This window comes from Sphingorhabdus rigui, assembly GCF_014196595.1.
GTDB lineage: Bacteria > Pseudomonadota > Alphaproteobacteria > Sphingomonadales > Sphingomonadaceae > Sphingorhabdus_B > Sphingorhabdus_B rigui.
Window position 1 is genome coordinate 605,531 of the sequence record NZ_JACIEA010000001.1, and the last position, 115,343, is coordinate 720,873.

Below are 115,343 nucleotides of genomic sequence, written 5' to 3' on the forward strand. Positions count from 1 at the left end.
CAGCATGAAGGTTGTCAGATCGGCAGCTACCCATTTTTCCGCGAAGGCAAGGTCGGGGCGAACTTCGTTGTCCGGACAACCGATGCAGGCCAGCTCGCCAAATGCATCGAAGCGCTAAAGTTTGGCTTGCACGGCTTAGGCTATGATACCGTCGATGGTGGAATTTAAGCGCAGGTTCGTCAGCTCGTTCATGTGCAGTCAAGCCTTCGTTCCGTTATGGGGATTGTAATGCGCAAATTCACTCAATCGCTCGCTTTGGCAGCTCTGCTGCTCTCCACCGCCGCATACGCACAAAATGTTGCGCCTGCCGCAACGGTCGCGGCAAAGGCGGCGCCAGTTCCATGGCTGTACGAAGGCAGCGACGTACCTGTTGACGACACTTGGACCTTTGGCGTTTTGCCCAATGGGCTGCGTTATGCGGTGAAGAAAAATGATGTGCCTGCGGGGCAGGTGTCCATTCGTGTGCGAATAGATGCCGGCGCGCTGCATGAAAATAATGACGAGCAAGGCTTTGCCCATCTGATCGAACATTTGTCCTTCCGTGGATCGACCTTTGTGCCCGACGGTGAGGCCAAGCGTATTTGGCAAAGGTTTGGCGTCACCTTTGGCAGCGACAGCAACGCGCAGACGACCCCGACGCAAACGGTCTACAAGCTCGACCTGCCCAATGCGACGCCCGAAAAGCTGGACGAGTCGGTCAAAATCATTTCGGGCATGATCCGCAATCCGCGTATCTCGCCCAGTGCCTTATATGCCGAACGCGCCATTGTCCTTGCGGAGCTGCGCGAAAATAGCGGCGCGCAAATGGTCTATAGCGATGCGTTGCGTCAGCACGCATTTCAGGGGCAGCGGCTGGCAAACCGGTCGACGATCGGCACGCCTGAAACATTGCAGGCGTCCGACGCCTTGCGTCTGAGCGCATTTCATGACCGCTGGTATCGGCCCGAAAACGCAGTCGTCGTGATGGCCGGCGATATGGAACCCGCGCAACTGGCCAATCTGGTGCAGAAATATTTCAACGACTGGAAAGGGAAGGGCGCCCGCGCGCCAGAGCCTGCCTTTGGCGACCCAACACCCCAAGGTACGCCGACACGCGTACTGATTGAACCAACATTGCCCACCACCGTCAGCATTGCTTACTTGCGCCCCTGGCGGAAAGTTAACGATACGATTGCGTATAATGAGCAGTTGTTGATTGACGCCCTTGCGCTTCAGATCATCAATCGCAGGCTTGAGGTGCAGGCGCGCAGTGGCGGCAATTATCTGTTCGCTGAAATCGCGCAGGAAGATATTTCGCGCACCGCGGACGCGACTTTGGTGTCCGTCACCCCCGTTGGCGACAAATGGGAAGCGGCAACGCGGGACGTCCGCGCCGTTATCGCCGATGCCATTGCCACGCCACCATCGGTTGCGGATATCGAGCGTGAGAAAACGCTTTTCGGAAATGCGTTGCGCACAATGCTCGACAGCTATCCGTTTGAAGCCGCCGCGAAGCAAGCGGACGATATCGTCAATGCCGTGGATATTCGGGAAACGGTGGCCGCGCCCAAAACGGTCGTTCAGGTCTATGAGGGCATGAAGGACAAGTTTACGCCGCAGCGGCTGCTGGCGTCGACCCAAAAGCTGTTCATAGCGGACGCGACACGGTTAATGTTGTCGTCACCCGCGCCGATAGCGGACGCAGACAATCGTGCGATTGCCGCATTGAACGCCGTCGTATCGGCAAATACGACTGCGCGTTTATCCGAAAACACTCTTGGCTTTGCGGCGTTGCCGAAGCTTGGCGCTCCCGGCAAGTTGGTGAGCGAGGAAACAATCTCGCGCTTGCAGATGACCCGGCTTGAACTGTCGAACGGCGTGCGGGCGTTGCTGTATCCGAACAAGGCCGAAAGCGGCCAGATTCGCGTGCTCGTCCGTTTTGGCCGCGGCTACCAAGCCGTTACCCCTGACAATGGCAGCTTGCTGTGGGCAGGGCCGATCGTCTTGCCGGAAAATGGCATTGGCAACCTCAAGCGCACGGAAATTGACCAGATGGTCAATGGGCGGCGCATTGAACTCAATTTCTCCATTGATGATGATGCATTCCAGTTTGGCGCAAATACGCGGCCTGATGACCTTGCGGATCAGTTGACGTTGATTGCCACAAAGATCGAGCATCCCGGTTGGGACCCGGCGCCGGTTGAACGGGCAAAGGCGCTCGCGACGTCGGGTTATGCGAGTTTCGAAATGTCGGCGACCTCCGTGTTGCAGCGCGATCTGGAATATCTGCTGCGCAACAATGATCCACGTTGGAAAGCTGCGGCACCGGCGGACGTTGCGAAAGTCGATGCCGCAAAGTTCGAAGCATATTGGACGCCACTGATGGCGCAGGGACCCGTTGAAGTTCTTCTCTTTGGGGACTTCGAAAAGGCCGCGGCGGTTGCGGCGTTGGAAAAAAGCTTTGGTGCTTTGTCGCCGCGCGCACCTATGCCCGTAGCGGCAGCGGCGCGCGATGTCCGTTTCCCAGCGCCGACCGCGACCCCCATAAGGCTGACGCATCGCGGCGCGCGTGATCAGGCGGCGGCGGTGATGGCATGGCCCACCGGCGGCGGAATTGCTGGCATCAGCGAAGGACGGCAGCTGGAAACATTAGCCGCGATTTTCCGTGACCGGTTGTTTGAGAAATTCCGTGCGGAGCAGGCAGCAAGCTACAGTCCCGACATGGCGGCCAATTGGCCCGTCGATTTCAACAGCGGTGGATATTTGATGGCCTATACCCAGGTCAAACCAACCGACGTTGACCGCTTTTTTGCATTCGCGGATTCGGTTGCAGCGGATTTAATCGCCCATCCCGTGAGCGCCGATGAACTGCAGCGAGCGGTTGAGCCGACAAAGCAAGCCATTGAGCGCGCCGCGTCAGGCAACACATTTTGGCTCAACCAGCTTAAGGGGTCGACATATGATCCTGAACGCTTCGCGGCACTGGGGACGCTGTACAGTGATTACAACAGCGTGACGCCCGAGATCTTGCAAGCACTCGCGAAACGCTATTTCGTCAAGGATAAGGCGTGGAAACTTGTCGTCGCGCCTCAATCGGCGAATGCAGACGCTGCAACCTCGCGCTGACGCTCCTTTTGTCCTGACAATCCGCTTAGGCAGAAAGCGTCAAAGCACATATTTGGATAGGTCGGTGTCTTTTGCGATGCCCGATAGCTGCTTGTGCACATAGTCCGCGTCGATGACGATTACGTCACCCTTGCGGTCTTCGGCATCGAAGCTGATATCTTCTAACAGCTTTTCCATAACGGTTTGCAGCCGCCGCGCACCGATATTCTCAACGGTCGAGTTCACATCCACCGCAATGCGCGCGATGGCATCAATCGCATCGTCGCTAAATTCGAGCGTGACCTCTTCAGTCGCCAGTAACGCCGTATATTGCTGCGGCAAATTGGCGCGGGTTTCCGAGAGGATACGGACGAAATCGGCATGTTCCAATGCGCGCAATTCAACACGGATGGGCAGACGGCCCTGCAGTTCAGGCAGCATGTCGCTTGGCTTTGAAATGTGGAATGCGCCTGATGCGATAAACAGCACATGGTCGGTTTTCATTGGGCCATATTTGGTCGCCACTGTCGTGCCTTCAATCAATGGCAGCAGATCGCGCTGGACGCCTTCACGGCTGACGGATCCACCGCGCACGTCCGACACGGCAATCTTGTCGATCTCGTCGAGGAATACGATGCCATTGGCTTCCGCGTCCGCCAAAGCTGCGCGGTTGACGTCGTCTTGATCAAGGCGCTTTTCGGATTCTTCCTCGACCAGCTTGTTCCAAGCGTCGGGGACTTTCATTTTGCGGCGTTTCAGATTGTCTTTGCCAAAGGCTTTGCCCATCATTTCGCCAAGGTTGATCATGCCGACATTGCCGCCCATGCCGGGAATTTCCATCGGCGTGGTCGGGCTGTCTGATACCTCAATCTCGATTTCGACATCATCCATGTGACGATCACGAATGCGCTGGCGAAATGCCTCGCGCGTGGCTTCGCTGGCGGTATCGCCCGCCAATGGCTTCAGAATCCGTTCCATCGCTGCGGCTTCGGCGGCCTCACGCACATGTTCGCGGCGGCGTTCTTTCTCAAGACGAACAGCCTCTTCAGCCAGGTCACGGGCGATCTGCTCAACGTCCCGACCGACATAGCCAACTTCGGTGAACTTGGTCGCTTCGACCTTGATAAACGGCGCATCCGCAAGCTTGGCGAGGCGGCGCGATATCTCGGTCTTGCCGCAGCCCGTGGGGCCAATCATCAGGATGTTTTTTGGCGTCACCTCATCGCGCAAATCCGCGCCGAGACGCTGGCGGCGCCAGCGATTGCGCAGTGCCACAGCCACAGCACGTTTCGCGTCGGCCTGGCCAATAATATGTTCGTCGAGAGCAGCCACAATGGCTTTGGGTGTCAGAGCGTTTTTCATTACTGCCTAGATGGGAAGTTGCTGTTGCCGTTCAAGTGACGCGCAGGTTATGCCGCGCTATCCAACGTCTCAATCGTCAGTTGATCGTTGGTGTATACACAGATTTCAGCCGCGATTTTCATGGCATGACGCGCCATTTTATCGGCATCTGCCTCATAATCCGCAAGTGCCCGTGCTGCTGACAATGCGTAATTACCGCCAGACCCAATCGCTGCGATGCCATCATTTGGTTCAAGCACATCGCCATTGCCAGTGAGGATCAATGTCACGTCTTTGTCAGCGACAATCATCATCGCTTCCAAATTGCGCAGATATTTATCGGTGCGCCAATCCTTGGCCAATTCCACCGCAGCGCGCATCAATTGGCCGCGATGCTGCTCCAGCTTGCGCTCAAGTCGTTCGAACAGCGTAAATGCATCGGCGGTCGCGCCAGCAAAGCCACCAATGACGGATCCGTCATGCAGCTGACGAACCTTCTTGGCATTGGGCTTCATGACCGTTTGGCCCATGGACACTTGGCCATCACCAGCGATGACAACTTTGCCGTTTTTGCGCACAGACAATATGGTGGTGCCGTACCAAGTGGACGGATTTCCGTGAGAGTGATTTTCCATTTTTTGGATATGGGTCGATTGAAGCCAAAGCGCAAGAGAGGGCTTAGGCGCTTTGAATATCTGTCAGGCGGCGTTCCCATGCGAGCGCGTGCTGGACGATTTGGTCCAGATTGTCGAAGCGTGGTTCCCAGCCAAAGCGATCCTTGATCGCCCTATTGTCAGAAATCAGTGAGTCAGGATCTCCGGCGCGTCGGCCTTCCATTTTGCGGTCCAATTTCTTGTTGGTCACGCGGTCGACAGCATCAAGGACTTGCATCACCGAATAGCCATGGCCGTATCCGCAATTGAGCGTGTGGCTGCGCGCCGGGTCGGCGACAAGTGCTTCAAGCGCGATGACGTGCGCCGCAGCAAGGTCGCTGACATGGATGTAATCGCGAACGCCCGTCCCGTCTTCGGTCGCATAGTCAGTGCCGAAAACGCTAACGCTATCGCGCTTGCCAAGGGCAGCTTCAACCGCGATTTTTAGCAAATGTGTTGCGCCAACAGTGGACTGACCCGAGCGCGCAAGTGGATCTGCACCCGCGACATTGAAATAACGCAGCGCGCAATAGTTGAAATCATGTGCCGCCGCGACATCGCGCAACATCATTTCAGTCATCAATTTCGACGTTCCGTACGGATTGATGGGCTTGGTTGCCATATCTTCGCGCACCGGGCTGGTTTCGGGGATGCCATATGTCGCCGCGGTCGACGAAAAAATCATGTGTTTGACGCCGGATGAAACGGCCGTCTCAATCAAACTGCGGCTTTTTGCGGTATTATTGTTGTAATATTTGAGCGGGTTCTCAACAGATTCCGGCACAACCACCGATCCCGCAAAGTGCATGATCGCGTCGATATGTTCATCGCGAATGATGCTTTCGACCAAAACGGAATCGCTGATGTCGCCGTAATAGAATCTGGCGTCTTCAGCCACGGCCCAACGGAAGCCCGTTACCAGATTATCGATAACAACAGGGCGATGACCAGCGTCGATTAAAGCGAGCACGGCGTGGCTGCCAATATATCCAGCGCCTCCAGTCACCAAGACGTTGAGCTTTTGTCCCATGATAGCATTCCCGTTATTATGATTGCCGACACGTCCGGAATCCGTGCCATAATCTAATGTGTCTCTATTTTCCGGACTGTTGCATTTTTCATTCAATACTGCGAACCATTTTGGATGGCCATGTTTCTTCAAAATCATGCTGCGGTTGGTTGCGGTAACGGCGGTATTCCGTGCGCGTAGCGGTGCACCAGATGACGAGTGGTGTTTTGCCAGCGACGAACGTTTCTGAGATGGTCGGGGCGATCGAAGCGGCTGCGCAGGGCGGGGCCGCCATGTATTTTGCGCCCGAAATGTCGATAATGATCAACCGAAGGCGCGACGAAGCGCGCTTGCACATATGTGAAGAGGCGCAGACCGAATCGATTGGACGGATCGCTGAAGCTGCATATCGCAATAATATATGGGTTCACTTGGGATCTCTTCCGGTGGTGCATGGTGCCGGGCCACAACTCGCGAACCGCAGCATCGTCATCTCGGCTAATGGCGAAAATATCGCGCGCTATGACAAAATCCATTTGTTTGATGTGGATTTGAAATCCGGCGAAAGTTGGCGCGAGTCTTCGGCCTATGTCGGAGGGGAAAACCCCGTAATCGTGGACACGCCATTGGGACGAATGGGGCTCGCGGTTTGCTACGATATGCGTTTTCCAGACTTGTTCAGCGCTTATGCAAAAGCGGGCGTCGATATCATCACGCTGCCGTCGGCATTTACAGTGCCCACAGGCGCGGCGCACTGGCACGCGTTGCTGCGGGCACGCGCGATTGAAAGCGAATGTTTCGTGATTGCAGCAGCACAATGCGGGGCACATGAAGATGGCCGTGAGACGTACGGCCATTCACTTGTGGTCGATCCTTGGGGAGAGGTCGTCCTTGATATGGGAAGCACGCCCGGGCTCGCTTTTGTTGATTTGAATCTCGATAAAATTGCGGAAGTTCGGCAGCAAATTCCCGTGCATCAAAACCGCCGCGCAATCGCCGAACCCAGATTTTGCGAATAGAATGACCGCGAGCATTTCGGAATGAGCAGCTTTACCCTGATGAATTGGCAAGACCATTTTTGGACAGCTTTGTCCGCGGCCTCGGCATTGCTGGTGCTGATTAGCAGTGTTGCGGACCGGCGGCGCCATAAACGGACAAAACTTGATCAAGTCGGTATAATGCCCTGGACCGGCATTACAGTGTTTTCCGTGCTGATTACGGTATTGGCAGCCGCGTTGGCGATTAAAGGGGCTTAGGGTCAGGACCTATTAAATGCACCTAATAGGTCCTGACCCTAGCCGAGGCACGCCTCAAGAAACGGCTGGTCAAATCCGAACTGCCGTGCCTTTTCCAGCGTATAGGGACGAACGCCACCCGCGACCCACTCACCGTGGATTTTGCCGTCAGCGTCTTCGTCGCGATATTCAAATTTGAACAGATCCTGCGTAACAATAACGTCCCCTTCCATCCCGATTACCTCGGTAATCTGGGTGGTGCGACGTGAACCATCACGCAGACGCTTCACCTGAACGATGAGGTCGACCGATTCCGCAATTTGCCGCGAAATGGCTTCCTTGGGTATTTTGATGTCGCCCATCATGATCATATTTTCCATACGACCCAAGCACTCGCGCGGGTTGTTGGCGTGGAGCGTACACATGGATCCATCATGACCGGTGTTCATTGCGGCGAGGAGGTCGAAACACTCCGCGCCACGAATTTCCCCCAAGATGATCCGGTCAGGGCGCATACGCAGTGCGTTCTTCACAAGGTCGCCGATGGTGATCGCGCCATCGCCCTCCAAGTTCGGAGGGCGCGTTTCAAGCGGGAGCCAATGCGGCTGTTGAAGACGGAGTTCGGCTGCATCTTCAATCGTCAAAACGCGCTCGCCGGGGTCAATCATTTTCGACAAAGCATTCAGCATCGTCGTTTTACCTGAGCCCGTACCGCCCGAAATGACGATATTCATCCGGCTTGCGCCAGCAATTTTCAATGCCGTTGCCATAGGTTCGCTCATCGAACCAAAGCCCTTCAACATGTCGATCGTGATTGGCTTTTCGGAAAATTTACGAATTGAGATGGCGGTGCCGCGCAGCGACAGCGGCGGAACAATAACGTTCACGCGGCTACCGTCTTTCAATCGGGCATCGGCCAAAGGTGTGGTTTGGTCGACGCGGCGACCGACTTGGTTCACGATGCGCTGCGCGATCTGGAACAAATGCTCTTCGTCACGAAACTGGATCGGCGCAATCTGCAGCTTTCCCTTTTTTTCGATATAGGTCTGCAACGGGCCATTGACCATGATATCGGTAATGTCCGGATCGCTGAGTAATTCCTCCAATGGACCGAAGCCGAGCAGTTCGTCGACGAGCACTTTTTCCAACGCAAATTGTTCGCGGCGGTTCAGCGTCAGCTTGAGTTCGGCCAGCACTTCAAGAATGATCGGACGGAACTCTTCGGTCAGCTCTTCTTTATTCAGCGATGCCGCCGCTTCGGGGTCCACACGCTCCAAAAGGCGCGGGAGAACCTGTTCTTTGATTTTGTGTACCGACGCTTCAAAGCCTTGGGGGCCTTCATCGACTGGTGCCGCGTTGTTTGCACGGTCGGACAAGCGCGACATCGCTTCCTGCATTGCGGTTTGTGGACCGCCATTGCTGCCGCCGGGTAAGTTTGCCGTTTCAATAGGAGGAAATTGTTCGCCACCGCCCGTCGTTTGCGGGTAATCTGGCTGTTGCGTAATCGGGGGCCCGCCACCGGTCATGGGGCGCGCCACGCCAAATGATGGGCGCCCTACAGACAAGCCTGGCTTTTTCCCAAATGCGCTCACGCTATCCCGCTCCGATATTCTATGGACTAAGGATTTCTGGCTACCGACAAATGGTGAATAAATCGGTAACAGTTTGCTTTTATTGGGTTGCCCGACAAAGATTTCTGCCGCTTTGCATTCCCGGCAAACACTTTTAAGGGGGGCACGGTAATCGAGGGAAATCCAGTGCATGCATCGTCGGCCCGATCGGGTCTTTTATATGCCGTTTGCGGCTTTGCTCTTTTGTCATTGGGCGATGCGGTGATCAAATCGATTGCCGGTGCCTGGCCCGGTACTGCCGTGGCGGCGCTGCGCTATTCGATCGGTGCGCTGGGCTTGGGCACATTGTTGTACCTTAAGGAAGGCAGGCAGGGATTTGCTTTGCCCATGCCCAAAGTTCAGATCCTGCGCGGATTTGCAGTGGCCATGGCCACCATCTGTTTCTTTTTGTCGATCTTCGTCATGCCCTTGGCTGAGGCTACGGCAATTGGTTTTACGAGCCCGATGATCACGGCGGTCTTGAGTGCGATTTTTCTGCATGAACGGACGAATGTGACCAAATGGACGGCCACATTTATTGCGTTTGGCGGAGTTCTTCTCATCATGCGGCCCAATGTTGCCGAACTGGGTTGGGTTGCTTTGTTGCCGCTCGCAGCGGCCATGTCGATGGCGCTTTTGATGATTGGCAATCGCGCCGTCGCGGGCGCGGGGACACCGATTTTGATGCAATTTCTGGTCGCGTCGCTTGCGGTGCCATTCATCCTGACCGCAGCGATTTTGGGTCATTTTTCGGGCGTTCCGACATTGCATATAGGTATGCCGGACTGGACCATCGTGGCGCGCTGTGCCGTCGTTGCGGTCACCGCTAGCTTTGCGCATTGGTTGATTTTTATGGCAACGACCCGCGCGTCGGCTGCGGAAATAGCGCCGATGACATATGTCCAGTTGTTGATGGCACTCGCGCTCGGCATATTGGTTTTTGGCGATTGGCCAGACATGACATCGCTGGCCGGGTCCGCGATCATTATCGCCAGCGGTCTTCTTTTGTGGCGCAAGTCGCGTGCATAGTTCCACCGCAATCGCGTGCAAAATGGGTGCCAATAGCGTCGCTGCAAATTAGGAAAAGACTTGGTCAAAACGGGCTGCTATCGCTCCGCCATGTCAGACCAAAAGCATCTCTATCTCGTCGATGGCTCCGCCTATATTTTCCGGGCCTATCACCGGCTGCCCCCGCTTACCAATAAACATGGCGAGCCGGTCGGTGCGGTATATGGCTATACGACCATGCTGTGGAAACTGGCGGACGACCTCAACCAAGCGGATGGTCCAACACATATGGCTGTTGTCCTCGATAAATCGAGCCAGTCATTCCGCAACCGTATCTATGACCAATATAAGGCGCACAGGCCCGACCCGCCTGAGGATTTAAGACCCCAATTCCCGATGATCCGGGATGCGACACGGGCGTTTTCTTTGCCGCTGGTGGAAGAGGATGATGTCGAGGCTGATGACATGATCGCAAGCTATGCGCGCGCCGCTTCCGCCGCCGGCTGGCATGTGACCATCGTCAGCAGCGACAAGGACCTGATGCAGTTGGTGGAACCATGCATCGACATGTTCGACACGATGAAAAACGAACGTATCCGCGCCGAGGAAGTATACGAAAAATTTGGTGTCGAGCCCGACAGGGTTGGCGATGTACTGGCGCTGATGGGCGATAGCGTCGACAATGTGCCGGGTGTCCCTGGCGTCGGGCCAAAGACCGCGACGAAGCTTATTCAGGAATATGGTGACCTTGAAAGCGTCTTGGCCGCCGCACCTTCCATGAAGCCCTCCAAAATGCGCGATAACTTGATTGAGCATGCGGAAAAGGCGCGTCTGTCCAAAGTGCTGGTGACTTTGAAAGAAGATTGCCCGCTGCCCATCGCGATTGAAGACATGACGTTGGGAGCGATTCCCGAAGAACCACTCGTTGCGTTTTTGGAGCATCACGGTTTCAACTCGCTTTTGAAACGCATCGGCCATGTCGCAAATACCGCTGCCGCCAATAAAGCGATTGCCGGCAACCCGAAGGCCGCAAGCAAGGGCGATGGCCCCGTGTCCGCGCCGACAGCGGGGGCCGCAGCGTTGCCGCCTGCCATGCCCAAAATTGATGTGTCGACCTATGAATGCGTCACGGATGTTACTCGGCTGGATCATTGGATTTCCCGCGCCCGTGAAACAGGGACTTTGGGTTTCGACACCGAAACAGACAGTTTGCAAGCCGCGAGCGCCAATCTTGTGGGCTTCAGCCTAGCGGTAGCCCCGGGGGAGGCATGTTATGTCCCGCTGGCACATGGCGGCACCGATATGTTCGCGGAAAAACCGGTTCAGATCGCATTGGACGTTGCGTTGCAACGGTTGCGTCCACTGCTCAGCGACCCAAGCGTGCTGAAAATTGGCCAAAATCTGAAATATGACATGTCGGTGTTGGCGCGGCATGATGTGCGCATAACGCCGTACGATGACACGATGGTTATGAGCTTTGCCTTGGATGCAGGCCGTCAGTTGCATGGCATGGACGAGCTCGCCAAAACGCATTTGGGGCATGAATGCATCTCTTATAAAAGCGTCACCGGAACCGGCAAAAGCCAGATTGGTTTTGCCGCCGTCCCGCTGTCTGACGCGACCTGCTATGCGGCGGAAGATGCCGATGTGACGTTGCGGCTGTGGCACCACCTAAAGTTACGGCTGAGCCCTGAAAAGGCGACCAGCGTCTATGAACTGGTTGACCGCCCGCTTGTTCCCGTCCTGTCGCAGATGGAATGCTTAGGCATTAAAGTCGACCGGACGGTTCTTGCTCGATTGTCGTCCGAATTCGCCGCGCAAATGGAACTGCTCGAAAAGGAAATTCACGGCCTCGCCGGACAGCCGTTTACGATCGGTAGCCCACAGCAGTTGGGCGAAATCCTGTTTGGAAAAATGGGCTATAAGGGCGGTAAAAAGGGTAAATCGGGGCAATATTCGACCGATGTGACCGTGTTGGAAGATCTGGCGGGGCAGGGCATCGACATTGCACGCAAGGTTCTCGATTGGCGGCAATTGGCGAAACTGAAATCAACCTATACCGACAGCCTGCAGCAGCAGATTGATCCCAAAACCGGCCGTGTGCACACAAGTTATAGCCTGGTCGGCGCGCAAACGGGGCGGCTGTCATCGACCGATCCGAACTTGCAGAATATCCCCATTCGTACCGAAACGGGTCGCCAGATCCGGGATGCTTTTGTGGCCGAACCCGGCAATGTGATCCTGTCTGCCGACTATAGCCAAATCGAGCTCCGGCTCGCGGCGCATTTCGCGGATGTGGAACCCTTGCGCGATGCCTTTGAAAAGGGTGAAGACATTCATGCGCGCACCGCATTGGAGCTGTTCGGCGAAGTAAACCGCGACACGCGTGGCCGGGCCAAGACCATCAACTTTTCGATTCTATATGGCATTTCCCGCTGGGGACTTTCGAAGCGTTTGGAATCCACCCCTGAAGAAGCGCAGGCGCTTATCGACGCATATTTCCAACGTTTCCCGGGCATTTCGAACTATATTCAGGAAACCATGGCCACGGTCCGCGAATGCGGGCATTCGACGACCTTGTTCGGCCGGAAAACATGGTTTCCGCGCATATCGTCGCCCAATCAGGCAGAACGGCAGGGCAGTGAACGCGCTGCAATCAATGCGCCGATTCAGGGGACAAGTGCTGACATCATCAAGCGCGCGATGGTGCAAATGGGGCCGGCGTTGAAAGCCGCTGGCCTAGGCCATGTGAAGATGTTGCTGCAGGTGCATGACGAACTCGTATTTGAACTGCCAGAGGCGGATGTTGCCGCGGCAAGTGACGTCATCCGCGCGATTATGGCGGGAGCGGCCGAACCTTTGGTGAAGCTCACCGTCCCGCTCGGTATCGAAATCGGCACGGGGCCAAGCTGGGGTGCGGCGCACTAAGGCGCCGCCGCCCTGGGCATTTAAGCCCGCTCAGCCGCGATTGCGCGTTTGTACATATGTGCCGAGCAGGCGGACCGAGTTGCAATGAAAGCGCAGTTCATCCAGCGCACGGTCAACCGCTGCGTCACCCGGTGCACCTTCGATATCCGCGAAGAATTCGGTTGCGGCAAAGCTTGCGCCATTTTGATAGCTTTCCAGCTTCGTCATATTGACGCCATTGGTCGCAAAGCCGCCCATCGCCTTGTATAAGGCTGCAGGGACGTTCTTCACTTCAAAGATGAGCGTTGTCATCAACGTGCCCGTCACCCCGGTGTTGCTGACGGGTTCACGCGATAACACGACAAACCGCGTCGTATTGCTCGCATCATCCTGAACCCCGTCGTTGATCGGGACCAAGCCATACAGATCAGCGGCGATTGGCGGCGCTATGGCGGCGGCCGAGGCGTCATCATTGGCGGCAACAAAAGCCGCCGCCGCGGCCGTGTCTGCATAAGCGACAGGAATGATGCCGTGTGAACGCAGATAATGGCGGCATTGGCCAAGCGCCTGTGGGTGGCTCATGGCTGTTTTCAATTCTGCATCGGCGGATTTCGCCATAAGGCAGTGGCGGATCGGCATGAAATGTTCGGCGATGATGCTGAGCCCAGATTCCGGCAGAAGAAAATGGATGTCCGCCACGCGGCCGTGCAGTGAATTTTCTATCGGAATGATTGCCCTGGCTGCAGACCCGTCTTTCACGGCATCAATGGCATCTTCGAACGAGAAACAGGGCAGGGGCAAGCAATCCGCATCATATTCCAACGCAGCAAGATGGGAATTTGCGCCGGGCGCACCTTGAAAGGCAATCGCTTTTGCAGGCTGTTCATTGGCGGCAAAAGTCATGTTTCGGACAAGTGCGAGTGCGGGTTCGGGGTAACTGTTCATATGGCCATCGCGATAGGATAGCGAAACTTATCCGGCAAGTCTGGAATTGGACACTTGCACGGCCTTACCGACACTATTAGAGGGGCGTGAGAATCCGGCTGTCACACCGACGCCGGCTTAAAACCGAACTTCAGGGCTGATAACCAATGGATGATCGTAGTAACACAATTGCAGGCTGGGTTTTGGCAGGCGGCATCGTCGCGCTAGGGCTAAGTATCGTCTCGGGCATGTACTTCCACGGTGAAGCACCTGAAAAAGAAGGTTTTGCAGTTGCAGCGGAAGCTGGCGGCGAAGCCGGTGGTGCCGCAGCTGTGCCGATTGCAACATTGCTTGCCACTGCTGATGTTGCAAAGGGCGAAGCGGTTTTCAAAAAATGCGCAGCTTGCCATACCGTTGCGCAAGGTGGACCAAATGGAATTGGTCCAAATCTTTGGGCCGCGATGGGTAAACCGCACGGCCATGTTGCAGGCTTTTCCTATTCGGATGCACTGAAAAGCGTTCCCGGCAACTGGGACTTCGAAGGCATGGACAAGTGGCTTGCCAACCCTAAGAAATATGCGCCGGGCACAAAGATGACTTTTGCTGGCTTGGGTAACCCCGAAGAACGCGCAAATTTGATCGCGTATCTCAATGCGCAGGGTTCAAACCTGCCGTTGCCAGCGCCACCCGCGGCCGATGCTGCCGCTGCAGCGCCTGCGGATGCAGCAACGGCCGCGCCAACGGCTGATGCCGCAGCGCCGGCACCTGCTGCACCTGCTGCAAAGTAATCAGTTTAATTCAGTTTGAGACTTCGTAGAAATCGCAGATAGCATTCCATGCTTCGTCTGCGGTTTCTACAAACTGGAAAAGTTCCAGATCAGGCGGGCTGATGACGCCCTCGAGCATAAGCTCCTCAAAATTCACAACACGGTTCCAAAATTCGCGACCAAATAGCAGGATCGGCATCTTCTTGATCTTGCCGGTTTGGACAAGCGTGAGCAGTTCGAAGAATTCGTCGAACGTACCAAATCCGCCGGGGAACACCGCTACTGCACGTGCGCGCAGCAAGAAGTGCATTTTGCGCAACGCGAAATAGTGGAACTGGAAACTCAATCGCGGCGTCACAAACAGATTTGGTGCCTGTTCATGCGGAAGCACAATATTCAGGCCAATGGATTCCGCACCAACGTCATGCGCGCCGCGGTTGGCGGCTTCCATGATGGATGGGCCTCCGCCCGAACAAACGACGAAGTGGCGTCGACCTTCTTCGTCCGTCACATTGGCCTGTCCCGCCAGTTGCGCAAGATGACGGGCTTCGCCATAGAAACGCGACTTTTCTTTCATGCGTTCGGCGATGATTTTTGACCGCTCGTCGGTTGCAGCCGCAATCAAGGCATCTGCAGCGTCGGGTTCTGGAATGCGCGCAGAGCCGTAGATCACCAACATGGATCCGATGTGCGCTTCGTCCAGCAGCATTTCGGTTTTGAGCAGTTCCAGTTGGAAACGGACGGGGCGCAAATCCTCACGCAACAGGAAGTCGGTGTCCTGAAATGCGAGCCGGTAAGACTTGCTTTGCGTTTGTGGGGTGGAGAGTTGCTTTTCAGCAAAGTCCGCTTCTTGTTGTGCTTTGTAGAAGCGGCGATCGTTAATTTTTGTGTCTGTCATTACCCTGCATATAGGGTGCAAGTGGGGGTTCTGCCACCCCTCATCGGCAAAAGCCCCTCATCGGCAAAAGCCCTTATCGGCAAAAGGACGTGCCGTTGCGCATCGATCGGGCCATGTCCAAGTGGAAATGGTTTGCATGTGCGCTGTTATAATCGGGGCCAAGCACAGTGCCGAACCGTTTGCAGGCTGACTGGTGCAGGCGGCGCAGGAAAGCGCGTTCTTCGCTTGATCCGTTCCACCCTGCGAGCACGGACACGCGGCGGCCATCGCGCAAAACGAACGCGGAGACATCGACGGCGTTGGCAAAGGCATGTTCGGATAATTTGCCGGAACGCATCCCATATATGTTCCGGCAATTGAACGTGCCCATTGTCTCGATACGGACGACCTCAGCGCCCAAATACTGCTTCGCTGCCGGGCGAACGGCGTAGCGTGCCCAATCGGTAAAGTTGGCGGCTAGCGGGCAAGTCATCGCCCCCAAATTGGTTGTCGCCGTCCCAAAATCCATGACTTTGATCGTGTCGATCGTGCGGCACCCGCCGTCAAAACTTTTGTTGGGCAAACCAGCAAAGCGGACTGACTTTTCTTTTAATCCTGCCATGCACTGCCGCGCATTTTCCGTTGTTGCGTTTGCACCCGTGCGTGTCGTTTTCGGGGCCTCGCGCGCGCTGCACGACGCCAATAGCAGCGCGCTCACGACAAGCAGAATTCTTGGAGCAGTGACGACGGCCATGTAAAATGTAATAGCAAAATCTCACCGGTGTGCAGCCCCAAATCGACCAAATGGGAGCCGTATGGCGGCAAAGGCGTGGATATTGATACAATTTCCGCGTTGCGCACAGTGGCGCGCGCGATTATCGCGAATGCATGTTGCGAATCATTCTTAATAAGAAGCCGGTGTTTTGGATATTGCTGTCTTTGCCAGCGATATTGATGATGCGCAGCTTTTATGTCGGTGACCGCATCGCGATGGATATGCTGCATCCAACAGGCGAATGGTCTGCGCGCTTCATGATTGTCGCAATGATTTTAAGTCCGTTGCTGTCGTTGCTGGGGCCACGGCCCTGGCTTAGCTGGCTGATCCAGCGCCGCCGTGCGCTGGGCGTCGCAGCGTTCGCTTATGCGCTGCTCCATCTGGCTTTCTACCTCATCGATATGGGCAATATTGACGACATTATCGCCGAGTTTCTGGCGCTGGGTATCTGGACAGGATGGGCAGCCATGCTGCTGTTTATTCCGCTCGCGCTGACCAGTAATGATGCATCGATGCGCGCGCTGAAAGCGGGATGGAAGCGGCTGCAACGCCTTGTGTATCCCGCTGCAGTGCTTGTTCTGGTACACTGGATATTCATCCACAACAATCTAGGCCCTGCGCTCGTTCATTTCGCCCCATTGGCCTTGCTCGTGGCGGCACGCTTTTTCCTCCCCCGTAAATCTGCATTTAAAGGAGCATGAATATGCGTTTATTGACCTCACTTTCACTGGCCGCAGCAACCGCACTTGCTGTCGCATCGGTACCGGCATCGGCAACCGGCGTTATCACCTGCAAGGCCGGACCGGTTTCGGGTTGGAAAAGCCAACAGGCACTTACCGATAAGCTTACCAAAGAAGGCTGGACCGTCCGCAAAGCAAGGGTCGATGGCGGTTGTTATGAAGTATATGGCACAACGCCAGAAGGCGACCGCGTCGAAGCCTATTTCCACCCTGTAACGCTGGAGAAATTATATGTTGGTCGCCGCGGCGAAGTTTTGTTTCGCAAGGCCGGTTACTGATCACATTTTGCGATAGTCGTTGACAAAACCGGGGCTGCGCTTAAACGCGGCTCCGGGCCACGCGGTCCCAACGCCGCGCTGCTCTCTGCAAGGAGAAGCTTACATGACTATAGTACCCCCCGCCGTTAAACCGGCGCGTCCATATTTTTCCTCCGGCCCCTGTGCGAAACCGCCAGGCTGGAGCCCCGAAAAACTTCAAACCGAATCGCTTGGCCGTTCGCATCGTGCGAAAATCGGCAAATCGCGCCTTCAACTGGCGATCGACCTGATGCGCGAAGTGCTTCAGGTGCCTGACACGCATCGCATTGGCATTGTCCCCGGTTCGGACACCGGCGCAATCGAAATGGCGATGTGGACCATGCTTGGCGCTCGCCCGGTCACGATGATGGCGTGGGAAAGCTTTGGTGAGGGCTGGGTCACAGACGTCAACAAGCAGCTCAAGCTGAATGCGACAATCATGAACGCCCCATATGGCGAAATTCCTGACTTGAACGCGGTAGATTTTTCCAACGACGTGGTTTTCACATGGAACGGCACCACTTCAGGTGCGCGCGTTCCAAATGGTGACTGGATTGCCGACGACCGTGAAGGGCTGACCTTCAACGATGCGACGTCGGCGGTGTTTGCCTATGATATGCCATGGGACAAGCTGGATGTCACAACGTTCAGCTGGCAAAAAGTGCTCGGCGGTGAAGGTGCGCATGGCGTGCTCATTCTCGGACCGCGCGCTGTTGAACGGCTTGAAAATTACACCCCGGCATGGCCGCTTCCAAAAGTTTTCCGCTTGATGTCGAAAGGCGCACTCGCCGAAGGCATTTTCAAGGGCGAGACGATTAACACGCCATCGATGCTTGCGGTGGAAGATGTGATCTTCGCGCTTGAGTGGGCGAAGACCGTTGGCGGTTTGCAGGGGCTTATGGCCCGCAGCAATGCCAATGCTGCTGCGCTCGCAAAAATCGTTGAGGCACGTGACTATCTCGGTTTTCTTGCCGCTGATCCTGCTATTCGGTCAACGACGTCGGTGTGCCTGACCGTTGAGGGTGCGGACGAAGCGATGATCAAGAAAATGGCGTCACTGCTTGAGGCGGAAGATGCGGCTTATGACATCGCCGGATATCGCGATGCCCCTGCGGGCCTGCGTATTTGGTGCGGCGCCACTGTCGACACCGCAGATATTGAAGCGCTCGGCCCTTGGCTCGATTGGGCTTATCAGAAAGCCAAAGCGTAAATCCCACCCGTGCGATTCCCGCGAATAGGGGAATCCGTGAACGCACATGTCCGCGCAAGCCGACAGTCCAGAATATGGATCCCCGATCAAATCGGGGATGACGACAAAAGACATATAGGAATTTCAAAATGACCAAACCACGCGTACTTATCTCCGACAAGATGGATCCCAACGCTGCGAAGATTTTCGCAGAACGCGGCTGTGACGTTGATGTCATTACCGACAAAAGCCCTGAAGAGCTCGCCGCCATCATCGGCGATTATGACGGCCTTGCCATTCGCAGCTCAACCAAGGTCACAAAGGCCATCCTCGACGCGGCAACCAATTTGAAGGTTATTGGCCGTGCGGGCATCGGCGTTGACAATGTGGATATCCCGAACGCCTCGGCAAAGGGCGTTGTCGTCATGAACACGCCGTTCGGCAACTCGATCACCACCGCCGAGCATGCGATTGCATTGATGTTCGCACTGGCGCGCCAATTGCCCGAAGCAAATGCGCAGACACAGGCTGGCCTCTGGCCGAAAAACGGCTTCATGGGCATTGAAGTCACCGGCAAGACGCTTGGCCTGATCGGCGCAGGGAACATCGGTTCCATCGTTGCAAGCCGCGCGCTTGGCCTGCGTATGAAGGTCGTTGCCTTTGACCCGTTCCTGACGGCGGAACGCGCCATTGAAATGGGCGTGGAAAAGGCGGACTTGGACACGCTGCTGGCCAAGGCTGATTTCATTACCTTGCACACGCCGCTGACCGATCAGACGCGCAACATCCTGTCCAAAGAAAATCTGGCGAAAACCAAAAAGGGTGTGCGCATCATCAACTGCGCGCGCGGCGGCTTGGTTGATGAAGCCGCGTTGAAAGAAGCGTTGGACAGCGGCCAAGTTGGCGGCGCTGCATTAGACGTGTTCGCAACCGAGCCAGCCAAGGAATCGCCATTGTTTGGGACACCAAACTTCATCTGCACACCGCATTTGGGTGCATCAACCAACGAAGCACAGGTTAATGTTGCGCTGCAAGTTGCGGAACAGATGGCAGATTATCTCGTCAATGGCGGCGTGACCAATGCGCTCAACATGCCCAGCCTGTCAGCCGAAGAAGCGCCCAAGTTAAAGCCATATATGACCTTGGCGCAAAAGCTGGGTTCGCTGGTTGGCCAGCTTGCGCATGACAATCTCGATAATATCGCGATTGAGGTTGAGGGCGCTGCAGCTGAATTGAATATCAAGCCCATTACCGCCGCTGTGCTTTCCGGTTTCATGCGGCGGTTCTCGGACGCGGTGAACATGGTCAACGCGCCGTTTTTGGCAAAAGAGCGCGGATTTGATATCCGTGAAGTCCGCCATGACAAGGCTGGTGCATATCACACATTGGTGCGTGTCACGGTGAACACCGCGCAAGGCCCACGTTCGGTTGCAGGCACATTGTTCGCCAACAGCGAAGCGCGGCTTGTCGAGATTTTCGGCATCAGCCTTGAAGCTGAGCTCGAAGGCAGCATGCTCTACATCGTCAACGAAGATGCACCGGGCTTCATTGGCCGTGTCGGTACGGCATTGGGTGAAGCTGGCTTGAATATCGGCACGTTCCATTTGGGTCGCCGCAGTGCAGGTGGCGAGGCGGTTCTTTTGTTGTCGATGGATGCCGCTATTCCAGAGGCTGTTCTTAAGCAGTTGGCTTCGCTTCCGGGCGTAAAGACAGTAAAGGCGCTTAAGTTCTAAGCGGGGCTTCCCCACGAGAACTTTTCGCGTAAAGAACGCGCATGAAGATTCCGCCCGACTTGCTGCCTGAAGGCTTCCGCGACCGACTTCCTCCCCAAGCGGAGGTTGCGGCGCGGGTGTCGCGTGCCATGATCGATGTGCTGACAAGCTATGGCTATGCCAGAGTAGCGCCAGCCATCGCCGAATTTGAAAGCGCGCTTGCCGAACGCAGTGGCGGCGCGGCGCGGAATCAGCATTTGCGTTTTACCGACCCTGTTTCCGGACACACGCTGGCATTACGTGGCGATATAACCGTTCAGGTCGGGCGCATTGCGACAACGCGGATGCAGGAATCCCCTCGGCCGCTGCGCTTGTGCTATCACGGTCAGGTTCTGCGCCTGAAGGCAAAGCAGCTGCGACCCGAGCGTGAATTGACGCAGCTTGGCGCAGAATTGATCGGCAATGACAGCGTTGCTGCGGCGTGCGAAATTGTCGGCGTCGCCATCGATGCGCTGGAGGCAGCGGGCGTTAAAGACATCACAATCGATTTTACGCTCCCTGATTTGGTCGAACGGCTTGCTGAAAAGGCGCTGCCTTTGGCCCCCGATAAAATCGATGCTGTCCGTTCCGAACTCGATATGAAGGATGCTGGCGGCCTGAGCGTGTTGGGCGCGGATGCCTATCTGCCATTGCTTGCGGCTACGGGACCGTTTGACGCGGCCGTTGAAAAACTGCGCGCGATTGATGCTGGCGGCGCACTTGCGTCGCGAATTCAAGCGCTTGAAAGCATTGCCGCGACGGTCGCGGGTCGTGCCAATGTGACGCTTGATCCCACCGAACGGCATGGCTTTGAATATCAAAGCTGGTTCGGTTTCACGATCTTCGCCAAAGGCTATAGCGCCGCGCTCGGTCGTGGTGGCACTTATTATATCGACCGCGCGGATGGCCCGTCTGAAGCCGCAACTGGATTTTCTTTGTATCCAGATCCGTTGATTGACTTGGCCGAAGAAAGCAATGTGCAGCGCCTTTTCCTGCCGCTCGGTACCGATGCTGCGACCGGTGCAAAATTGCGCAGCGAAGGTTGGGTTACCGTTGCTGCGTTGGACGAGAATGACAGCGCCGCCGTGCTGGGCTGCACCCATATATGGATCAACGGGCAGGCGGTTACAGTCTGAAATCGTCCATCACGTTGCTTTAGGGTGGACGCAGCGCCATCATAATCATAACGGAGCACATGGCGAATCCCTTCGCAGGAAAAAGCTCCTGCGCAGAAAAAGGCCCCAGAGCTATCTGGCTTTGACAGGGAATATCTGATGGCAAATGTAACCGTAATTGGCGCTCAGTGGGGCGACGAGGGAAAAGGTAAGATTGTCGACTGGTTGGCGGAACGCGCCGACGCAGTGGTCCGGTTTCAGGGCGGACATAATGCGGGCCACACGTTGGTGGTTGGCGAAAATATATATAAATTGTCGCTGCTGCCGTCGGGTATCGTAACGGGCACGCTGTCGATTATCGGCAATGGCGTTGTTCTGGACCCATGGGCGTTGCGCGACGAAATGACGAAGCTGCGTGGGCAGGGCGTTTCGATTACCACTGAAAACTTCGCACTTGCCGACAATTGCGCGCTGATTTTGCCTATCCATCGTGACTTGGATGGCTTGCGTGAAGCCGCCGCCGGTTCGGGCAAGATCGGCACGACGGGCCGCGGTATTGGCCCTGCTTATGAAGATAAGGTCGGCCGCCGCGCCATTCGCGTTTGCGACCTTGCGCATTTGGATGCGCTTGATGCGCAATTGGACCGTTTGTGCGCGCACCATGATGCGCTGCGCGCCGGTTTTGGCGAACCGCCGGTAGACCGTGCTCGTTTGATCGCTGACCTGAAGGAAATTGCGCCATTCGTTCTCGAATATGCGCAGCCAGTGTGGAAACGGTTGAACCAAGTGCGCAAGGCAGGCGCGCGGATATTGTTCGAAGGCGCGCAGGGCGTTTTGCTGGATGTCGACCATGGCACCTATCCATTTGTGACATCGTCAAACACGGTTTCGGGCACTGCGGCGGCTGGCTCTGGTCTTGGACCAAGTGCCGCCGGTTTTGTCCTTGGTATTGTGAAGGCATATACCACGCGCGTTGGTTCGGGGCCTTTCCCCACCGAGTTGGAAGATGAAACGGGCCAGCGGCTGGGCGAACGTGGTCATGAATTTGGAACCGTGACCGGCAGAAAGCGCCGTTGCGGTTGGTTCGATGCGGTAATCGTGCGTCAAAGCTGTGCGGTGTCGGGTGTCACGGGAATTGCGCTGACGAAATTGGATGTCTTGGACGGTTTCGACACGATCAAAATCTGCACGGGCTACCGCCTGAACGGCAAGGTATATGATTATCTGCCCGCGCACGCCGCCGAGCAGGCCGCAGTCGAGCCGATTTACGAAGAAATGCCCGGTTGGCAGGAAACGACCGCTGGCGCGCGCAGCTGGGCCGACCTTCCTGCACAGGCGATTAAATATATCACCCGCGTTCAGGAACTGATCGAAACGCCCGTTGCCTTGGTATCGACATCTCCGCAGCGCGAAGACACGATTTTGGTCCGTGACCCGTTTGCGGATTAGCCGCTTTTCAGCTCTGCGTTCAGCCGCAAGCTAGCGCGCCAGAAGAAGAAGGCGGGGATCAGTCCAAGCCACGCTGCGCCATACAGCACCCAACGGACGCTTTCGCCGCCCGCCATGGGTTGCAGCCAATCGGACAGCATACCGAACAACAATGGGCCCATTCCAAGCCCGATGAGATTTTGTCCAAAGACGACAAGCGATGCGGCAATGGCGCGCGCCTCTGGCCGGACAAGGCCTTGGACGCATCCATAAGCAGGGCCGTAATAAGCCGAGTTCAATATGGTCGGCAGAATGAGCAGAGCGACGGCAATCCGCCAATCTTCGGCCCAATAGCCGGCAAATAAAATTGGTGCAGCAATCGCCATACCGATGGCAGGCAGTGTCAAAATATGCCGCTTGTCACGCTTACCAAAAACATCGGCCATTTTCCCGCCAAGCCATGTGCCGATGATGCCGGAAATGCCAAGCGCGACCGCCATGGCAAGCCCCGCCTCGGTCGTTGATAGGCCGTGCGACCGGATGAAGAAGCTGATCGTCCACAGACCCTTGCCATAGCTGAGGAAGGCGGTGAACGATGCGGCGATGAAGACATACAGATATGCCTTGGACGCAAACACTTCACGCACAGCATCTCTAATCGACAGTTTTGCCTTCACGGGTGATTCTGCGGTGTTGAAATGCGCGCTATCTGCGCAGCGCCGTGGATCGCGGATGAGCAATGGCAGTAGAAACGCCAGCAATATCCCTGGCGTACCAACCAGCATCAGCGCAATGCGCCAGCCATATTGGTCGTTGACGACCCCGCCAATGATGAGGCCAAGCAGTCCACCAATTGGGATACCAAGTCCGAAAAAGGCAATGGCCGAAGACCGTTTTTCGGGTGGCACGCTATCTGCGATCAGCGAGTGCGCAGCAGGCGTGCATCCAGCTTCGCCGACACCCACGCCAATACGCGCAAGCGCAAGTTGAACGAAGTTTTGGGCAACCCCGCATATCGCGGTCATAGCGGACCACACCGCGAGGCAAATAGAGATGAGCCACACTCGGTTGGTCTTTGCATTATCCGCATAGCGAGCGATTGGTATGCCGAGCACGGCATAAAAAACCGCAAAAGCAGGGCCAGCGAGCAAACCGAGCTGCGTATCACTCAGCCCAAGCTCGCCCTTGATAGGTTCGGCTAGAATATTGACAATCTGGCGATCTAAAAAATTCAGAATGTATACGAGCAGAAGCGCGAACAGCATTATCTTGGGGTTGGTGATCGCCAACCCACCGCTGCGCACAGCCGTTCGATCATTCATTCCGTTTCTCCTTCTCCGATGCGCAGTTATTCAACTATTTTCGAGATTGTAAAGCATCCGTGAAACAATGATTTTGACAATCGATTGTCCCAACATCGCAAAGGGTGCGGAAAATCGGGCAGTCTGAAAAATGCGTGATTGACTGTTGGCGGCACAGCGTCATTGGAGGACCATATGACCACGCGTGAAACCACGGCTTTCTTGCCACTCGACGATATTGATCTCACATTGTCGTTGAGCGACCGGGTCATGGTAATGGCTTATGGCGCCATCCAATGGCCATGGTTGCTACGCAGCCTCGATGGTGGCCGTAAAAAGGATAAGGCGAAACTGCTCGCGTATCTCGATTTACCGCAGGATGCGTTGCCCAATTTGGGCAGCTGGAAAGCAGATACGCATTTTTTGTGGCACATCGTTTCTGCAATCGAAGAAATGCGCCCGCAACAGGTGGTTGAGTTGGGCTGCGGGGCATCGACTTTTGTCGCGGCGCGGGCATTGCAGTTATTTGGTGGCGGAAAAATCGTCAGCTTTGATCAGCACGGGGAATTTGCGTCGACGACGCAAGCCTGGATCCGTGACAACAATATGGATGTCGACATCCGCCATGCACCATTAGGGCCGCCACCGGCCGGCTGGCCGGGCCACTGGTATCAACTGAGCGAGGTACCGGCGGAAATCGATCTGCTGATCGTCGATGGGCCGCCATGGGCCATTCATCCGCATGTGCGCGGTGCCGCGGCAAGCCTATTTCCGCATTTGCGGCCCGGTGGCCGTGTGCTGCTCGATGATGCTGCGCGCCCCGGCGAGCGTGTCGTCGCCCGCCGGTGGCGCAAAGAGCATCATAATATGGACTTCACGCTCGACAGCAAAGGCGCGAAAGGCACCTTGCTGGGGCACAAGCACCCCGCTTAAAGCTTCGTTTTTCGCTTGTCAGTCACCATGTCGCTGGCAAGGTCCAGCCCGGCTTTGCCATGCGCTGCCGTGTGCGCAGGCGCATGCAATGGCTCGACGAACTCGGGTTCTTCGACCTCAAGCATGCCTTCCCATTTGGTAATGACGGACGTTGCCACGGCGTTACCCACGACGTTGGTCGCGGTCCTGCCCATGTCGAGGAACTGGTCTATCGCGAGGATTAGCGCGACACCTTCAACAGGCAAGTCAAACATCGCCAGCGTACCGGTAATGACCACCAACGATGCGCGGGGCACTGCGGCTACGCCCTTCGAAGAAATCATCAGCGTCAGCAGGATCAGGATCTGCGTTCCGATGGGCAAATCGATACCATAAGCTTGCGCGATGAAGATGGTGGCGAAGCTCATATACATCATCGAACCATCAAGGTTGAAGCTGTAGCCCAATGGCAGCATGAAGCCCGAGATCCGGCGCGGGACGCCGAAACGATCAAGCTGTTCAAACAATTTCGGCAATGCCGCTTCGCTAGACGCGGTCGAGAATGCGATGAGCATCGGTTCGCGGATGTAACGAATGAGCGTCCAAATGCGTCGGCCAAGGAAAATCGCACCAAGCGACAAAAGGATCGTCCACAACAATGCGAGCGACAGATAGAATTCCCCCACGAGCTCAAGATAGGTCAGCAAAATCGCTAGGCCGCTCTTGGAAACCACGGCAGCCAGTGCGCCAAACACCGCAACCGGCGCATAACGCATCACATAATGTGTGATTTGCAGCATCATTTCGGCAAGGGCTTCAGCACCACGAACGAGCGGCGCACCTTTTTCGCCCAGAGCAGACAATGCGATACCAGCGAACAATGCGAACACCAAAATCTGCAAAATATTGTTCGTCGCCATCGCTTCGAACGCATTTTTTGGGAAAATCGAGAGGATGAAATCCCAGAAGTCGAGCTTCTTGACCTCGCCAATCGTGGCGGCGGCATTGGTGATGGTATCGACCGGCGCACCAATACCTGGCTGGAGCAGGTTGACCATCAACAGTCCAAGGCCAATCGAGATGAAGCTGGCGACGATAAACCACGAGATTGCCCGGAAACCGATTCTGCCCAGCGCACTGCTATCACCCATATGGGCAATGCCGACGACGATGGTCGACAGGATCAGCGGCGCGACCAAAAGCTTGATGAGATTAAGGAAAATATCGGAAAGCAGTTTGAACGTCTTGGAGAGATATTCGAACTGCACACTGTCTTGCGCGAAACTGACATGGACCGTGTAACCCACGGCTACGCCGAGGATCATCCCCACCAAAATCCACAATGTTAGTCGCTTGTCCACGCAAAACCTCCCATATTTTTAACTTTTGCCGACGCTACACAGGAGTAATGTCTGTCGCAACAAGTTACAAACGTGACTTGTTTAAGCTCTCGAAGGGCGTCATAAGCTTTGTAATAAAATTACAACGTATTTTGTCGTTGGACATGGCACTTAACCAAATGCTTGCGGGCTCAGGAGATGATTTCATGGCGGCCGCCAAAATTGCTAAAACTACCGGAAAACTGGACAAAAGCTTGCTGAAGGCAATGATTTCGGCGTTCGCTGAAACGGCGCTGCCCGGCGAAAATGAAGGCTTTGATGCCAAGGCAACGGAAGAGGCCGCCCGCTTTACCATTCAAGCCGGCCTTCATCGCAAAGCTGGCACTGCCGCCATCGCCCTCGATAGTTTCACCGATGCGCAGGGCAGTTTGATGATGCGGATTGCGCTCAACAACGACGACATGCCGTTTTTGGTGGATTCGGTGTCCGCCGCCGTTGCCGCCAATGGTATATCGGTGAAGCGCATCATTCACCCCGTATTGAGTGTCGTCCGCGATGATACCCTGACGCTCACCGATATCAGCCGGAAGCGCGTGGATGGTCAGGCCCGGGAATCGTTCATCTATCTTGAGACAGAGCGGGTCGATGCGCGGGAACGCCGCCAGCTTGAAGCCCATCTCACCACCGTTCTGGCCGATGTGCGCGGCGCGGTTACCGACTGGCGCGATATGCTTGCGGCGTTGTCGGCTGACGCGGACAGCCTGCCGGAAAGTGAGGGCGCTGCGCTCCTTCGTTGGTTCTCCAAAAATAACATGACGGTTCTGGCGCACGAACGGATCAGTCGCGATGGCACGCGGTCGGACCGCCTTGGCCTATCGCGCGTTACGGATGCACCGGTTCTTGCCGAAGACAGCGTTGGGCTCGCGATCAAATGGTTTGAAGACGGCGGCGTTGCACCGCTGGTGCTCAAGTCCAACCGGGTCTCAACGGTGCACCGCAACGTCCAACTGGATCTGATCGTCATTCCAGTTACAACCGGCGGTCGCATTACGGGCGTAGCGGTCACTGCAGGGCTTTGGACGAGCGCAGCACTCGCAACCACCCCAGAGGCAATACCCGTGCTGAGAACGCATCTGGCGGCGCTTATGGACCGGTTCGGCTTTGACCCTTCGGGGCATGCGGGCAAGGCGATGGCGCATGCACTGACGGCGCTACCACACGATCTTTTGGTTGCGCTAAAATTGGATGATCTGGAACGCGTTACGCTGACCGCAATGTCGCTCACGGATCGCCCGCGTCCCAAGCTGATTGCGCTGCGATCGCCGCTTGGCCGGCATCTCTACATTTTCGTCTGGTTACCGCGCGATGACGTTTCGACCGGTATTCGCAAGCAGATCCAGAATATGCTCATAGATGCCACGGGCGGTAGCTTGCTCGGCTGGACGATTGGTCTGGAGGATGGCGGCGTTGCCTTGCTGCGCTACACGCTCGACCTGCCAGATCGCGATCAAAAGGTCGACGAGGCCGCGTTGGATGACAAAGTCGAGCTCATGGTGCGTGGATGGGAGCCCGCGGTGGAAGCGGCTCTCGCGTCGCTGACCGATGAAAAGCGCGCGGCCGCCATGCTCGTGCGTTACGGCGCCGGTTTCCCCGCCAATTATCGCAGCACGTATTCTACCGAAGAAGCCGCGCGTGATATGGTCGGCCTGCTGACCATGGAGCGCGACCACAGTAAAGTCACCCGGCTGTTCGTCGACGGCGAAAATCTTCGGCTCAAAATTTATAGCGGTGGCGGCGCGCTTCCGCTCAGCGATGTTGTTCCGGCGCTCGAGAATTTCGGTTTCGACGTGTTGGAAGAATCACCAACCGCATTGGGCGACGGCAATTATATCCACGATTTCCGACTGTCGCTGCGCGGCGGTGACGTTGCAATGGTGATGAAACGCGCGCACGTCATTGAAGGCGCGCTGAGCCAGGTTTTGGACGGTAGCTTTGAAAATGATGTCTTTAACCAGCTGGTGACGGTCGGCGGTCTTGATCCGCAATCGGTCATCTGGCTGCGGGCATGGTATCGCTATTTGCGTCAAACGGGTGTGACCTACGGCATGCCGACTGTTGTGTCGGCACTGGCCAAAAACGCCAATGTCACACGTTCGATCATTGCCCTGTTCGACGCGCGGCATAACCCGGCGCATTCCGGCGACCGCGAAAAAGAGGTCTCCAAATATGTGAAGTCGATTAACGCCGACTTGGCCGCGGTATCGGCGATCGACGAAGATCGTATATTGCGTCGTTTCTTGGCGATCGTCTTGGCCACGGTCCGCACCAACGCCTTTTCCGCTGCTGCGGCAGAAGCGCTGGCGTTTAAGCTTGATTGCGCGAAAGTCCCGGGCCTGCCTGCGCCGCTGCCTTGGCGCGAAGTGTTTGTGTATTCGCCGCGCGTCGAAGGCATTCACTTGCGCGCTGGCCCCGTGGCGCGTGGCGGTTTGCGCTGGTCAGACCGGCGTGACGATTTCCGCACGGAAGTTCTCGGCCTGATGAAGGCGCAGCGCGTTAAAAACGCCGTAATCGTGCCGACAGGTGCAAAGGGTGGCTTTTATCCCAAGCGGCTGCCCGATATGCGCGTCGACCGTGATGCCTGGTTTGCAGAAGGCACCGAAGCCTATAAAATATTCATCCGTACCTTGCTGTCGATTACTGACAACATCGTCAACGACCGTATCGTGCATCCCGACAATGTCGTTATCCATGACGGGGATGATCCCTATTTCGTTGTTGCCGCAGACAAGGGCACAGCGACATTTTCCGACACCGCAAACGCCATCGCGCTTGAGCGCAATTTCTGGTTGGGCGATGCTTTCGCCAGCGGCGGCTCGGTTGGATATGACCATAAGGCGATGGGTATCACCGCCAAGGGGGGCTGGCTTTCGGTCCAGCGCCATTTTGCCGAAATGGGTATCGACGTGCAAAAGGAACCGGTCACGGTTGCGGGCGTCGGTGACATGTCCGGCGACGTTTTTGGCAACGGCATGCTGCTTTCGAAAACACTGAAAGTCGTCGCCGCATTCGACCACCGCCACATCTTTTTTGATCCCGATCCCGACCCAGCGGTCAGTTGGAAAGAACGCCAGCGCTTGTTCAATCTGCCGCGTTCAAGCTGGCTCGATTATGACAGAAAGCTGATTTCCAAGGGTGGTGGTGTATTTGCTCGTACCGAAAAATCTATCAAAATTTCACCTGAAATCAGGGTATTATTGGGCATTGATGCGAAAGAGATTGAACCGTCTGCATTGATGACCGCGATATTGAAGGCGCCTGTGCAGCTGATGTGGTTTGGTGGGATTGGAACCTATATTAAGGACCGAAGCGAAGGCCATTTGGATGTCGGCGATCCGGGCAATGACGCGATCCGCGTCAATGGTGCGGACGTTCAAGCACAGGTCATCGGCGAAGGTGCCAACCTTGGCGTCACGCAGGCGGGGCGTATTGGGTATGCATTGCGCGGCGGCCGGATTAATACCGATTTCATCGACAACAGCGCCGGCGTGGATTGTTCGGATAATGAGGTGAACATCAAAATTGCGCTCAATGCGCAAATGCGTGCCGGCAAGTTGAAAGAGCCTGCGCGCAACGTGCTGCTTGCGGATATGACCGACGCCGTTGCGCATTTGGTGCTTGAGGATAACCGCCTCCAAACGCTCGCGCTTTCCATTGCGGAAACCGGCGGGGCAGGGGATTTGCCTGCCTATGTCCGGCTTATTGAAATCTTCGAAGGCTCTGGCAAGCTTGATCGCGCGGTTGAGGGGCTCGCGCCGAACGAGGAACTGTTCCGCCGCGCAAGTGAAGGGCGCGGTCTGACCCGGCCTGAATTGGCCGTGCTGCTGTCGACGGCAAAGCTTGCGGCGCAGGACGGCGTTGAAGACGCGCCTTTGGCACAAGATGCCTCAATGGACAGCGAACTGCTGGCTGCGTTTCCAGAGGCGATGGTTAAGGCGCACAAAAGCGCGATCCTGTCGCACCGTTTGCGCAAGGAAATCATCGCGACCAAATTGGCCAACCGCATGATCAACCGGCTGGGCATGCTGCACCCGTTTGAGCTTGCTGAGGAAGAGGGCTGCGGCCTTGGTGATGTTGCGGCGGCCTTCGCCATAGCCGAACGCATCTATGATCTGCCTTCGCTGTGGCAGGCCATCGATACAACATCCATGCCGGAAGCAACGCGGCTGATGCTATTCAACCAAGCTGCCGTTGAAATTCGTGCACAGATGGCGGACATCATTCGCAACGCACATGAAGGCCGTGATGTCGGTGCTGCCACCGCCGTATATGCGCCCGTTGTGCAGAAATTGTCCGCCGCGCTTGACGGGTTGTTGCCCAATGATGTCCGGCTTCAGACGGAACGTTTTGGCGCACGGCTTACCGAAAATGGCGCGCCACGCAAAATTGCGGAACGGCTTGTTGAATTGGCGCAGTTGGATGGTGCGATTGGCCTCGCGGCGTTGTCGTCGACCCAAAAGGGTGATGTGACTGCGCTGACGCGTGCGTTCACGACGCTTGGCGATGCGCTTGGCCTCAGCTGGGCGCAAGGGGCGGCCATGCAGATTGATCCGCATGACCCGTGGGAGCGATTGCTGGTTGCGGGTCTGGCGCGCGATTTCCAAACGATGCGTTTGGATTTCCTGCGCCGCCGCGCCGCCAAGAAGCCGCTCGAGGATGCACAGGATTGGCTGCAAACCAACACCGTCCGCGTGCGTGCATTCAAGGCGATGGTCGACCGGGCCCGCATGGCAGGCATACCAACGCCCGCGATGCTGGCACAGGTTGCAGGTCAGGCAAGGGTGCTATTGGGGCGTTAAGCCTCTAGCTCTTGGATGGAGCCAACCCGGCGGGGTTGCCCTTGGTTGAGGGGTTCGAAGCGTTTTGCTTTTTGGGGCCCTCGGCCTTTGGTTTGCGGACTTCGCGGTTCGATTTCTTTTGGCTCTTTGCCATGATGTTTTCCTTTCGGGGGTGGAGGGGACAACGTGCAAAGCGCCGGATCGTTCACGCGAACGTCCGGTGATCCTTATTTATATGCACGAATGGCCCCCGTTATAAGGGCACCCGCCGAAATGAGTTGATTACGCGACTGCCTCTGCTTCACGCTTATAAATGCTGTTGAGCGGATGGCGGAACAGCTTCGTCACCATGGGTTCGAAAAACTCCAATGGCAGCGTGTCATAGTCCGGGTCGAATGATGGGCAGTCATATTTGTCGATGAATTCTTCGGTGTCAGCAAACCATTCATGACCGCGGAACTTTTCGCGCATGTCCCGATCAAGCCCAAGATGGTGAAAGAAGTTGTGACCTTGGAAAATGCCGTGGTTTTGAACAATCCAGTGGAGCTTTTCCGAAACGAATGGCTTTAATATGGCAGCAGCAATGTCTGGGTGGTTTGCCGCGCCAAGTGTATCGCCAATGTCGTGCAGCAGCGCCATGACGACATAATCCTCGTCGCGTCCATCACGATGGGCGCGCGTTGCGGTTTGCAAGGAATGGGTCAAACGGTCCACTGCGAATCCACCAAAATCGCCATCGAGCAGTCGAAGATGGTCCAATATCCGTTGTCCGCCATTTTGCGAGAACGGGATATTGTGCCGCATGATGATCTGCCAATCTTCTTGCGTGCTCTGTGACATGTCGTGGAAATTTGCGCGGTCTTCGTGGTTGTCCATGGTTGGTATCCTCTCCCCAAAACCCTATCATGTCCGTGTGATGAAACAAGTGCTTCATGCGCGCGCAAAATGCGGCTAGACCGATTTTATGGCGGTACTTGAGCTTACAGACGAACCCTTCTTTGCCGATAAAAATCGTGCGTTTTGGAATCTCCATTCAGCCGGATGGGCAGGCGCAGTCATTTTGCGCGCCGCGTCGGGTATTGCCCAGGGGCAGCCCGTCAGCTTCCTTGTGCCCATCCTGATATCAGCGGTCACCGGTTATTCAATCACGCTTCTGCTCTCGGTTATTTACCGATTTCTGATTGATCAGCGGCCATTTATTACTTGGAGCCTGACGTTTGTCGCGGTGTCCTTGGCCACCATTGGTTACGCGTATATGGACGTGTGGGTGCTGCAAACCATTCGGGACGGGGTGGATGAAACGCCCTTTGCGCAGTTATGGCTCGCCGCGATCTATATCAACTCGGTGCTGTTGGCGGCTTGGTCTGCGCTGTATTACGCGATCAATTATTTTGTGCGCGCTGAAGAGCAAGCGGACCAGATGATGCGGCTTGAGGCGCAGGCCACCAGCGCGCAGCTGACCATGTTGCGATATCAGTTGAACCCCCATTTCCTTTTCAACACATTGAACAGCATATCGACGCTCGTGCTGCTGAAGCAGACGGAGCAGGCAAATGCCATGTTGTCGCGGCTGTCCTCATTTTTGCGGTTTACGCTTATCAACGAAGCTGCGGCCAAGGTGCCACTGACGCAAGAGATCGAGACGTTGAAGCTCTATCTCGATATCGAAAAGATGCGTTTTGAAGAACGTCTGCGGACATATTTCACGATTGAGCCCGCTGTCGAGGACGCTCTGGTGCCGTCACTCCTCCTGCAGCCATTGGTGGAAAATGCCATCAAATATGCGGTGACGCCGAAAGAAGAGGGCGCCGACATTTCCGTGACCGCTCAACTCGTCGGTCAAAGGGTGCGGATTACCGTATCGGACACAGGACCGGGCTTGCAGCCGGGTCAGCAAGATCACAGCCTCTCCACCGGCGTTGGCATGGCGAACACACGCGAGCGACTTTCACAAGCTTATGGCGACGATCAACGCTTTGAACATTATGTAAAAGCGGGCGGAGGGTTTGAGGTTTTGTTGGAACTACCATATCAAAGCCGAATTATATCAGGGGAAGACAATCAAACGGGGGCTAAGCAGCAAGGACAAATATCCGCATGAGCATTCGTACAATATTGGTCGACGATGAAAAACTGGCAATTCAAGGCCTTGAATTAAGGCTGCAGCCGTTTGACGACATCGAAATCGTCGCCACCTGCCACAACGGTCGTGAGGCCATTCGCAAGATTAAAACGCTGAAACCCGATCTGGTGTTTCTCGACATTCAGATGCCGGGATTTGATGGTTTTTCTGTCGTTCAGGGCGTGATGGATATTGATCCACCGCTTTTCGTCTTTGTGACGGCCTATTCGGAACATGCCATTAAGGCGTTCGAAGCGCAGGCGATCGATTATCTCATGAAGCCGGTCGAGCCAGAACGCCTTGCCGACACCATGGACCGTGTGCGCAGCAGGCTTGCCGACAAGCGCACATCGGATGAGCTGGACAGGCTTCGTACCGTCATCAATGAAGTCGCGCCGGATGCTGCGGATAATTTGAGTTCGATGGACGATGACCTGGCATCGACGCGGTTTGAAAAGCTTATCAATATCAAAGATCGCGGCCAGATTTTCCGCGTCGATGTGGAAAGCATCGAACGTATTGATGCCGCTGGCGATTATATGTGCATCTACACCGCCGACAACTCGCTCATCCTGCGCGAGACAATGAAGGATCTCGAAAAACGCCTTGATCCAAGGACGTTCCAGCGCGTCCACCGTTCGACAATTGTCAATTTGGATCAGGTGCGGCAGGTGAAGCCGCATACGAACGGCGAATGCTTCCTTGTGCTCGAATCCGGCGCGCAGGTCAAAGTCAGCCGTTCCTATCGTGACGTCGTAGCCAGGTTTGTCCATTAAGGAGAATGAGGATGGCAGAAGCCGATACTTCACCGCGCATGAAGGCCAGTGACTTCCATCCCTATATTCTGGAAATTTTCGATGGCTATGTCCACGGCAAGCTGACCAAACGTGAATTCATCCGCGAAGCCGGTAAATTCGCGGCTGCGGGCGTCACCGGTCTTATGATACTTAACCAGTTGCAGCCCGATTATGCTTTGGCGCAGCAGGTTAAGGCCGACGATCCGGCAATTGTCACGTCGCGGGTGACGGTGCAAAGCCCCGATGGGCATGGCAGCATCAGCGGGTTGCTGGCGCGACCAGCCACGGCCAAGGGCAAGTTGCCAGCGGTATTGGTGATTCACGAGAATCGGGGGCTGAACCCGTATATTGAGGATGTCGTGCGTCGTCTCGCTAAGGCCGGTTATATGGCGTTTGGTCCCGATGGCCTGTCGTCAGTCGGCGGTTATCCGGGTAATGACGAAAAAGGCCGTGAGCTGCAGGCAAAGCTGAACCCTGGCAAATTATTGGAAGACTTTTTTGCCAGCTTTGAATTTCTGCGCGATCATGCCGACAGCACAAGCAAGGTTGGCGCGGTGGGTTTCTGCTACGGCGGCGGCGTCTGTAATGCGTTGGCTGTTGCCTATCCGGAAATGGCTGCGTCCGTGCCTTATTATGGTCGCCAACCAACTGCGGCCGAAGTTCCGGCCATTAAGGCGCCGCTGTTGATCCATTATGCCGAGGCCGACGAGCGCATCAACGCAGGCTGGCTCCCCTATCAGGCAGCGCTCATTGCGAACCAGAAGGCGTTTCAGGTGCATTTCTATCCGGGCACGCAGCATGGCTTCCATAATGACAGCACGCCCCGTTTTGACAAAGCAGCGGCAGACTTATCATGGGCCCGCACGCTCGCGTTTTTCGGGAAAAATCTGCGTTAGCGCCGGTCTTTGAAAAACGCCTGAAGCAGTTCCGCCGATTCGTCGGCGGATATGCCCGAATATATTTCGGGGCGATGATGCACCGTGGGCTGTTCAAACAAGCGCGGACCATGCGCCACAGCGCCGCCCTTAGGGTCCTCAGCGCCATAATAGAGGCGGGCTATGCGCGAATGGGCGATTGCGCCTGCACACATCGCACAGGGCTCTAGCGTGACCCACAAGTCGCATCCCGTGAGACGGTCATTGCCAAGATGCGCCGCAGCGGCCCGGATGGCGAGGATTTCGGCGTGGGCAGTGGGGTCATGATGCTCAAGCGGACGGTTGGCGCCACGGCCAATAATGACCCCATCCTTGACGACAATCGCGCCAACGGGCACTTCGCCTTGCGCGGCCGCTGCCTGCGCCAATTTGAGCGCTTCGTTCATCATTTCGCGGGCTTTAGACAACGGCATGTTAGTTTGCTAGCGTAGATTACTGCTTTTGACCACACATCGGCTTGACCTTTTCGGTGTGGAGCGTTAGGGGCAGCGACTTTCGCGGGACAGTGATTCCGCATACACTTTTTTATACAGGACATACATCATGGCGCGCATCTGCGAACTCACCGGTAAAGGCCGTCTGGTCGGCAACAATGTGAGCCACGCCAACAACAAAACCAAGCGTACATTCCTGCCTAACCTGCAGAATGTCACTTTGTTGTCGGATGCCCTTGAGCAGGGCTACAAGTTCCGCGTTTCGACCCACGGTCTGCGTTCGGTTGAGCATGTCGGCGGTCTCGACAACTGGTTGTTGAAGACTTCGGACGAGAAGCTCTCGACAAACGCGCGCAAGGTGAAAAAAGAAATCGCCAAGAAGCAAAAAGCTGCGGCGTAAGCCTGACGGCTGCTTTCACGGCCTTTAGCTAAAACGAATCAAAGCCGGGGGCAGCCACTGCCTCCGGTTTTTTCTTGTCCGATGCAGAGGGCAGCCGGAACTTCATCAATATCGTCCGCTGAAAAATGCTGAAATTATTGTCGGAAACAAGCCAGAGGTAAATCCGCGACCCCTCGGTTGTGACCGCGATGCCTTCCAAATTGTCGACCAACAATGGAGACGCCAATGAGGCCATTACCGTTCCCGCGGCGACCGCGCTCGTGCTGATGTCATTTGGGTTGAGCAGTGATATTTTTGCGGAAAATCCCTGCAGAAATCCAATCGAACGATTGACCAATGCGATTCGTCCATCGGGTAACTGCACGCCGTCCGTGACGCGATATCCCGGGGGCGGACGAAAGCGGAACTGGGTGATGGCGCTGCCCGGCTCAACGGGGTCGCCGGAAAACAGCAGGGCAGGGTGCGTCCCGTCGTCCACGCTTTCGGCGATAATGATGAACTGACCGTTTTGAAGCCTGATGATAGTTTCGGCGCCCTTATTCTTTGGCCAGTTTTGCATGGCTGCCGGGCGCACAATGCCCGTCAAACGCGCAAAGGAGCCAGAGTACCGCCGAATGGCATGATGCCCTTCAAAGCTCACCCAAAATTGGCCGCCATCGGGGTCGTAGGCAATGCCTTCGCTGTCCCGATCCTTATAATTGGTCTCGGGTCCATCCAAATTGGGCAGCGGCGCGATAAACGGCCGATCTGTGGTGGCATCGTTGGTCAGTCCAAAGCCAATTAATGTTCCTGCATCGCCGATGCCAACAAAGCGGCCATCCTTTAACGCCGTAAGCGCAGAAATTCCGCCAAAGTCGCTATTCTTGCTGCGTAATTCCCATGCCGCAATAAATTCCAGGCCGCCCACCTTGCGCATGGCCGGGTTGTCCGGATTGAGCTGCAGTGGCTTGAGCGAGATATCTTGGCTGTCACTTGGGTAAATTGTCCGGACACCGCCAACGGCGACAAATGCCAGCCCGATGCCCAGCGCAAGACGCTTAATCTTCGGTGACATAAAACTCCCATGCGCGTTCATCATTTGCTGGCTGAATATGAACGAAAGATAACAGACACATTCAGCATTCGGTCAATCACGCATCTTCATAAGGCAATTATTGGCAAAGCAAATCGCCGAATTGTCCAAGGCAGGCCTAGCCTGAAACCAAAGGAGTATCGAACGTGAGAAATTTGAAAAAAAGCATCGGTGCACTGGTACTTGCAGCAACGGCCGTAACCGGATTTTCCGCAACGCCAGTTCTCGCCCGTCATGGCAATGATGATGGCTATTACAGCCGCGGAGACCGTTATGACCGATATGACCGTCGTGAATATCGTCGTGGCGACCGCTATTATCGCAACAATGCCTACCGCGGCAATGCGCGTTGCGACAAGGGTACGGGCGGTACCGTCATTGGTGCAGTTGCAGGCGGTCTGCTTGGTAACGAAGTCTCCCGTCGTGGTAACAAAACCGAAGGCAGCATCATTGGTGCAGCCGTCGGTGCCTTGGCCGGTCGTGCAATCGACAAGTCGGACAGCAATTGCCGCCGCTACCGTTAAAATATCAGCCTTTCGTCCGGATGTGATCCCTGAACCTCATTCACATCCGGGCGGAACCCAATGTTAGGCTTGAGCCTGAATGTAATCCGCCAGCCTTCAACCGAGGGCTGGCATTTTCGTTTCAACTGAAACTTGTCTGCCTGCGCTTTATCCGGCAAAGCGCCGCAATGACTTCATCACTCGAATCCGCACGAACCGCCATCCGGCCCTTCCATCGCAAGTCTGAACCAGAAGTGCTTGCCCCATTGGTGGTCGCCGCCACTGTCGATGGCACAGCGCGCGCTGAAGTTGTGCGCACCGCGCGGAGCCTTTTGGCCGATTTGCGCCAGGTGCAAGCCGACGGTTGGGTGAACCAGTTTCTGCAAGAATATCGCTTGGGTACAGAGGAAGGCACGGCGCTGCTCTCGCTTGCAGAGGCGTTTTTGCGCGTGCCTGATCCCCAGACGGCTGATCTATTAATTGCCGACAAGCTGACGGAAGCGGAATGGGGCAACCATAAGGGGCAGTCATCAAGCTTGCTCGTGAACAGCGCGACGTGGGGACTTGTTCTGGGCAAAGCCGTTCTGGGCGACAGCACAAGCACGTTGAAGCGCCTGATTGCAAAGGCAGGCGAGCCATTTGTGCGTCAGGCCGTTGGCGCGGCGATGCGGCTGATGGGCCAAGTTTTCGTGATGGGCCGCGATATTGACGAAGCCATCAAGCGGATGGAATCAAAAGACAACCGCGGCTTCACCGCCAGTTTCGATATGCTTGGCGAAGCTGCGCGCACCAAAAATGACGCAGAACGATATTTCCAATCCTACGCCGCGGCTATCGCAGCCGTCGGTCGCAATGCGGCGCGCGGTCATAGTATCTCTGTAAAATTGTCGGCGCTGCACCCGCGATACGAAACCGCGCAGAGTGCAACATGCGTTCCAGAACTGGCCGATATGATTACGCAATTGGCGCGTTCCGCCGCCGCGCTTGGCGTGCAACTCACCATTGATGCCGAAGAAGCCGCGCGGCTCGAAATGAGCCTCGACATTATTGAACGCGTCGCGCGTGATCGTGCACTGCGCGGCTGGGATGGCTTAGGCATGGCAGTGCAAGCCTATTCCAAGCGTGCCCGTCCCGTCATCGCATGGGCCAACGCACTGGGCCATGACACGTCCCGCATCATGCAAGTGCGCCTCGTCAAAGGTGCCTATTGGGATAGCGAGATCAAACATGCGCAGGAACGCGGGCTAACCGACTTCCCATTGTTTACCCGCAAGCCGGCAACGGACGTATCCTACCTTGCGTGCGCCAAAGATATGTTTGAAGCTGCCAAAATTCGCCCCGCATTTGCAACGCATAACGCGCTTACCGTCGCGACGATTTTGCAATGGGCGGGGAACAATCGCGATTTTGAATTTCAACGCCTGCATGGAATGGGCGAAGGACTGTTTGAACGTCTTGTGCGCGAAGAAGGCTATCAGTGCCGCACCTACGCGCCGGTGGGCGGACATCGCGACTTGCTCGCTTATCTGGTCCGCAGATTGCTGGAAAATGGCGCCAACAGCAGTTTCGTGCACCAACTGGCCGACCAATCCATCAGTGAGGACGAGCTACTCGCAGATCCGGTAGAGAAAATCATGGCTGTTGGTGGTACAGGGCATCCGGCGATCGCAGCGCCTGCCGATCTTTTCCAGCCAGAGCGGACGAATAGCATTGGCATTGACCTTGATGATGCGGTGATCCTGCAGGAAACGGCAGCCCAGATCGCGCGCCCGGTTCAATTGGACAAGCAAACAACAGTTGCCCCCGAAGGTGCGGTGACCAAGGCGCTTGCCGCCTATCCTGCATGGTCAAATACCCCATTGGACGAACGCGCGGACTGTTTGGAACGATTGGCCGACCTGCTTGAGACGCACCGCAGCCGGTTAATGGCTATTTTGGTGCAAGAGGCGCGCAAAACCATCCCTGACGCGCTCTCCGAAGTACGCGAGGCGATTGATTTTTGCCGTTATTATGCCGCGCGCGCACGTACCGATTTGTGCGCTGTGGAATTGCCCGGCCCAACGGGCGAACGAAATATTCTGAGGCACGAAGGCAGGGGCGTTTGGGTTGCGATTGCGCCGTGGAATTTCCCGCTGGCTATATTTTTGGGACAAGTGGCCGCAGCATTGGTCACTGGCAATACCGTGGTCGCGAAGCCTGCCCCGCAAACACCCGCCATTGGGCAATTCGCAGTGGCGCTGGCACATGAAGCGGGTGTTCCCGAAGATGTGCTACAGATTGTTACTGGCGGTGGCGATGTTGGCGCTGCTTTGACCGCCGATGTCCGCATTGCGGGTGTGGTGTTTACTGGGTCCGTTCCCACCGCAAAGGCCATCGCGCGCAATTTGCTCGCTGATGATGCGCGGCCATTGGTGCCACTGATTGCGGAAACGGGTGGCTTGAACGCCATGATTGTCGATTCCACGGCTTTGTCCGAGCAAGTCGTTCGCGATATCATCATCTCTGGTTTTCAATCGGCGGGCCAGCGTTGTTCGGCGTTGCGGTTGTTGCTTCTGCAGGAGGATATCGCAGAACATACGCTTGAGATGCTGCGCGGCGCCATGGACATGTTGAACGTTGGCGATCCGGCTGATCCCGCTACCGACATCGGACCCGTCATTGATCAGGATTCCTATGACAAGCTGATGGCCTATCGGGCCGAGGTGAAGGACAGAATAGTTCACGCGATAGACGTTCCAGCCCAAGGCCTGTTTGTGCCGCCGACGGTTATCCGCCTGGACAATCTCGACGATCTGAACCGCGAATGGTTTGGCCCATTGGTGCATGTTGCAACATGGAAGGCTGGCGAACTTGAGGCGACAGTCGCGCGGGTGAATGCCAAGGGCTTTGGTCTGACGATGGGGCTTCACAGCCGGATTGCGGGCAGCAGTGCATTGGTCGAAAACCTTGCCCGCGTTGGCAATCTGTACATTAACCGGTCGATGATTGGCGCGGTGGTGGGCAGTCAGCCATTTGGTGGTGAAGGATTGTCTGGCACTGGTCCGAAAGCAGGCGGACCGCATTATTTGTACCGCTTCTGCGCCGAACGGACGACATCGGTCGATACAACAAGCGCGGGCGGCAACGCATCGTTGCTGTCGCTTGAGGACGATAGCTGACCTTCACCGTCAGTGAATGGTTCCCAAAGTTGTACGCGCGCTCAGCATGATGATGAGGCGTTCGATCTGGCGCCAGCGGCAATAATGCAGATGATTGCCAACGTTACGGCTCTTTATCGCGCGTTCGGCGGCTTCCATGCCCGCTTCTGGGCCGAATGTGTCCATTAATGTGTTGGCTTCAGCAACATCGCGCGGTTCGACATAGGGCGGCAGATACATAGAGACAGCGGCTTTCGATGGTTGTTTTGGGGCGCAGACGGGCCTGGGAGGATTGGCCCATCTGCAAAGCCTTATTACAAATTGCGTGTCGCGTTTCCGTCAAAGCAATTGGTTAGCGCACGTTAAGCATGAACATCGGGCTTGCTAGGCTGCGGCACTTGGTGGCAAAGAGCGATTATGTCTGAAACACAAAACAATCAGCCCCGCCTTGCCGGCGGTATTTTCGTCGCTCTCGGTTTGTTAATCGGCGCTATTTTGGGCGTCGCACTGGATCAACCATCCGCCGGATTGGTTATCGGTATGACAATCGGTAGCCTGATCGCGGTGGCGATATGGTTGTTTGATCGTAAACGAAGCACATAGGGGTCAGAAAAATGTGGAAGCATGTTCGCAACATTGTGTTGATATTCATCGCGTTGGCGCTTGCTGGCGTGTGGTACATTACGCGACCTGACGTCGCGCAATTGCCGTTGGATGCAGTGACCGGGCCTAAGCCCAATATCACTGAGGGCCGCGAACAGATTTTCCCGACCATTAAGGTTGCTGAGGTTGACCGCTGGAAAGCCGGCGAAGCACCAATTGCTGCGCCGGGTCTGGTTGTCGAGCGCTTTGCAGAAAGTCTCGACCATCCCCGCAACATGTATGTCCTGCCCAATGGTGACGTTCTCGTCGCCGAAACAAATTCTCCGCCGCGCGAATCCGGCGGTATTGAAGGGTTCGTCATGAAATGGCTGATGGGCAAGGCTGGCGCTGGTGTGCCGTCTGCCAACCGCATCACATTGCTGCGTGACGCCAATGGAGATGGCAAGGCTGAATTGAAAACACCGTTCCTGACGGGGTTGAACTCGCCATTTGGCATGGTGCTGATCCGCGATACTTTATATGTTGCGAACACCGATGGATTGATGGCCTTTCCATACAAGACAGGCGACACGCAAATTACCGCGAAGGGTAAAGAGCTTACAAAGTTTAATGCAAAGGCACCAAACAACCATTGGACGCGTAACCTTGCCGCATCGCCCGATGGAAAGAAGATCTACATTTCGGTCGGGTCAAACAGCAACATTGCTGAACATGGGATAGAGTCCGAAAATGGCCGCGCGATGGTGTTCGAATATGACATCGCCAAGGACAAGAAAATTCCATATGCCATCGGTTTGCGCAACCCCGTCGGCCTCGATTGGGATAGCCGTGGACGCCTGTGGACGGTTGTCAACGAACGCGACATGCTTGGTTCGGATCTGGTGCCCGATTATCTTGCCCTTGTGGAATTTGGTGCCGATTATGGATGGCCGCAGCATTATTGGGGTGGGTACACCGATCACCGCGTTTCACCACCGAAACCAGAAAAGCGGGAATATGAACGCCGCCCTGATTACGCCTTGGGTGCGCATACGGCCCCCTTGGGCCTTGCCTTTGGCTATAAGGGTAAATTGGGCGCTGGACTGACCGATGGTGCGTTTGTTGCGCGCCACGGCTCTTGGAACCGCAAGCCTGTGTCTGGTTATGACGTAATCTTCGTGCCCTTTCCAAAAGGAGAGCCTGTAGGAAAGCCGGTCAACATTTTGACTGGGTTCCTGGACAAAGACGGCAAAGCGCAGGGGCGGCCAACGATGGTTGTGATCGCAAAGGACGGTTCGCTTTTGGTCAGCGACGATGTGGGCAATATTGTTTGGCGGGTTCGGGCGAAAAGCTAGGGTCAGGACCTAAATCCGTCGGCCCGCGCGGCCGGCAAGTTCCACTGTGTAATGCCATGCTATGCGGCCCGACCGGCCGCCACGGCTTTGCGCGAAACTTAAGGCATCGGCCTCGTCCCAATCGAGGTCGAAATGCGCCGCGTAGCTGCCAACCATTTTCAGATAGGCATCCTGATCGGGATATTGAAAACCGAGCTTAAGGCCAAACCGGTCCGCCAGCGCCAGGCTGTCGTCGATGGCATCGCGTCCGCCCGTATCCGGATCCGCGCCATTTTCTCTTTCAACGATGTTCCGGCGGTTGGACGTCACGCACAAGCGGACATTGTTCGGGCGGGCTTCAACGCCGCCTTCCAGCAGCGACCGCAACAGACGCGCGCTTTGGTCATTGGGCTCGAAAGAAATATCGTCCACGAACAATAGATATCGGCGGCCTGATGCAGCAAGCTCGTCGAATAACGCAGGCATGCTGGTGATTTGGTTCGCCGCTGCCTCGACAAGCGCAATGAAAAAGCCTTCTTCTTGCAACGCCGCGACCACCGATTTGACGAGGGCAGATTTCCCCATCCCGCGTGCACCCCACAAAAGGACATCATGCGCTGCAGCACCCGAAGCATGCCGCCTGCTGTTTTCGATCAGGTCGGCTTTTTGCCGGTCGATACCAACGATCAGGTCAAGCGGCAGTGGCTTAAAATCGTGCACCGGCGCCAATGCCGTGCCGTTCCAATGATAGGCCGGACGGGACGATAGGTCCGTCGGTGGCGATGGCGGCGGTGATAGCCGCTCCAGCGCCTCAGCAATGCGTTTGAGTGTGTGGTCGTTCAAGCCGCCAAATCCTCGGCATCCAATGCGTAGAGCAAGTCGGCACCGGCCATTGCGCTGCCTTTGAAAGCAAAGGCTTCGGGAACCATGACGTCCAGATAATAACGGCAGGCGACAATTTTGGCCTTCAGGAACGGGCTCGTATCTCCGGCGTCGATTTCTGTTTGAGCCGCCTGCAATTGCTTCAGCATCAGCCACCCTGCGGTCACGACGGACATCATGTTGGTGTAGGCGTAACTGCCCGCGAGGCGATCATCCACGCTTGCGCTCAACATATATTCTGTCACTTCAGCGCAGGCCGCGCTCAATGCCGAAAGGCCCGGTTGGTCGCTGGCGTCTTGCGAAATGGCCGCGAGATGGTTCCGAATGACATCGCCGCCTTGCATCGCGAGTTTACGCCCGACGAGATCGGCGGCCTGAATGCCGTTGGTCCCTTCATAAATCGCGGCAATACGGATATCGCGATAAAACTGGGCTGCGCCGGTTTCCTCAACAAAGCCCATTCCGCCATGCACCTGAATACCCAGCGAGGCGATCTCGCTGCCCATGTCGGTGCCGTAGGTCTTGGCCAGCGGCGTCAGCAGATCAACCATCTCCTGCGCCCCAGCTTCGCCGAGCGTGGCGCGGTCAACATAGCCCGACGCCAGATAGAGCAAGGCCCGTATCGCTTGCGTGCCCGCTTTCATGCGGAGCAGCATGCGGCGGACATCGGGATGTTCGACAATCGCGACGGACTCGCGCGACGGGCCGCTTGCTTTGGCCGATTGAACCCGTTCACGGGCAAACCAGATGGCTTTTTGCGTTGCCGCTTCGGCGATTTGAACGCCTTGCAACCCTACGTTTAGCCGCGCGTTATTCATCATCGTGAACATCGCCCGCATTCCGCCAAATTCAGGGCCGATCAATTCGCCAATACATTCACCCTCTTCGCCAAAAGCGAGCACGCAGGTTGGGGAGGCATTAATGCCCATCTTATGTTCGATTGATACGACCTTGATATCATTCGCTTTGGTAAAGCTGCCATCTTCGGCAACCTGATATTTCGGGACCAGAAACAGCGAAATGCCCTTGGTTCCAGCCGGGCCATCGGGCGTGCGTGCCAGCACGAGATGGACGATGTTTTCGGCCATATCATGGTCACCAAAGCTGATATATATTTTGGTGCCTTTGATTTGGTAGGTGCCATCGCCGCGCGGTGTCGCGGTCGATTTCAGCGCGCCGACATCGGAGCCTGCCTGTGGCTCTGTCAGGTTCATCGTGCCTGACCATTCGCCAGTTGATAGTTTTGGCAGGAACAGTTGCTTTTGCCGGTCTGACCCATGGTGGTTGATGGCTTCGATCGCGCCGACGGACAGGATCGGACACAGGGCAAATGCCATGTTTGCTGCGCCCAAGGAATCCAGCGCAACGGTCGCCATCGAAAATGGCAGGCCCTGGCCACCGAACGCCGACGGCGCGTTTATCGAGCCCCAGCCATTGGCCACATAGGCTTTGTATGCGGCTACAAAACCTTCGGGCATGACGACTTTGCCATCTTTCAAACGCGCACCAACGGTGTCGCCTATCCGGTTGAGTGGGGCAAATTCGCCCTCGGCAAATGCGCCAATGCCTTCCACAATCGCTTGCACCATATCGGGTGTGGCGTCGGCGAAGCGGTCATGTTGCGACAAGGCTTCGATACCTACGATATGCTTCAGGACAAATGCTTGTTCAGTAACGGGTGCAGAAAAGGCCATGATCAATAAAAAATCCTGTTAAATCGTGTCGACGAAGGCCTATAGCCGCGAATGATGTTTGGCTCAAATACCTTGGGGAATGGCTGGGTCCTGCCCGCTGATGACGCTGCAATAACGGCCGCGATGGAGCTTTTGCGTTCCGGTCAAATCGTCGCGATTCCCACCGAGACGGTATATGGCCTCGCGGCGGACGCCAGCAATGCCGATGCGGTGGCCAAGATCTACGCGGCCAAGGGGCGTCCAGACTTTAACCCGTTGATTGTGCATGTGGCCGACCAATTAGCCGCCGAAAATTTGGCTGAATTCAGCCCGATGGCACATCAATTGGCGCAGGCATTTTGGCCGGGGCCGCTTACGCTTGTGCTGCCCCTCAGGGCTGATGCCGACATCGCTGGTGCCGTTACGGCTGGTTTGCCGACCATTGCATTACGCTGCCCCGCCCATCCCGTCATGCAGGCACTGCTTAAAAAAACCGGCCTGAACATTGCAGCGCCGTCCGCAAACAAAAGCGGCGGTATTAGCCCGACCCGTGCCGAACATGTGCTTGCGGGGCTTGGCGGTGCGGTTCCGATGATCTTGGATGGAGGGCCTTGTTCTGCGGGACTCGAATCCACCATTGTTGCCGTACGTGACAATGGTTGGCAGATATTGAGACCGGGTCCAGTCACCGCCGCGGATATTGAGCTGGTTCTAAGGACTAGCCCCTTAAAGCCGTCGGGCAATAATATTGAAGCGCCCGGGCAATTGGCGAGCCATTATGCACCGTCAAAGCTTTTGCGCTTAAACGCGATCCAACCAGAACCCGGCGAATGGCATATCGGGTTCGGGGCAATGGAGGGCAATGATAATTTGTCCGCGTCCGGAGACCTAGCGCAGGCCGCAGCCAATCTGTTTGACGCGCTACACAGGGCCGATGCGAGCGCCGCATTATCCATATCGGTCGCGCCGATACCGCACGAAGGGATTGGCGTCGCGATTAACGACCGGCTGCAACGGGCATCGATCCCGTGAAGTGGGCTGCGGGCATCCTGTTGATGGCGGCATGGATAACCCCAAGTGATGCCGCTGCGCCTGCAGATGTGGCGGCGTACCAAGCGTTGGCCCAGCAAGATCTTCGGTTGGCGACCATCGGCTATCGGCTTGCCCTAGCAAATGTGCCGTTTTGCGACCGAAAAACATTAAGCCCCGGCTGGGTATTGCATGACGAAGCCCAATATCCCGACAACGGTCTCGCAAAGACAGCTTTCGTTTTTCGGTCACCGGTGGCGATCTCGTCGGTTGTGGCCGGTGGCGGGGCCGCGCAGCTAGGGCTTCAGGCGGGCGATGGCATTACGGCGGTTGACGGCATTGACGTGACTGGCCCTAACATCGTGAAGAATGGGCGCGCAACGGCGCGGGTTGCGAAAATACAGACCCTTTTAGAGGCCGCCTTCGCCAAAACCGGAACGGCGGTCGTGTCCATGAAGACGGCAGCTGGACCCAAACAAGTGAAGTTGCAACCGTCCGCCATATGTTCGTCACAATTTTGGGTGGATACCAAGACGAAGTTGGACGCCGGCGCAGATGGTGTTTCCGTGCGCGTTACCCAAGGGCTGATGACCTTTGCTGCTGCGGATGATGCAGAGCTGGCGGCGGTGGTTGCGCACGAAATGGCGCATAATTTGCTTCGGCACAGGGATAGGTTGGTGGCAACAGGTGGTGCAAAAAAGCAGGTTCTCACGACAGAAATAGAAGCAGACCGCCTTTCGGTTTGGTTGATGCAGAACGCGGGATATGATCCGGCGGCAGCGGTGCGTTTCATTGAGCGATTTGGCCGCAAAACCAGCCTTGGCATTTTTCCGGACGGAAGCCACTTGCGTTGGCGCAATCGGCAAATGCTTATGCAGGCGGAAATTGTCGGCATGATGCAGGTTGATGCACGAAACGGTCTTCGGTCACCGCCTCTGTTGCGTCTGTCGAACTAGGTCCTGACCCTAGAAAATAAGTTGCATATCAAAATGCTATTTCATCCCAGCGCGCTCTGGCCTATCGCGTGATGTATAGCAGTGCAGGGGAGAGCAAATTGCCTACATCGAAGCGAATCTTGATTGGGCTTTTGCCGATTGTTGCACTTGCCGGCTGTGGTGAGGCATCGGGCAGCAAAAAGGCTGCGGTCGAAACAGCGCAGGTTGTGCGCGTGTTCACCGTGGAAAAGGAAAACCTTCAGCGTGAAATTAGCGCGGTGGGAACGGTGCGGTATCGGCGCGAAACGCCGCTTGGCTTCACCACCCCCGGAAAAGTCGCCGTTGTTCGCTTTGAAGAAGGTGATTTTGTAAAGCGCGGCGCATTATTGTCGGCGTTGGATTCTACGACTGTTGGCGCTGACGTAAGCGTGTCCGTCGCCGAAAGAGACCGTGCGCGCGCCGAGTTTGAACGCGTGCGTTCGTTATATGCCGACGGTTGGATAACCAAAGCGCGTTTTGAAGCAGCAGACGCTGCGGTAAAAGCTGCTGATGCCCGCGTCCGGCAGGCTGGCTTTGCGCGCAGCACGGCGCAGCTGTATGCACCATCAAGCGGCGTCGTTCTGCAGCGCAACGTCCAACCAGGACAAGTTATCGCGGCAGGTATGCCCGCGCTCATATTGGGTGAAGCAGATGAAGGCTTTGTCTTTCGCGTCCCCATCGTCGACCGTGACGCGTCAAAATTGCGCGTAGGTATGACGGCAGACATCATGATCGAATCGTCCGGCGAAGCGCCTGTTTCGGCTACCATTTCGGAAATCGATGGACGCGCGAATGAGGCAACGGGCGCGTTCACCGTGCAATTCCGGCTGCCCTCGCGCCCAAACTTGCGTTCGGGGCAAATTGGAACGGCCAATATCAAGCTTCCTGCCATGGAAAGCGGGGACCTGCTGCAGATTCCAGCTACCGCATTGTTCGGCGTCCGCACCGGAGAAGGCCTTGTATACATTGTCGCAAAAAACAATCGCGTCGAAACGCGCAATGTTGCGATTGAACGTGTGTCTGATACATTCGTGACTGTGTCCGGTGGCATAAAGCCGGGGGACAAGATCGTGACGTCGGGGTTGGAAAAACTGCGAACGGGATCGCCTGTCCGCATTATCGCGACGCAGCCTTAACAGATGCATATCGCCGAAATCGCCATCCGCCGGTGGCAATTAACCTTAGTGCTGTTTACGCTGCTGTGCGCGCTTGGATTCTCAGCATTCCAGCAAGTGCCGCGCGCGGTTGATCCGCATTTTTCGATGCCGGTCGTGTCGATCGTTGCCGCGCAACCCGGCGCGGACGCAGCGGAGATTGAGCAGACGATTACCAAGCCAATCGAAGAGCTTGTTCAGGGCCTGGAAGACGTTCAAAGCGTGAATTCGACCAGCAGCGATGGCAACGCCGTCATTCGGGCGGAATTCGACTGGTCGGGCGACCCTGATCAATATTTCAACGACACCGTTCGCGAAGTAACGGCCATCCGCAGCCAACTCCCGGCCGATTTGCAAAAGCTGCAGTTCGAAAAAATTCGAACGACGAATGCATCCATTCTGCAAATCGCGTTGCTCAGCGAGACGGCCAGTTGGTACCGTATGGAAAAATATGCGCGGGATATCAGCGAAGCATTGGGGCGTTACAAAGAAGTCCGGCAGTCCGAAATTTATGGGCTGCCTCAACCCGAAATAACCGTCGCCATCAACTCGGGACGTTTGGCCGAGTTGCGCATTCCCGCAAGCGCCGTGGTTGACGCAATCCGTCTGGCTGGGGCTGATGTGCCAGCCGGTGCCGTCACCAGCGGCGCACGCCGTTTTAACATCGAAGCAGGGGGCGCGTTTCGCGACCTTGATCGCATACGCAATTTGCCCATCCGTACCAATGATGGAACCTTATTGCGCGTCGGCGATGTTGCAGACATTAAAATGGGATCGGCCGAACAGCGCGTAAAGGTCAGCCATAATGGCCAACGCGGGGTATTCATTACGGCCAACCAAAAGCAGGGCACGGACGCGACGAAGCTTCGCAATCGGTTAATCCAAGAGCTTGAGATTCAAAAGAAGCTGCTTCCGCCCGATATAAAGGCTGTCGTTGAGTTTGATCAAAGCCGGGATATTCGCAAGCGTCTTCAGGAACTTGCCCGCGACTTCACCCTTGCGTTGTTTTTGGTGCTGATCACGCTGCTGCCATTGGGCTGGCGCGCGTCGGTGATTGTGATGATATCGATCCCGCTGTCGGTTGCCTCGGGATTGCTGGCGATTTCGGCATATGGATTTAACCTCAGCCAGCTTGTGGTCGCGGGCTTTATTCTGACGCTTGGTTTGCTGGTGGACGATTCAATCGTCGTTGTCGAAAACATCGCGCGACATTTGCGGATGGGCAAAGGCAGGAACCAAGCGGCTATCGACGGCACCAAAGAAATCACCATGGCGGTCTTGGGATCAACGGGTGTTTTGGTGTTTGCCTTCCTTCCGCTCTTCTTTTTGCCGGAGGGGGCGGGTAAATTCACCCAAAGCTTCATCGGCACTATCGTGTCAACGATTACCGCCTCGATGATCGTATCGCTGACTATTGTGCCGTTCCTTGCCAGTCGTATCTTGAAGCGGGAAGAGCATGAGGGCGGCAACCCATTACTTCAGTGGCTGATGCTGAAGATTGACAAATTTTATCACCCGCTGCTGCATTGGGCGTTGGATAGACCGCGGCGGTCGGTGTGGGGCGCCCTTGCGGTCACCTGCGCGGCATTTCTTTTCATCCCATTGCTCGGTTTCAGCCTGTTTCCAAATGCGGACACGTCCTATTTTCGCGTCACGGTGGAATCCGAACAAGGCGCCAGCATTGCAGAAACGGGTCGCATCGTTCGGCAAGTTTCCGAGATTTTGAAGACCGAGCCCGCGATTAAAGTCCGCGCCGAAAATGTCGGCGCATATAATCCGCCTGTCTTTTACAATGTTTTCCAACGCGGCGAAAACCCGACTCATGGCGAAGTATTGGCTATCATGGACAATTGGGAGGGGTCCAAATCCCGCGCGATGGTCGACCGGCTGCGTAAGAAATTTGACGAGATATCTGGCGCGCGCATTAAGCTGGTATTGTTCCAAAACGGAGCGCCGATAAACGCGCCTGTCGAATTCCGGGTATATGGGCCCGACCAAAACGAACTCAAACGTATTGCCGCCAAAATGGAGATGGCGCTGCGCGAAACGCCCGGGGCCCGAGACGTCAACAACCCAGTTGCCTTTGACCGCATTGACCTTGATATCCGGGTCGATGACGCAAAAGCGGCCCTGCTTGAAGTGCCCGCAGGCGCCGCACGCCGGGCGGTCCGACTAGCCATCAGCGGTGAGCGTGCGGGCACATTCCGGGACGAGGAGGGTGACAGCTATCCCATCATTGTGCGGCACCCCCTTACCGATACCCAGCCCATATCGGCGTTGGAATCCATCTATGTGTCCAACCGAAGCGGACAGGCGGTTTCGTTGGCGGAGATTTCCAATCCGACCTTGGAATCAACGCCAGCTGCCATCTACCGCTATAATCTGCAACGTAATGTCAGCGTGACCGCGCAGGTATCCGACGGTGCGGTCATTTCAAAGGTGAACCTGGACGCGCAGAAGAAGATGGACGCCATTCCCCTTAAGCCCGGATATAGTATTGCGGTCGGCGGTGAGGCGGAAAAAATCAATGAGACATTCGCCGGTTTTGGTCCGGTTGTCATCGTTGCCCTATTTAGCATCTTCGCCATTCTTGTGGCCGAATTTGGACGGTTCAAAGAGGCATTGGTTGTCGCAGGCGTTATCCCGTTGGGTACGTTTGGTGGCCTTATTGCGCTCCTTGTTACCGGTAACAACCTCTCGTTTTTAGCAGTCATTGGTTTTATCGCGCTCATCGGGATTGAAATTAAAAACTCGATCCTGCTCGTCGATTTTACCAGCCAATTGCGCGCCAGCGGCTATGCGCTACGTGAAGCCATTGAAAAGGCCGGAGAGGTACGTTTCCTTCCGGTGTTGTTGACATCGGTAACGGCCATTGGCGGACTTATGCCACTCGCACTTTTTGGCGGTAGTCTTTATGGGCCACTGGCGATCGTATTGATCGGGGGGTTGATTTCTTCGACTGTGCTATCACGTATCGTCACACCAGCCATGTATTTGCTGGTCGTACGCGGGGACGTCGCGAAGGCGCCAGATTCCATTCAAGTTCAAGGATAAGCACATGTCACATGATGAAGCGATTTTCGCCGGCGGTTGTTTCTGGTGCACGGAGGCTGTTTTTGGCCAGTTGGCCGGCGTGCACAGCGTCGAAAGCGGATATATTGGTGGGACTACAGTTGATCCCACATATAAAGAGGTTTGCGGCGGTCAAACGGGGCATGCCGAAGCCATCCGTATTGCCTTTGACGCCGAAGTCATCAGCTATGCCGATTTGCTGGAGATATTTTTTGCAACGCACGATCCGACGCAATTAAACCGTCAGGGGAATGACGTCGGGACGCAATATCGGTCGGCAATTTTCCCGTTGAATGATGATCAACGTGCTGCCGCTGAAGCAGGCATCGCCAAAGCCGCGGCGGACTGGCCCGCGCCTATTGTCACCGCGATTGAAGGCCCTGCGACCTGGTATCCTGCAGAAGATTATCATCAGGAATATTGGGAGGGTGAAGGCCAGCGGAACGCATATTGTCTGGCTGTCATTCCGCCCAAGCTTGCAAAGCTGAAAAAGGGATTTGCCGAACGGCTAGCCGACTCCGCATAGACAATGCAGATTGGCGCGTTAAGTATACGTCATGACACATAAACCTGTTCGAAAAGCCATATTCCCTGTCGCGGGTCTCGGCACCCGCTTTTTGCCTGCGACAAAGGCCATTCCGAAAGAAATGCTGCCGATAGTCGACAGTCCGCTCATCCAATATGCGGTCGATGAGGCGCGTGAAGCGGGTATCGAGCAGATGATATTCGTGACGGGTCGCTGTAAGAGCGCAATTGAAGACCATTTCGATATCGCGTTCGAGCTTGAGCACACAATGGCGGCGCGTGGCAAAGACACATCGGTGTTGGCCAGCTCACGCCTGACACCGGGCAACTGCGTGTATGTGCGGCAGCAGGAACCACTGGGACTTGGGCACGCAATTTGGTGCGCGCGCGACATCGTTGGTGATGAGCCCTTCGCCATATTCCTTCCTGATGAGTTTATGCACGGATCACCGGGATGCATGAAGCAGATGGTCGACGCTTATCAGAACATTGGCGGCAACGTCATCAGCGTGCTTGAAGTGCCCCGGCACGCGGTATCAAGCTACGGCGTTATTGCGCCCGGCGCGGCGCGTGGCGCGATTACTGAGGTGCTCGGCCTCGTTGAAAAGCCAAAGGTTGAGGACGCGCCATCGAACCTGATCGTTTCAGGCCGTTACATCCTTCAGCCTGAAGTGATGCATATTTTGGAAGGCCAAGAAAAAGGCGCTGGTGGCGAGATACAGCTAACCGATGCCATGGCGCAGATGCTCGGTAAGCAACCTTTTCATGCCGTCACATTTGACGGAAATCGCTACGACTGTGGATCAAAAGTAGGTTACATCGAAGCCAACTTGGCGTTAGCGCTGCAAAGGCCGGATATGGCCGATGAAGTTCGCGCCATTGCGGTCAATCTTTTAAAATAGGCCTGTTGCGCGGGATATTGGGTTTTTCGAAATGCGTTTGATTATTTGTGCTTTGCTGTGTGTGCTCCTCCAAGGATGCGTTGCTTCGATCGTTTCGAATGTTGCGAACGCACCGATGAAAGCCGTTTCAAAGACGGTCGATGTTTTGACGACCAGCCAATCGGAATCTGATGAAAAACGCGGCCGTAAATTGCGGAAACACGAAGAAGCTCTGGGGAAGCTCAGCCGTAAACGTGCCAAGGCGCGCAAACGCTGTGCTGACAGTGATAGAGACGCCTGCGAAAAGGCAGCGGACCTGAGCGATCAGATTGAACGCGAACAGGATCGCGCACGGTAAACGCGTTTGTCTGCCAACTGGTAATGGCTGTCGACAAACGGCCGATTTGAATGAAATTTTGTATCTCGTCGATTGTTAAGCTTTTTGGTCGAACGCAGCTTTCGCCTGAGGCCTGCTTACGGTTAAGGCGCCCGCATAGACCGATGGGGAAGACACCCGCGGGTCTCGTGGAGGGTTAATGCGCGTTTTTGAACTACGTTTGGCACTGTTGACGTCGGCTATGGCTGTGATGACTGTACCGTCTCAAGCTGTTGCCAATGACAGCGGCGCAAATGCCGAGGCATCTTCAGTTCGGGCCGGCAGCCGGCAATTCACACCCGATTTTTTCACCACCTACGCCCCCGTTACCGCGCTGGACATGGTGAAGCGCATCCCTGGATTTTCCATCAGTGAAGGTGAAGGGCGTCGCGGCTTTGGCGAAAATGCTGGCAATGTTCTGATCGATGGAGACCGGCCATCTACAAAGTCCGATGACGTGTGGACGACGCTGTCTCGGATTCCGGCAAGTCAGGTCGAATATATCGAGTTGTCTGAGCAGGCGGGCGCGGACACCGAAACGCAGGGGCAAGGGCAAGTCATAAATATCGTCCGTAAGCGGACTGCAAAGGTCAACGGCACCTATGAAGGGACGATCATCGCGGGAACCCGCTATGGTTTTCAGCCGTCAGTCAACGCGTCGGCGACGCTGCGGCGGGGCGAAACAAGTTATGAACTGAACGTGTCATCTTACTCTGAACGGGTCTACGGATTTGGCCCGGAAGATTTTAAGACGGGATCGGCTGTCTTGCTTGAACGGCGCTATTACAATGGCAAGGGCGGCCATGACCAAGCTGCCCTTGGCGGCGCCGTCAAGACCAAATTGGGCGGCAGCAAGGTCAACCTCAATGGCCAAGTGCGCTGGGATGACAGTTTCGACATTCGGGAGGCGGACTATTTCAATAGCTCCGGTGTGGACACCGCTGATGAGTTTTTGCTGCGTGGCGGCCCCGTTAGCGACATAAGTTATGAAGTCGGCGGTGACATTGAATTTTCTGCCTTGCCCAAGACGAATACCAAAATTGTCGCGCTGTATCGATCAGGGCACGAAAGCGCCTATAGCAGCATCGAAATTGCCCGCATGGGGCAGCCGGTGACTTTGTTTGAAACGCGCAGCCGTAACAAGCCCACAGAAGCCGTTATGCGCATCCAGAATGACTGGAGCGGGCCCAGGAGGCATGCCGTCCAATTCGGCGCTGAGATCGCTTATAATCGCCTTGATGCACGTTTCAGCGTCGCCAATTCGGTCGCCGGTGCGGTGACCAGTTTCCCGGCATCAGATGTCCTCGTTCAAGAAACGCGGTTTGAACCATTTGTCGGTGACGTATGGACGCTTGGCCCATCATGGAAAGTTGAAGCCGGCGCAATTGCCGAATTTTCCAAACTGACCTTGTCGGGTGACAGTATAGCGGAGCGGAGCTTTCAATTTATCAAGCCCCGCGCGATTGCGACGTGGACAATCAATCCGCAAACCACTTTGGAATTGCGCGCCGAACGTCAGGTTGCCCAACTGAACTTCAATGAGTTTGCCACGTCGGTCGATGTGACCGTCGGAAATCAGGTGGATGCTGGCAATGCGGATCTTGTCCCCGAAAAAACAACGACTGTCTCGGGTCTCATCCGTCACAAGTTTCTGGAACGCGGCAGCATTCAGTTCCGTGGTGATTACCAGTTGGTCAGCGATACCCAAGACCTTGTGCCCATCACGATACGTGACAGCAATGGAGCCATCACCGCGCAATTTGATGGCACCGGGAACATTGGCAAAAGCAAGCGATGGAATGCCGAGCTGGAGATAACATTACCGCTGGATTGGTTGACGCAGCCCATTGGGTTCGCGGGCATCGAAGCGAAATATATTGGACATTACCACGGCAGCAAAGTGACCGACCCCGTCACTGGGTTGAACCGTCGCATGTCCAACCGTCCATTGTGGCACCAACAATGGGATATCCGTTATGACATGGCTGACCTAGGCCTGGTTTACGGCGCGTCCTTCAGTGTGCAGGAACCGAACTACGCATATTTCTTCAACGAGATCAGGCGTCAGCACGAGGGCACGCGATCGACAGTGTTTATTGAATATAGCAAGTTCAGCCTAGGGACACTGCGTTTCCAAGTGACCGACATGGCAGAAGTGCACCGGGACCGGTTTATTTATGCCGGAACGCGGGCGTCTGGAGGCTTTGATCAGATCGTGAACCGGAAACGCAGCCTGGATCCGTTGTTTCAACTGTCGTTGTCCGGGAAATTCTGATTATTCGCTGCGCAACGCTTCAATCGGCGAAAGACGTGATGCCCTGATGGCGGGGTAGCCGCCAAATACGATGCCGATGATTGCCGAAAACGCGACAGACATTAGTGCGGTGTCCAACCCGACGGGGGCCGGGAAGTCGGCCACTTGCTGAAATATCGCGGCGGCGAGGATCGCCAATGTCAGGCCGATAGCGCCGCCAATGACGCACAGCACAGCGGCTTCAACGAGGAACTGGTTACGGATGTCGCTGCGCTTTGCGCCCAGCGCCATGCGAAGGCCAATTTCCCGCGTGCGTTCGGTAACGCTGACCAGCATGATGTTCATGATACCGATCCCGCCCACCAGCAACGATATGGATGCAATAGCGACCAAAACGGCCTGAAAAATCTGCGTCACTTGACCGGTCGTCTCCGCGATTTCCGTTGTTGTGCGCACAGTGAACGGGCTAATCCTTCCTTTGGGTACGCGGTAGCGGTCGCGTAACATGCGTTTGATTTCCCGCTGCCCCGTGAGCAGTGAATCTTCATCCTCGAAACCGACGAACAGCAGTGTCACATCGTCAGGTCCCTGCATCGCCGTCGTCTGCAGCCGCTGGCGCAGCGTCGTGATCGGCACCACAATTTGGTCGTCATTGTCGTTACCCAAATTGCTGCCCTTGCTTTCGAGCAAACCGATGACCTTAAAGGGGACGCGATTGATGCGCACGGTTTCGCCTACAGGATTTGCATCCGCGAACAGCTTGTCCGCGACCGTCTGTCCGATCACAACAACACGTGCCGCCGCACCGACATCGCCATCGGTCAGAAAACGGCCTTCGGACGCAGCGACGTTGGACACAATGCCATATTCAGGCGTGGCGCCAGTCGCTTGTGTGGTAGCGCTGCGGCCCGGTGTGACCAGTTGCACGCTACTGCGGATCTGGGGTGCAACAGCGCTCACGCCCGATACCTGCCGCAAAATGGCACGGCCATCGCGCTCGGTTAAGCGGCCGCGGTCTGTGGAACGCGGCGGGCCGCTGCCGCTGTCGGGCTGCGGCACGACGATGGCCATATTCGAACCTAATGTCGCGATCTGCTGCGTCACCGAAACCTGTGCGCCATTGCCCACCGCTACCGCTAAGATGACGGAGAATACCCCGATCATCACGCCAAGCGTGGTGAGGATAGAGCGCATCAAATTGGTGCGCAGCGCCGTCATCGCAATTGCAATATTGACGCCCCAGCCAGCGATGGAGTTTAGCAGCTTACTCATCCGGCAACCGCGCGGCGTCGCGATTTGACCGCAGCGTCTTCAATGATCCGCCCGTCGCGAAAGACAATCCGTCGTTCGGCATATTCGGCAATATCGGGCTCATGCGTGACGACGATGAGGGTAATGCCTTCGTCGTTGAGTTTCTGGAAAATACCCATGATATCGAGCGATGTCTGGGTATCCAGCGCGCCTGTTGGTTCGTCAGCAAGCAGCATGAGGGGGTCGGTGACCAACGCGCGGGCGATGGCAACGCGCTGTTGCTGGCCACCCGACAGCTTGGCAGGGGTGTTCTGCAAACGGTTACCAAGCCCCATCGCCTCTAGCTTCGCCTGCGCACGTTCCCGGCGTTCGGTATAGCCAAGGCCAGCGTAAATGAGCGGTACCGCCACATTGTCCAACGCGCTCGTGCGGGCGAGCAGGTTGAACTGTTGAAACACAAAGCCAATTTTGCGGTTGCGGATTTCAGCCAACGCGTCGCTGTCGAGCGTTTTTGTATCGATGCCGTCAAGTAACAAGGTGCCCGATGTGGGTATATCCAGACAACCGATCATATTCATGAACGTCGATTTGCCCGAGCCGCTGGCACCCATAATCGCGACGAACTCGCCACGCTTTATGGTCAGGGAAACGCCGTTGACCGCGTGCAGAACCTCGCCGCCGATCACATAATCTTTTACCAGATCATGCGTTTCAAGAAGCGGCGCTGTCATCTTCGTCCGCATTGTCGTCGGTTTTGGGTTTCGGCTTCAAGGATTTTGTCCGGACGAGAACTTTGTCTCCCGCTTTGATGCCCGAAGTCACTTCGGTATAATCGTCACCTTGTAAGCCGATCTGAATCTGTTTCCTGACCGGGCGATACAGATCGGTTCCTGCCAGATACAATGTAGGCTTGGGCGTTTGCTTTTTTTCGGGTGCCCCGGGCTTTTCTTCTTTCGGTTCGCCCCGGTCGGCCAATTTGGGACGGAAGCGAAGCGCGTTGGTTGGCACGCGCAACACATTGGCCTTTGCGCCAGTGATGATTTCTACATTCGCGGTCATTCCGGGCAGCAATTTGCCATCTTTATTGTCCACGTCGATGATGACGAGATAGCTGACCACATTCTGCGTTTCCACCGGAGCTTTGCGGACCTGTCGGACTTTTGCGCGGAATATATCATTGGGGTAACTGTCGACGGTGAAGGTCACATCTTGGCCTTCGATAATCTGGCCGATGTCTGCTTCGTCAACCGATGCCTCGACTTGCATCTTGGTGGTGTCGGCCGCGATTTCGAAAAGGTTTGGCGTTTGGAAACTGGCGGCGACGGTGGTGCCGGGTTCAACAAGTTTATTGATGATGACCCCGCTGGCAGGCGCGACAATAACGGTGCGGTTCAGATCGAGCCGTGCTGACGAAAGCTCCGCCGTGCCTTGGCTGATCTGTGCATTGCCGCTTTGCGTTTGCGCCAGTGCAACCTGCAAGGCGTTGCGCGCGCTGTTAAGCTTGCTTTGCGCGATGTCGAGGCCTGCCTTCGACACAAAGCCGCGTTCCGCCAGCGCCCGTTGCCGCGCAAAATCGCGTTCCTGTATCTCAAGCTCCGACCGCGCACGGGCAACATTGGCAACCGTTTGCTGTAAACCGGCGCGGGCAAGTGCAACTTGTGCTTCGGACTGCTGCACGCGCGCACGCACGCGGGTTGAGTCGATCTCGGCAAGGACTTGGCCTGCCTTAACCGGCGAATTGAAATCGACGTAGACCTTGGTCACTTGTCCCGACACCTCGGTGCCGACCTTGATTGTGTTCAGCGCGCGAACTTTGCCGCTGGCCGAAACCTTGCGCAAAACTTCGCCGCGCGTGACGGTCTCGCTGACATATTCATAGTCATGCGGGGTAGGGCGTACGATGCGGTAGAGAATGAATAGCAGTACAAGCGCGATAATCGCTGACCAGACGCGGTGCCGTTTCACCCAAGCCCGTATTGTTTCAAACATCCGACCCGCCCTCAATTGTCTTCCGTCACTGTATATGTAGTGCAAAAAGATTAGGCCAGTGATTTATTCACATAACACAGCAAAAAGCCCGCCGGAATTGCTTCCAGCGGGCTTTTGTTATTCCTTGAAGGAAGCGAAGCTTATTCCTCTTCGCCGGCATCCACAACATCATCGATGGCGGCGTCAGTGGTGGTCAGATCATCCGAAATCACCTTTGCCAACACATCGTCACCGATGGCTGCTTCAGAACCCTGTGCCAATTCAGCAGCATGCTCTTCAGCTGCTGTCTCAGGCGCAATCAGGCTTTCCTGAAGCTTTTTGTAGCTGGCACGAAGCGCAACGTCGCGGCTTGTCGCGGCAATCCGCATGCGGTTCATGGCAGAGCCAGTACCCGCAGGGATCAGACGACCAACGATGACGTTTTCCTTCAGACCGGTCAGGATGTCCTTCTTACCTTCCACAGCGGCCTGTGTGAGGACGCGTGTGGTTTCTTGGAAGGATGCTGCCGAGATGAACGAACGTGTCTGCAACGAAGCCTTGGTGATGCCCAACAGAACCGGGTTACCGGTTGCAGGCGCCTGACCCTTGGACAGCTTCGCATTGATTGCGTCCATTTCTTCGCGGTCAACCTGTTCGCCGGGAAGCAAGGTTGTGTCGCCACCGAATGTGATTTCAACCTTCTGCAACATCTGACGAACGATCGTTTCGATGTGCTTGTCGTTGATCTTCACGCCCTGCAAACGATACACTTCCTGAATTTCTGCAACCAGATATTCAGCCAGTGCTTCAATGCCCATGACTTCAAGGATGTCATGCGGGTTCGGCGAACCAGCAATCAGGTTATCGCCCTTACGAACGAAATCGCCTTCCTGAACATCAAGTACCTTCGACTTCTGGATCAGATACTCAATACGATCGCCTTCTTCCGGAACAATCGCGATCTTGCGCTTCGCCTTATAGTCACGGACGAATTCAACGCGGCCCGAAATCTTCGCAATGATTGCGTTATCCTTCGGAATACGTGCTTCGAACAATTCGGCAACGCGTGGCAGACCACCGGTGATATCACGGGTCTTGGCAGATTCACGGGTCACACGAGCGATAACATCGCCTGCCTGAACCATGGCACCGTCTTCAACCGAAAGCATCGTTCCTACGCCGAGCAGATAACGCGCAGCTTCACCGCTATCGTCATCCAGCAAGGTAATGCGTGGACGAAGGTCTTCTTTCTTGGTGCGGCTGCCGGCACGATCTTCGATAACGACGCGCTGGGCGATACCCGTTGCTTCGTCGGTTTGCTCGGTCAGCGTCTTGCCGTCGATCAGGTCCTGATATTTAATGATACCTGACTTTTCGGTGATGATTGGCATGGTGAATGGATCCCATTCAGCCAGACGATCACCAACATTGACCTCCGCACCATCTGGGAATGCCAACGTCGCACCATAAGGCAGACGGTGAATTTCCATCTCGCGGCCATCCTTGTCGACGATGACAAGTTCACCGTTACGGGCCATCGCCAGGCGCTTCTTACGCTTGTCGACGATGCTTGGCAGATCGCGATACATGACCTTACCCGATGCAGTTGCATCAAGGTTCGATTGTTCGTTCAACTGCGCCGCACCACCAATGTGGAAGGTACGCATGGTCAGCTGGGTTCCAGGCTCACCGATGGACTGCGCCGCGATAACGCCGACAGCTTCACCGATGTTGACTGGCGTACCGCGAGCAAGGTCACGACCGTAGCAGGTACCGCAAACACCGACCTTGGATTCGCACACCAGCGGTGAACGGATCTTGAGGGCCTGAATGCCGGTTTCTTCCATCGCAGCAACCATTGGCTCGTCGAGCAAGGTTCCGGCAGGGATCAGCACCTTGCCATCAAGGCCAAGGATATCTTCTGCCGTGGTACGGCCAAGGACACGCTCACCAAGTGAGGCGATGGTTGAACCACCCTGAACGATCGAACGCATTTCCAACGCGCGCTCGGTACCGCAATCGACTTCAACAATGGTGCAATCCTGCGATACGTCGACCAGACGGCGTGTCAGGTAACCTGAGTTTGCGGTCTTCAGTGCAGTATCGGCCAGACCCTTACGGGCACCGTGGGTCGAGTTGAAATACTCGAGAACGGTCAGACCTTCCTTAAAGTTCGAAATGATCGGCGTTTCGATGATCTCGCCCGAAGGCTTGGCCATCAGACCGCGCATACCGGCAAGCTGCTTCATCTGCGCTGGCGAACCACGCGCACCGGAGTGGCTCATCATGTACACCGAGTTGACTGGCAATTCACGGCCATGTTCGTCGGTTGGCGATGCCTTCAGCTTGTCCATCATGGCGTTGGCGACCTTGTCACCACATGTGGACCAGGCGTCGATGACCTTGTTGTACTTTTCCTGCTGCGTGATCAGACCGTCCTGATACTGCTGCTCAAAGTCGGCAACAATTGCCTTGGTTTCAGCAACCATTTCCGTCTTTTCTTCCGGAATGATCATGTCGTCCTTGCCGAACGAAATGCCGGCCTTGAACGCATATTTGAAACCGAGCGACATGATGGCGTCGGCGAACAATACCGTGTCTTTCTGACCCGTGTGACGGTAAACCTGATCGATAACGTCGCCGATTTCCTTCTTGGTGAGAAGGCGGTTGACGGTTTCGAACGGCACGCGGTGGCTCTTTGGCAGCGTTTCTGCGAGCAACATACGGCCTGGTGTGGTGTCAAAGCGAACCATGCGCTCAACGCCATCTTCACCGGTCTGTGGAACGCGGGCGATGATCTTGGAGTGGAGCGTTACGGCACCAACTTCAAGCGCCTGATGCACTTCAGCCATGTCGGACAGCATCATGCCTTCGCCTGGCTCGCCGCGGCGATCCATTGAAAGATAATACAGACCCAAGACCATATCCTGTGAAGGAACGATGATTGGCTTACCGTTTGCAGGCGACAGGATGTTGTTGGTGGACATCATCAAAACGCGTGCTTCCAACTGGGCCTCAAGGCTCAATGGAACGTGAACAGCCATCTGGTCACCGTCAAAGTCGGCGTTAAAGGCCGAGCAGACGAGCGGGTGAAGCTGGATAGCCTTACCTTCAATCAGGACAGGCTCGAACGCCTGAATGCCCAAACGGTGAAGTGTCGGTGCGCGGTTCAGCAACACAGGGTGCTCGCGGATAACCTCATCGAGGATGTCCCAAACTTCCTTACGTTCCTTTTCGACCCACTTCTTGGCTTGTTTCAGGGTCATCGAAAGACCCTTCGCATCCAGACGCGAGTAGATGAACGGCTTGAACAGTTCGAGCGCCATCTTCTTTGGCAGGCCGCACTGATGCAATTTCAATTCAGGACCGGTCACGATAACCGAACGACCCGAATAATCGACGCGCTTACCCAAAAGGTTCTGGCGGAAACGGCCCTGCTTGCCCTTGAGCATGTCGGACAGCGACTTCAGTGGACGCTTGTTGGCACCAGTGATCGTACGGCCGCGACGGCCATTGTCGAACAATGCGTCAACAGCTTCCTGCAACATGCGCTTTTCGTTGCGGACGATGATGTCTGGCGCGCGCAGTTCAATCAGGCGCTTCAAACGGTTGTTACGGTTGATAACGCGGCGATAGAGATCGTTCAGATCGGACGTTGCAAAACGACCACCATCCAGCGGCACCAATGGGCGCAATTCTGGTGGAATGACGGGAATGACGTCCAAAATCATCCACTCGGGCTTGTTGCCTGAATCGATGAAGCTTTCGACGACCTTCAAACGCTTGATGATCTTCTTGGGCTTAAGTTCCGACTTGGTAACAGCAAGCTCGTCGAGCAGGTCGGTACGCTCTTGCTCAAGGTCGAGGTCCATCAACATGGTCTTGACGGCTTCGGCACCAATGCTGGCGGTGAAAGCGTCTTCGCCATATTCGTCCTGCGCGTCGAGCAATTCGTCTTCGCTCAGCAACTGGAACTTCTCAAGCGCGGTCAGGCCGGGCTCGGTAACGATGTAGTTTTCGAAATACAGCACGCGCTCAAGCTGCTTCAACTGCATATCAAGCAACAGGCCGATGCGCGAAGGCAGCGACTTCAGGAACCAGATATGCGCAACAGGGGCAGCGAGCTCGATGTGGCCCATGCGCTCACGGCGCACTTTGGTAACGGTGACTTCAACGCCGCACTTTTCACAGACGACGCCCTTATACTTCATGCGCTTATACTTACCGCAAAGGCACTCATAGTCCTTCACGGGTCCGAAGATACGTGCGCAGAAAAGGCCGTCACGCTCTGGCTTGAACGTACGGTAGTTGATGGTTTCGGGCTTTTTGATTTCACCAAAAGACCAGCTGCGGATTTTTTCCGGCGATGCGATCCCGATCTGGATCTGGTCAAATGTTTCGACCTTGGCGATGGGATTGTTGAATTTGCTCAGTTCGTTCATAATCTTTTCCTCATTGGGCTTTTGCCCATGAAAACCTAAGGGCAGGGGCAGGGGGCGGACCTAAGTCCGCCCGGCTCTGCTTATTCCGCTGCCTCGGCAAAGCCCTCGTCACCTTCGATCAAGTCGTGCGCTTTCAGGTCAACATTCAGACCCAATGAGCGCATTTCCTTAACCAGAACGTTGAAGCTTTCGGGGATACCGGCTTCAAAGCTGTCGTCACCCTTGACGATCGCTTCGTAAACCTTGGTACGCCCGATAACGTCATCGGATTTGACCGTGAGCATTTCCTGCAAGGTATAGGCCGCGCCATATGCCTGAAGTGCCCAGCATTCCATTTCCCCGAAACGCTGACCACCGAATTGCGCCTTACCACCGAGTGGCTGCTGCGTAACAAGGCTGTACGGTCCGATTGAACGGGCGTGGATCTTGTCATCAACAAGGTGATGCAATTTAAGCATGTAGATGATGCCTACGGTTACCTTACGGTCGAACTTGTCACCGGTACGGCCGTCGAACAGGTCGGATTGACCCGAACCGTCAAGTCCAGCGAGCTGGAGCATTGTGGTCACGTCCGCTTCACGTGCGCCGTCGAACACAGGTGTGCCCATTGGAACGCCGGTGACGACATTGCTTGCAAGTTCAATGATGTCCGCGTCGCTGCGGTTCTTGATCTCGTCGGCATAATCTTCGCCATAGGCCTTGGCCAAACGTTCGCGCACGATCGCTGGCGGTGCCGCGGCTTCAGGGTTCGGGTTATTGTGTCGCCACTCTTCCAAAGCCTCACCAATTTGCATGCCCAAACCGCGTGCGGCCCAACCAAGGTGGGTTTCGAAAATCTGCCCGACATTCATACGCGATGGAACGCCCAACGGGTTGAGCACGATGTCGACAGGTGTACCATCGGCAAGGAACGGCATGTCTTCTTGCGGAAGGATCCGCGAGATAACACCCTTGTTTCCGTGACGTCCGGCCATCTTGTCGCCTGGCTGCAGCTTACGCTTAACCGCGACGAACACCTTGACCATCTTGAGCACGCCAGGTGCGAGTTCATCACCGCGCTCCAGCTTCTCACGACGATCTTCGAACTTCTCAACGATCAGCTTGACGGCATCGTCATACTGAACCTTGACCGCTTCCAGGTCGCCCTGGATCTTGTCATCGGCAACCGCGATTTTCCACCATTCGTGACGCTCGACTTCGCTGAGATTATCCTCAGTGATCGTGTCGCCCTTCTTGATACCCTTTGGCGCTGCGGCTGCAGTTTGACCAATGAGCATGTCTTTCAGGCGGTTGTATGTCGCACGGTTCAAAATCGAACGTTCGTCCTCGCGATCCTTCGCAAGACGCTCGATTTCTTCGCGTTCGATGGCCATCGCACGCTCGTCCTTGTCGATGCCGTGGCGGTTAAACACGCGCACTTCAACAACAGTACCAGCTACACCAGGTGACAGACGCAACGATGTGTCGCGCACGTCGCTTGCCTTTTCACCAAAGATGGCGCGCAGCAGCTTTTCTTCGGGCGTCATTGGGCTCTCGCCCTTTGGCGTGATCTTGCCGACCAGAATGTCACCGGGGTGCACTTCTGCGCCGATGTACACGATGCCAGCTTCGTCGAGGCTGCGAAGCGCTTCTTCACCTACGTTTGGAATATCGCGGGTGATATCTTCAGGTCCAAGCTTTGTATCGCGGGCCATAACTTCGAATTCTTCGATGTGGACCGAAGTGAAGACATCGTCTTTCACGATGCGTTCGGAGATCAAGATCGAGTCTTCGTAGTTGTAACCGTTCCAAGGCATAAACGCGACGAGGCTGTTCTTGCCCAGTGCGAGTTCGCCCAGTTCGGTCGAAGGACCGTCGGCGATGATGTCGCCAGCTTCGATGACGTCACCAACCTTCACCAATGGTTTCTGGTTGATGCAGGTGTTCTGGTTCGAACGCTGGAACTTTTGCAGCGTGTAGATGTCGACGCCCGATTTGCCGGGTTCAACGTCGCCAGTCACGCGGACAACGATACGGGTCGCATCGACTTGGTCGACGATACCGGTGCGGCGTGCAGCGATAGCAGCGCCGGAATCGCGGGCAACGGTTTCTTCCATGCCGGTGCCGACAAACGGTGCTTCTGCACGGAGCAAAGGCACGGCCTGACGTTGCATGTTCGAACCCATCAATGCGCGGTTGGCGTCATCGTTTTCCAGGAACGGGATGAGCGACGCAGCAACCGAAACCAGCTGCTTTGGCGAAACGTCCATCAACGTGATCTGGTCGCGCGGTGCCATCAGGAATTCGCCAGCTTCACGTGACGAAATCAGGTCCTCGGCAAAGCTGCCATCGGCGTTCAGTTCGGCGTTCGCCTGCGCGATGGTGTTCTTCTGCTCTTCCATGGCGGAGAGATAGACCACGTCGTCGGTGACTTTATTGTCGATGACCTTGCGGTACGGCGTTTCGATAAAGCCATATTTGTTCACGCGGCTGAATGATGCCAGCGAGTTGATCAGACCGATGTTCGGGCCTTCTGGCGTTTCAATCGGGCAGATACGGCCATAATGCGTTGGGTGAACGTCGCGGACTTCAAAGCCGGCGCGCTCACGCGTCAGACCACCTGGTCCAAGGGCCGAAACGCGGCGCTTGTGGGTGACTTCCGAAAGCGGGTTGGTCTGATCCATAAACTGCGACAATTGCGAGCTGCCGAAGAATTCGCGCACCGCAGCAACCGCTGGCTTTGCGTTGATCAGATCGTTTGGCATCACGGTCGATACGTCAACCGAGCTCATACGTTCTTTCACGGCGCGCTCCATACGGAGCAGACCGACGCGATACTGGTTTTCCAGCAATTCGCCGACCGAACGGACACGACGGTTGCCGAGGTTATCGATATCGTCGATTTCGCCCTTGCCGTCCTTCAGGTTCACCAGTTCCTTGACCACGGCGAGGATATCCTCCGTCCGCAAGGTGGTGAGCGTGTCTTCAACGTCAAGCTGCAGACGCATGTTCAACTTCACGCGGCCAACCGCGCTGAGGTCGTAGCGATCTGGATCAAAGAACAGGCCAGCGAACAATGCTTCTGCGGTTTCGCGCGTTGGCGGCTCGCCAGGACGCATGACGCGGTAGATCGCATCAAGGCCCATGTCGCGGTTCTCGGCCTTGTCGGCCTTCAACGTGTTGCGCATCCATGCGCCGGTGATGACATGGTCGATGTCGAGCAGCTCAAGGCTGTCGATGCCGGCCTTGTCCAATGCTTCCAAGTTTTCAGCGGTGATTTCGTCACCCGCTTCAACATAAATCCGGCCCGTCTTTTCGTCGATCAGGTCGAACGCCGAATAACGGCCAAAGATTTCTTCGGTCGGGATCAGCAGATGCGTCAGGCCATCCTTGACCGCTTTGTTCGCGGCGCGTGGGGTAACCTTGGTGCCCGCAGGGAACACGACTTCGCCGGTCTTTGCATCGACGATGTCGAACATCGGTTTCGACGCACGCCATTGTTCCGCGTTGAATGGAATTTTCCAGCCACCGGTGCCACGTTCAAATGTCACGCGGTCGTAGAAGTGGCTGAGGATTTCTTCGTCGTTCAAGCCCAGCGCGTAGAGCAAGGTCGTGACCGGCAATTTGCGCTTACGGTCGATACGGACGTTGACGATATCCTTGGCATCAAATTCAAAGTCGAGCCACGAACCACGGTATGGAATAACGCGCGCGGCGAACAGATATTTGCCCGATGAGTGCGTTTTACCGCGGTCATGGTCAAAAAGAACGCCCGGCGAACGGTGCATCTGCGAAACGATAACGCGCTCTGTACCGTTGACGAAGAATGTGCCGTTATGCGTCATGAGCGGCATGTCGCCCATGTATACGTCCTGCTCCTTAATATCGAGGACCGAACGCGCTTCGGTGTCAGGGTCAACCTCAAACACGATGAGGCGCAATGTCACCTTCATCTGTGCGGCATAGGTAATTCCGCGCTGACGGCATTCTTCAACGTCATATTTGGGATCTTCGAGTTCGTAATGGACGAAGTCGAGTTCCGACGTTCCGGCAAAATCCTTAATCGGGAAAACGCTGCGCAGCGTTTTTTCGAGGCCGGATACATAACCAATGGACGGGTCAGAGCGCAGGAACTGCTCATAGCTTTCGCGCTGAACCTCAATCAGGTTGGGCATGTCGATAACTTCGTGGATGTTACCGAAGATTTTGCGGATACGCTTTTGACGCGAGAGTGTCGCAGGAGCGGTACGGGTTGCCATAAGGTGCTTTGCCTCAGTTAGAAATGTCAAACGCGCTAAATTCGTTTTCACCAGACAAGAAAAGGCCGCATGGCAAAGGTCCGAAGATTCGGGTCCTGCCGTGCAGCCGTTTCGCGTATGTGAAAATCCAGACCCTTCAATGCTTTAGCCAAGTTGCGCGACGACAAGGCCAATCCCGATGGGGCAGATGTTGGACGTCGTATAGAGCCGCAGGCGGTGAGGGTCAACCCCGGCCTGCGCCAATCACAGCCAATTCCGCGGCGGCGCAGCACCCGCAAGCGGGCCGGATTTGGCCCTTAAGGATACAAAAGACACCTGCGGCGATGAAATGATTGTCCCCTTTGTCGCTTTAAGTGTGGAAGGCGGCTGTTGTGCGAACCCCGATCAGCCAGAGGGGCAGTTACCGATGACCGCGCCGATGATCGCAGGGCAAATCCTACATTTCAAGGGGCGAGGGGTAGCGGTGCCGAAATGACCGGGGCCCGTCACCCTCCATTCGTCACCCTGGAGCCGAAGGCGTGCAGAGCACAACTGTTTCAGGGTCTTACTTTTTTACTACGTGAAAATTGGCACTTTAGGCGAATAAGCCGCTAGACATTTGTTCACAGTATGCTTCGGTTTTGGCGTTCATCCACTGAAGGCGGCATTAGCGAATAACTCTACCCATGATTTGAACGCTGTCGGGAACGGACAGGATACCTGTATCCCTAATGTCAAGATTTCCGCCGATTATCAGGTCGGCAGGTAGCGTAGTAATGGGGTTATATCTTAACACTAAGTCGTCTCTAACGGACAGTCGACATGGCAACGACGATATCTGCAGCCCATTTAGGTCAAGGCTATGATCAAAGTGCATATCTGGCCTGGCCAGTTCAAAATGAAAGAGCGCGCCCCAATCGCGAGCTAGAATCTGCCGGACCGTAGATTCGACGTTGGGAAAACGCTCAATGAAGGCTCTCAAGTTCACACGTCTATTTCTGGCATTGCGGAACTCTAGATTTGCGGGGCTAAGCAAATATCGACGGTTTTCTTTATGCAAACGAAACAGCACGAGTTTGCCGCTCTCCCGGTAATCTTCAAACCACGACTTGCTTTCGATGCACCAGCTAGTGTCGGTCGACCAGAAACGTGCTGCCTGATGGTTTTCGAGTGAGAGAGCAGACAAGCGGCCATCAATGTACAAGACGTGTGATCCTAAGATGATCGCCTCTAGGTGGCTGCGGTCATAATGTCCCAAAGATCGTCCATGCATGATGTGCGATAGTTGATCACAATTGTGAAAGGATCAATAAAAAAGATCTAAAACAATTAGTTAAGTCGATACGTCCCACGATTGTCGATAAAATCTATCACTCCAGCCGACTTCAGTTCCTGCAATACCCTACTCAGCGTCTGCTCTGGTGTTTCGCCCTTGCTGTTGACGTCCGCAATGATCTTGGCGAGCTCATGCTCGATGAGGTTTTGTCGGGTAAAATTGCTTGCGTGCTCGCTGTTCACTAGCCTCACGATTGCTGCATAAACAGCATCTTTCCAGCTCTTGCGCTTGTCGCGCGCGCTTTGGACATCTCCAACGAACCCGTTCGGCGCTGCAACGACGGCAGCCAGTTCGTCGACAGACATCGGATAATTTTTATGGATAATGCGATGGCAGTTCGGACACAGGGCGGCAAGGTCATCGAGAGTCGTAGCGCTTCCCTCTTGTATCAACGCCACAGGCTTCTTGTGATGCGCCTCAATATAATCTGCCGCTAGCGCTCCGTATATTTCAGATAGATTGATGCTACACGCTTCGCAGCGGGCTTCTGCCAAAGTGGCTTTGAACTTGGCAATAAGTTTTGGGTCACGCTCTCGTACCAAATGTAACTTTGGAACAAGTCGCCCTTCAAATCCTTCGTAGATATCTAACTCTTCTTTTAACTGGGACGGCTGGGGAGACGCTTTCCGCCACTGACGAAAACGCCAGATGCCTGTTCCAGCGTCACTTTCGAACAAGTCTTGTTTGTGCTTGAAGGCTTTATAATCGGAGCATCGTTCCTGCAGTCGTGCCCTCACACTTGCTGCCGGGTCTGCAGGGAAAGGGGCCTGGGCAACTTTTAGAACCTGCGCAGTAATATCGGAATAATGCGCTTCACCGCCAAGTGCTTCAAGTGCGTCGACAATGTTACCTACAGTTATTGGCATCGTATCTTTGCTTCCTGAAACGAACGCTAAATGATGTCGATAATTTTCAGCAAAGTCATCCAATTCTTATTGGTCAGGCAATCGAAATGCAGATTTCTGTAAAATAAGACTGCTCACTTTATATCTACGCCGAAGAAAGCACGCTCGAAACCGAGCGACGCGTAAACTTCGATTTCTAAATCCTCCCCATCGACTTGCGATGGGGAGGGGGACCGCCCGCAGGGTGGTGGAGGGGCCCCTCCGTCACGCCGCCGCTTCGCTCTGGCGCGCCACCTCCCCATCGCAAGTCGATGGAGAGGAGCCGTCCGCTCCAAAAACCACTTTCCCACACATCCCCATCCATTATCCCCATTCACCTAGCGTGATACAGGCGTTCCGCCATGCTTGAAGGGGCGGGGCAGCCCTGCTAGGGGCGGCTGCATGACCGAACTCTCGCTTATCCGTAATTTTTCCATAATCGCGCACATTGATCACGGGAAGTCGACCCTTGCGGATCGGCTGATCCAGCAAACGGGCGGCCTGACGGCGCGTGAGATGACGAGCCAAGTCCTTGATAATATGGACATTGAAAAAGAACGCGGCATCACGATCAAGGCGCAGACGGTGCGGCTGGATTATACCGCGAAGGACGGCATCACCTATCAATTGAACCTGATGGACACGCCGGGCCATGTCGACTTTGCCTATGAAGTCAGCCGCAGCCTCGCCGCGTGCGAAGGCGCGTTGCTTGTCGTCGACGCCGCGCAAGGTGTTGAGGCGCAGACGCTGGCCAACGTCTATCAATCGATTGAGCATGACCATGAAATCGTGCCCGTCATCAACAAGATCGATCTGCCCGCGGCAGAGGTGGACAAGGTGAAGGCCGAGATTGAGGAAATCATTGGCTTGCCCGCCGACAATGCGGTGCTGACTTCGGCGAAATCGGGCATCGGCATTGATGAGGTGTTGGAGGCCGTGGTCACGCGCATTCCGCCGCCCAAGGGCGACCGCAACGCGCCGTTGAAGGCGATGTTGGTCGATTCATGGTACGACCCCTATCTGGGCGTCGTCATCCTGATCCGCGTCATCGACGGCGTGATCAAAAAAGGTCAGGAAATCCAATTCATGGCGGCCGGCACAAAGCATTTGGTCGACCGCGTCGGCTGTATGCGACCAAAACTGGAAATCCTGTCCGAAATCGCGGCGGGCGAAGTCGGCATTATCACCGCGCAGATTAAAGAAGTCGCGCAGACCCGCGTGGGTGACACCATCACCGATGCAAAGCGCCCCGCCGCCGAACCGCTGCCCGGGTTTAAGGAAGTGCAGCCCGTGGTGTTCTGCGGCCTGTTCCCCACCGATGCTGCGGACTTTGAAAAATTGCGCGAAAGCATCAGCAAGCTGCGCCTGAACGACGCATCATTCAGTTTCGAAACCGAAAGCAGCGCGGCGTTGGGCTTTGGCTTTCGCTGCGGGTTCCTGGGGCTGTTGCACCTTGAGATCATTCAGGAGCGCCTGACGCGCGAATTTGACCTGGACCTTATCACCACCGCGCCGTCGGTTGTGTACAAGCTGGAGCTGAGCCGGTCGAAGACCGAAGATGCCCGCACTATGGAGCTGCACAACCCCGCCGACATGCCCGACATTAACCGCATCGCGGAAATTCAGGAGCCGTGGATTGAGGCGACGATTTACTGCCCCGACGAATATCTGGGCAGCATATTGAAACTGTGTCAGGACCGGCGCGGCATTCAAAAGCAACTGACCTATGTCGGTGGCCGTGCGCAGATCGTCTATGAACTGCCGCTCAACGAAGTGGTGTTCGATTTCTATGACCGGTTGAAGAGCATTTCGCGCGGCTATGCCTCGTTCGATTACCACCAGATCGGCCACCGCGAAGGCGACCTTGTGAAGATGAGCGTGCTGGTCAATGGCGACGCGGTCGACGCGCTGAGCATGATCGTCCACCGCGGCACCGCCGAAGCCCGCGGCCGCGGCATGTGCGAGCGTCTAAAAGACCTCATCCCGCGCCATTTGTTCAAAATCCCCATCCAAGCGGCCATCGGCGGCAAAGTGATCGCCCGCGAAACCATCGCCGCGATGCGCAAGGACGTAACCGCCAAATGCTATGGCGGCGACATCAGCCGCAAGAAAAAGCTGCTGGAAAAGCAGAAAAAGGGCAAGGCCAAGATGCGCGAGTACGGCAATGTCAGCATTCCGCAGGAGGCGTTTATTGCGGCCCTCAGGATGGGTGAGGAGTAAGCATTTGGCCGCTGCGCGATTGGGGCTCTTGCTTTTGGTCTTGACCAGCGCGGCGGGTTGCACCCCAATGACGAAGGAGGCAGCAATGGCACCAGTAGCACCCAAGCGCCTGATGGTGTGGGACGATCTGCTGTCGCGGCCAAAGCCAGCGCCCGATACGACGGTGCGTTATGGCGCGGATGCCTTGCAGCTGGTCGATGTGTGGAAGCCCGCAGGCGCTGGCCCGCATCCGGCGGTGGTGATGATCCACGGCGGGTGCTGGCAGACCGAAATTGCCGAGCGCGATATCATGAACTGGATCGCCGATGATCTGCGCAAACATGGTGTCGGCGTGTGGAACATCGAATATCGCGGGGTGGACCGGGGCGGCGGCTATCCCGGGACCTATCAGGATGTCGGCGCGGCGGCGGATATGTTTGCGGCCAAGCGCGCGGAGTATGGATTTAAGACGGACACGCCGGTGGTGACGATTGGCCATTCGGCAGGCGGGCATTTGTCGCTGTGGCTCGCGCGGCGGTCGGCGCTGGCCACGGGCGATGCCTTGCGCGGGGATGCACCTTTGCAGGTTGATCTTGCGATATCGCAGGGTGGCTTGCCCGATTTGCGCGCGCAAACGATGCTGCCCGACCATGGGTGCGGCAATAAAGCGGCGGCCAAGATGGCGGGCGATGCCTTTGCGCGGGTGTCTCCGCCCGAAATGCCCAAAGGGCGTGCGCGCGAGTTGCAGTTTAACAATGACCGCGACCGTATCGCGCCGCCATCATTCGGCGCGGCTTATGGCGCGAAGATGGTGACAACGCCCGATGAAGGCCATGCCGAGCTGATCGCGCCGGAGACCGTCTCCTGGGGCAAGCAGCGCGCGGTGATATTGAAAACCTTCGGCCTAAAGGCGGCAAAGCCATGACCTTGGAACAGGCGCAGGCGCTGGATGCCGCCGACCCGCTGGGTGGATACCGCGCGCAGTTCATGTGCCCCGATGGCGTGATTTACCTCGATGGCAATTCGCTGGGGCAATTGCCCCTGTCGACCGTGACGGCGGGGACGGAGCTTCTCAACCATGCGTGGGGCCAGCGGTTGATCCGCAGCTGGAACGAAGGCTGGATTGATGCGCCGCAGCGCGTTGGCGCAATGATCGCGCCGTTGATCGGTGCAGACGCGGATGAGGTGATCTCCGCAGATTCAACCTCGGTGAACCTGTACAAGCTGATCGTCGCGGCGCTCCGCCTCAACCCGTCGCGCAATGTGGTGGTGAGCGAGGCTGGGAATTTCCCGACGGACCTGCACATTGCCGAAGGCGCGGTGGCGGCGGTCGCGGGCGCAGAATTGCGCGTGGTCGAACGCGGCGCGCTGGCCGATGCGCTGGGCGATGACACGGCGTTGCTGCTGCTGACGCATGTGCATTACAAAACCGCCGAACGCTTCGACATGGCGGGCTGGACCAAGGCCGCGCACGATGCCGGCGCGCTCATCTGCTGGGACTTGAGCCATAGCGCGGGCGCGGTGGCGGTGGAGCTGAACGCGGCGGGCGCGGATATGGCGGTGGGTTGCGGCTATAAATATCTCAACGGCGGCCCCGGCGCGCCCGCGTTTCTGTATGTGGCGAGGCGTTGGCAAGAACAGATGCACAATCCGCTGTCCGGCTGGATGGGCCATGCCGCGCCGTTTGAATTTGCCGATGGCTATGAAGCGGCAGCGGGCATGACGCGCTGGTTGACGGGAACGCCGTCGGTGCTCGGGCTGAACGCGCTGGAAAACGGGCTGAAGCTGTGGGCGGATATTGATATCCGGCAGGTTGAGGCGAAATCAGCGGCGTTGTGGGACATCTTCCACGCCGCGGGCACCGCCGCGGGGCTGGAGTGCGTGACGCCAAGCACGCCAAGCCAGCGCGGCAGCCATATCGCGTTCCGCCACAGCCATGCCTATGAAATCGTCCAAGCACTCATTGCACAGGGTGTCATCGGCGACTTTCGCGATCCCGATATCTTGCGCTTCGGCCTGACGCCGTTGACGCTGAGCCATGCCGATATCTGGCGCGCCGGAGAGAATCTGCGCGCGATTGTGGAAAGCGGCGCATATCGCCAGCCGGAATTTGCGATACGCAATGCGGTGACTTGAGGCTCCGCCTTATTCGCGCATCGGCCACATCGCGCAGGCATGTGCGCTATAGCCTCGGCGAAGGCGGACGGCGTTTATCGCGGCGCGGCGGATGGGTGAGGCGTAAGGGGCGACGGTTCCGTTCGTCCCGCCCCTTCGTCATCCTGAACTCGTTTCCGGATCTTAATACCAGCACCCCTCCAAAAGTAAGATCCTGAACCAAGTTCAGGACGACGGTGTATCGCACGAAGACACGAAGCCACTAGGGATGCGCGGGGCCGATAGGGTGGGCACATCGAATCCGTGCGTCATCTGCGCAGCCCATTCTTCCAAATAGGCCGATTGGTATACGAGCGGCTCGTATACGAACCGTTCGTATAGACGCCGCGCTACCTATTGGGTGAAGAATACGTCCCGATAGTCCTGAGTCTTTCGAGCCGAAGGCGACCAATGACTTACGATCATTATCGACGGGAGGGGCGGCTATGTCCGACAAGTTCAATATTTCAGACTTCCTGTCCGATGACGGGCCCGAAAATCAATATCAGGAGCAGCTTAAGCGTATTCAAGCTGCTGAGAATCAAACCGAGTGTATTGAAGACGCAGTAAACGGTGCCTTAGGTAATCTTTCAGATGGGACGCAAAAGTCGTTTGTCATCTATGGGGAACCGCAGAGCGGTAAGACCGAAATGATGATTTGCCTCACCGCTAAGCTGCTAGACGAAGGCTATCGGTTCATCATTCATCTCCTGAATGATAGTGTTGATTTGCTCGGTCAGAATATGAGCCGCTTTCACAGCTCCGGCATTGCGCCATCCGCACAGAACTTTGCCGAAATCTTGGATCCTTCTGTGGACGTTAAGAATGGTAAGCACATCGTCTTTTGCAAGAAAAATGGGAGTGATCTGAGAAAATTAATTAACAAGATTGGCAAGATGAATAATGTCATCGTTATTGACGATGAGGCAGATTATGCAACGCCGAACTCGAAGGTAAATAAGGGCGATAAAACTCCTATTAATGATCTTATAGAGCAAATAATAGGAAATACGGGCCATTACATTGGGGTTACGGCTACTCCAGCTCGATTAAATCTTAACAATACTTTAAATAACGATTCTAATATCTGGGTAAAATTCCCTCCACATAGAATGTATACTGGGCAAGATGATTTCTTTCCAATGAATATTGAAGAAATTGGAGTTTCTGGTTTAAATTATCAATTGAAACTTATGAGTACGAGAAATGACGATGGAAGTGAAGAACGGTCTGCACTTTTTAGGTTCATGGTTAATGTTGCGCATTTGAATATGAGTTCAGAGCGCGAGCAAAATTACGCTTTTTTGGTACATACAAGCGGAAAAAAGATTGACCATCGTAAAAATTTGGATGTGTTTAGAAATATTTTCTCAGCTTTATCCGATAAATCAGGAAAAAAATTCGCAAAATATATAGAAGAAATATGGAATATTGCGGATAATAGATACAAAGATATAAGTGCAACGAATCTTACTAAATATATTATAAGTAATATAAGCCGAAATGCAATTATGGTATTAAATAGTGAGCCAGACTTCAAAAAAGTTGGTGGTAATGCTACAAATCCATCTTCATTATTTACTATTGTTATTGGCGGCAATATTGTTTCTCGTGGCGTAACATTTAACAATCTTCTCGGTATGTTTTTCACGAGAGATGTAAAAAATAAACTTCAACAAGATACATATATCCAAAGAGCGAGAATGTTTGGAAGTAGAGGTAAGTATCTTCGTCATTTTGAGCTGACAATACCAACGCCGCTATTTATGGATTGGCATAGATGCTTTGTTTATCATCGTCTGGCGTTTGACTCTATTGAAAGCGGCTTGGGTTCGCCGGTTTGGATTGCGGATAAGAAGATTGCGGCAGTATCTAGTGCCAGCATAGATCGATCAACGGTCGATTTGGACAAAGGAGAAATGAGCTTCCCAATTTTCGACTATGATCCTAGAATTAATGAGGTCGCAAACGATGTAAAGGAACCAGCGGAGATCGTTGACGCGCTGGCCGCTCTCATCGGAGCGGGATTCCCACAGTATTTGCAAACCTTCCTTCGTCACTCCATTGCGCGAAAAACAGTTGGACTGAAGTTATTTCCCAGCGGGAACGTCTTCCCGAAAATGTCGCCACTTGAGAAAGAGCGGATCGAGCGTCGACGAGGTTTCCTGACGATTAGAGACTCAGATCGTGTTGGAAATACTATCCATTTTCTGCGAGTATTTAGAAATGAAGCAGGCAAAGCTCGTCTTTTCTACAAGTTTGACGGTTCGGTCAGTTTCATTAAAAATCTGAAATGATTAGCGAATTTGAACGATATCATGGCGCTGCCATTCGCGACTTGGTGGTTGGATGCCAAAAGCCGCTTCGCATCGAGGCGAACGATGATGCTGGCCGGGTAAACACCTTCATAATCAACAGAAAAATTGGGATATATATTAAGCATAGTGCTAGCAGGTTGCCCCCTTGGCAGTTTACTTATGGCGATGAGAATATCGCCGAGGTCGAGCGCCTAAGAAAAAAATGTCGCAGCGTTTGGCTTGTTCATGTTTGTGGGCAAGATGGATTTGTAGCACTAACTCTTAATGAATTTAGAATGATCAATCCTGTAGATGCACAAACAACTCGGTTTGTGAGGGTGGATCGTGACAGAAATACGATGTATCGAGTTAATGGTACTGACGGTAAACTTGGCCGCTCCAAGCGGCGCGGGTTGAACGCTATCTATGAGGAACTGTAAGAAGAGTGTTGCCATCGATCCATCCTTTTCCTGCTCGGATGGCGCCTGATCTTGCGCTGAATTCATTGGCATCTTTGACATCCGGTACTGTCCTCGATCCAATGACGGGTTCAGGCACCGTCGCCCGTGTAGCAAAAAACCAAGGCCTCCATTCGATGGGCTTTGATCTCGATCCTCTCGCTGTTCTTATCAGCAAAGTCGGGACGACGAGCGTAGATGATGACGTTCTATGCGATTTCGAACAACGCTTTCTGAAGATTCTGAATGCGACGAGTGTTGACGAGCTAGCATTGCCTTGGATTGATGGCGATCAAGACGCCGAGCGGTTCGTAAACTTTTGGTTTGCCGAGCCACAGCGCGCGGATTTAAGACGGATCGCTTCCCTGCTGCATAGGAACATTGAAATCGATATGCCGGACGATGTAGCCGATGTGTTTCGGATTGCATTGAGCAGAATTATTGTGACGAAAAAGCAAGCGGCATCGCTTGCCCAAGATACTTCTCACAGCCGGCCTCATCGTGTGTCCCTTGCATCCGATTATGATGTCGTCGCAGGTTTTATGAAATCGCTTCGTGCGGTTAGGAAACGAGTTGCGCAAATTCCAAAACAGGGCGTTTCCACAATAAGGCGCGGCGATGCTAGAAATTTGTCTATGGTAGATGCGGAGAGCGTCGACGCTGTTGTAACATCGCCACCTTATCTGAATGCAATTGATTATATGCGCGGTCACCGTATGTCATTGATCTGGCTTGGTCATAGATACAGCGATTTGAGTAAAGCTAGGTCCAACAGTATTGGCGCAGAGAAGCGTCCTGACTTACCATTTGATAAAATAGCGTTTCAGTCGATCAAGAATTCGATGGGCGAACTCGACACTTTACCGAACCGCTACCATGGTATGATAGAACGCTACGTTGTTGATTTGCACAAGATGATTGGTGAGGTAGCGCGTGTAATGAAGCCACAGGCATTTGCCACCTTCGTCATGGGGAACTCCTGTCTGCAAGGCGTGTATATCCAAAATTCCGAGGCACTGGCAGAAGCTGCTAAAGCGGTTGGCTTGAATGAAACCACTCGGCACGAGCGCGATTTGCCAAGCGGAAGTCGATATCTGCCGACGCCTGAATCTGGAGCACTTAGCAAACGGATGCGCAAGGAAGTGGTACTGACGTTTGCCAAGGCTTAGCGCCTCTGCCCGCTAATAATCCGCTTCCACTCATACTCTCCGGCCCCGGCAGCAATGGGCTTTCCTCCCCGCTCACCCACGCCCAACTCTCCTCGGTCGCACAGGCCTCCCACAACCGCTGCGGTTGATCTCCGGTCGTCTTTGGCTTCGGCCATGTGCGCTTTGGCTTGGTCGCGGTTGTGGCGAAAATCCTGCTTCCGCCCCGAACGCACCGTTGCAATGTAGGATTATCGATGCGATTGCGGTCGTGACATCGGCAAACGCCCTATGCGCTAACAGGGCTTGCGACCTGCGCATCGCTTCCGTCTTAGGTCCTGACCCTAAATTGACAAAGTGGACAACTGCCCCCCGCATTTTGCGTGAATCTTGTCTATTTAAGGCTGTTTCCCGGTCACCCGGCGGCGTTGAAACGGCTCTTTGCCCCCATTGTCCACGCGCGCGCCGCACGGTAGCGGAGTTTTGTGCCTTGCATCCCTTCGTCCGCCGGAATGTGCGATACGGTATGCGGTGACATACGCATCCGCCTCTGCTAGGCGCGCGGCATCATGTTAAACTTAAACGGAATCACCGTGCGCCTTGGCGGCCGCACCATATTGGACCGCGCGACTGCGACGCTGCCGCCTTATTCGCGCGTTGGCCTTATCGGCCGCAATGGTGCGGGCAAATCCACGCTGATGAAGGTGATGATCGGCGAGCTGGAAGCCGACGAAGGCAGCATGGATATGCCCAAGAATACGCGCATCGGCTATATCGCGCAGGAAGCGCCATCGGGCACGGCAACGCCGTTCGAAACCGTGCTGGCGGGTGATGTCGAGCGTGCGGCTTTGATGGAAGAGGCGGAGCATTGCGCGGACCCCGACCGGCTGGGCGAACTGCACGAACGGTTGATCGCGATTGATGCCTACACCGCGCCAGCACGGGCCGCGCGCATTCTCGTCGGGCTTGGTTTCGATGAAGAAATGCAAGGCCGGCCGCTCGATAGCTATTCCGGTGGCTGGAAAATGCGCGTTGCCTTGGCCGCGCTTTTGTTTTCCGAACCCGATTTGTTGCTGCTCGACGAACCGTCAAACCACTTGGACCTTGAAGCGACATTGTGGCTGGAAAACTTCCTCAAATCCTATCCGTCGATGATGGTGGTGATCAGCCACGAACGCGATTTGTTGAACAATGTCGTCGACAATATCCTGCATCTCGAAGGCGGGTCCACCACGCTCTATTCCGGCGGCTATGACTCGTTCGAGCGTCAGCGTGCCGAACGTGCGGCGCAGCTGGCGGCGGCCAAGGCTTCGCAGGACGCACAGCGCGCAAAGCTGCAGGATTATGTCGCGCGCAACTCGGCGCGTGCCTCCACCGCGAAGCAGGCGCAGTCCAGAGCCAAGGCGTTGGCACGCATGCAACCCATTGCCGCGATGGCCGAAGATCCGACGTTAAGCTTTGACTTTCCAAGTCCCGATGAATTGAAACCGCCATTGGTCACGCTTGATCTGGCGAGTGTTGGCTATACCGCGGGCAAACCGATACTTCAGCGGTTGAACCTGCGCATCGACCCCGATGACCGGATCGCGTTGTTGGGGCGCAACGGCAATGGTAAGACCACGCTCGCGCGATTGCTTGCGGCGCAATTGACGCCGATGGACGGGGCGATGAGCGCGTCGGGCAAAATGCGCGTTGGCTATTTCACGCAATATCAGGTCGAAGAACTTGACGGTGACGATACCCCGCTGGAGCATATGACCCAGCAGATGAAGGGTGCGACCCCCGGCGCGGTGCGCGCGCAATTGGGCCGCTTCGGCTTTTCAGGGGCAAAGGCAACGACGAAGGTCGGCAAGCTGTCGGGTGGTGAACGCGCGCGGTTGGCGCTGGCGCTGATTACCCGCGATGCGCCGCATATGCTGATCCTTGACGAACCGACGAACCATTTGGACGTCGATGCGCGTGAAGCCTTGGTGCAGGCGCTGAATGAATATGAAGGCACTGTGGTGCTGGTCAGCCATGACCGCCATATGTTGGAGCTAACGGCCGACCGGCTGGTGCTCGTCGATGGTGGGACCGCAACCGAATTTTCGGGCACGATTGAGGATTATACCGACTTCATCCTGGGCAAGGGGCCCGCGAAAGAGAAGCTATCCAAGGCCGATCGCAAGGAAGACAAAAAAGCGCAAGCCGCCGCCCGTGAGGCGCAAAGCAAGCTTAAGCGCGAAGTCAGCGATGCAGAGGCAGACCTTGCAAAGCTTGAGGTTGTGTTGAGCGCGATTGATCGGGCGATGTTTGATCCGGCGTCCGCTGCGAATGAATATAAGAACCTGACGATGGGCGAACTGTCGCAACGACGGGGAAAGATTGTCGCCGCGCAAGAGGCCGCTGAAGCCCGCTGGGTCGCGGCAAGCGAGGCGTTGGAGAAGGCTTAGGCCGAGATCGCAGCCAAAGCCGCGGTGAAACGCGCTTCGCCTTCGCCTTGAACCAGCGTGTAGCGGACGCCGCGTCCATCGAGTTCAGCGCGGCATAGGTCGAAAAAGCGTTTGCGCTCGGCCGATTGCGCATAGACGCGCAAGCCGTCGTCGACGAAGGGCAGGTCGATATCGAGCAGCAGATAATGGTCGGCAAAACCAGCAAAGGCGCCGAAATATCCGTCTGCTGTGCCAAACATCATGTGCGCCCACACCGACGTTATCAGCGGGTCTGTGTCGAACAAAACATAACCAGCGCCCAGTTCAGCTGCACGCGCGGCCGCGGCGCGGTTCATGGCGTCTTGCGTCTGCGCAATGTGGACAAGCTGCGCCATGCCGATGTCGGTGCCATGTGCCTCGCAATAAGCGCGGCCATATTCGGGCACGACTTCGCACCCCAAATGCGCGGCAAGCCGCGTGCCCAATGTCGATTTGCCCGTGCTTTCGGGGCCGTGCAGGCAAATCCGTTTCATGCGCGTTCTGCCTTGCGCCATTCGACAAGGCCGGCAACCGCGAGCACCAGAAACACCCCGTAAAGCCCGGCGGTCAGATGCAGGTCTTTCACGATATACAGCGGAATGGAGATGATATTGACGACGATCCAATAATGCCAGTTTTCGACAAAGCGCCGGGTCATCAAAATCTGCCCCGCAATCGACAACATCGCGATTGATGCATCCCAATAGGGATAGCTGGCATCGGTTTCGGCATGCATCACCGCGCCCCATGCCCAAATGGCCAGGATCGAACCTGCAATCCACAACGCATAGCCCGTTGCCGGAAGCCTGCGGACGGAAATCACGCCGCGATCGTCCTTATTCCGGTTCCAGCTCCACCAGCCATAGAGATTGATGGCCGCGAAAAAGATCTGCAGCCCGGCGTCGCTGTACAGTTTGGCGTCGCGAAAGATGACGAAATATAAAGCGACCATGACAATCGCCACGGGAAAGTTCCAAACCGATCGCCGGATAATCAGGACGATGTTGGCAATGCCGAGCAAAACGGCGACGATTTCAATCATGCTCATTTTGGGTGCTGTAGCGCCGTAACGGAGGGACGCAAGTGCGGAGGATTATCGCGGCTGCGTAAAATGAAATTCGCCGAAAACCGAACCTTGTCCGTGGGTTGCACCCGCCGCATGAAACATTTCGGCGTCTTCGATGGATTGGCAGCCGTCAATGATGATCCGTGGGATGCCCATTGCCGCGACCAGATTGACCAGTTTCTGGGCTGGCTGTGGTGCAATGACATTGGCTTTAAGCATGCTGATCAGGCGGGGATCAATGCGCACGACATCAACATGGTACACCAATGGCCATAATGCAGGCACGGCGGCATAGCCAAAGCCGTCAATACCAACGCTGCACCCGACACGCCGCCAATTCTGCATGGCATTGCCGATGCTTTGGTGCGCGGCATCTTCTTGCACGGTCGCCAGCAAGACGGTGATGTGCGTGCCGCGGGACAATAATGACCGGAGCGTGCGTGCGAGCGCGTGCGAAAGGTCAATTTCGACGAACAGTTCTACCGGAACCGAAAGGAGGATTTCGGGCAGAGCGACCGTTTGTACGGCATCCAAAATCTTGGCCATATCAAATGGCGAAAGCTGCATATTGCTATGCGCGAAACCATAATGGTCGCACGACATATATTCAAATGCCGTAACCTGATGGTCGCCAAGATCAACGACGGGACGAGAGGCTACGACCGATGCAACGCGGGAAGCTTCTTCGTCCTCGCTGAGCAAGGACAGTTGTTCCGGCTGATTGGCCATTGCTAAACCGGAGCCGTTGTCCGGCTATGCAGACAGCGCGATGGGTTCGTGCGCTGCGTTCATGGCGTGCACATCCGCCTGTAAGGTATATCCAAAGCCATATAACGCATTCAGGCTGATGCCGCATGCGGGGTCAAGTTTCAGGTTCTTGCGTAACCGGGCCACGTGCGTGTCAATCGTCCGCGATTGGTAATCGACAACTTTACCCCATAATGTTGCTGCCAAATATTGCCGCGAAAGTAAGCGGTTCGGATTTGTGAAAAACAGCATCGCCATTTCAAATTCGCGCTTGGGAAGCACCATCACCTCGTCGCGAAGATAGACCGTGGATGTCGATGGGCGCAGCAAATAGGGACCAAGGATGACATTTTCCGCAACATTCTTCACTTCGCCCTTGCAGCGACGCAACAGCGATTTGATCCGGAGTGCAAGGATGTCGGCGTCGACAGGCTTGGAGACATAATCGTCAGCGCCGGCCTCTAACCCGCGCACAACGTCTATATTTTCCGATCGTGCGGTCAGCATGATGGCAGGCATGTCGGGGTGAAATTTCCGAACATACTCCAGCACTTCTATCCCCGACAAATCAGGGATCGACCAATCAACGATGAGAAGATCGCATTCCGATTGACGCAATGCCGCCAAAAACTTCTGCGATGATTCATAAACGGCAACGGCATAGCCGGCCGCGCCCAGAAACTCTTCCAGTTCAGCGGCAAAGGCTCTGTCATCTTCGACGACAGCGATTTGAAAACTCTTCACTGTGATGTCCTTCACATTGGACTGGTTCACTTGCATCTTTTTAATACAGCAAATGTAACTTTTGTAACATTTAAATTGTGAACTAATGCGAAATTATTTTAGTGATGGAACAATTTTCGACAGGGCGCGTTCGCGTGCCGCCAAAAATTTGACGGAAAATTCAACCGGCCTATTGTTTAAAAAACTGTATTCATTCGACTTTTTTGCCGAAGGAGCATGAGGCGTCCGATTTGTATTTTTAGGACGTCTTTTCCGCTTTGGGGTGGATTTGGCGATGATGACGGACCACCGCGCGCGCAACATTCTGCATGAGGCCGTTTGTGACCTCTTTTCCTGCGCGTGTTTCAGCAATCATGACGGCGACCTGATACCGACAACCATCCGGCGCTTTCATCACCCCGACATCGTTAATCGCGGTCGAAATCGAACCCAATACTTGCCCCGTCCCCGTTTTGTGGGCGAGGCTCCAGCCCGGCGCGAGCCCTGAACGAAGGCGTGATCTTCCGGTATAGGTCCCCGCCATCAATTTCAAAAGCTTTGCCCCCGGATCATTGGGGGCGCGTTCGCCAAAGCGCTTTAGCACAAGCGCGATGGTGCCCGGGGCAGCGCCATCCAAGGGCGAGGCCAGATATTTGTCGAGCGCTGCGCGCCGTTTTTCCATAGGAATGCGCGAACGCTGTTCCTTAAAGGCATTGCCTTTGCGATATTCAGGTTGCCAGTTCAGCCCCGCGATGGCGCTTTGCAAAAGCACTTCGCCGGGTCCGAAGCGGATCGATTGCACCTTGCGCCGGTCAAGCATCTGGTTGATCGCCTGCGGGCCGCCGGCCACGCGTATCAGGACGCTGTTTGCAAGATTGTCGCTGGCGTTGACGGCGTGGGCAAGCAATTCGCGCACGGACATTTCAAAGGAATCTTGGCTGCTGAGATATTGTTTGATCGGCTGGCTGAACACCACAATATCATCGCGACTGACGCGTATTTTCTTGTCGAGCGACAGCTTGCCCGCCGCTTCTTGTTCCAAAATTGTCAGCGCGACCCACATTTTGGAGACGCTTTGCTGGGGGAAACGTTCGGTGTGCCGCCGACCGATAATGTCATCCGAAAATGGCGTGTAAATGGCGATGCCCGCACGGCCGGGGAATTTCTTCCAAAGTGTGTCGATGTCATTGCGCAGCGTTTCGTCCGCAGCGGACTGAGCGTTGGTCTGGGCGTTGGTCGGTTTGTCCTCGAGGCTGGGGATCGTGAATGTCGACGCGCTTGGCTTTGCGACATTTGGCTTTTCCTGCTCGGTTTTGGTGGCCTTTGGTTTGGCTGGGGCCGTTTTCGCCGCGCTTGGCTTTTCTGCTTTTGGCTTTCCCGCAGTTTGTTTTTCTGCGCTTTGCTTTTCTGCTTTTGGCTTTCCCGCAGTTTGTTTTTCCGCGCTTGGTTCATACGCGTTGGCGGTCACCGTGATGCCCGTGATCGCGGCCGCAAGGCACAGGCCACCGATCAGGCTGCGTGTTTCAGGAAAACGGAAAGGTCGCTTAGTGGACATGATATATGTCATTCGGTCATTTCGCAGCTGCGCCTTGAGGACTGGACGTCGGGGCAGGGGCAGGGACGCTTGCTGGTGCACGCGCTTGCACGTCGTTCGATGCAGGGATGAAGCCGCCAAGATCGAGCAGGCTGCTGCCCGTGGTCGTGTGTAGACCGACAAGAAGGATGATCTGCAAAGCCACGACGATAATGAGAACGAATTTGGCGAGCCGAAGCGTTCGGCCGAACGCGAGGCTGCGCATTTCGATCTCGCGCCGCATCAGATCGGTTGCCATCCGGATTTCGGACACCGACGATGCATGATTGTGCTGCAGCTCGACCAGCTCTTCTTTCAGCGCCTTCACCGATGCGATGAGTTCGGCATGATGATGGCGCGCGTCGGCTTGAATTTCGTCGATATGGTCGCGGACCATCGCCTCAGCGCCAGCGGGCTTAACCCCCGCAGCCTTCAGCAATTTGCCCAAGCCTTCCAGTTTTTTCATGTCTGTGGTCATCGCAGGAAAATCAGTGCGCCTGATTGGCCAATGACACTGCCCATTGGTGTCGAAAGGCGGCCTGTTGATCGTTCAGCAAAGCAAACTCGGGCATTCATACTGGTGCTCCTTAAGGGGCGCATTAAGATGCGCGGCGGCCGTCCTCCAGTTTAGAAGCGCTTGTTTTCAATTGTTAACAATGCGCGCGCTGTTGGGGCGAAAGCGCTATAGAAGATTTTTGCGCCATTTTCCATCGGGTTGATGCGCGATTGACGCAGGCCGCCGGGCATGTAATTCTTCGTCTTGGGAAGAGGAGATGCAGATGGCGACAAAAGCAGGCAGCGGAGCTCGAAAAAAGACCGGAACAAAGCGTGCTAAAAAGAAAGGCGCACCATTTTCCGGCGTTGCAGGCGCGTTTGACGCCGCCAATGATGCCACGATGGCTCTTGGCCCGTTAGCAGGGTTAGCGCGGGAGGATTTCATCGGCGCCATTGGCCTGATGCTCCGCCAGACCGCCGCCAACCCCGACAAGGCGTGGAAGGCAACCAGCAGCTTTTCCGAAGATGTCGTCAAAATCATGACCGGAAAGTCGGACCTCGCGCCGGATCCCAAGGACAAGCGCTTCATGGACCCGGCGTGGACGTTTAACCCGTTCTTTAAGGCGGGCGCGCAATATTATCTCGCGGTGCAAAAGGGCGTTAAAAGCTATATTGAGGATTTGGAACTCGACGCACTTGAACGCGACCGTGCCAATTTCATCTCGCAGATCATCATTGATGCGATGTCACCGACCAACACGCTGATCGGCAATCCGACCGCGCAAAAACGGTTGGTGGACTCCGGCGGGCTCAGCCTCGTGAAGGGCCTGAAAAACGCCTATAACGACATGGTTCACAACGACATGATGGTAAGCCAGGTGAACAAAAAGCCGTTCAAGCTGGGTGAGAATGTCGCAACCGCAAAGGGGGCAGTGGTCTATCGCGACGAACGTTTCGAACTCGTCCAATATGCGCCCACCACCGACAAGGTATTTGCCACGCCGCAGCTGACCATACCGCCACAGATCAACAAAATGTATATCAACGATCTGTCCCCCGAAAAATCGATCATCAAATGGCAGACCGACCACGGCATTCAGCCATTCATGATCTCATGGCGCAACCCGACCGACGACATGGGCGTGTGGGGCATGGCCGAATATATCGAAAGCTGCATCAAGGCGCTGGATGTCGTGTGCGAAATTACCGGCAGCGACAAGGTCAATATTTCAGGTGGCTGTTCCGGTGGACAGACTATGTCCGTCCTGCTGTCCAAGCTGGCGTCGATGGGGGACACCCGCGCCAACGCCATTACCATGATGGTGTGCGTGCTTGAACCCAAGCCCGGCGACACCGAGGCGTCGAGCCTTGTGTCGCACAATGGCATCGCGCTGGCACGGCAACGCGCGGCGAAGAAAGGCGTGATTGAGGGCAGCAGCCTTGCGCGCGGCTTTGCATGGTTGCGGCCAAATGACCTCATCTGGAACTATGTCATCAACAATTATCTGCTGGGCGATGATCCGCCAGCGTTCGACATATTGTTCTGGAATGCCGACGCGACCAACCTGTCATCGGCACTGATGGGTGATTTCTTGGAGCTGTTTGAGGCAAATGCCTACGCCGCGCCGGGCACGTTCGAGATTGCGGGCCATACGCTTGACCTGACCAAGGTGACGGGCGACCTGTTCGTTCTGGGCGGGACGACGGACCACATCACGCCATGGCGCGCATGTTATCGTTCAACGCAATTGTTCGGCAGCAAAAATGTCGAATTCATCCTGAGCCAGGCTGGCCATATGCAGGCGATCCTGAACCCGCCGGGTAACCCCAAGGCGAAATATTGGAAACATTCAAACGGCAAGACGCCCGCCGATGTCACCGAATGGATGAAAGGCAGCGAAGAAGTGGCCGGCAGCTGGTGGCCACATTGGATGGAATGGCTCCACGCGCGGTCCGGCACAGAAGTCGCTGCCCCCGCAACGCTCGGCAGCAAAAAGCATCCAGCAATGGAAGCGGCACCGGGACTGTATGTTTTGGAGTGAGGTGGCGTCGCCGCGGTCGCCACGTCGTCACGATGCCGAAACGGCTCTTTCTTCCTTGCACAGCCGAGTCCATGCGCTAAACTCGCCGCAACGCCAGCGATAAACGCGGCAGGGGAACCCATATGACCAAAAACCGCGCCCCTAAATTTAGCATGGAGACCGTTGACGGGCGCACTTTGCGGGTTGCGGTTTGGCGGGCGTCGAAGGCGACGAAGAAGCTGCCGATATTGTTCTTCAACGGCATTGGCGCGAATATTGAGGCTATGGCGCCGATGGCGGAGTTGCTCGATGACCGCGACTTCATCACCTTTGATATGCCCGGCATTGGCGGTTCGCCCGACCCGGTGGTGCCCTATAACGCGCTATTGATGTCGCGCATTGCGGCGTTGTTGCTTGACCGGTTTGAAATGCCTGTGGTCGATGTGATGGGCGTCAGCTGGGGTGGGGCGATGGCGCAGCAATTTGCGCTGCAGAATGGCGCGCGCACGAACAAGCTTATCCTTGTTGCGACCAGCGCTGGCATGTTGATGGTGCCGGGCAATCCCGCTGCGCTGGTCAAAATGGCTGACCCGCGGCGTTATATAGACCCCGATTTCATGGCGAAGCATTTCAAGACGCTGTACGGCGGTGTGGTGGGCAATAAGTCGGAACATATCGGCCGGATTACACCGCCGTCCAAGACGGGATATTTCTACCAGCTGATGGCGATGATGGGATGGACCAGCGCGCCATTCCTGCCATTTCTGAAAACGGAAACGCTCATCATGATGGGTGATGATGACCAGATCGTTCCGCTCGCCAATGGCAAATTTTTGAATTTCCTCATTCCGAATAGCGAACTTTTCGTGGTCGAAAATGGCGGGCATTTGTTCCTGCTCAGCCATGTGGAAGAAAGCATAGAGGCGATCCGCGGATTCCTTGACCGCGGCGCACACAAGGCGCGCAAAGCCGCCTGATCTTCTGTGTGAAGGTCGCCCTTTCTTTTTGGCGCTGACCCGTTAGCCTGCCGAATCAGGCAATGACGGGGAGTAGGGCATGCGGCATATCGCAATCATCGGTTCCGGTCCGGCGGGATATTACACAGCAGAAGCCGCGCAAAAGAAATTTGGCGACGATGTGCGGGTGGATATAATTGACCGCTTGCCCGTTCCCTTTGGCCTCATCCGTTTTGGTGTCGCCCCCGATCATCAGTCGATCAAGGCGGTGGCGGGGCGTTATGAAAAAGTCGCTTTGTCCGACAATGTCCGGTTTGTCGGCAATGTGACCGTCGGCAAAGACGTCAGCATCGACGAACTTCAGACATTATATGATGCGGTCATTCTCGCCACCGGCGCGCCAAATGATCGTCCGTTGGATATCGCTGGCGCAGATCTGCCCGGCGTTTTTGGCAGCGCCGCCTTTGTCGGCTGGTATAATGGCCACCCTGATTATGCGGACCTTCAACCGCCATTGGATGGCCGGCATGTCGTCATTATCGGCAACGGTAACGTGGCGCTGGATGTCGCGCGCATATTGTCCAAAACGCGCGCCGAATTTGACGGCTCCGACATTGTCAGCCACGCGCTCGATGTGCTGGAGCATTCCGCTGTTGAGGACATCACCATCTTGGGTCGGCGTGGCCCGCACCAGATTGCGATGACGCCAAAGGAATTGGGCGAGCTCGCGCATTTGCAGCGGGCAACCCCGCGCGTCGACAAGGACGATCTGCCAGACATCGGCGAGGATGCGCTGTTGGAACCGGGCATTCGCAAGTCCGTTACACATCTGCGCGAATTCGCCGCCATTCCAGAGGCGTTTCATGCGGATAAGCCGATCAGCATCAATTTCGACTTTTTTGCTGCGCCCATTGCGATTGAGGGCGATGGCAAAGTGCAGCACATCCGCGTGGAGCGCATGCGGCTGGATGACCAGTATCGCAGTGTTGGCACGGGTGAGATCTACACCATCGATTGTTCCATGGTCATCAGCTGCATTGGCTATCAAACACCGCCTATTGACGGCGTGCCTTATGAACATGGCCGCGGCCGCTTTGCCAATCTGGACGGCAGGATATTGCCGGGTCTCTATTGCGTCGGCTGGGCCCGGCGTGGTCCATCCGGCACCATCGGAACCAACCGGCCCGATGGATACAATATCATCGATAGCATGGCGGAGGATATGCCCATAAGCGCCGACAAAGATGGTCGTGCCGGTCTGGATGCGCTGCTGGCATTACGCAAGGTCGACATTGTCACATTCAGCGACTGGAAGAAAATTGAAGAGGCAGAGATTGCCCGCGCGCGCGATGGCGCCCCGCGTGAAAAGTTCGTCCGTATCGAAGACATGATTGCCGCCAGCCATTAATTTCGCGGCGCTGCCGCTTATGTCATCATATGTACATTGATGCTGCGCTACAGCCACATCCTGTTGGAAAGTTTATAAAGGACGCAGCATGTTCAAAACCATTGGCATCATTACCGGCGTGGACGCCGAAGCCGCTGCGTTGTTCCCCGGCCAAAGCGCCAATAGCGAGCCGTTGCACGGTTTTATGGTCCGTCAGGTCCAATCCGGTGGCCGCAATATCGCCATTACCTGCAGCGGCATTGGCAAGGTAAATGCGGCGATGGCGGCGATGATGCTGGTCGAACATTATCATGCAGATTTGCTGTTGGTGGTCGGCACCGCGGGTAAATTGAGCGACCATGACGGCCACTGTTTCCAGATCACGCAAGCGGTGCAGGGCGATTATGGCGCCTCGCGTGCCGACGGGTTTGTGCATTATCGGGCAGGGGCATGGCCGATTGGGGAGGCGCACGCCGAACCCTATCACGCCGCGATCATGCCAGAGACGGGGCTACCAAAAGTGCGTATCATCACAAATGACTGCTTCATGGAAAACGACGACCATGGCCGCCGCCTGCACCGCGTCCTTGGCGGCGACATCATCGACATGGAAACCGCAGCCGTTGCCCAAGCGGCCGCCCGCATGGACGTGCCATGGGCGGCGATTAAGGCAACGAGCGACAATGCCAATGGCGACAGCTCAGGCGATTTTCAGGCCAATTTGAAACGCGCCGCCCGCTTGGCCGCCGAGGCAACCGAACGGATGATATCGGCGCTGTAATTGGCTTAAATCAGCAAGCCAACGGCATGAATGACGATGCCTGCCATGCCGCCTACTAATGTTCCGTTAATGCGGATGAACTGGAGGTCACTGCCCACGGCATTTTCTACGCGGTCGGTGATGGTTGATGCGTCCCAGCGGGCCACAGTATCGGAAACGAGCGTCACGATATTGTCGCCGTAATTTTCGGTGGTGCCGACAATCGCCCGGCGCGCGAAGCGGTTGATTTGCAGTTTTAGGCGTGAATCTTCCTGAAGCCTGCCGCCAAGCTTTATCAGGGCGTCGCCAAAGCTGCCCGCGAGCGCGGCGTCGGGGTTGCGTGCGGCCTTTAACAAGCCATCGCGGCCTTGGTCCCACAGGCTGTTGATCCATTTGCCCATCGCCGGATTTTCGAGCAACTGCCCCTTCCAATGGGCGACTTTTGCCTGCAATTCCTTGTCATGGCGTAGGTCGTGCGCAAGGCTGGCGAGGCCCTCTTCGCCCTTTTCCCGCAAAGGATGGTCGGGGTCTTCCGCCATTTCGTGCAGCAGCTTATTGAGGCCATTGACGATGGCGTTGGCCAATTTGTCATCAAGGCCGGTCCAGCGCATGATCGTGTTGGCGCGTTCCTCCACCATTTGGCGAATGAGATGCTCATTGGCCTCCAGCGTGGCCGAGGCCCATTTGATGATACCGTCGAGCACAGGAATATGCCGGCGCTCGCGGATCATCGCAGTCAACAATTGGCCGAGCAGCGGGGCAATATCGAGCTTGTCGAGCTGTTTGCGGATTTCGCCTTTGGCTACACCGCCGAGCCGTTCATCATCCAACGCGGCGATGATATCCCCCAACAGGCGCGAGGCACCCATGCGCATGCGGCCTTCGCCGCCGGCTGGCGCACTCAAAAATTTGCCCATTGCACCCGCGACATCCATGCGCTGCACGCGGCGCGCGACAACCTTGGTCGTCAGAAAGTTGGTGCGCAGAAAGCTCGCAAGTGTCCGGCCAAGCCGTTCCTTATTATTCGGAATGATGGCGGTGTGCGGAATAGGGATGCCAAGCGGGTGGCGGAACAGGGCGGTGACGGCAAACCAGTCGGCCAGACCACCGACCATGCCAGCCTCTGCAAAGGCGCGCAGAAAGCCCCAATGGCCGTCATAGCGGGTTTCCATATATTTGCCGAAGACGAACAAAGCGGCCATCGCCAGCAGCAAGGCCGTGGCGATAATCCGCATTTGACGCAGTTCAGCGTCGCGTTCGGCGTAACGGATTTTCTCCGACTGTCCCAGTTTATCGGCAGATTTCACATCACTGCCTTAGCCAAGGCCTGCCAAGCTGCCAAGTAAAGCGTCACTCCGCAGGCTGAAGTCCGCCGAGGTCGTCCTTGCCCGCTGTTTTGCCAGTTGCCTTTGCAGGCGTGGCAGCGGGCGGAGCGACATCTTCGCCATGCTTGTCGGGATCATAGGTCAGCAACCGTGTGCGCAACCATGGACCAATGCGTTTTTCAAAGCCATCGGCAAGGCTGAAGCCCGCAGGAACGATCAGCAAGGTAAGCAAGGTCGAAACGATCAGGCCGCCGATCACGACGGTGCCCATTGGCGAGCGCCACTGGCCGTCGCCGCCAAGCGAGAGCGCGGTTGGCACCATGCCAGCGGTCATCGCGACCGTGGTCATAACGATTGGCTGGGCACGTTTATGGCCGGCCTCCATGATCGCTTGGAACTTGGGAACGCCGCGCGCCATTTCCTCAATCGCAAAGTCGATCAGCAGAATGGAGTTTTTCGCAACGATCCCAAAGAGCATCAATATGCCGATGAACACAGGCATGGAGATTGGCTGTCCAACAAGGCCAAGGGCGATCAAACCACCCAATGGAGCCAAGAGCAGCGAGCCCATATTGACCAAAGGCGACATGAAGCGATGGTACAAAAGCACCAGCACCGCGAACACCAGCAATGTTCCGGAAATCAGCGCCACGAGGAAGTCGCGCTGCATTTCCTGTTCCCATTCCTGGCTGCCAAAGGGCGCACGCGACACGCCGGTGGGCAGGTTTTTCATGATGGGAAGGTTGTTTATCTTTGCGTCCGCATCCGATGACACAATGCCAGGGGCGAAATCCGCGCCGATGAAGATACGGAAATTCTGGTTCCGGCGTTGGACCGAGGTGGGGCCAGCACCGAAACTGATGTCGGCCACGCGCGACAGTGGCACCGAGCCGCCGCCTGCCAATGGCACCGGCAAGTTGCGGATGACATCCAAGTCCTGACGCGATTCCTTGGCAAGCATCACGCGGATCGGGATTTGACGGTCAGACAGCGAAAATTTTGCGCTATTCTGGTCAATGTCACCCAACGTCGCAACGCGGATTGTCTGGCTGAGTGCTACCGTCGATACGCCAAGTTGCGATGCAAGGTCATTACGCGGCGTAATGATCAATTCTGGACGCTGCAAATCAGCGGAAATACGCGGCGCGCGCAATTCGGGCAGCGTCTTCATCTGTTCCACAAGCGTTGCCGCTGTCCGGTCAAGCATTTTGGGGTCTGATCCGGACAACATGACCGAAACGTCGCGACCTGAACCGCCGCCACCGCCGCCCGGGCCGTTCGCCTGAAACGTAACGCGTGCGTCGGCGATTTTTGTGAGCGATGGTGTCAGATCTTCTTCAAACTGTTGGCTGGACCGTACACGGTCTTCATGCAAGGTGATGAAAATGCTGGCGCTGCCTTCGCGCACGCTTTGAAGGGCGGTTTTTACCTCAGGCTGCTTTTCGATAATCGCAGCAGCCTCATTGGCAATTTCGCGGGTCCGCTCAAGCGTCGTGCCCGGAACCATTTCAATACGCACGCGGCTGAAATCGGTATTGCCATCGGGGAAGAACTGCTTTGGCAGGACGATTAACAACGCGATGGTCAGGCCCAAAGCGGCTGCGCCAATACCCATCATCCAGCGGCGATGGCCAAGCGACCAGCGCAGGATTTTCATGTACCGGTCGATCCAGCTCGCCTCGCCATGTTCGGCCATGCCGGCGGATTTGAGGAAATAGGCTGCGATCATCGGCGTAATCATGCGCGCGACGGCAAGGCTCATGAGAACCGAAGCCACAACGGTCAGTCCGAAGTTTTTGAAGAATTGCCCCGCGACGCCGGGCATTAAACCAACGGGCAGGAACACCGCGACAATCGAGAATGTGGTGGCAACCACCGCAAGGCCGATTTCGTCGGCCGCATCAATTGATGCCTGATAGGCGGATTTGCCCATCCGCATATGCCGGACGATGTTTTCGATTTCCACGATAGCATCATCGACCAGAACCCCGGCGACGAGGCCGAGCGCGAGCAGTGACATGGTGTTGAGCGTAAAGCCCAATAGGTCAAGGAACCAGAAAGTCGGAATAGCGGACAGTGGAATGGCAATCGCGGAAATGATCGTCGCACGCCAATCGCGCAGGAACAGGAACACAACGACGATGGCGAGCAAGGCGCCTTCAATCATCGCGGCCATTGAGCTTTTATATTGCCCCTTGGTATAATCGACGCTGTTGAACAGCGTGATGAAATTTACACCGGGATTTTCTTTTTCGATCTCGGCGATTTTGACCATCGCGTTGTCAAAAACGGTGACATCAGAAGCGCCCTTGGCACGTGACATGCCAAAGGTGACGACCTGTTTGCCGCCGGCAAATGCCATGGACCTCTGTTCGCTGAAGCCGTCAGTGACCTCGGCAACATCGGAGAGCTTAATCGAACGGCCACCGCCAAGGCTGATTTGCGTTTGGCTTAAGGCGAACGCATCGGTTGCGTTGCCAAGGACGCGCACCGACTGGCGCGATCCCGCGATTTGCGATTGTCCGCCCGACGCGTTGACGTTTTGTTGACGTAGGACGCTGTTGATCTGGCTTGCGGTCACGCCAAGAGACTGCATTTTGGCGGGGTCAAGAACGATACGAATTTCACGGTTTACGCCGCCATTGCGGTTAACTGACGCCATGCCTTCGACAGACAGCAATCGCCGTGCGACGGTATCATCGACAAACCAGCTGAGTTGCTCAAGCGTCATATCACTGGCTTCGACCGCGAAGTAGGCGATCGGGTCACTGGACGTTGCGACCTTGAAAATCTGCGGTTCCAAAATGCCGTCGGGCAAATCGCTGCGGATTTGGTCGACCGCGTTTTTGACTTCGCTGACCGCAGCATTGATGTCGTCGCCAATTTCGAACTCGGCGCTGACCGTCGTGTTGCCTTCGTTTGAGGTGGCATCGATGTTGCGCACACCCTGAACACTACGGATCGCGGATTCGACCTTTTGGGTGATCTGCGTCGTGATTTCGGTAGGCGCTGCGCCCGGTTGGGAAATCGACACAACGACAACGGGGAATTCGATGTCAGGATCGTTCTGCACGTCCATATTCATGAACGACATGACGCCCGCAATGGTGAGCGCGACGAACAAAACGATCGGAACCACGGGGTTCCGGATGGACCATGCGGAAATGTTATTTAAATTCATGATTTATATCCCGACAGGCCCAAAACTTACTGCTTTTTCAAGAGTTTGGGATTGATCGTTTCACCTGGATTGAGGAAGCCACCAGCGTACAAAACGACGCGTTCGGTGCCATCAAGACCCTGTTCGATAATCAAACCATTTGCAGTGACGGAACCGACCTTCACGGGACGTTGCTTCACCTTGTTATCCTTGCCAACAATATAGACAAAGCTGCCTTCACGGCCTGTTTGCACCGCGGATTCTGGCAGAACCGGTGCCGTCATCGCGCCTGCCTTAATCTCGACCGACGCAAATCCGCCCGGACGCAATGCTGTGTCAAACGGCAGTGCGATACGCGCCATGCCCTGACGGCTTTGGGCGTCAATCATCGGCGCAATCTGCCAGATGCTGCCGTTGAATGCGCGATCTGTCCCCACGGGCGTGACGGTTGCCGGAATGCCGACTGCAATTTGACCGAGATCGTCTTCGCTTAACTTCGCCTGCAGTTCAAGCTCGCCATCTTTGGCGATGCGGAACAGGATTCCGCTGCCTGCGGATACCGTTTGACCGGGTTCAACCTTGCGTTCCAGCACGTAACCGGAAACCGGCGCACGGACATCAAGCCGCGCGTTGCGCGCACGGGTTTCGGCAAGCTGCGCATTGGCGACGTTGACGCGCGCACGTGCCGCGTCGCGTGTTGCGGTCTTGCGATCGACATCCGCCTTTGAAATGAAGCCGCGCTCAACAAGCTGCATCGCACGTTCGAGTTCATTTTGCGCGAGTTGAAGGTCTGCGCGCGCGACACCAATTTGTGCCTCAAGCGCGGCGGCTTGTTGTGTCTGGACCGAGCTGTCAACGCTTACGAGAACCTGACCTTGGCGCACCCACGCACCCGCATCGACATATACCTGAAGAACGCGTCCACCTTCGCCAACGACACCAACGGGAATTTCGCGGCGTGCGGCAAGCGTGCCTGTGGCGTTTATGGCGCGCACAACAGAATCGCGACCAGGGGCGACAACGGTGACGGTTTGCGCCTGGCCAGCCTTATCAGCGTCAGTCGGAGCCGCGGTGCTGCTGCCAAAGAAATAATAAGCGCCGCCCGCAACGGCCAAAATTGCGGCAACAATCAGCGCGATGTTCCGCCGACGCCGATTGCGTTCTGCGTTATCCACCACCAAATCGCTATCCAGCGAACTGCTCAAAGTTGTTTCGTAATTCATACCGATGTTCCAAATTCTGTCGCGGGAGCGCGTTAAGCAACCCAATGTTTTTATAGCGGAGCTGTATTACCTTAATAAGTCACTATCTGCAAGCCGCAGAATACCAACAGCTAAACCGCCTTATTGGTCCATATACGATAGTGGAAAAGCTTGTCCGCAACAATAGGAACTGTCGTCGATATGTTTCGACGAACAACAGTTGCGGACGGCCAAAACACTGACCGCGTCAAAAAGAAGCCATGATCCGTGCGCAAGAAAAACCCCGCACAAGGCGGGGTTGGTCTTTTCGCTGACAATTGAAAACGCGCGATCAGTATTTCTGCTGACGCTCGTACAAGTCGCGATAATGCTGAATACGTGTCACGCGCAGGCCGGGCATGCCCGACCGGTCGACAGCCCGCTGCCAAGACGCAAATTCTTCGAGCGTCAGATCGTAGCGTTCGCACACGTCATTAATGGACAACAGCCCGCCATGTACAGCCGCAACGACTTCAGCTTTGCGGCGGACGACCCAGCGCGTTGTGCCAGGGGGTGGCAAGCTGTCCAGCGTGAGCGGCTCGCCCAATGGACCAATGACCTGCGCTGGACGGAAGTTTTGGTTTTCAATCATAATTCTTTTTCTGCTCCATGCCCGCAAGGGTTAACTCGGTTCCTGGTTCATCAATAGTTAGGAGCTGGTCTTTGATATTAACTAAAGCGGCGTGGTAAATATTTGGTTCATCCATTTTTTCTGGACCGGTTTCTTGCAAGAAAGCGCCGCCTACCGCGAACCCCGCATTCGGATTAGCCGCGAAACATTGAATTCGGGCAGCGAGCTCATCGGGTTCCGGCGCGCCACTTTGTTCGGCCTGGTGAAGGAACCGGACCGTACGGCTGTTCGCTTGACGCAAGCGGGCAGCATCAAGGGCGGATTGTCTGTCCTTCCGGCTGATATCCGAATCTTGGCGTAACGCGTGATGGGGAAAGTTCATTTCCATGACGCTGTTATAGCACCAGATGTTCTAACAATGGGTAAAGGCGATCTTCAAAGGATGTTAGGCAAGTTTAACAGCCATTACCTCCCGCCGACCTCTCCGTTCGCGGTCACGCGCGGATTCTTACGGAAAACTGGCTTTTGGAACTTCAAGCCATTAGGGAGGCACTCGCATGACTGACGATATTTATCATTCTGATTTCCAACTCGGGCCTGATCTTGCCGGCAAACGAATCGTTGTTGCCATGTCGGGTGGCGTTGATTCCTCTGTGGTTGCGGCCTTGGCTGCGCGCTCGGGCGCCGAAACCATTGGTGTCACGCTGCAACTATATGACCATGGCAGCGCGGTAAAACGCGCTGGTGCCTGCTGCGCGGGGCAGGATATTCGCGACGCGCGCGCCGTTGCCGATAAATTGGGTATCGCGCATTATGTGTTCGATCATGAAAGCCAGTTTCGCGAATCAGTAATCGACCATTTTGCCGATGAATATATGGCGGGTCGCACACCCATTCCGTGCGTTCGGTGCAACATGGGCGTTAAGTTTACCGATCTGTTCCGGCTGGCGCGCGAGCTTGGCGCAGATTGCCTTGCCACCGGCCATTATGTCCGCCGTGTTGAAGGACCAGCAGGCGCGGAATTGCACCGCGCTGCTGATCCTGCACGCGACCAGAGCTATTTCCTGTTTGCAACGACGCAGCATCAGCTGGATTATTTGCGCTTTCCTTTGGGTGGCATGCCCAAGCCACATGTGCGCGCGATTGCCCAGGAAATGGGGCTAGTCGTGGCCATGAAGCCCGACAGTCAGGACATCTGCTTTGTACCCGATGGCGATTATGCCAGCGTTGTACGCAAAATCCGGCCGGATGCAGAGGTCGGCGGCGATATCGTCCATTTGGACGGCCGCACGCTTGGCCAGCACAAGGGCCTGATCCATTACACCGTCGGGCAGCGTAAAGGGTTAGAGGTTGGCGGTCAGCCAGTGCCTTTATATGTCATCCGGCTTGATCCCGCCACGCAGCGCGTGATCGTTGGACCGCGCGAAGCGCTGGCGGTGGAGGCTGCGCGCGTTATCGATGCCAATTGGTTGGCCGACATCGGGGACCGGCCCGTGATGGCCAAAGTACGGTCAATGTCCCGCCCGGTTCCCGCCCGCATGGATGGCGAATGGCTGCGCTTCGACGCGCCCGAATATGGCGTCGCTCCGGGGCAAGCCGCGGTATTATATGACGGTGACCGCGTGCTTGGCGGTGGCTGGATTGAGGAAACGATGGCGGTGGAAATGGCGACGGCTGCGTGACATAAAGCCGGCTTCTGAGGGGGAGAGAATTTACATGCATTTGGGAGAAGCGCAGCGCGACATGCGCCGGGCATATGTCAACGGCGGGGTCGGTATCTTTGCATCGGGCCTTGTCTGGACATTGTCCGGACTGGTCACCATGAACATCAGCCTGATCGCTGGCATGGGGACGTTGTTCTTTGGGGGCATGGCCATTCATCCCATATCGGTTCTGCTGGCGCGTTATGTCTACAGACGCGGCAAAACCCGATCACCCAACCCAATGGAGATGCTGGCGTTGCAGTCGACGGCGTTTCTGATCATCGGCCTTGTCATTGCATATCTGGTCAGCAGCACGTTCAGTCAGTGGTTCTTTTCGATCGCCTTGTTGACGGTTGCGGCGCGCTATCTGGTGTTCCAGACTGTGTATGGAATGCGCCTTTATCTGGTGCTCGGCGTCCTATTGATGCTTATTGCCAGCTTGGCATTCTGGGTACCGGGAGTGACGCCCGCGTTCATCGCGTTGACCGCGGGCATAATCGAACTGCTGTGTTCTGCGCTTATCCTCGTGCCCGCAAAACGGTAGGTTACAGCGCGTCTATTTCTGCCTGATTAAGCTGAATGCAGCCATTAGCGCCACGGCGTTCGGCAACAGCTTCGGCCAAAAAAGGAACAGACGCGTAAATCCGCTTGTTTTCGGGATCATCGCTTAGGCGCACGATTTCCAAGCCCTTTTCCTTGTCAGTCTCACAAGAGGCCATGTCGCGACCTTCGATATAACGGCACGAACAGGTGATGTGCGCGCCATAAGCGGCGCCCACGCGCGCTTGGCCTTTGATGCTGTTCCAGTTCCAGGCGAGCCATAAGGCCGCGATCACGGCCAATGCTGCGATGATTATTTTCAGGGTCTTGAACCGAGGTTGCTGCGCTTTTTGCCCAGCTGTTGAAGTTGCGGTTGCCATAGACCCTCCATTTGGTGCATCGAACTGTAATATGCCTAGAAACAATTTCCGCCGCGCCGCAACCGCTTTTTCTGCATTCACTGCACTTACCCTCGCCGGATGCGGCGCAGAGCCGCCTGCAAAGCCCGTTGGCCCTGGTTTTACCCAGATCGCCGACGACGCAGCGGTGAGCCAAGAGAAGCTTGCCGATGCCATCGCGCCGTTTTTCGAAGATCCTGCTGTCGGCGAAACCCGCGCGCTGGTCGTCATGCAAGGTGGCCGCATTGTTGCGGAACGTTATGCGCCGGGATACGGTCCTGACACGCGGTTGATTAGCTGGTCCATGGCCAAAAGCGTTACTGCTGTATTGGTTGGCCTGATGGTAGCAGACGGTCGCCTTGCGTTGGATGAGCCCGCAATTGTCTCCGAATGGCAAGCACCGCGCGATAATCGCGCCAAAATAACGCTGCGGCATTTGCTGCATATGTCGTCAGGCCTCGACCACACCGAAATGGCTGAAGGTGACATCGAGATTTTTGATGCCGACACCCCGCGGATGTTGTTTCTGGATGGCCGGGAAAATGTTGCGCGTTACGCCGAGACACGCCCGCTTGAGGCCAATCCGGGCGAAAAATTCGAATATAGCACGGCAACGAGCCATATTCTTGCGGACATCATGACCCGGTCGCTGACCGACAGTAAGGATCCGGTGGTGCGCCGCGACGCCATGCTCGAATATGCCCGTGGGCGGTTGTTCGAGCCCTTGGGGCTCACGAGCTTTGTCCCGGAATTCGACCGGAATGGCACCATGCTGGGCGGAAGCATGATCCACGGCACGGCGCGCGACTGGGCTAAGTTCGGTGAATTTCTGCGCAATAACGGGTCGGTTCAGGCCGCGCAGTTGATGCCGACAAGCTGGATGCGCTTTATGAAAACGCCCAGCCCGAATAACCGCAGTTATGGCGCGCATATCTGGCTGAACCGCACGGGAAATGACGCGCGCAATCAGGTGCTGTTCCCCGGAAAAGCGCCGTCGGATGTGTTCGCCGCGCTGGGGCATCTGGGCCAATTTGTCGTGGTGTCACCGCAGCATCGGTTGACGATCGTGCGGCTTGGGATGACGCCCGATGATCAACTTGATCCGGTCAACGACCAATTGGCCAAGCTCATTTCGGTTTTCCCGAAATAATAAAGTCTGATGACTAGGCTTTGGCCACCGGTGCGTCGTCGCCAAGGTCTTCGAACCAAGCTTCGACAGGTCCGCTGAGTTTGATCAGCAATGGGTTGCCCTTGCGATCGCGTGCTTTGCCGGCCTGAACCTTAATCCAGCCTTCGGAAATGCAATATTCCTCAACAGTTGTGCGGATTTCGCCCTTGAAACGAATACCCACGCCGCGCGACAACAAATCGCCGTCGAAATGCGGGCTCATCGGGTTAATCGACAAGTGATCGGGTGGGGTATCTGCCCCTGCAGCTTTGGTCTCTTCAGTCATGCGCGCGGCTTTGCCGCAAAGCATAGCACTTGGCAATATGGCGCGGGCAGTGCAGGGGGTTCAAAATGGCAATTTCGAACAACTATGATGTAATAATTTTGGGCGCTGGCGGCGCTGGACTGATGTGTGCGCTGACCGCAGGGCAACGCGGACGGCGCGTGCTGGTCATTGACCATGCAACGGGACCGGGCAAGAAAATCCTGATTTCGGGCGGTGGCCGGTGCAATTTCACCAACGTCAACGCGACAACGGTCCATGCACAAGAACGCTATCTGTCCGCCAACTCGCATTTTTCCAAGTCGGCGTTGGGACGGTACACGCCGCAGGACTTTATCGAACTGGTGCGCAGCTATGGCATCGCCTTTCATGAAAAAACGCTTGGCCAGCTGTTCTGTGACGGATCCGCGCGCCAGATTGTCGAAATGCTCATGGAAGAATGCGACCGGTCACAAACGCTTGGCGGCCGTGTGGACTTTGCGTTCAATTCCCCCGTTGGTGAGATATCGCACGACGGCAGCGTCTATCATGTCATGTATAACGGCCTGCGCGCATCTGCCGCGTCTCTGGTCATTGCCACGGGCGGCCCAAGCATTCCGAAAATGGGTGCTACCGCATTTGCGTATGATCTGGGCCGGCAATTTGGGCTGAAGATTATCGAGCCAAGGCCGGCTTTGGTGCCGCTGACGCTGGGCGGGGATGATGTCCTGTTCCGCGAACTGTCGGGCGTATCGGCCGAAGTCGTTGCGCAGCATGGTAAAACGGCATTCCGCGAAGCAGCCCTGTTCACGCACCGCGGACTGAGTGGCCCTGCGGTGCTTCAAATCAGCAGCTATTGGCGGCCAGGCGATCGTGTGGGGATTGATTTCCTGCCAGATCATGATGCGCCGGCATGGTTGTTGTCCGAAAAGCGGGCCCGGCCAAAGGCCACCATCAAATCGACGCTTGATCGCGTCCTGTCAGCCCGGCTGGCGGAGGCTTTGGCGGATAAGCTTGCGCTGCACGGGAACCTTGCCGACCAAAGCGACGTCAAGCTGGCAGAGGCGGGCGCATTGCTCGACTGTTGGCCATTCGTGCCCAATGGCAGTGAGGGCTATGCCAAGGCGGAGGTGACGCTTGGCGGGATCAGCACCGACGGCCTGTCGCAACAAACAATGGAAGCCAAGAAAATGCCGGGGCTGTTTTGCATTGGTGAGGCTGTGGATGTCACGGGCTGGCTGGGCGGCTATAACTTCCAATGGGCATGGGCGAGCGGCGTCGCTGCGGGTGAAGCAGTTTAGTTTGTCCGTCTCTCGAGGCAATCCGTTTCTAGGCGAACCGGACATTCCGAATAAGAAAAGGGCGCCAAAGTGGCGCCCTTTTTTGTTTATGCAGCCTGTTTGGCGCGTGATGCTTTTTTCCGCTCGTTCGGATCAAGCAAGCGCTTGCGCAAGCGGATGTTCTTTGGCGTGACCTCAACCATTTCATCGTCATCGATATAGGCAATGGCTTGCTCAAGCGTGAGACGCTTTGGCGGGGTGAGGCGGATGGCGTCGTCCTTGCCGGTCGAACGGAAGTTCGTCAGCTGCTTCGACTTCATTGGGTTCACTTCCAAATCGTCTGGCTTGGCGTTTTCGCCGATGATCATGCCTTCGTACAAAGCTTCACCTGGCGATACCATCAAGATGCCGCGCTCTTCCAATGGGCCAAGCGCGTAAGCAACGGCTTCACCCGCACCATTTGAAATCAACACGCCATTCTTGCGGCCTTCGATTGCACCACGATGTGGGCCATATTTTTCGAACAAGCGGTTCATGATGCCGGTGCCGCGCGTGTCGGACAGGAATTCGCCATGGTAACCTATCAGGCCGCGTGATGGTGCGCTGAAGGTGATGCGGGTCTTGCCGCCACCTGAAGGACGCATGTCGGTAAGGTCGCCCTTACGCACGGCCATTTTTTCAACGACGGTACCGGAATATTCATCATCAACGTCGATGACGACCGTTTCATATGGCTCGGTCTTCTGGCCTTTTTCGTCTTCGCGGAACAGCACGCGTGGGCGACTGATACCAAGTTCAAAGCCTTCGCGGCGCATCGTTTCGATAAGAACGCCCAGCTGAAGTTCGCCGCGGCCAGCCACTTCAAAGCTGTCCTTGTCTTCGGCTTCGGTAATACGGACAGCGACGTTGCTTTCGGCTTCGCGCATCAGACGGTCGCGGATCATGCGGCTCGTGACCTTCGTGCCTTCACGGCCAGCCATCGGGCTGTCGTTCACGGAAAAGCGCATCGACAATGTTGGCGGATCGATAGGCTGTGCCTGCAATGGCTCGGTCACAGTTGGTTCTGCAATCGTGTCAGCCACAGTCGCGGTGGTCATACCGGCGATCGAGATAATGTCGCCAGCCTTCGCTTCGTCAACAGGAACGCGCTCAAGGCCACGGAATGACATGATCTTGGATGCACGGCCGGTTTCGACAATCTTGCCGTCGGGGTTCAATGCGTGGATCTGTTGGTTCACCTTGACGGTACCCGACAGCACGAGGCCAGTCAGGATACGGCCAAGGAAGTTGTCGCGGTCAAGCAAGGTGACAAGCATCTTGAACTCGCCATCAACGTCGGCCTTTGGCTCTGGAACATGGCTGACGATGGTTTCGAACATCGGGGTCAGCGTGCCTTCGCGTAAGCTTGGATCCGCCGACGCATAGCCATTACGGCCCGACGCATACAGCACAGGGAAATCGAGCTGCTCATCGGTGGCATCAAGCGAAACGAAAAGGTCGAACACTTCGTCCAATACTTCCTGAATACGCTCGTCAGGACGGTCGACCTTATTGACGACGACGATTGGCTTCAAACCAAGTGCCAAAGCCTTACCGGTAACGAACTTCGTCTGTGGCATGGCGCCTTCGGACGAATCGACCAGCAGGATAACGCCGTCGACCATCGAGAGGATGCGCTCAACTTCGCCGCCGAAGTCGGCGTGGCCTGGGGTGTCGACGATATTGATGCGGGTATCGTTCCATTCGACCGATGTGCACTTGGCAAGAATGGTGATGCCGCGTTCTTTTTCGAGGTCGTTGGAATCCATGGCGCGCTCTTCAATGCGCTGGTTGTCGCGGAAGGTACCAGACTGACGAAACAGTTGGTCAACAAGGGTGGTTTTGCCGTGATCGACGTGCGCGATGATGGCGATATTACGCAATGACATTTAGAAATGGGCCTTTTGGAAGGTCTTCATGGTAGCCACATGCCACCAGATTCTCGCGGGCCCTTAACGCAATATGTGTTGCGGCGCAACATCGCTGGTGTTGCAATAGGCGATTGTTCAGGTCAAAGCGTCGCCATGATTGCCCGTATCTTTGCTGACCGCTTCGTTCTTTTGCTGCTTGGCACGATATTGCTGGCAAGCTTTCTCCCCGTGCGTGGGGAGGCTGCAAATGTTGCAGCCATGATCTCGTCCGCCGCGATTTTCGTGCTCTTTTTCCTGAACGGTGTCCGGTTGCCGCGGCAAGAGGTCGTCAACGGCGTGCGCAATTGGCGGCTGCAGGGCGCGATTTTCCTGTTTGTATTTGGGGTGATGTCCGCCGCCGGACTAATGCTGTCGCATATTTTCGACAATGTCCTTCCGGCCACGCTGGCGCTCGGTATATTGTTCACCGGCATTTTGCCATCAACGGTGCAGTCGGCCGCTGCCTATTGCGCATTGGCCAAAGGCAATGTTGCCGCATCGGTGGTGGCAGCCGCGTTGATTAACCTTGTCGGCGTGGTCCTCTCGCCTGTGCTGTTCGCTTTGCTGGCGCATGTGGGCGAAGGCAGCGTGTCGGGGGAAGCCGTGGGACGGATTGCGTTGATCTTGCTGCTGCCCTTTGCACTTGGCCAGATGATGCAGCATTGGTTCAAGCCATGGGTCGATGGGCACAAATCGCTCGCGACATGGATGGACCGCATATCGATTGCAATTGCGGTCTATGTCGCATTTTCCGGCGCCGTGGTTGCGGGTATCTGGAGTATTGTGCGGGGCGATGAACTGGCTTGGCTGGCGGTGGCGCTGTCGATCATGCTTGTCATCGGCTTTGGCGGTGCGTGGGTGCTGGGCGGGGTCATGAAATTGCCACGCGGTGACCGGATTACCATGCTGTTTTCAGGCGGGCAGAAAAGCATCGCCATTGGCGCGCCGCTGGCTGCGACGATATTTCCGCCTGCCATTGCTGGCATGGTGCTGTTACCGACGCTGGCGTACCATATGGCGCAGTTGATATTGTCGGCGCCTATGGCGACGCATTTGGCTGCAGATAAAAAACCTTAGTTCTACGGTGAATATTTAAAGGCTCCTGAGCGCCTCCGAAGGCCGTGCCGCCAATATCGGCAGTGAACCGACAATCCCGAGTATGAATGTCAGCCCAGCGCCACCGACCAATGTCAGCATTAATATGCCATAATCGGGCGCGAAGCTGAAATCGAAGATGTGCACCACGACATAATATGCCGCCCCCATGCCAAGCGCGAGCGAGAGCAAGCCGAGCACCACGGCCAAGATGCCATATTCCATCGCCTGCGCGCCCAATATCTGGCTGCGTGTGCCGCCCAGCATCTTGGTGATCACTGCGTCATAGATGCGCGATTGGCGCGCAGCGGCGATGGCACCGACCAGAACGGCGATGCCCGCCAATATCGCGATGGACGCAGCCGCCGCGATGGCTTGTGCCATTTGGCTCAGCAAATTGGTGATCTGCGCAGTGACCTCGCCAACCTCAATCAGGGAGGATGAAGGGAAGGCGGGCGGTAAGGATTTGGCCAAGACGCGCTCGGCGTCCTTTGACACCGTCAACGTTGCAACCATATTGTGCGGCGCGGCGTCGAGGCTGCCGGGTGAGAAGACCATCACATAATTGAGGCCAAAATTCTCCCAATTGACGGTGCGCAGTGACGCAATTTTGGCGGGGACTTCGACCCCAAGCAGGCTGATGGTCAGGCTATCGCCAATGCCAACATCGAGCACTTTAGCGATTTCGGCGTCTAGGCTGACCAAGGCTGGCCCTTTATAATCGGCGGGCCACCATTTGCCCTCTACGAGCTCGCTACCTTTTGGAATATCGGCGCTGTAGGTCAGGCCGCGGTCGCCGTTGAGCACCCATGCGCCTTCAGGCAGTTCTTCCAATTGATCGACGCGCTGGCCGCCATATTCGATAATCGTGCCACGCAGCGCGGGGATGAGGTTGATCGTGGCGGTAGGGTCTGCGTCCTTGACCATGCTCGTGAACTTCGCAGCCCCGTCGCGTGGGATATCGAGCACGAAAAAGCTTGGTGCGCGTTCGGGGACGCTGTTCTTGATCTCGTTATTTATGCTGGTCTGAATGGCCGCCAGTGTGACGAATAAGGTCAGACCAAGGCCCAAGGCGACGACGAACGCCTGTGTCTGTGCGCCTGGCCTATGCAAGTTGGCGAGCGCCAACCGGGGCAGTGGGGCCTTTGGACGGGGCAGGCGAATGGCAATGAAGCGCAGCAGGAATGCGATGCCGGTGAGCAAAAGCAATAACCCGAACGCCGCGCCAATGAACGCAAGCGAGAACATCGGCTCGCGTGCTGTGACAACCGCCAGCGCCACGATTGCGGAAATCGCGCCAACGACCCAGATGGTGCTTTTGCGGTCGATGCGGCTGTTACCTTCGACGATCGCGCGGAACAGACCTGCGGCAGGTACCGAGCGGGCACGCGCAAGCGGGGGCAGGGCAAAGGCGAGCGCAATCAGCAAGCCGTAGATCGCGCTGACCGCCAAGGGGAGCGGATGCACGTTGAAACCCGGCGCAACGGGCAGGATGTCGCCTGCGACCCAGCCAATCGCCATCGGCATGACGCTGCCGACGCCAAGGCCAACCAATATCGCGACGGACGCGACCGCAAGGATTTGCAGCATATAGATGCGGAAAATCGTCTGGCTGTCCGCGCCCGTGACCTTCAATGTCGCGATGCTTGCGCGTTTGCTGGCAAGATAGCTGCCCACGCCATTGCCGACGCCAATACCGGCGATCACCAATGCGGCGAGGCCAACAAGCGTTAGGAATTGCCCCATGCGCTCAATGAAGCGCCGTGTTCCCGGCGCGCCGTTTGACCGGTCGGTAATATCCCATCCTGCGGAGGGAAATTGTGCCTTGAGCGCTTTGGCGACGGCTGCGGCGTCCTCTTGCGGGGCAAGTTTGATGCGGTATTTGCTTTCATACATGCTGCCCGGCTGGATGAGGCCAGTGTCCGGCAGTGACGCCATGTTGATGATGGCGACTGGCCCAAGCGTGAAGCCTTCGCCCAAACGGTCGGGCTCTTCCGCGATGATGCCTGCCACCTTGAACGTCGCTTCGCCAAAACGGACGGTGCCGCCCGTTGCGATATCAAGCCGTTCGGACAAGGTTGGTCCGATGTAGATTTCACCCTTTGCGGGCGCTTTGGCCGGGCCGCCTTCGCGCAATTTCAGCACGCCATAATGCGGATAGACATTGTCGATGGCCTTGAGTTCCGCGAGCAGGCTGTCGTTACCAATTGCCATTGCGCGCAAACGGATGGTTTCGGAAACCGCACCCGCCTTGCGCATCGCCGCCATTTCCGCGGCGCTCGCCTCGCGCTGTGCAATGCCAATCTCAATATCCCCGCCCAGGATGGTCTGGCCGCGGCGGGAAAGCTCGTCTGAAATCCCGGCCGTCAGGCTGCCAATCGCCGCCAATGTCGCGACACCCAGAAACAGGCAAATCGCGAGCAGCCGAAGCCCGCGAATGCGTGCGGATAGATCGCGGCGCGATATGCGCCAAATGGCAGCGAGGGGTAGGGTCATAAAATGCGCGCTTTCAACAAACACCGTAGCCCTGAGCAGCAGCCGGATCCGGCTGCGTCCGTCGAAGGGCGTCCAGAACTTTGCTCCAAGGCCGAGGGGCGCCCTTCGACGGACGCGGATGCTCCGCACCCGCTGCTCAGGACTACGGTTGTTTTTGACATCGACGTGCGCATCACGTGGTCACACGCTCCACCACATGGCCGTCGTGCATCACAATGACGCGGTCGCATTTGCGTGCGAGTTCCGGGTCATGCGTGATAATCAGCAGCGTTGCCCCCAATGCTGCACGGCGGGCGAATAACAGGTCGACAATCGACGTGCCGGTCGATCCGTCGAGATTGCCCGTCGGCTCGTCGGCAAATATGATTTTGGGGCCCGCTGCCATGGCGCGGGCGATGGCAACGCGTTGCTGCTCGCCGCCAGACAATTGCGATGGATAATGGGTCAACCGATGCCCAAGGCCTACCGCTTCCAACTCGGCCTGTGCGCGGCCGAACGGATCATCCATCCCCGCCAGTTCCATCGGGATTGCGACATTTTCGAGCGCGGTCATCGTTGGCAACAAATGAAACGCCTGCAGCACAATGCCGATACGCCCGCGCCGTGCGCGTGCCAGCGCGTCTTCATCCAGTTTCGTAAAGTCGAGGCCGTCGACCAGAACCGTGCCGCCAGTGGCTTGCTCAAGCCCCGCCAAAACCGCCATGAGTGACGACTTGCCCGACCCCGATGGGCCAAGCAATGCAACGCTGCTGTCATAAGGCACCTCAAGGTCGACGCCGCGTAAAATCGAGACCGCGGCATCGTTGGAACCAAGGCTGAGGGTGACATTTGCCGCACGGATTGCCATATCCGTTTTCATGTTAACCGGAGCGTGCAAGGAAGCATCCTTATGAGTAGAGGTTTTTGGCTATATGGTGCGCTTATTGTCGCAATCCAAGGGCTGGTTGCATGCGGGTCTAACCCTGTAGCGGAAAATACGGCGCAAGCGCAGGAGACGGCAAAGGTCCAAAAATATGACCGGCTGGTCGTGGCCTTTGGGGACAGCCTGTATGCGGGCTACAGGCTTGCACCCAATGAAGGGCTCGCGCCGCAATTGCAGGCGGCGTTGCAGGCCGATGGTATCAATGCGCGGGTCCACAATGCTGGCGTATCAGGCGACACAACAGCGGCGGGAAAAACGCGGCTGGCATTTGTGCTGGATAATCTGGAGCGCAAGCCGGATCTGGTTGTGCTTGGGCTTGGCGGCAATGATATGTTGCGCGGTATTAAGCCTGCAGAAACCAAAGCAAATATGGTCGCGATGCTGGACGAGCTGAAGCGGCGCGAAATTCCCGTTATGCTAACAGGTATGATAGCCGCGCCGAACCTGGGTCAGGATTATGGCAATGCTTTCAATGCGATATTCCCGCAACTCGCGAAGAAATATGACGCGCCATTATATCCGTTTTTCCTCGAAGGCGTGGTGACCGATGGCGCGCTGATGCTGCCCGATAACATCCATCCCAATGCCAAAGGGGTATCGCGGGTCGTCGAAGGATTATCGCCGCTGGTCGAAGCCGCTTTGAAGGAACAAGGCGACGCTGTATTAGAAAAATAATACAGCTGGGGACGCTAAGTGCTTGAAATGGTCAGGCACGCGCTCCATCTGTTGTGCTATAGAATTACTGAGGGATTTAGCGATGTCGACTGAAACCGTTACCCAAACCGTACCAGAGCTGAAGCTGACTCCGCCCGACCCCGTGCCAACCGTCGCGCCACAACAGGCGATGGGCTTGGTTCCGGTGACCGATGAACAGCAAAGCAAGCTTGCGCAGCGCGTTGAAGCCTATGTCGCTGACTTGGTGGCGCAGGATGTGAATAGCCCGGAATTCGGCAAGCGCGTGGACCAATTGACCAACATGGGCCGCAAGGAAATTATGGAAGCATCGGCGCAGTCGAACCGCTTCCTCGATAAGCCCATTCGCCGCATGGATGAAAGTTCAGGCGTCGGCGCGGATCTCGCCGAATTGCGCCGCGTTGTTGAAGATCTGGACCCGTCCAAAAAGGGCAATTTGATGACCAAGCAAAAGCTGTTTGGCATCATTCCCTTTGGCAACAAGCTGCGCAATTATTTTGACAGCTATCAAAGTTCGCAAACGCATATCAGCTCGGTTCTTGCCCGTCTTGGCAATGGCAAGGATGAGCTGTTGATGGACAATGCCGCGATCGACGTCGAGCGGCAGAATCTGTGGGTTGCCATGGGCAAGTTGGAACAGATGATTGTCATGTCCAAGCAGTTGGACACGAAACTGGAAGAAAAAGCCGCTGAGCTTGAACTGTCCGACCCCGCCAAGGCGCGTGCGATAAAGGAAAGCGCGTTGTTCTATGTGCGCCAACGTACGCAGGATTTGCTGACGCAAATGGCGGTGACGGTGCAGGGTTATCTCGCGCTCGATCTGGTCAAAAAGAACAATGTCGAACTGGTCAAAGGTGTCGACCGCGCATCGACCACCACGGTTGGAGCATTGCGCACGGCGGTTACCGTGGCGCAGGCGATGACGAACCAAAAACTCGTTTTGGACCAGATTACCGCGCTCAACACGACGACCGCGAATATTATCGACAGCACCGGTCAGTTGCTGCGCGACAATACGGGCCGTATCCATGAACAAGCCGCCGGCGCCACCATCCCGTTGGAAACGTTGAGTCGTGCATTCCAGAATATTTACGATACGATGGACGCAATCGACACCTTCAAGATGAAGGCGCTCGACAGCATGAAGCAAACGTCCGAGGCGCTCGAAAAAGAAGTCGAAAAGTCCAAGGGCTATATCGCGCGGGCCGAAGGGCAGGCGCAGGCGACCAAGTCTGTGCAGGACAGCGGTTTGCTGTCACTTGAGGCATAATGACGATATATTACCGTAGCCCTGAGCCCCTCGAAGGGCGCTTGTCGGCTGGACGTACTTCGACAGGCTCAGCACTACGGTTTGCACATCAAGGTACAATATGAACAGCCCTGCATCCAATTCCGATGACACCCTTAACGCCGCGGCACGGTCGCTGCGCAATGTCCGCTTTGCCCCCATCGGGACAAAGTCGCAGGCGCTGCGCCGCGCACATTTCTGGGGTAAACTCAGCAAGGCGACAATGGCGGTTGGTGCTGTCTTAATTGGCGCAGGCATCATCGGCGGGATTATTGGCGGCATCGGTTTTTGGGGCGTTATGATCACCGCCCTGCTGGTGACAACCGCAGCCTATGTCCTGATGCGTTTCCCGCAAATGCCGATGCCCACGGCGGAGAGCCTGAAGATCACCGATCTGGGCACATTGGCGGGAAAAACAGAGATTTGGCTTGAGGCACAGCGCCCTGCATTGCCCGCGCCTGCGGTGTCGTTGATGCAAGATATCGGCGTCCGGTTGGACCAGCTTGCGCCGCAACTGCAAACGCTCGACGACAATGACCCTGCGGCCCGTGAAGTCCGGAAACTTGTGGGGGAACATCTGCCCGAGCTGATTAACGGCTATAAGCGCATTCCCGATAGCCTTCGGCACAAAGAGCATGCCGGAAAGACACCTGCGCAGCAGTTGGTCGATGGCCTGAAGACCATCGACCGCGAAATCGAGACGATGACCGGCCAGATTTCGCGCGGTGAGCTCGATAAACTGGCGGTGCGTGGCCGGTATCTTGAAATACGTTATGATAACGCTGCCGAAAATGGTCAGGGCGTATAAGCGCTCAATTATGAAAGCGCGTGTCGCTATAGATTGATAACGACATGCACAGGAAAACGGCGTGACCCAACCCAGCTTACAGCGTGACATTTTTGGAACGCTGGCCAGTGGTGAAGCTGTCCACGCGGTGACGCTGACCAATGCCGCCGGCATGTCGGTCAGGATCATCAGCTACGGCGCGTCTATCCAGTCGGTCTGTGTGCCCGACGCCAACGGTCACTTTGCGGACGTTACAACGGGCTATGCCGATATTGCGGAATATGTCGCGCAGCGGCAGTATTTCGGCGCGACCGTCGGCCGGGTCGCCAACCGTATTGCCGGTGCGCGCTTTGAACTTGATGGCAAGTTGTACAGCATTCCCGCCAATGACGGCACGCATTCGCTGCACGGGGGCGATGTCGGGTTCGATCAGGTGAACTGGACGATCACGGATTGTGATGAAGAGGCCTTATCGGTGACGCTGTCGCATATTAGCCCCGATGGTGATCAGGGATATCCCGGCAAATTGACCGTTACCGCAACATACCAATTGCACCCCGACAATGCGCTGTCGGTGCATTACGAAGCCGTCACCGACGCGCCGACCTGCGTGAACCTGACGAACCATGCCTATTGGCATTTGGGGGGCGAGGGGGCTGCCTATGATGCGATGGACCATGTGCTGATGATCGCGGCTGAACAATTTCTGCCGGTGGACGCGACGCTGATCCCAACGGGAGAACGCCGCAGCGTTGCTGCCACGCCATTTGATTTTCGTGAACCCATGCAGATCAGCAAATATGTTCGCAGCAACGCGGACATTCAACTGACCCATGGCAGCGGATATGACCATAATTGGATCATGGGTGCGGAAGCCGCCAGCGAACCCCGATTGATGGCACATTTGGAAGATCCAGTGTCCGGACGGACGATGACGTTGCTGTCCAACCAGCCGGGGCTGCAGTTCTATTCTGGCAATTTCTTTGACGGAACGACATCGGGCAAAGCAGGCAAAAGCTATGGAGTCGGCGATGCGATTGCGCTTGAGCCGCAAATGTTTCCGGACGCACTACACCAACCGTCTTTTGCGTCAGTTGTTCTCCGTCCAGGGGAAACCTATTCCAATATGATCATGTGGCGCTTCGGTATCGGCCGGTTGTTTTCTCCTAATATGAACAGGTAAACAGACGAAAAGCTAAAACGTCTGGGCCACTTGCGATACGGTGCCTGTTTTGGATGTAAAACGGGTTGAAATCAGATATGCATATACACTAGCAGAAAATGCATAATTGGGATGTTACATGAATTCACTGCTGAACGGGGCCAGCGCCCAACAATTTCATTCGTCCTCAAGCATTTTGCTTATCGATGACGAGTCCGAAATTTTGCCCGAATATCAGGAATTTTTCGAACTCGCGGGGTTCAGAACGTTCACCTGTGCTGATCCCGTTCAAGGCATGGCAATGGTGCTTGAAACGCCAGACATTGCGGTTGTCATCACTGACCTGCGCATGGCACATCTGGATGGCATCAGCATGATTAAAGACCTTCGGGCGTCGCTACCAGCCGAAAGGCACGTTCATTTCATGATATTAACAGGTGATGCCAGCTCCGAGCTATGCGATGATTTGGCAGACATTCCCATATTTCTGAAGCCAGCGGACACGGACGCATTGGTCGCAGCTATCCGTTCGGTGTTGGTGTGTTGAGCCGCCGCTGGACCGGGTTCCTGGCGATCCGGGATATTCCCAAAACAGAACTTCTGATTGCGCTATTTATCGGTGTTGCAGGGCTTTTTCTGAACGCTTTCGAGCTTAAGCTTGGCTGGGGCACGAACTTTGTACTCGGCAACGCGCTGGTATATGTGTTTGTGCGCGTGCTGGCTCCGCAGTCTCTGGTGCTTGCGGTTTCAGTATCAAGCATCGGGTCGATCATCTTGTTGAACCACCCATGGGGTTGGATCGTGTCGGTATGCGAAGCGGCATTTATAGCCATTGTTGCGCCCCGCTCATCGCCTGTACGCAGCGTTGTTCTTTACTGGATAGTGGCAGGCGCGCCTTTATTGTTCTTATTCTATGGCGGCATCCTGAAAATGGATCAGCTGTCGCTTGCCCTTGTGGTCGCAAAGCAAATCGCCAACGGGATACTGAACGTTGTTCTTGGTGAGATCATCTATGTTGCCATTTTGAGCCGAAATCCATTCGGAAAATTCGGACATTGGCCAAAGCTCAGGGTTGAATGCTTTACGGTGATGTTATTCATGGGAACGGTGCTGATCCCGGCGACGGTGTATATGGCGCTGGATAGGCCGTCGCGTGAACGTGCCGCGATGGAAGAGGTTAACCGAAATCTTGAATCGCGCATCAGCGTCGCGGACGCGCAGTTGAGTGCATGGGTCGATTCACGAACGATGCTGCTGCGCGCCTACGCAGATAATGGCGAGTTGCCCCGCGGCCCGTCCGAGGCGCGTTTGCCGAAGGAATTCTCGGCTGAATTTCAGAAAATTGCTTTCTTGGCCCCCAATCAAAGCCTGGCGGAGTTTGTATCGGCGCAAGGCGGTTCGCTTATCGGAGCAACGTCGGCCAAAGCCGATCTATCGCCTTTAACGGACAATCGGGCGCGCTTGGTCGCGTTAAATCTTGGGCCAGCGCGATCGAATGTCGATTTTGCATTGGTCGTTCCGCATGTTCGAAACGGCCAAGCGGAAGATATTGTCGCAATATTACGTCCGACAACCCTGCACGATCTTGTCGAAATCCCCGGCCAGCACGTCATGGACAATATCTTTTTCATCAGTCCTGCCCAAGGGACATTCGCGCTGACGCATGTCACCGCACATGTGCGCACTCTTGTCGGTTCCATGTCCCAAAGTCAGCAGGCGACGGCTTTTACAAAACCCGTGCTTTTAAGTGACGTCGATTATGATCGTGCAATCACGTCCGATCTGCGTGACACGCAAATCGTTCGCCTGAACCCCATCGCTGCTCTTCCGCAATGGCAAGTCGCTTCAGTGCTTCCGCTTGGACCTGCGGTACTGAAGGCGCGCGCGGTACAACTGCTTCATTTTCTTGCGGTCATCACGTTCGTTTTTCTGATTGGGCTGTTGGCATCGCATATGAGCTTGAAGGCGTCGAATGTATTACGGCGTGTGTCGCAGGCAGCCGCGGACCTTACGCAGTTTGGGAGATCACAACCTGCGTCCGACCACATATTTATTGAGGAAGTTAGCGAGATTTCGGGAACGATTGCGATGGCAGCGGCTTCGTTCGGACGCGAGCGCGGAGCGCTGGCAAGCTATCAACGCCGGTTGAACAGCATCGCACAGCATGCGCCTATCATCGTCTATGCGGTTGACGTCGCGAATGGGGAAGGGACGGACATGACCTACATAAGCCCGTCACTCGAAAAAATGCTGGGCTATTCGACGGCCGAAGGTTTGACGGAAAACTGGTGGAGCCGCTCCATTCATCCGGACGACTATGAATATTGCATGGCTGCGTTTAGACATTTGAAGCCGGGAAAAGTTTACGCGGCTGAATATCGCCTCCGGCACAAAAACGGCAGCTATGTCTGGGTATATGACACGCTATCCGTTGAGCCCACGGCGCAGGGGGCAGAGCAAGAAGCAGTTGGCATCATCATGGATATTTCCGAACAAAAAGCGTCCGAGGACCAGCTTTTGCAATCGGACAAGATGGCAAGTCTCGGCCGGATGATGTCGGGTACGGCGCACGAGTTAAACCAGCCGTTGAATTTTATCAAATTGGCGGCGTCAAACTTGCGCGAGAACGCGGTTCGGGGGCGATTAGAAGCAGAAAAATTCATTCCGAAACTTGAAAATGTTGTGGCGCAGGTCGAACGTGCCTCTGCCATATTGCTGCAGATGCGGATATTTGGCCGGACGTCAAAGGAAGCACCCTCCGCGATCAATATCCAAAGCACCGTTGAAGCCGTCATCCTGATGGCCGAACCACAGATGGAGCTCGACGGGACACAACTGGTCACTGAAGTGAAAGCGTCCGGCATTTACGTCCGGGCGATGCCCGTGATGCTGGAGCAGGTTTTTCTGAACCTGTTCATCAATGCCAATGACGCCATTCGCAGCCGGCATGACGCGGGTGATAGCGCAGAGGGTGAAATAAAAATCACCATTGATCGCAATGATCGGTCGGCGTTTATAACGGTGGCTGACAACGGCCCTGGTATCGCCCCGGATGTCTTGCCCAAGATATTCGAGCCCTTTTTCACGACTAAGCCGCCGAAGGAAGGCACTGGGCTTGGACTATCGATTAGCTATGGCATCATTCGCGACATGGGCGGCGTGTTGCGCGCCGAAACGAGCCGCAAAGGCGCGCGGTTCATTATTGAACTGCCACTTGCCGATGTCACAGCAACCGAGGCCGCTTGAGCCCGTCTAAGGTTTGGAACTAAAAAGTATTGGCCCTTGGATCAGTTCACGCGCTGTTCGGCAGACATCAAACCCTTCGCGAGTGCGGCGAGAGCTAACGCAATGACTACATGATATATGTGCCACGCCACAGCCTCATCCAGCCAAGCGGCACGCCGAATGAACAACGTATTTGCAAGCATCACGGCGCAACCCACGGGCACAAGCCACGTCCGCCCCGACGGGCCGGGTCGCACGATTGAGGCAAGAAATACGATCACTAACGCCAATAGGAAAACAGGGCCGAGCAGCGGTT

91 protein-coding genes (2 of these 91 running past the window's edge) are annotated in these 115,343 nt (G+C 55.9%); 51 read left to right on the forward strand and 40 right to left on the reverse strand.

From position 1 onward, the window contains the following. Both GGR91_RS02845 and GGR91_RS02850 read left to right on the forward strand, forming a co-directional pair. A protein-coding gene (locus tag GGR91_RS02845) for a competence/damage-inducible protein A (protein WP_183939859.1) crosses the window boundary here: on the forward strand, nucleotides 1-168 show its 3' portion. The gene continues 591 nt to the left of window position 1, outside the view; only the last 168 of its 759 coding nucleotides appear in the window; the start codon falls outside the window, past its left edge; its stop codon occupies nucleotides 166-168. 60 nt (nucleotides 169-228) lie between these two features. Next, the gene (locus tag GGR91_RS02850) at nucleotides 229-3,105 is read left to right on the forward strand and encodes a M16 family metallopeptidase (RefSeq protein WP_183939862.1); all 2,877 of its coding nucleotides are present in this window, start codon (nucleotides 229-231) and stop codon (nucleotides 3,103-3,105) included. Between the two features lie 39 nt (nucleotides 3,106-3,144). Here GGR91_RS02850 and hslU read toward each other — a convergent pair whose 3' ends face one another. The 3 genes from hslU to galE are packed head-to-tail and all read right to left on the reverse strand — an operon-like array spanning nucleotide 3,145 to nucleotide 6,108. Continuing rightward, nucleotides 3,145-4,446, reverse strand: coding sequence for an ATP-dependent protease ATPase subunit HslU (gene hslU / locus GGR91_RS02855; protein ID WP_183939864.1), 1,302 nt, complete (start codon nucleotides 4,444-4,446; stop codon nucleotides 3,145-3,147). A gap of 47 nt (nucleotides 4,447-4,493) precedes the next feature. Then, nucleotides 4,494-5,060, reverse strand: coding sequence for an ATP-dependent protease subunit HslV (hslV, locus tag GGR91_RS02860; protein WP_183939866.1), 567 nt, complete (start codon nucleotides 5,058-5,060; stop codon nucleotides 4,494-4,496). A gap of 43 nt (nucleotides 5,061-5,103) precedes the next feature. Beyond that, on the reverse strand, nucleotides 5,104-6,108 hold the full coding sequence (galE, locus tag GGR91_RS02865; protein WP_183939868.1) for a UDP-glucose 4-epimerase GalE: 1,005 nt from the start codon (nucleotides 6,106-6,108) through the stop codon (nucleotides 5,104-5,106). A gap of 170 nt (nucleotides 6,109-6,278) precedes the next feature. Between galE and GGR91_RS02870 the strand changes: the two genes are divergently transcribed. Further along, nucleotides 6,279-7,106 (forward strand): carbon-nitrogen hydrolase family protein, encoded by an 828-nt coding sequence (locus GGR91_RS02870; protein ID WP_183939870.1) that lies wholly within the window; start codon nucleotides 6,279-6,281, stop codon nucleotides 7,104-7,106. Between the two features lie 275 nt (nucleotides 7,107-7,381). On the opposite strand, the gene GGR91_RS02875 is transcribed toward GGR91_RS02870, so the two are convergent. After that, the gene (locus GGR91_RS02875; RefSeq protein ID WP_183939872.1) at nucleotides 7,382-8,914 is read right to left on the reverse strand and encodes a CpaF family protein; all 1,533 of its coding nucleotides are present in this window, start codon (nucleotides 8,912-8,914) and stop codon (nucleotides 7,382-7,384) included. 165 nt (nucleotides 8,915-9,079) lie between these two features. On the opposite strand from GGR91_RS02875, the gene GGR91_RS02880 reads away from it, so the two are divergent. Both GGR91_RS02880 and polA read left to right on the forward strand, forming a co-directional pair. Beyond that, on the forward strand, nucleotides 9,080-9,961 hold the full coding sequence (locus tag GGR91_RS02880) for a DMT family transporter (RefSeq protein ID WP_322788760.1): 882 nt from the start codon (nucleotides 9,080-9,082) through the stop codon (nucleotides 9,959-9,961). 90 nt (nucleotides 9,962-10,051) lie between these two features. Beyond that, nucleotides 10,052-12,868 carry a DNA polymerase I gene (polA, locus tag GGR91_RS02885; RefSeq protein ID WP_183939874.1) on the forward strand — a complete coding sequence of 939 codons (2,817 nt, stop codon included), beginning with the start codon at nucleotides 10,052-10,054 and terminating at the stop codon, nucleotides 12,866-12,868. A 30-nt stretch (nucleotides 12,869-12,898) separates the two neighbouring features. On the opposite strand, the gene GGR91_RS02890 is transcribed toward polA, so the two are convergent. Further along, nucleotides 12,899-13,792: a prephenate dehydratase gene (locus GGR91_RS02890; RefSeq protein ID WP_183939876.1), complete on the reverse strand. Its 894-nt coding sequence runs from the start codon at nucleotides 13,790-13,792 to the stop codon at nucleotides 12,899-12,901. A 146-nt stretch (nucleotides 13,793-13,938) separates the two neighbouring features. On the opposite strand from GGR91_RS02890, the gene GGR91_RS02895 reads away from it, so the two are divergent. Further along, nucleotides 13,939-14,559, forward strand: a complete 621-nt coding sequence (locus GGR91_RS02895; RefSeq protein WP_183939878.1) for a c-type cytochrome — start codon at nucleotides 13,939-13,941, stop codon at nucleotides 14,557-14,559. 10 nt (nucleotides 14,560-14,569) lie between these two features. Here GGR91_RS02895 and GGR91_RS02900 read toward each other — a convergent pair whose 3' ends face one another. Further along, nucleotides 14,570-15,436, reverse strand: a complete 867-nt coding sequence (locus GGR91_RS02900; RefSeq protein WP_183939880.1) for an LOG family protein — start codon at nucleotides 15,434-15,436, stop codon at nucleotides 14,570-14,572. 73 nt (nucleotides 15,437-15,509) lie between these two features. Next, entirely contained in the window at nucleotides 15,510-16,037 is a 528-nt protein-coding gene (locus GGR91_RS02905; protein WP_322788761.1) for an extensin family protein, read from the reverse strand. Nucleotides 16,038-16,303: 266 nt separating this feature from the next. Here GGR91_RS02905 and GGR91_RS02910 point away from each other — a divergent pair, with 266 nt between their 5' ends. The 6 genes from GGR91_RS02910 to GGR91_RS02935 all read left to right on the forward strand — a co-directional run bounded on the left by GGR91_RS02910 (nucleotide 16,304) and on the right by GGR91_RS02935 (nucleotide 22,730). Next, on the forward strand, nucleotides 16,304-16,891 hold the full coding sequence (locus GGR91_RS02910; protein ID WP_183939884.1) for a protein-methionine-sulfoxide reductase heme-binding subunit MsrQ: 588 nt from the start codon (nucleotides 16,304-16,306) through the stop codon (nucleotides 16,889-16,891). 2 nt (nucleotides 16,892-16,893) lie between these two features. Continuing rightward, nucleotides 16,894-17,208, forward strand: a complete 315-nt coding sequence (locus tag GGR91_RS02915) for a PepSY domain-containing protein (protein WP_246337026.1) — start codon at nucleotides 16,894-16,896, stop codon at nucleotides 17,206-17,208. A 103-nt stretch (nucleotides 17,209-17,311) separates the two neighbouring features. Next, nucleotides 17,312-18,436: a phosphoserine transaminase gene (locus tag GGR91_RS02920; RefSeq protein ID WP_183939888.1), complete on the forward strand. Its 1,125-nt coding sequence runs from the start codon at nucleotides 17,312-17,314 to the stop codon at nucleotides 18,434-18,436. A gap of 128 nt (nucleotides 18,437-18,564) precedes the next feature. Continuing rightward, a complete protein-coding gene (gene serA, locus GGR91_RS02925) occupies nucleotides 18,565-20,148 on the forward strand; it encodes a phosphoglycerate dehydrogenase (protein WP_183939890.1) in 1,584 nt (527 codons plus the stop codon). A gap of 41 nt (nucleotides 20,149-20,189) precedes the next feature. Further along, complete coding sequence (locus GGR91_RS02930; RefSeq protein WP_183939892.1) at nucleotides 20,190-21,302, forward strand: ATP phosphoribosyltransferase regulatory subunit; 1,113 nt, start codon at nucleotides 20,190-20,192, stop codon at nucleotides 21,300-21,302. 138 nt (nucleotides 21,303-21,440) lie between these two features. Continuing rightward, complete coding sequence (locus GGR91_RS02935) at nucleotides 21,441-22,730, forward strand: adenylosuccinate synthase (protein WP_183939894.1); 1,290 nt, start codon at nucleotides 21,441-21,443, stop codon at nucleotides 22,728-22,730. Here the strand turns inward: GGR91_RS02935 and GGR91_RS02940 are convergent. After that, nucleotides 22,727-24,031 (reverse strand): spinster family MFS transporter, encoded by a 1,305-nt coding sequence (locus GGR91_RS02940; RefSeq protein WP_246337027.1) that lies wholly within the window; start codon nucleotides 24,029-24,031, stop codon nucleotides 22,727-22,729. The genes GGR91_RS02935 and GGR91_RS02940 overlap by 4 nt on opposite strands. A gap of 174 nt (nucleotides 24,032-24,205) precedes the next feature. On the opposite strand from GGR91_RS02940, the gene GGR91_RS02945 reads away from it, so the two are divergent. Continuing rightward, complete coding sequence (locus tag GGR91_RS02945; RefSeq protein ID WP_183939896.1) at nucleotides 24,206-24,943, forward strand: class I SAM-dependent methyltransferase; 738 nt, start codon at nucleotides 24,206-24,208, stop codon at nucleotides 24,941-24,943. Here the strand turns inward: GGR91_RS02945 and GGR91_RS02950 are convergent. Then, nucleotides 24,940-26,283: a dicarboxylate/amino acid:cation symporter gene (locus GGR91_RS02950; RefSeq protein WP_183939898.1), complete on the reverse strand. Its 1,344-nt coding sequence runs from the start codon at nucleotides 26,281-26,283 to the stop codon at nucleotides 24,940-24,942. The genes GGR91_RS02945 and GGR91_RS02950 overlap by 4 nt on opposite strands. Nucleotides 26,284-26,468: 185 nt before the next feature. Between GGR91_RS02950 and GGR91_RS02955 the strand changes: the two genes are divergently transcribed. Next, a complete protein-coding gene (locus GGR91_RS02955) occupies nucleotides 26,469-31,118 on the forward strand; it encodes an NAD-glutamate dehydrogenase (RefSeq protein ID WP_183939900.1) in 4,650 nt (1,549 codons plus the stop codon). Nucleotides 31,119-31,122: 4 nt separating this feature from the next. Here the strand turns inward: GGR91_RS02955 and GGR91_RS11685 are convergent, their stop codons facing one another. Beyond that, nucleotides 31,123-31,251: a hypothetical protein gene (locus GGR91_RS11685; RefSeq protein WP_281370176.1), complete on the reverse strand. Its 129-nt coding sequence runs from the start codon at nucleotides 31,249-31,251 to the stop codon at nucleotides 31,123-31,125. 128 nt (nucleotides 31,252-31,379) lie between these two features. Further along, nucleotides 31,380-31,973 (reverse strand): HD domain-containing protein, encoded by a 594-nt coding sequence (locus tag GGR91_RS02960; protein ID WP_183939902.1) that lies wholly within the window; start codon nucleotides 31,971-31,973, stop codon nucleotides 31,380-31,382. 88 nt (nucleotides 31,974-32,061) lie between these two features. Here GGR91_RS02960 and GGR91_RS02965 point away from each other — a divergent pair, with 88 nt between their 5' ends. Genes GGR91_RS02965 through yghX form a run of 3 tightly spaced genes read left to right on the forward strand, consistent with a single transcriptional unit; the run spans nucleotide 32,062 to nucleotide 34,912 of the window. Beyond that, complete coding sequence (locus tag GGR91_RS02965; RefSeq protein WP_183939904.1) at nucleotides 32,062-33,198, forward strand: sensor histidine kinase; 1,137 nt, start codon at nucleotides 32,062-32,064, stop codon at nucleotides 33,196-33,198. Then, nucleotides 33,195-33,995, forward strand: a complete 801-nt coding sequence (locus tag GGR91_RS02970; RefSeq protein WP_183939906.1) for a LytR/AlgR family response regulator transcription factor — start codon at nucleotides 33,195-33,197, stop codon at nucleotides 33,993-33,995. Before GGR91_RS02965 ends, GGR91_RS02970 begins: the two co-directional genes overlap by 4 nt. An 11-nt stretch (nucleotides 33,996-34,006) precedes the next feature. Beyond that, nucleotides 34,007-34,912, forward strand: coding sequence for a YghX family hydrolase (gene yghX / locus GGR91_RS02975; RefSeq protein WP_183939908.1), 906 nt, complete (start codon nucleotides 34,007-34,009; stop codon nucleotides 34,910-34,912). On the opposite strand, the gene tadA is transcribed toward yghX, so the two are convergent. Next, entirely contained in the window at nucleotides 34,909-35,364 is a 456-nt protein-coding gene (gene tadA, locus GGR91_RS02980; protein ID WP_246337028.1) for a tRNA adenosine(34) deaminase TadA, read from the reverse strand. The genes yghX and tadA overlap by 4 nt on opposite strands. A 130-nt stretch (nucleotides 35,365-35,494) precedes the next feature. Between tadA and rpmB the strand changes: the two genes are divergently transcribed. Continuing rightward, nucleotides 35,495-35,785: a 50S ribosomal protein L28 gene (gene rpmB / locus GGR91_RS02985; RefSeq protein ID WP_125230549.1), complete on the forward strand. Its 291-nt coding sequence runs from the start codon at nucleotides 35,495-35,497 to the stop codon at nucleotides 35,783-35,785. A gap of 28 nt (nucleotides 35,786-35,813) precedes the next feature. Here rpmB and GGR91_RS02990 read toward each other — a convergent pair whose 3' ends face one another. Then, a complete protein-coding gene (locus tag GGR91_RS02990) occupies nucleotides 35,814-36,839 on the reverse strand; it encodes an esterase-like activity of phytase family protein (RefSeq protein ID WP_183939910.1) in 1,026 nt (341 codons plus the stop codon). 164 nt (nucleotides 36,840-37,003) lie between these two features. On the opposite strand from GGR91_RS02990, the gene GGR91_RS02995 reads away from it, so the two are divergent. Continuing rightward, nucleotides 37,004-37,381 (forward strand): glycine zipper 2TM domain-containing protein, encoded by a 378-nt coding sequence (locus GGR91_RS02995; protein ID WP_407698385.1) that lies wholly within the window; start codon nucleotides 37,004-37,006, stop codon nucleotides 37,379-37,381. Between the two features lie 167 nt (nucleotides 37,382-37,548). Continuing rightward, complete coding sequence (locus tag GGR91_RS03000) at nucleotides 37,549-40,518, forward strand: L-glutamate gamma-semialdehyde dehydrogenase (RefSeq protein ID WP_183939912.1); 2,970 nt, start codon at nucleotides 37,549-37,551, stop codon at nucleotides 40,516-40,518. 9 nt (nucleotides 40,519-40,527) lie between these two features. On the opposite strand, the gene GGR91_RS03005 is transcribed toward GGR91_RS03000, so the two are convergent. Further along, nucleotides 40,528-40,737, reverse strand: coding sequence for a hypothetical protein (locus GGR91_RS03005; protein ID WP_183939914.1), 210 nt, complete (start codon nucleotides 40,735-40,737; stop codon nucleotides 40,528-40,530). Nucleotides 40,738-40,914: 177 nt separating this feature from the next. Here GGR91_RS03005 and GGR91_RS03010 point away from each other — a divergent pair, with 177 nt between their 5' ends. Both GGR91_RS03010 and GGR91_RS03015 read left to right on the forward strand, forming a co-directional pair. Continuing rightward, complete coding sequence (locus tag GGR91_RS03010) at nucleotides 40,915-41,100, forward strand: hypothetical protein (protein WP_183939916.1); 186 nt, start codon at nucleotides 40,915-40,917, stop codon at nucleotides 41,098-41,100. Nucleotides 41,101-41,111: 11 nt separating this feature from the next. Beyond that, nucleotides 41,112-42,434, forward strand: a complete 1,323-nt coding sequence (locus GGR91_RS03015) for a PQQ-dependent sugar dehydrogenase (protein WP_183939918.1) — start codon at nucleotides 41,112-41,114, stop codon at nucleotides 42,432-42,434. Between the two features lie 9 nt (nucleotides 42,435-42,443). Here GGR91_RS03015 and GGR91_RS03020 read toward each other — a convergent pair whose 3' ends face one another. Then, on the reverse strand, nucleotides 42,444-43,256 hold the full coding sequence (locus GGR91_RS03020; RefSeq protein WP_183939921.1) for an ATP-binding protein: 813 nt from the start codon (nucleotides 43,254-43,256) through the stop codon (nucleotides 42,444-42,446). Next, nucleotides 43,253-44,989: an acyl-CoA dehydrogenase gene (locus GGR91_RS03025; RefSeq protein WP_183939923.1), complete on the reverse strand. Its 1,737-nt coding sequence runs from the start codon at nucleotides 44,987-44,989 to the stop codon at nucleotides 43,253-43,255. The genes GGR91_RS03020 and GGR91_RS03025 overlap by 4 nt, the downstream gene beginning before the upstream one ends. 54 nt (nucleotides 44,990-45,043) lie before the next feature. Here GGR91_RS03025 and GGR91_RS03030 point away from each other — a divergent pair, with 54 nt between their 5' ends. The 7 genes from GGR91_RS03030 to GGR91_RS03065 all read left to right on the forward strand — a co-directional run bounded on the left by GGR91_RS03030 (nucleotide 45,044) and on the right by GGR91_RS03065 (nucleotide 55,254). After that, nucleotides 45,044-46,000: an L-threonylcarbamoyladenylate synthase gene (locus GGR91_RS03030; RefSeq protein WP_183941529.1), complete on the forward strand. Its 957-nt coding sequence runs from the start codon at nucleotides 45,044-45,046 to the stop codon at nucleotides 45,998-46,000. Further along, a complete protein-coding gene (locus tag GGR91_RS03035) occupies nucleotides 45,997-46,953 on the forward strand; it encodes a M48 family metalloprotease (RefSeq protein ID WP_183939925.1) in 957 nt (318 codons plus the stop codon). The genes GGR91_RS03030 and GGR91_RS03035 overlap by 4 nt, the downstream gene beginning before the upstream one ends. Before the next feature lie 119 nt (nucleotides 46,954-47,072). Continuing rightward, entirely contained in the window at nucleotides 47,073-48,107 is a 1,035-nt protein-coding gene (locus tag GGR91_RS03040; RefSeq protein WP_183939926.1) for an efflux RND transporter periplasmic adaptor subunit, read from the forward strand. A 3-nt stretch (nucleotides 48,108-48,110) separates the two neighbouring features. After that, complete coding sequence (locus GGR91_RS03045) at nucleotides 48,111-51,179, forward strand: efflux RND transporter permease subunit (RefSeq protein ID WP_183939928.1); 3,069 nt, start codon at nucleotides 48,111-48,113, stop codon at nucleotides 51,177-51,179. Between the two features lie 4 nt (nucleotides 51,180-51,183). Continuing rightward, on the forward strand, nucleotides 51,184-51,723 hold the full coding sequence (msrA, locus tag GGR91_RS03050; RefSeq protein WP_183939930.1) for a peptide-methionine (S)-S-oxide reductase MsrA: 540 nt from the start codon (nucleotides 51,184-51,186) through the stop codon (nucleotides 51,721-51,723). A gap of 31 nt (nucleotides 51,724-51,754) precedes the next feature. After that, on the forward strand, nucleotides 51,755-52,624 hold the full coding sequence (gene galU / locus GGR91_RS03055) for a UTP--glucose-1-phosphate uridylyltransferase GalU (protein ID WP_183939932.1): 870 nt from the start codon (nucleotides 51,755-51,757) through the stop codon (nucleotides 52,622-52,624). Nucleotides 52,625-53,139: 515 nt separating this feature from the next. Beyond that, complete coding sequence (locus GGR91_RS03065) at nucleotides 53,140-55,254, forward strand: outer membrane beta-barrel protein (protein ID WP_221204208.1); 2,115 nt, start codon at nucleotides 53,140-53,142, stop codon at nucleotides 55,252-55,254. Here the strand turns inward: GGR91_RS03065 and GGR91_RS03070 are convergent, their stop codons facing one another. From GGR91_RS03070 to GGR91_RS03095, 6 genes are all read right to left on the reverse strand, one after another. Next, nucleotides 55,255-56,505 (reverse strand): ABC transporter permease, encoded by a 1,251-nt coding sequence (locus GGR91_RS03070; protein WP_183939937.1) that lies wholly within the window; start codon nucleotides 56,503-56,505, stop codon nucleotides 55,255-55,257. It abuts the gene before it with no gap. Beyond that, on the reverse strand, nucleotides 56,502-57,215 hold the full coding sequence (locus GGR91_RS03075; RefSeq protein ID WP_183939939.1) for an ABC transporter ATP-binding protein: 714 nt from the start codon (nucleotides 57,213-57,215) through the stop codon (nucleotides 56,502-56,504). The genes GGR91_RS03070 and GGR91_RS03075 overlap by 4 nt, the downstream gene beginning before the upstream one ends. Beyond that, on the reverse strand, nucleotides 57,196-58,473 hold the full coding sequence (locus tag GGR91_RS03080) for an efflux RND transporter periplasmic adaptor subunit (protein ID WP_183939941.1): 1,278 nt from the start codon (nucleotides 58,471-58,473) through the stop codon (nucleotides 57,196-57,198). Before GGR91_RS03080 ends, GGR91_RS03075 begins: the two co-directional genes overlap by 20 nt. 140 nt (nucleotides 58,474-58,613) lie before the next feature. Continuing rightward, a complete protein-coding gene (gene rpoC / locus GGR91_RS03085) occupies nucleotides 58,614-62,894 on the reverse strand; it encodes a DNA-directed RNA polymerase subunit beta' (protein WP_183939943.1) in 4,281 nt (1,426 codons plus the stop codon). A gap of 80 nt (nucleotides 62,895-62,974) precedes the next feature. Continuing rightward, nucleotides 62,975-67,132, reverse strand: a complete 4,158-nt coding sequence (gene rpoB / locus GGR91_RS03090; protein ID WP_183939945.1) for a DNA-directed RNA polymerase subunit beta — start codon at nucleotides 67,130-67,132, stop codon at nucleotides 62,975-62,977. A gap of 1,308 nt (nucleotides 67,133-68,440) precedes the next feature. Then, entirely contained in the window at nucleotides 68,441-69,376 is a 936-nt protein-coding gene (locus GGR91_RS03095; RefSeq protein ID WP_183939948.1) for an HNH endonuclease, read from the reverse strand. A gap of 357 nt (nucleotides 69,377-69,733) precedes the next feature. On the opposite strand from GGR91_RS03095, the gene lepA reads away from it, so the two are divergent. The 6 genes from lepA (at nucleotide 69,734) to GGR91_RS03125 (ending at nucleotide 77,608) form a co-directional block, all read left to right on the forward strand. Beyond that, nucleotides 69,734-71,551 (forward strand): translation elongation factor 4, encoded by a 1,818-nt coding sequence (gene lepA / locus GGR91_RS03100; RefSeq protein WP_183939949.1) that lies wholly within the window; start codon nucleotides 69,734-69,736, stop codon nucleotides 71,549-71,551. An 85-nt stretch (nucleotides 71,552-71,636) separates the two neighbouring features. Next, complete coding sequence (locus GGR91_RS03105; protein ID WP_246337029.1) at nucleotides 71,637-72,455, forward strand: alpha/beta hydrolase; 819 nt, start codon at nucleotides 71,637-71,639, stop codon at nucleotides 72,453-72,455. Then, entirely contained in the window at nucleotides 72,452-73,666 is a 1,215-nt protein-coding gene (gene kynU / locus GGR91_RS03110) for a kynureninase (RefSeq protein ID WP_183939953.1), read from the forward strand. Before GGR91_RS03105 ends, kynU begins: the two co-directional genes overlap by 4 nt. A gap of 464 nt (nucleotides 73,667-74,130) precedes the next feature. After that, a complete protein-coding gene (locus tag GGR91_RS03115; protein ID WP_183939955.1) occupies nucleotides 74,131-75,981 on the forward strand; it encodes a Z1 domain-containing protein in 1,851 nt (616 codons plus the stop codon). Continuing rightward, nucleotides 75,978-76,421 (forward strand): hypothetical protein, encoded by a 444-nt coding sequence (locus GGR91_RS03120; RefSeq protein ID WP_183939957.1) that lies wholly within the window; start codon nucleotides 75,978-75,980, stop codon nucleotides 76,419-76,421. The genes GGR91_RS03115 and GGR91_RS03120 overlap by 4 nt, the downstream gene beginning before the upstream one ends. Nucleotides 76,422-76,426: 5 nt before the next feature. After that, nucleotides 76,427-77,608, forward strand: a complete 1,182-nt coding sequence (locus tag GGR91_RS03125) for a hypothetical protein (protein WP_183939959.1) — start codon at nucleotides 76,427-76,429, stop codon at nucleotides 77,606-77,608. A gap of 391 nt (nucleotides 77,609-77,999) precedes the next feature. Here the strand turns inward: GGR91_RS03125 and GGR91_RS11690 are convergent, their stop codons facing one another. Beyond that, on the reverse strand, nucleotides 78,000-78,128 hold the full coding sequence (locus GGR91_RS11690; protein ID WP_281370178.1) for a hypothetical protein: 129 nt from the start codon (nucleotides 78,126-78,128) through the stop codon (nucleotides 78,000-78,002). Nucleotides 78,129-78,153: 25 nt separating this feature from the next. On the opposite strand from GGR91_RS11690, the gene GGR91_RS03130 reads away from it, so the two are divergent. After that, a complete protein-coding gene (locus GGR91_RS03130) occupies nucleotides 78,154-80,016 on the forward strand; it encodes an ABC-F family ATP-binding cassette domain-containing protein (protein ID WP_183939961.1) in 1,863 nt (620 codons plus the stop codon). On the opposite strand, the gene GGR91_RS03135 is transcribed toward GGR91_RS03130, so the two are convergent. The 6 genes from GGR91_RS03135 to GGR91_RS03160 form a co-directional block, all read right to left on the reverse strand. Then, nucleotides 80,013-80,528: an AAA family ATPase gene (locus GGR91_RS03135; RefSeq protein ID WP_183939963.1), complete on the reverse strand. Its 516-nt coding sequence runs from the start codon at nucleotides 80,526-80,528 to the stop codon at nucleotides 80,013-80,015. The genes GGR91_RS03130 and GGR91_RS03135 overlap by 4 nt on opposite strands. After that, nucleotides 80,525-81,082 (reverse strand): nicotinamide riboside transporter PnuC, encoded by a 558-nt coding sequence (gene pnuC / locus GGR91_RS03140; RefSeq protein ID WP_183939965.1) that lies wholly within the window; start codon nucleotides 81,080-81,082, stop codon nucleotides 80,525-80,527. Before pnuC ends, GGR91_RS03135 begins: the two co-directional genes overlap by 4 nt. Before the next feature lie 45 nt (nucleotides 81,083-81,127). Then, nucleotides 81,128-81,829, reverse strand: coding sequence for an EAL domain-containing protein (locus GGR91_RS03145; protein WP_183939967.1), 702 nt, complete (start codon nucleotides 81,827-81,829; stop codon nucleotides 81,128-81,130). Nucleotides 81,830-81,853: 24 nt separating this feature from the next. Beyond that, nucleotides 81,854-82,591 carry a response regulator transcription factor gene (locus tag GGR91_RS03150; RefSeq protein WP_183939969.1) on the reverse strand — a complete coding sequence of 246 codons (738 nt, stop codon included), beginning with the start codon at nucleotides 82,589-82,591 and terminating at the stop codon, nucleotides 81,854-81,856. A 238-nt stretch (nucleotides 82,592-82,829) separates the two neighbouring features. Further along, on the reverse strand, nucleotides 82,830-84,125 hold the full coding sequence (locus GGR91_RS03155; protein ID WP_183939971.1) for a serine hydrolase: 1,296 nt from the start codon (nucleotides 84,123-84,125) through the stop codon (nucleotides 82,830-82,832). A gap of 16 nt (nucleotides 84,126-84,141) precedes the next feature. Then, nucleotides 84,142-84,609 (reverse strand): hypothetical protein, encoded by a 468-nt coding sequence (locus GGR91_RS03160; protein ID WP_183939973.1) that lies wholly within the window; start codon nucleotides 84,607-84,609, stop codon nucleotides 84,142-84,144. Between the two features lie 313 nt (nucleotides 84,610-84,922). Here GGR91_RS03160 and GGR91_RS03165 point away from each other — a divergent pair, with 313 nt between their 5' ends. From GGR91_RS03165 to GGR91_RS03180, 4 genes are all read left to right on the forward strand, one after another. After that, the gene (locus tag GGR91_RS03165; RefSeq protein WP_183939975.1) at nucleotides 84,923-86,680 is read left to right on the forward strand and encodes an alpha/beta fold hydrolase; all 1,758 of its coding nucleotides are present in this window, start codon (nucleotides 84,923-84,925) and stop codon (nucleotides 86,678-86,680) included. Nucleotides 86,681-86,802: 122 nt separating this feature from the next. Further along, complete coding sequence (locus tag GGR91_RS03170) at nucleotides 86,803-87,636, forward strand: alpha/beta fold hydrolase (protein WP_246337031.1); 834 nt, start codon at nucleotides 86,803-86,805, stop codon at nucleotides 87,634-87,636. 79 nt (nucleotides 87,637-87,715) lie between these two features. Next, nucleotides 87,716-89,023: an FAD-dependent oxidoreductase gene (locus GGR91_RS03175; RefSeq protein ID WP_183939977.1), complete on the forward strand. Its 1,308-nt coding sequence runs from the start codon at nucleotides 87,716-87,718 to the stop codon at nucleotides 89,021-89,023. An 88-nt stretch (nucleotides 89,024-89,111) separates the two neighbouring features. Further along, nucleotides 89,112-89,783 (forward strand): 5'-methylthioadenosine/S-adenosylhomocysteine nucleosidase family protein, encoded by a 672-nt coding sequence (locus GGR91_RS03180; protein ID WP_183939979.1) that lies wholly within the window; start codon nucleotides 89,112-89,114, stop codon nucleotides 89,781-89,783. 5 nt (nucleotides 89,784-89,788) lie between these two features. Here GGR91_RS03180 and GGR91_RS03185 read toward each other — a convergent pair whose 3' ends face one another. The 5 genes from GGR91_RS03185 to GGR91_RS03205 form a co-directional block, all read right to left on the reverse strand. Beyond that, nucleotides 89,789-90,997 (reverse strand): DUF445 domain-containing protein, encoded by a 1,209-nt coding sequence (locus GGR91_RS03185; RefSeq protein ID WP_183941531.1) that lies wholly within the window; start codon nucleotides 90,995-90,997, stop codon nucleotides 89,789-89,791. A 115-nt stretch (nucleotides 90,998-91,112) separates the two neighbouring features. Beyond that, the gene (locus GGR91_RS03190) at nucleotides 91,113-94,268 is read right to left on the reverse strand and encodes an efflux RND transporter permease subunit (protein WP_183939981.1); all 3,156 of its coding nucleotides are present in this window, start codon (nucleotides 94,266-94,268) and stop codon (nucleotides 91,113-91,115) included. Between the two features lie 26 nt (nucleotides 94,269-94,294). Beyond that, a complete protein-coding gene (locus GGR91_RS03195) occupies nucleotides 94,295-95,470 on the reverse strand; it encodes an efflux RND transporter periplasmic adaptor subunit (protein ID WP_183939983.1) in 1,176 nt (391 codons plus the stop codon). 310 nt (nucleotides 95,471-95,780) lie between these two features. Then, the gene (gene sciP / locus GGR91_RS03200; protein ID WP_183939985.1) at nucleotides 95,781-96,080 is read right to left on the reverse strand and encodes a CtrA inhibitor SciP; all 300 of its coding nucleotides are present in this window, start codon (nucleotides 96,078-96,080) and stop codon (nucleotides 95,781-95,783) included. After that, nucleotides 96,073-96,441, reverse strand: coding sequence for a hypothetical protein (locus GGR91_RS03205; RefSeq protein WP_221204209.1), 369 nt, complete (start codon nucleotides 96,439-96,441; stop codon nucleotides 96,073-96,075). The genes sciP and GGR91_RS03205 overlap by 8 nt, the downstream gene beginning before the upstream one ends. Nucleotides 96,442-96,616: 175 nt before the next feature. On the opposite strand from GGR91_RS03205, the gene mnmA reads away from it, so the two are divergent. Both mnmA and GGR91_RS03215 read left to right on the forward strand, forming a co-directional pair. Then, on the forward strand, nucleotides 96,617-97,741 hold the full coding sequence (gene mnmA / locus GGR91_RS03210; protein WP_183939989.1) for a tRNA 2-thiouridine(34) synthase MnmA: 1,125 nt from the start codon (nucleotides 96,617-96,619) through the stop codon (nucleotides 97,739-97,741). A gap of 34 nt (nucleotides 97,742-97,775) precedes the next feature. Then, entirely contained in the window at nucleotides 97,776-98,306 is a 531-nt protein-coding gene (locus GGR91_RS03215) for a DUF7010 family protein (RefSeq protein ID WP_183939991.1), read from the forward strand. Nucleotide 98,307: 1 nt separating this feature from the next. Here the strand turns inward: GGR91_RS03215 and GGR91_RS03220 are convergent, their stop codons facing one another. Beyond that, nucleotides 98,308-98,682, reverse strand: coding sequence for a hypothetical protein (locus GGR91_RS03220; RefSeq protein WP_246337032.1), 375 nt, complete (start codon nucleotides 98,680-98,682; stop codon nucleotides 98,308-98,310). A gap of 31 nt (nucleotides 98,683-98,713) precedes the next feature. Between GGR91_RS03220 and GGR91_RS03225 the strand changes: the two genes are divergently transcribed. Continuing rightward, a complete protein-coding gene (locus GGR91_RS03225; protein ID WP_183939993.1) occupies nucleotides 98,714-99,850 on the forward strand; it encodes a serine hydrolase domain-containing protein in 1,137 nt (378 codons plus the stop codon). Nucleotides 99,851-99,863: 13 nt separating this feature from the next. On the opposite strand, the gene GGR91_RS03230 is transcribed toward GGR91_RS03225, so the two are convergent. After that, nucleotides 99,864-100,154: a DUF3297 family protein gene (locus tag GGR91_RS03230; protein WP_183939995.1), complete on the reverse strand. Its 291-nt coding sequence runs from the start codon at nucleotides 100,152-100,154 to the stop codon at nucleotides 99,864-99,866. Nucleotides 100,155-100,219: 65 nt separating this feature from the next. Between GGR91_RS03230 and GGR91_RS03235 the strand changes: the two genes are divergently transcribed. Further along, nucleotides 100,220-101,431 carry a BaiN/RdsA family NAD(P)/FAD-dependent oxidoreductase gene (locus tag GGR91_RS03235; protein ID WP_183939997.1) on the forward strand — a complete coding sequence of 404 codons (1,212 nt, stop codon included), beginning with the start codon at nucleotides 100,220-100,222 and terminating at the stop codon, nucleotides 101,429-101,431. An 86-nt stretch (nucleotides 101,432-101,517) separates the two neighbouring features. On the opposite strand, the gene typA is transcribed toward GGR91_RS03235, so the two are convergent. Then, nucleotides 101,518-103,338 carry a translational GTPase TypA gene (typA, locus tag GGR91_RS03240; RefSeq protein ID WP_183940000.1) on the reverse strand — a complete coding sequence of 607 codons (1,821 nt, stop codon included), beginning with the start codon at nucleotides 103,336-103,338 and terminating at the stop codon, nucleotides 101,518-101,520. A 39-nt stretch (nucleotides 103,339-103,377) separates the two neighbouring features. On the opposite strand from typA, the gene GGR91_RS03245 reads away from it, so the two are divergent. Continuing rightward, nucleotides 103,378-104,436 carry a bile acid:sodium symporter family protein gene (locus GGR91_RS03245; protein WP_246337033.1) on the forward strand — a complete coding sequence of 353 codons (1,059 nt, stop codon included), beginning with the start codon at nucleotides 103,378-103,380 and terminating at the stop codon, nucleotides 104,434-104,436. Between the two features lie 15 nt (nucleotides 104,437-104,451). On the opposite strand, the gene GGR91_RS03250 is transcribed toward GGR91_RS03245, so the two are convergent. Next, nucleotides 104,452-106,950: an ABC transporter permease gene (locus GGR91_RS03250; RefSeq protein ID WP_183940002.1), complete on the reverse strand. Its 2,499-nt coding sequence runs from the start codon at nucleotides 106,948-106,950 to the stop codon at nucleotides 104,452-104,454. A gap of 172 nt (nucleotides 106,951-107,122) precedes the next feature. Further along, nucleotides 107,123-107,809 carry an ABC transporter ATP-binding protein gene (locus GGR91_RS03255; RefSeq protein WP_183941533.1) on the reverse strand — a complete coding sequence of 229 codons (687 nt, stop codon included), beginning with the start codon at nucleotides 107,807-107,809 and terminating at the stop codon, nucleotides 107,123-107,125. A 30-nt stretch (nucleotides 107,810-107,839) separates the two neighbouring features. Between GGR91_RS03255 and GGR91_RS03260 the strand changes: the two genes are divergently transcribed. The 6 genes from GGR91_RS03260 (at nucleotide 107,840) to GGR91_RS03285 (ending at nucleotide 115,048) form a co-directional block, all read left to right on the forward strand. Further along, nucleotides 107,840-108,547 carry an arylesterase gene (locus GGR91_RS03260; protein WP_183940004.1) on the forward strand — a complete coding sequence of 236 codons (708 nt, stop codon included), beginning with the start codon at nucleotides 107,840-107,842 and terminating at the stop codon, nucleotides 108,545-108,547. Nucleotides 108,548-108,629: 82 nt separating this feature from the next. Further along, entirely contained in the window at nucleotides 108,630-109,835 is a 1,206-nt protein-coding gene (locus tag GGR91_RS03265) for a toxic anion resistance protein (protein WP_183940006.1), read from the forward strand. A gap of 100 nt (nucleotides 109,836-109,935) precedes the next feature. Beyond that, nucleotides 109,936-110,661, forward strand: a complete 726-nt coding sequence (locus tag GGR91_RS03270; RefSeq protein ID WP_183940008.1) for a hypothetical protein — start codon at nucleotides 109,936-109,938, stop codon at nucleotides 110,659-110,661. Between the two features lie 61 nt (nucleotides 110,662-110,722). Continuing rightward, nucleotides 110,723-111,823: an aldose epimerase family protein gene (locus GGR91_RS03275; RefSeq protein WP_322788762.1), complete on the forward strand. Its 1,101-nt coding sequence runs from the start codon at nucleotides 110,723-110,725 to the stop codon at nucleotides 111,821-111,823. 118 nt (nucleotides 111,824-111,941) lie between these two features. After that, on the forward strand, nucleotides 111,942-112,349 hold the full coding sequence (locus GGR91_RS03280) for a response regulator (RefSeq protein WP_183940010.1): 408 nt from the start codon (nucleotides 111,942-111,944) through the stop codon (nucleotides 112,347-112,349). Then, nucleotides 112,346-115,048 carry a PAS domain-containing sensor histidine kinase gene (locus GGR91_RS03285; RefSeq protein ID WP_183940012.1) on the forward strand — a complete coding sequence of 901 codons (2,703 nt, stop codon included), beginning with the start codon at nucleotides 112,346-112,348 and terminating at the stop codon, nucleotides 115,046-115,048. Before GGR91_RS03280 ends, GGR91_RS03285 begins: the two co-directional genes overlap by 4 nt. 41 nt (nucleotides 115,049-115,089) lie before the next feature. Here the strand turns inward: GGR91_RS03285 and GGR91_RS03290 are convergent, their stop codons facing one another. Continuing rightward, nucleotides 115,090-115,343, reverse strand: the 3' portion of a protein-coding gene (locus GGR91_RS03290; protein WP_183940013.1) for a hypothetical protein. Its footprint extends 322 nt past the window's final position; only the last 254 of its 576 coding nucleotides appear in the window; the start codon falls outside the window, past its right edge — the gene reads right to left on this strand; its stop codon occupies nucleotides 115,090-115,092.

Bases quoted from the DNA above. Each gene is read 5' to 3' on its own strand.
- GGR91_RS02850 (WP_183939862.1), top strand. From the start codon at position 229: ATGCGCAAATTCACTCAATCGCTCGCTTTGGCAGCTCTGCTGCTCTCC.
- hslU (WP_183939864.1), bottom strand. From the start codon at position 4,446: ATGAAAAACGCTCTGACACCCAAAGCCATTGTGGCTGCTCTCGACGAA.
- hslV (WP_183939866.1), bottom strand. From the start codon at position 5,060: ATGGAAAATCACTCTCACGGAAATCCGTCCACTTGGTACGGCACCACC.
- galE (WP_183939868.1), bottom strand. From the start codon at position 6,108: ATGGGACAAAAGCTCAACGTCTTGGTGACTGGAGGCGCTGGATATATT.
- polA (WP_183939874.1), top strand. From the start codon at position 10,052: ATGTCAGACCAAAAGCATCTCTATCTCGTCGATGGCTCCGCCTATATT.
- GGR91_RS02890 (WP_183939876.1), bottom strand. From the start codon at position 13,792: ATGAACAGTTACCCCGAACCCGCACTCGCACTTGTCCGAAACATGACT.
- GGR91_RS02895 (WP_183939878.1), top strand. From the start codon at position 13,939: ATGGATGATCGTAGTAACACAATTGCAGGCTGGGTTTTGGCAGGCGGC.
- GGR91_RS02900 (WP_183939880.1), bottom strand. From the start codon at position 15,436: ATGACAGACACAAAAATTAACGATCGCCGCTTCTACAAAGCACAACAA.
- GGR91_RS02905 (WP_322788761.1), bottom strand. From the start codon at position 16,037: ATGGCAGGATTAAAAGAAAAGTCAGTCCGCTTTGCTGGTTTGCCCAAC.
- GGR91_RS02910 (WP_183939884.1), top strand. From the start codon at position 16,304: ATGTTGCGAATCATTCTTAATAAGAAGCCGGTGTTTTGGATATTGCTG.
- GGR91_RS02915 (WP_246337026.1), top strand. From the start codon at position 16,894: ATGCGTTTATTGACCTCACTTTCACTGGCCGCAGCAACCGCACTTGCT.
- GGR91_RS02920 (WP_183939888.1), top strand. From the start codon at position 17,312: ATGACTATAGTACCCCCCGCCGTTAAACCGGCGCGTCCATATTTTTCC.
- serA (WP_183939890.1), top strand. From the start codon at position 18,565: ATGACCAAACCACGCGTACTTATCTCCGACAAGATGGATCCCAACGCT.
- GGR91_RS02930 (WP_183939892.1), top strand. From the start codon at position 20,190: ATGAAGATTCCGCCCGACTTGCTGCCTGAAGGCTTCCGCGACCGACTT.
- GGR91_RS02935 (WP_183939894.1), top strand. From the start codon at position 21,441: ATGGCAAATGTAACCGTAATTGGCGCTCAGTGGGGCGACGAGGGAAAA.
- GGR91_RS02940 (WP_246337027.1), bottom strand. From the start codon at position 24,031: ATGAATGATCGAACGGCTGTGCGCAGCGGTGGGTTGGCGATCACCAAC.
- GGR91_RS02945 (WP_183939896.1), top strand. From the start codon at position 24,206: ATGACCACGCGTGAAACCACGGCTTTCTTGCCACTCGACGATATTGAT.
- GGR91_RS02955 (WP_183939900.1), top strand. From the start codon at position 26,469: ATGGCGGCCGCCAAAATTGCTAAAACTACCGGAAAACTGGACAAAAGC.
- GGR91_RS11685 (WP_281370176.1), bottom strand. From the start codon at position 31,251: ATGGCAAAGAGCCAAAAGAAATCGAACCGCGAAGTCCGCAAACCAAAG.
- GGR91_RS02960 (WP_183939902.1), bottom strand. From the start codon at position 31,973: ATGGACAACCACGAAGACCGCGCAAATTTCCACGACATGTCACAGAGC.
- GGR91_RS02965 (WP_183939904.1), top strand. From the start codon at position 32,062: ATGGCGGTACTTGAGCTTACAGACGAACCCTTCTTTGCCGATAAAAAT.
- GGR91_RS02970 (WP_183939906.1), top strand. From the start codon at position 33,195: ATGAGCATTCGTACAATATTGGTCGACGATGAAAAACTGGCAATTCAA.
- yghX (WP_183939908.1), top strand. From the start codon at position 34,007: ATGGCAGAAGCCGATACTTCACCGCGCATGAAGGCCAGTGACTTCCAT.
- tadA (WP_246337028.1), bottom strand. From the start codon at position 35,364: ATGCCGTTGTCTAAAGCCCGCGAAATGATGAACGAAGCGCTCAAATTG.
- rpmB (WP_125230549.1), top strand. From the start codon at position 35,495: ATGGCGCGCATCTGCGAACTCACCGGTAAAGGCCGTCTGGTCGGCAAC.
- GGR91_RS02990 (WP_183939910.1), bottom strand. From the start codon at position 36,839: ATGTCACCGAAGATTAAGCGTCTTGCGCTGGGCATCGGGCTGGCATTT.
- GGR91_RS03000 (WP_183939912.1), top strand. From the start codon at position 37,549: ATGACTTCATCACTCGAATCCGCACGAACCGCCATCCGGCCCTTCCAT.
- GGR91_RS03005 (WP_183939914.1), bottom strand. From the start codon at position 40,737: ATGTATCTGCCGCCCTATGTCGAACCGCGCGATGTTGCTGAAGCCAAC.
- GGR91_RS03010 (WP_183939916.1), top strand. From the start codon at position 40,915: ATGTCTGAAACACAAAACAATCAGCCCCGCCTTGCCGGCGGTATTTTC.
- GGR91_RS03015 (WP_183939918.1), top strand. From the start codon at position 41,112: ATGTGGAAGCATGTTCGCAACATTGTGTTGATATTCATCGCGTTGGCG.
- GGR91_RS03025 (WP_183939923.1), bottom strand. From the start codon at position 44,989: ATGGCCTTTTCTGCACCCGTTACTGAACAAGCATTTGTCCTGAAGCAT.
- GGR91_RS03030 (WP_183941529.1), top strand. From the start codon at position 45,044: ATGTTTGGCTCAAATACCTTGGGGAATGGCTGGGTCCTGCCCGCTGAT.
- GGR91_RS03045 (WP_183939928.1), top strand. From the start codon at position 48,111: ATGCATATCGCCGAAATCGCCATCCGCCGGTGGCAATTAACCTTAGTG.
- msrA (WP_183939930.1), top strand. From the start codon at position 51,184: ATGTCACATGATGAAGCGATTTTCGCCGGCGGTTGTTTCTGGTGCACG.
- galU (WP_183939932.1), top strand. From the start codon at position 51,755: ATGACACATAAACCTGTTCGAAAAGCCATATTCCCTGTCGCGGGTCTC.
- GGR91_RS03065 (WP_221204208.1), top strand. From the start codon at position 53,140: ATGCGCGTTTTTGAACTACGTTTGGCACTGTTGACGTCGGCTATGGCT.
- GGR91_RS03070 (WP_183939937.1), bottom strand. From the start codon at position 56,505: ATGAGTAAGCTGCTAAACTCCATCGCTGGCTGGGGCGTCAATATTGCA.
- GGR91_RS03075 (WP_183939939.1), bottom strand. From the start codon at position 57,215: ATGACAGCGCCGCTTCTTGAAACGCATGATCTGGTAAAAGATTATGTG.
- GGR91_RS03080 (WP_183939941.1), bottom strand. From the start codon at position 58,473: ATGTTTGAAACAATACGGGCTTGGGTGAAACGGCACCGCGTCTGGTCA.
- rpoC (WP_183939943.1), bottom strand. From the start codon at position 62,894: ATGAACGAACTGAGCAAATTCAACAATCCCATCGCCAAGGTCGAAACA.
- rpoB (WP_183939945.1), bottom strand. From the start codon at position 67,132: ATGGCAACCCGTACCGCTCCTGCGACACTCTCGCGTCAAAAGCGTATC.
- lepA (WP_183939949.1), top strand. From the start codon at position 69,734: ATGACCGAACTCTCGCTTATCCGTAATTTTTCCATAATCGCGCACATT.
- GGR91_RS03105 (WP_246337029.1), top strand. From the start codon at position 71,637: ATGGCACCAGTAGCACCCAAGCGCCTGATGGTGTGGGACGATCTGCTG.
- kynU (WP_183939953.1), top strand. From the start codon at position 72,452: ATGACCTTGGAACAGGCGCAGGCGCTGGATGCCGCCGACCCGCTGGGT.
- GGR91_RS03115 (WP_183939955.1), top strand. From the start codon at position 74,131: ATGTCCGACAAGTTCAATATTTCAGACTTCCTGTCCGATGACGGGCCC.
- GGR91_RS03120 (WP_183939957.1), top strand. From the start codon at position 75,978: ATGATTAGCGAATTTGAACGATATCATGGCGCTGCCATTCGCGACTTG.
- GGR91_RS11690 (WP_281370178.1), bottom strand. From the start codon at position 78,128: ATGCGTATGTCACCGCATACCGTATCGCACATTCCGGCGGACGAAGGG.
- GGR91_RS03130 (WP_183939961.1), top strand. From the start codon at position 78,154: ATGTTAAACTTAAACGGAATCACCGTGCGCCTTGGCGGCCGCACCATA.
- GGR91_RS03135 (WP_183939963.1), bottom strand. From the start codon at position 80,528: ATGAAACGGATTTGCCTGCACGGCCCCGAAAGCACGGGCAAATCGACA.
- pnuC (WP_183939965.1), bottom strand. From the start codon at position 81,082: ATGAGCATGATTGAAATCGTCGCCGTTTTGCTCGGCATTGCCAACATC.
- GGR91_RS03145 (WP_183939967.1), bottom strand. From the start codon at position 81,829: ATGGCCAATCAGCCGGAACAACTGTCCTTGCTCAGCGAGGACGAAGAA.
- GGR91_RS03155 (WP_183939971.1), bottom strand. From the start codon at position 84,125: ATGTCCACTAAGCGACCTTTCCGTTTTCCTGAAACACGCAGCCTGATC.
- GGR91_RS03160 (WP_183939973.1), bottom strand. From the start codon at position 84,609: ATGAAAAAACTGGAAGGCTTGGGCAAATTGCTGAAGGCTGCGGGGGTT.
- GGR91_RS03165 (WP_183939975.1), top strand. From the start codon at position 84,923: ATGGCGACAAAAGCAGGCAGCGGAGCTCGAAAAAAGACCGGAACAAAG.
- GGR91_RS03170 (WP_246337031.1), top strand. From the start codon at position 86,803: ATGACCAAAAACCGCGCCCCTAAATTTAGCATGGAGACCGTTGACGGG.
- GGR91_RS03175 (WP_183939977.1), top strand. From the start codon at position 87,716: ATGCGGCATATCGCAATCATCGGTTCCGGTCCGGCGGGATATTACACA.
- GGR91_RS03180 (WP_183939979.1), top strand. From the start codon at position 89,112: ATGTTCAAAACCATTGGCATCATTACCGGCGTGGACGCCGAAGCCGCT.
- GGR91_RS03185 (WP_183941531.1), bottom strand. From the start codon at position 90,997: ATGCGGATTATCGCCACGGCCTTGCTGCTGGCGATGGCCGCTTTGTTC.
- GGR91_RS03190 (WP_183939981.1), bottom strand. From the start codon at position 94,268: ATGAATTTAAATAACATTTCCGCATGGTCCATCCGGAACCCCGTGGTT.
- GGR91_RS03195 (WP_183939983.1), bottom strand. From the start codon at position 95,470: ATGAATTACGAAACAACTTTGAGCAGTTCGCTGGATAGCGATTTGGTG.
- sciP (WP_183939985.1), bottom strand. From the start codon at position 96,080: ATGATTGAAAACCAAAACTTCCGTCCAGCGCAGGTCATTGGTCCATTG.
- GGR91_RS03205 (WP_221204209.1), bottom strand. From the start codon at position 96,441: ATGAACTTTCCCCATCACGCGTTACGCCAAGATTCGGATATCAGCCGG.
- mnmA (WP_183939989.1), top strand. From the start codon at position 96,617: ATGACTGACGATATTTATCATTCTGATTTCCAACTCGGGCCTGATCTT.
- GGR91_RS03215 (WP_183939991.1), top strand. From the start codon at position 97,776: ATGCATTTGGGAGAAGCGCAGCGCGACATGCGCCGGGCATATGTCAAC.
- GGR91_RS03220 (WP_246337032.1), bottom strand. From the start codon at position 98,682: ATGGCAACCGCAACTTCAACAGCTGGGCAAAAAGCGCAGCAACCTCGG.
- GGR91_RS03225 (WP_183939993.1), top strand. From the start codon at position 98,714: ATGCCTAGAAACAATTTCCGCCGCGCCGCAACCGCTTTTTCTGCATTC.
- GGR91_RS03230 (WP_183939995.1), bottom strand. From the start codon at position 100,154: ATGACTGAAGAGACCAAAGCTGCAGGGGCAGATACCCCACCCGATCAC.
- GGR91_RS03235 (WP_183939997.1), top strand. From the start codon at position 100,220: ATGGCAATTTCGAACAACTATGATGTAATAATTTTGGGCGCTGGCGGC.
- typA (WP_183940000.1), bottom strand. From the start codon at position 103,338: ATGTCATTGCGTAATATCGCCATCATCGCGCACGTCGATCACGGCAAA.
- GGR91_RS03245 (WP_246337033.1), top strand. From the start codon at position 103,378: ATGCCACCAGATTCTCGCGGGCCCTTAACGCAATATGTGTTGCGGCGC.
- GGR91_RS03250 (WP_183940002.1), bottom strand. From the start codon at position 106,950: ATGACCCTACCCCTCGCTGCCATTTGGCGCATATCGCGCCGCGATCTA.
- GGR91_RS03255 (WP_183941533.1), bottom strand. From the start codon at position 107,809: ATGAAAACGGATATGGCAATCCGTGCGGCAAATGTCACCCTCAGCCTT.
- GGR91_RS03260 (WP_183940004.1), top strand. From the start codon at position 107,840: ATGAGTAGAGGTTTTTGGCTATATGGTGCGCTTATTGTCGCAATCCAA.
- GGR91_RS03265 (WP_183940006.1), top strand. From the start codon at position 108,630: ATGTCGACTGAAACCGTTACCCAAACCGTACCAGAGCTGAAGCTGACT.
- GGR91_RS03270 (WP_183940008.1), top strand. From the start codon at position 109,936: ATGAACAGCCCTGCATCCAATTCCGATGACACCCTTAACGCCGCGGCA.
- GGR91_RS03280 (WP_183940010.1), top strand. From the start codon at position 111,942: ATGAATTCACTGCTGAACGGGGCCAGCGCCCAACAATTTCATTCGTCC.